This is a genomic window from Paenibacillus taihuensis, from assembly GCF_003386535.1.
GTDB lineage: Bacteria > Bacillota > Bacilli > Paenibacillales > Paenibacillaceae > Paenibacillus_Z > Paenibacillus_Z taihuensis.
Window position 1 is genome coordinate 1 of record NZ_QTTN01000017.1, and the last position, 89,853, is coordinate 89,853.

Sequence of the window (89,853 nt, forward strand, 5' to 3'; positions counted from 1 at the left end):
CTTTTTCACGCAAAAAAGGAGCAGGCTATCTTTCGATAACCTGCTCCTTTGCATAGATATTTGGTTCAACACCTTAACTTAATGACATTGACCTTGCGAGAGGTTCTTTTTTTGTTTCCGCTCATTCGACAAAAGCAGTCATTGACAGTAAATAGATTCTCGAAGTATTATGACGACATATCATATAATACAATTATATACTGGAGGTGCCTGGGGCGATCGGTCATCGTCATTGCGTGCTAGCTGTGAAAATAATGTGCAAGCGATAACGGGTTATTTTCAAGATGAGAGGAGCATGGGTCAATGAAGGGGAGAAAGTGGTTTTCATCGATCTTATCAATCATCGTGGTGCTGACACTCGTACTTACGGCTTGTTCCAACAACAGCAAGAATGACAGCGATTCCAATAATCAGGCGGCTTCGAATAATAAAGCAACGAACAGTACCTCTTCAGATACGAATACATCTGCCACGACGAACGACAGTACGGATGATGGCAGCAGCAATACATCGGATAAGCCGGCGAGCGAGCCGTTCGAGCTGACGGTATGGAGCCACAATGTGGCGAATGCGATGCCTGAAGCGAACGATGCGACCGCGAACAAAATTTACGACTTCATCCAGAAGAAGATGGAAGAGAAGTTCCCGGGCATCACGATCAAATATATCGATAAGGGCTGGGCGGATACGCTTCGCCAAGCCATCATGGTATCCGTTATGGGCGGCAATCCGCCGGACGTAGCAGACGGGGAAGACTTTATTCCAGAGTTTGCACGGATCGGCGCACTGCTTGAAGTGCCTGAGGACGTAGCATCGCAGCTGGCGCCAGGGCCGATGAAAGCAGCGATGCATGACGGCAAACCTTATGCGGTTGCTCAAATGACTGGCGTATTCAGCCTGATCTATAACAAGGACGTCATGTCCAAAGTCGGCCTTGATCCGAACACGCCGCCGAAGACATGGGATGAATGGCTCGACATGTCGAAGAAAGCGACGGCCAACGGCAAGGGACAATACTACGGCACGATCGTGCAAAATATGGGCCTTGGCGGCGCGTTCCGCCTAGCGCCGTTCATGCGCCAAGTCGGCGGCGACTTCACAACGCCAGACTGGTCGCAAGTGACGTTCGATTCTCCTGAGAACGTGAAAGCACTCACCTTCCTCCGCGATCTCGCAAAAACATCGCCTCCAGGCTCCACTTCGATGACGGACGAAGGTCAATTCTTCAACCTGCTCAACAGCGGCAAAGTTGCTTTTGCCGTGAATGGTCCTTGGCATATCGCATGGGGCAAAGCGAACGGCTGCGTCAACTGCGGTTTCGCGCCGCTGCCAGTGCCCGAAGCGGGCAAAACAGGCAACGTTATCGTAGGCAACACGCTGTTCTATGCGCTCAAGCAATCCAAGCATCCTGAGGCGGCAGTCGAGTTCCTCAAAATCATTGCAAGCCAGGAATACCAAGAGATGGAAGCTAACGCGACAGGCCGTCTGCCTGCGAACATGGAAGCAGGGAAGAACGTGGATCTGCTTAAGACATACCCTGAACTGCAAGTGTTCGACGATATCGTAGCGAACGAGCAAAGCTCGCCGCTGCCGGTTTACGCGAAGAACGGCCCGCAAATTTGGGAGGCGTGGTACAAGGCGCAGGATATTACGCTGACAACGGATAAGCCGATCGAGGATGCATTGAAGGAAGCTCAGAAAACAGCAGAGGAACAGCTGAAATGAGTACGGTCGCAGATAAGAAAGAGGCTCCCCGGGCACAGCTCGGGGAGGCTTCCCTCCAATTGTCCCTCAAGCAGCGCATCATACCGTTCTATAACCGTCACCGCGACGGTTTTGTCGGGTACTCGCTGCTCGCGCCGATGTTCGTCTTTTTTGCTGTTTTCTCGCTTTTTCCATTGCTGTTCGTGATTTATTTATCGTTTACAGAGTGGAATGGCGTGCTCGGCTGGCCCAAATGGATTGGCTTAGACAACTTCCACCGCTTCTTCACGACCGGCGATTACATGCTGACGCTGCTTCATGCAGGCATGTACGGATTGCTTATCCTTGCTGGGTGTATGTTCATCGGCTTCTTCGTGGCGATTTTGCTCAATCAGAAGGTGTCGGGCGTGGGCATCTATCGGACCCTCTGGTATTTGCCTGTGCTTGTCTCATTCGCGGTTGTCGCTCAAATTGCCAATGCGCTGCTCGATCCGGTAACCGGCCTTGTCCGGAAAGTCATGGAACGGTTCGGAATGGAGCCGATAATTTTCCAGCAAAGCGTGTTCTGGATGACCTTCTGGCTCATTATCATCTCGATCTGGAAAGGGATTGGCGGTACCGTCATCATCTATTTGGCTGGTCTGCAAGGCATTGACACGACGCTCTATGAAGCAGCCAAGGTCGATGGCGCAACGCGTTTCAAAATCCTGCTCTACGTCACGCTCCCGTCGCTTCGCCCGATTACGATGTACATCGCCATAATGGGCATCATCGGCAGCTTCCAGATCTTCGAGCCGGTTCAGCTCCTGACGCGCGGCGGTCCGCAGGGGCATACGAATATTATTTTGCACCGGATTTATCAGGATGCTTTCCAGTCCTTCAATATGGGGATGGCGAGCGCATCGTCCGTCATGGTGCTGATCTTCACGTTCGTGCTCACGATGATTCAATACCGCATTTCGCAGCGTAACCAAACTTAAGGGCGAGGGAGGAACGCATAAGGAAATGGTTAACCATCGAAGCAAGCTCGAGTCATTGGCCATCTATCTGCTGCTCATAGTTGGTAGCGTCGTCATGTTCTATCCGTTTCTGTTCCAAGTGCTCGCTTCTTTCGGCTCTAATATTGATTACTACAATACGGTCATCATTCCGATTCCAACGGAGCTTCATCTCGACCGGTATTTGAGCCTTATTCACAATCCGCTTATCTATCATTACTTGATTAATACGCTTATCCGCTGTGTCTATTATATCGTTGTCACCTGCTTCGTTGCTCTTATTGCCTCTTACGTCTTTACGAAGCTGCGGTTCAAGGGGCGCGATACCGTATTTATTATCTTCCTCACTTCGATGATGGTGCCGGGGCAAGTGACGCTTATTCCGACTTACCTGCTGTTCGCACGGTTTCCGTTCATGGGCGGCAACGATTGGATGGGGCAAGGCGGACATGGCATGATCGACACTTGGGGCGCACTGCTCCTCGGCAGCGGTATCGTCAACGTTGCGGCTATCTTTCTTGTGAAGCAAACGATGGAATCTATTCCATTCGAATATGAAGAAGCGGCCCGCATTGATGGCGCCGGCGTGTTCCGGACGATATTCGGCATCTACCTTCCGATGACGCGCGCCGTCCTTGCGGTTATCGTCATTACGACGTTCATTGCGATCTGGAACGACTACTTGTGGCCGCTCGTTGCGATCAACAGCCCGGGCATTCAGGTTATCAATACGGGCGTAACGAATCTGCTCTCCACGATGATGTCGAGCGGGCAAGTACCGATGTATCCGGATTTCTTCGCACTTACCGCTATCGTGATGCTGCCGCCGATTGTCGTCTACCTGCTGCTGCAGCGCAACTTCATTCAAGGCTATGCGATGGCTGGCGTTAAAGGTTAAAGCTTAAAGGTTAATTCCACTGGCTAGAGAAAGGGATGAACGCTTGCACATGACCACGACAAATCAACCATCGATCAAAAAGGTCTACGTCGTCTCGCATACGCATTGGGATCGTGAATGGTACCAGGATTATCAAGGCTTTCGGACGCGGCTAGTTTATATGATCGACGAGCTGCTGGATACGATGGAGGCGAATCCGGACTATCGGTATTTTCTGATGGACGGTCAGACAATCGTAATCGACGACTACCTCGAAATTCGCCCGGAGCGGCGGGAACTGCTTGCGAGGTTCATCAGGGAAGGCCGCATCGGGATCGGGCCCTGGTATGTGATGCCTGATGAGTTCCTCGTCAGCGGAGAGTCGATCATCCGTAACTTCCAAGCGGGCTTCCGCCAATCGCGCAGCTTCGGCGTGGAGCCGGTCAAATCAGGCTATGTCACCGACATATTCGGGCATAATAGCCAATTTCCGCAGATTCTGCGCGGGTTCGGCATCGATAATGCCGTGCTGTTCCGCGGGTTCCACGGCGACGGCGATCGCGCGGAGATCGAATGGGAAGGAGCCGACGGCAGCCGCGTGCTTGCGCTCAAGCTCGATGAAGACCGTTCCTATGGCGACTTCTATTTCTTCCTCCGGTGGCCGTTCGTCGACCGGGATTTCAGCTATGACGAAGGCGAGCTGATCAGCCGGGCGAAAGGGATGCTCAAGTATAAGCAGCAGCGGGCGACGACCGATGTGATGCTCGGTATGGATGGCGTCGATCATATTGAAATCGAGCCGAAGCTGCCTTGGATGCTGGAAAAGCTTAATGATGCGGAAGCGCTCGGAGGCGTGGAGTTCGTTCATGCCACATTGGAGCAATATCTGGAAGTGCTGCGCGAGAAAGTGGAAGATTTGCAGGTGTACAAAGGAGAGCAGCGCTCCCCAGGTTATAACGGCATCAATAACTGGGTGCTCGTAAACGTGCTGTCTTCGCGCATTCATCTGAAGCAGCACAATCAGAATTGCGAACGGCTGCTGGAGAAGTGGGCGGAGCCTTGGGCCGTGTTTGCTTCATGGGTCGGACGGGCATATCCGCGCACCTTCCTTGACCGGGCATGGAATTTCTTGCTGCAGAACCATCCGCATGATTCCATCTGCGGCTGTTCGATCGATCAAGTGCATCAAGATATGATCTATCGCTTCGATCAGAGCCGGCTTATTGCGCAGCAGATGCTGCATGAGCAGCTGCAATATTTTGCGAATCATATTGATCCAAGCAGCGTTGATGGGGATGGCGCTAACCTGGTTGTTATCTATAATCCGGTGCAGGAAGCAGTGGACGGCGTCATTGTAGTGGAAGCGCTGCTGCCTCATGACAGTGCGGGCGGGTTAAAATCGATCGTTCTTGGCGGCAGCTTCCTGCAGCTGAAGGATGCGAGCGGTCAGTTGGCAGATTGCCAGGTGGTCGATTTGAAGCGGGGCAGCGCGAACCGGTTCCGCAAATATCGCGACATCCCAGGCGCTGAGATGGTTGATCGGATGCAGCTTGCTTTTCACGGGAAAGTTCCTTCGTTTGGCTATGCGGCGTACACGCTTGAAAAGGTTGTTATTCCGGCACCGGCACACGGTGATTACGGCATGAGGGAGCTTGTCCAGCCAAGGCGGCTGCTTGGCACGATGAAGCAAGCGATCGCTACATGGGACAATGGGCGAATTCGTGTCGCGGTTCAGTCTAACGGCACGATCGTTGTGACCGATCTGCAAACAGGCAGAGCCTATCCGGATTTGCTGCTGTTCGAGGATGAAGCGGACATCGGCGAAGGGTGGAACTATGTCGCTCCGCCAGTTAATCCGATCTTCAATTCAGCGGGCTGCCGGGCGGATATTTCCACGGTCGCGGATGGTCCGCTGCTCAGCATCGCCTGCGTCGAGTTGACGTTGAACGTGCCGAAGGGCATCTCGCACGACGACACGCGCCGCCTTGATGAGAAGGTGGGACTGACGATTCGAACCCATCTCGAGCTGCGCAAGGATGACCCGGTGCTGCGCTGCCGTACGGTCATTAACAATACGGCACGCAACCATCGGCTGAAGCTGCTGTTCAAGACTGGATTGCAGACCGAGCAGTACTATGCGAGCACGCCGTTCGATATCGTGGAACGTTCGACGAAGCTGCCTAACTATTCCGAGCACCTGGAGACATCGCCTGGCGATGCGCCTTATAACGGGTTTGTCGCGCTGCGCGACTCGGAAGCGGGATTGGCGCTTTACACGAAAGGGCTGTATGAGATGTCGTTGAAACAGGATGACACTCGTACTGTTGCACTGACGCTGTTCCGCAGCACGAACAAGGAAGTGCTGAGCGACGGCGGCGACGGCGGGCAGCTGCTGCGCGAGCTGACCTTCGAGTATGCCATTCGCCCGTTTGCGGCAGCGAGCACGCCGCTGGCTGCGCTGTGGGGCGAACGCGAGCAGTTCGCCGCTGGCCTGCAGAGCGTCTCGCAGCGCAAGGATGACGTGCGCTACGAGACGCTGCAGCAGCGCAGCCGGGATTTGCCCGCCGTCCATTCGTTCATGCAGGTGGACAATGCGGCGATCCGCGTCAGTGCGCTGCTGCAGGCGGAGCAGGAGGAAGACGGCTATGTCCTGCGCGTCTTCAATGCATCCGAGCAGCCGGAAGCAGCCGTTGTCTCGTTCGATCGGCCGGCGCGGCTTGCGGAAGCGGTGACGCTCGATCATCAGCTGGATCAGCAGCAGGATGGCAAGGCGGTGCAGCTGCTTGGCGGGAAGGCGCATATCAGCCTCGCACCGAAGCAGATTCAAACGATCCGGCTGTCATTCGATTAGCTAGAAGCTAGAGATAGGAGGAAAGAGCGAACATGAGTATTGCAGGAGGCAAAGTGAGATGGGGCATTCTCGGCTGCGCGAACATCGCCGTGAATGAGATTATTCCGGCGATATTGGCCGCCTCGTCGGCAGAGGTTGTCGCCGTCGCGAGCCGTGAAATCGGCAAAGCGAAGGCGGTGGCGGACCGTTTCGGCATCGCGAAAGCCTATGGCAGCTACGAGCAGCTGCTGCAGGATGAGTCGATCGATGCCGTCTACATTCCGCTGCCGAATCATATGCATTGCGAATGGACGATCAAGGCGGCGCAGCACGGGAAGCATGTGCTGTGCGAGAAGCCCTTCGCGATGAACGCCGAGCAAGCGCAGCGGATGGTCGACGCCTGCCGCGAGCATGGCGTGAAGCTCGCCGAAGCGTTCATGTACCGCTATCACCCGCGGTATGCGATGATCCGGGACATCATTCAGTCCGGAGAAATCGGGGAGCTGCGCGGGGTTCAGGTCGCCTTCTCGTTCCAAATTTACGAGGTTGGCGCAGCGAACAACATTCGGATGGATGGCGCTCTTGGCGGTGGCGGTTTGTATGATGTCGGCTGCTATACGGTCAGCGGTGCGCGTCTTGTCACTGGCTTGGAGCCGGAAGCCGCAACGGTGCAGGCTCTTTATGCAAGCGAGGATCATGCAGTAGACATGATGGCATCCGGGCTGATGGAGTTCCCGAACGCAGTCGGGTTGTCGTTCCAATGCGGCATGTGGGCGGAATTTCGCAATACGCTGCAAATTGCCGGATCGCATGGACGCATTGACATCCCCGAAGCGTTCGTGCCGACGCCCGGAGGAGCGAATTTCCGCGTGCTGACGAAGGGTGAGCTGCGGGAAGTCGCCGTTCCTGCCGTCAATGCCTATGAGCAGCAGATGGAGCAGTTTTCGCGCCAAATATTGGAGGATCGCCCGCTGCTCTTCGCGCCGGAAGACGCAGTTCAGACGATGAAGGTGCTCGATGCCTGCCGATTGTCAGCCGTGAGTCGGCAGCGCATTGTCATAAACTAGAGTTAGGAGAGATGCTTCAATGCTTAACCCAGTAGTTGCACCAGGCGTACTTACAGACACGGACCGATTTATTTTTGAATCATGGGGTTATCTCGTTATTCCGGACGTGCTGAGCGCAGAAGAAGTACAGGAATGTTTGGAAGCTTCGAAACGGATTCACGCTGCTGCAGGAACAGAAGGGTTTGGTCAAGTTGGCCGAGGCTATGAAACAGAGCCCGCGCTGGAGAAACTGATGGATCATCCGGCGGTGCTGCCGAAAATAAGAGGCATCTATGGCGACCGCTTTATTATGCAATCTGGCTGGAATACGAAGCAGCCTGCCTTCGGAGGCGTGGGCGGTTGGCATCAAGACGGCTCCGGCGCGTATGACTTCAAGAAACTGAGCCACCATATTCCGCTTATTCAGCTTCGGGCGTCGTTCCTGCTGACCGATCAGACGAAGCCGAGAATGGGCAATATGGAGCTCATTCCGGGCAGCCATCGCGCGCAAGTGCCGATGCCTGACTCGATTCGCAAGGAGAAGGGCGATATCTCGATCGGTCATGTCATCTGTGCCAAAGCAGGCGACGTCCTGGTGTTCCACAACGCGGTATGGCACCGGACATATGCACATGACGGAGATTACGACCGCTACACGATGCACTATATTTACAGTCCGCCGTGGGTAAGACCATCGGATCGTCTGCAGAACTCGCAGGCGTTCCTCGATCAGACGACGCCGCTGCGCCGCGCGCTGATGGGCGAGTTCCATCGTCCGGACGCGCCGTATGGCGTCAGCTACGAGCCGCCTCCTTTCGAGAGCTAAGACGAGGGCGTCGCAAGAGAGGTACCCAGTACCCCACATTGGCGAAATAAGCCGCAAATTTGCGCAAGAGGGGGTAGTAGCTTGATTGAATAACTGTATATATCCAGTTATTCAAGTGTGATTGAGGCGTTTCGACCGAAATAACCGGATTTATCCAGTTATTTCGGCCGTTTCCGCTCTCAAACCTCGATATTGACCGAAATAAATGGATATTTCCATTTATTCATGGGCGACGGAGCTGAATCGACTCTAATAAATGGATATTTTCATCTATTTGTAGCCATTCGATAGCCATGCGATCTGCCATAAACAAAAAGTGCCTGGAAGTTGGAACTGACGCCAACCTCCAAGGCACTTTTGCTTTTTATTGCGAGCCGCCTAGCATAATACCGATAAAGAACAAGCCGATAAAGGCGACCGGTATAATTCCATTCAAGATGATGCCGAGAATCGAGAACGCCTTCCGTTTATTCCGCGACGCGACGCCGACAATGCCGAGAATAAGTCCGACGAGACCGACGATTCCCGACAGGATGATAAGCAGCCCGCCAAGCACGACTGGCGCAAATTCCTCAAGATCTTGTTCATGAGCTTCAATTCTCTGCCCAAAAGTGTTGATGTCGGGAAAGTTGTGGTTCATAATAAATGATGTTATAACTGCTATGGCGACGATGAAGCCGATCATGCTAATGAGTCCTAGAATAAATGACGCTATGCCAAGCTTGGATTGGGTCTTGACCGGCATAGGGCCTGGAGCCTCCCCGAAAGCGGGCGGCGCCGGATTGTAACGATCCGGTGCGTAATGCTGTTCATTGTCATGTTCATTCATTTGAAAGGTATCTCCTTTATCAATCGTTTGCTATCGTTCCAAGCATACTACTTTCACCTAGGAATCGGAAAGGAAGGAGAACACATGTTTAATAAATATGGCGCTTATGGAGCCATTCATGCGCTTCTCGCTGTCGTGCTCGGCGCATTCGCCGCACATGCCTTGAAAGACCGGCTGACCGCCGAAATGCTGAACGTATTCGAAACCGGCGTACGCTACCATATGTACCACGGCATTGGGCTTCTGCTCATCGCGCTCGCATCCGACAGGGGTGGTCAACAGCGCGGCATTCGCTGGGCTGCCCGGCTGATGCATCTGGGCATCTTCTTGTTCTCGGGCAGCTTGTATGCACTTAGCTTGTCTGGCGTTAAACCGCTGGGAATTATTACACCGTTTGGCGGCCTTGCTTTTATTGTGGCGTGGGCTATGGCAGCTTATGCAATTTGGAAAGCGAAGAGCAATCAGGAATAGCGGGCGACCGCTGTGCCCAGCTCTTGAATTTGCTTGTTCAATTCGCTCATGACAGAGGTGATTCGGCTCACGGAGGCTGCTCTAGCTTCCGCGATGCCGGTTACCTCTTTCGTTAATTGCGCCGCATTGCGCGATACCGTTTCGGTCTGCTCCACCATCGCAGCCATCTCTTGGCTCCCGGCTGTCATCTCTTCCGTTGCCGCGGCTACTTCCTGCAGCTTCACGCTCATCGAAGCGATGGAGTCGGCGATGCGAGAGAAGGCATGCTCGGCAGTCTGCACGAGCTGCGTGCCCTCGCTAACCTCGATATGCCCCTGCTGAATGTGAGTGACAGCATCCTCGATCTGTTCGCGAATCGTTGTCACGCGCTCCTGCACCTGACCGGCTGCTTCACCCGCCTGCATCGCCAGCTTCCGCACCTCGTCCGCTACGACTGCAAAGCCTTTCCCATGCTCGCCGGCACGCGAAGCTTCAATGTTCGCATTGAGTGCGAGAATGTTCGTCTGCGACGCGATCTTGCCGATCCATTCGGCAATTTCAACGATCGATTCCGAGTGCTGCTCCAGCTGCTGCATATCGATCACGACCTGCTGCACGGAGCTGCTCGCCTGGTTCATTTGCACGACGGCGTTGTTGATGCTCATGCGTCCATCCTCGGCGAAGCCGGTCGATTCTGTCGCGCTGTTCGAGACCGAGATCGTGCGCTCATAGATTTGCTGAATGCCGTCCGCGATGCTAGACATCGCTTTGGTGCCGCTTGCCGCGCCGATGAGCTGGGCTTCAGCGCCTTCAGTCATCATGTGCATATGATCGACGATTTGTCCGATGCCCGCTTTCGTATCTTCGGTCTCGTCCGACAACACGCCTGCTGTCGCGGAAGCCGAGGAGGACGTCGTCTCGATGCCGCGTACAATGCCATGCAGATCGGAAACCGTCGTTTGCAGTGTTCCGGTGATAAAGCCGATCTCATCACGTCGTTTCAATTCGCCTGTCGGCGCTCCAGCCGACAATCGGCCCTCGGCAACTTGCCTCAGGTAGGTATGAATCCGCTTGAGCGGCGAAATAATCCGCAGCTCGATGAAATACCCAATAATTGCAATGAGAATGAGCGCGGCTGCGCCTGCTTGCAGACTCAGCTTCTTCAGACCGGAGGCCACTTCCGAGCTGACGCGCAGCTCTCTTGCTACGGACATAACGCCGACTGGCTTGCCTGCAAAATCGGTCACCGGCAACATTTTCACGCTATACGAATGGTTATCCTGCTTAACCGTTGAAATGACCGGCTGCCCAGGTGCCCCGGCTTTGATCTGCTCGGCATAGAGGTTCTCTGCTGTAGAAGCTTCTTTGACTCCGGCCTTGTCTGCATCGATCCAGCCGGTTTCGCCGAGCTTCGAGTAGAACGATACGTCCACGCCAACAGTGCTGGCAATGGTCGACAAGGCGTCTGCATTCAGGAGACGGCCAAAGACGAGGACGCCAGGGGAGGAGAGCTTGTTCTCTTCATCTGTTATTTTGGATACGGCAATGAAGGCTAGTCCCTTGCTCGTCACGAGCAGGCCGGAGAAGTCTCCATCTGCCTTCGCTTTCTGCACGATGCCAAGTTTATTGATATTCGGTACCATGAAGTCTTGAACGTCGCCGCTCTGCAGCACGACATTGCCGTCATAGCCAGCCGTAACGGTAAAATCCAAATTCGGAATAATGTTGACAGCGCCGGCTACATTATCCGTGATCCATTCCAGATCATGCGTGAGAAACGCGGTACGGAAATCTCCCCAGTGGGAGTTGGTAACGGTTACATCCATCACATGAGAAGAGAGAATGGAGAGCATGCCTTCTACGGACGCGGCTGATTCGTCGGTAGCGCCGCGGTCCATGACCTCGAGCTTGGATGTGATGGAATCGTAGTAGTAGAGGCCTATCCCGGTGATTGGCGCCAGCAGGAGTACAGCGATGAGAACAATAATTTGTGATCGAATGGAAAAAGAACGCATAGTGAAGAAGTCTCCTTTAATCGCTAAATAAAAATGGAAATCACCTAAACTCTTCCACTATTGTGACAGCAGTCGACATGATTATCAATACTCATGACGAAAGTCCTTCCTTTCTGAAAAAAAGAAAAAGCTGAGCGCGCTTCTATACCAGAAGGGCCCAGCTTCATAATCAAACTATACAAACTCTTCAATCTCGTAAACGGTGAACGTATAAACCTGTTTTTCGTCGACGTGGTAGACGGTCATCATTTGTGAGGATTCATCAAGGTTAATGATGCGGCAAGGAATGCTTAGCTTCTTGCCGAAGCCCTTATTCACGGTCAATCGAATTAACTTCTTCTCTGCAATACAAGCTTTGATCCGATCCGTAACGAAGGTCAGGTTGGAGTCGGGAGCCGTTTCTTTATTCTTAGTTGCAGCAGGAGGTGCGGCAGCGGGTTCAGCTTTCTGAACTGCTTTCGCTGGTTTAACGTCCTTTGGCTTGCTTGCTTCCAGTGTTTCGATCAGGCGGCCGAGCTCCATGCCGGATTTAATGCGGAAGTCCGCAAATCCAGCTTGATTCAGCACACGAAGCAGCTTCTCCATTGCGATTGCGTTGGTGTCACCTTGTACGAGAATGTCAACATTGAATAAATATGCTGATGCATGCTTCTGAGGTTTATCTGATTGATTCATTGTGCCACTCCATGACGTCATAAAGTAGTTTAACTATATCATTATCGATGGAATTATTGTAGTATCCGAATTTGACTATTTGCCTCAAAAAGCATTCGCGTTGGTCAGGCTGACGCCAACACTCACCAGCAGGCTCAAGCATATAGTGAATAGGAAATTGTAACTTTGAGCCAAAGCCAGCGCGGGCGGGTAGAAGGAGGTGGTTCGGATGATGCGGATGGTTCCAATTGTACTCGCAGACAATACAACGGTTCTTGGCGTAGAAGTGCTTCTGCCCAAAACGACTTTGCTTGCGGTGACGACGGATAAAGGCTACATTATGTGCGGCGCTTTAGATGTATCGCTTCTTAATGAACGATTGAAGGATAGAGGCATCATTGCAGGGCGTGCAGTCGGCGTCAGAACGCTGGATGAGCTGATGGCGGCGCCGCTGGAGTCGGTGACAGGCGCAGCGGAAGCGCTCGGTATTAAGCCGGGGATGAAAGGCGCGGACGCACTGCTTCTTATGGTATAAATGAATGTCTGACATAAAAAGGGCCGCCTCGGGCAGCAACGTAAGCTTGCGCCAGGCGACCCTTATTTATTGCAGGAAGCGAATTAGCCGTTAATTTCGAACAGCTTCTTCAAATTCACGTCATACGGAGGCTTCACGATGCCTTTCTCCGTAATGATGGCAGTTACATAATCATTCGGTGTCACGTCGAATGCCGGATTAAACACTTTGACGCCTACAGGAGCCGTACGCTTGCCGAAGCCTTCTGTAATCTCTTCCGCATGGCGCTCTTCGATCGGAATTTCAGCGCCGCTGGGCGTATTCAGATCGATCGTCGATAGCGGACAAGCGACATAGAACGGAATGCCGTGCGCTTTGGCAAGAACAGCTACGCTGTATGTGCCGATCTTGTTCGCAACGTCGCCGTTTGCAGCAACGCGGTCTGTGCCGACGATAACGGCGTCAACCCAGCCTTTGCTCATCACCATGCCGGCCATGTTATCGCAGATCAGCGTCACGTCAACGCCTGCTTGCTGCAGCTCGAACGCCGTCAATCTTGCGCCTTGCAGAACGGGACGAGTCTCGTCCGCGAAGACGCGAAGCTTGATGCCTTGCTCCAGAGCGAGATAGAACGGAGCGAGCGCCGTGCCGTACTTCGCTGTCGCGAGGCCGCCGGCGTTGCAGTGCGTAAGCACGCCCATGCCGTCTTGGAACAGCGTAAGCGCATGCTCGCCGATGAGGCGGTTCGTTTCTTCGTCTTCGCTTTGGATCGTGATCGCTTCTTGCAGGAGCGCTTCCTTGCATGCAGCGAGATCGCTGCCGCCAGCGGCAAGTGCTTCTGCGCGAGCGGTCATCCGATCAAGCGCCCAGAACAGGTTCACCGCTGTCGGGCGGGACGTTGCAAGATGCGCAGCAGCTTCCTTCACGGCTGCCATCCATGCGTTTCGGTCGCTAGCATCACGGCTGCCGAGTACGACGCCGTATGCGGCTGCGATGCCGATTGCAGGAGCTCCGCGCACTTTCAGATGGCGGATGGCTTCCCATACATCCTGCGCGTTCACAAGCGGAAGATAGACGATCTCTTCCGGCAGCAGGCGTTGATCGAGGAGATCCAGTTGCTCGCCTGCCCAAATAACAGATTGCAAGCCTTTATAGCTCGTTGATTCTGTAGTAGTCATTGCTTACAGTTCATTCCTTTCTCGTTAAACCTTTACTGCGGCTGTTGCCGAAAGCGCGGTATCGATAAGCTGATCGATTGAAGTCGCCTTGCGTCCTTGTTTGATTAGGTCTTTGCCGATGCTGAGCGCCAGACGCTGCGCGCGCTCGCGCGCTGCTGCATCTTCAATCTTGTCAATGTCGGCAACGTGGGCAAGACCGACGATGCGGCGTACCATTTTGCAGCCTGCATAGCCGAACGTGTCTTGCAGCAAGCGCTGCATGTAGTTTGCTTTGTAGCCAGGAGCAGCTGCTGCAAGGCGGTCAACGCCATGCGCATCCCACAGGGTAAGGAATTTGCTGTGGAACTGCGTCCATACGTCTTTCACCGTTTCCAGCAGGTAAGCACGGAATGCTTCACGCTCGTTCTCGTCACTGTCGCGTCCTTCACGTGCCGCATAGTTCAGCAGCAGGTTGGCGATGACCGCACCGATGTCGAAGCCGATTGGGCCGAAGTAAGCGAACTCTGGATCGATAACCTTCGTCGATTCCGGAGTAATGAATATGCTGCCGGTGTGCAAGTCGCCGTGGAGCAGCGCCTGCGATTGTGTCAGGAACTTCTCGCGAAGCAAAGCCACTTCGAAGTGAAGCTCGCCGTCGTTCCAGAGCGCTTCCGCTTCATCGCGGATAGCAAGCTCGAAGTTATTCGTATCTGCATCTGTGTACGGATGGTCGAAGATGAGATCCTCCGTAATTTTGCAAAGCTCAGGGTTGATGAAGCCTGCCATGCGCAGCTTCTTCTCCTGTTGATTATGTCCAAGATCTGAGGTGTAAAATAGCGTCTGCGCCAGGAAGGTGGAAATGTGATCCGCAAACAGCGGGTAACGTCCGCCACTAATCAATCCCTGTCTCATGATGATATGATCGCTGAGATCTTCCATGACCGTAAGCGCAAGCTCCTTGTCGTACAGATATACGTTTGGAACAAGTCCTGGAGCAAGCTTGCCTTCAAGGATGAGCGCTTCGCTCTCGATACGAGCGCGGTCAAGCGTGAGCGGCCAAGATTCGCCGACGACCTTAGCGTAAGGAAGCGCCTGCTTCATAATAATGCTGCTGCCTGCAGCCGGATCGGAAATATGGAACACCAAATTCAAGTTGCCATCGCCGATTTCGCGGCATTTCAGCTCAGCGCCTGGGGCAAAAATGCCATCAAGCGTACGAGCGATTTCGATCGCTTCTGCTTCGTTTAACGGATGATACGTAGTCATCTATAGAACACCTCCGGGTCGTTGTAATTCTTCGAGCAAGACTGCCATTTGAAGGCTGATCCGCAAATATGTATAGTATAGCGAATTTTTTCGCTTTCGAACACCTAGATTTGCTATAATGAATGTTATTGCGATGAAACGGAGGGAAAATAAGTGAATAACGGATTCGATCAAGAGCAGCCGGTCGCGCTCAAGGAGTGGGCGGTCGCGGTGAAGGCATTGACCGAAGGGAAACAAATTATCGTTCTACGCAAAGGCGGCATTGCCGAAGAAACGCGTGATTTTCAGCTGAGAGCACCACGCTTCTATCTACTGCCTGCTTATGAGCATCAACGGCCTGAGCTGCTGAAGGAGCCGTTCCAGGACGATGTGCGGGAGCTTATGGCGGCATGGCAGCCGAATGCAACTACGATCGAGATTAACGCTGTAGCAGAAGCGGTGGACGACATCGAAATTTTCGATCAAGAGACGCTCCGGCTTCTCGAGGATTTCCACATTTGGACGGATTCCTTCGCAGAAGAGAGGCTCAAATGGAAGAAGACCAAACCGCTGCATATGCTGCTGCTACGGGTGAGCAAGCTCGAGCAGCCTATTGTGCTGCCGATGCAGGACCATTTTAACGGATGCAAATCTTGGGTGAATCTAGGAAATGCGTTCGAGGGCGTGGAAGCGCATCCTGTCTTGAGCGATAAGGAATTTAATGAACGCGCAGACTTGATTCGCAGCAAGATTGGGCGGTAAGCGGTACAAGCAGAGCGTGAATGAGGGCGCAGGCTCATTGATTTCAATTGAAAACTATACTAATATATAATTGAGAATCACTGAGAATCAATTTAGAATAATTATAAAAGAGGAATTGTTTCAAAAAGTGCATTTGGGGAGCTCCGTCAGTCTGACGGGATTCAATAGTGCAGGGCAGAGACATTCGTCGTAAACATCTGGAGGGAGCAGTTTACCATGGCAACACATTTTAAAATCGATGGCCTTAGAGCGGCCATTGACGGCAAAGAAATTTTGAAGGGTCTTAGCCTTGAAATTAAAGGCGGTGAAGTTCACGCAATTATGGGACCGAACGGTACTGGCAAGAGTACACTCGCGTCTTCGCTTATGGGCCATCCTAAATATGAAGTAACGGACGGCGAAGTTGTGCTGAACGGTGAAGACGTATTGGAGATGGCTGTTGACGAGCGCGCTCGCGCAGGCCTGTTCCTTGCGATGCAATATCCAAGCGAAATCAGCGGCGTAACGAACTCCGACTTCCTGCGCAGCGCGATTAACGCTCGCCGTGAAGAAGGCAAAGAAATTTCGCTGATCAAATTCATCCGCCAAATGGAAGGCAAGATGAAAGAGCTTGAGATGAACCCTGAGTTCGCGCACCGTTACTTGAACGAAGGCTTCTCCGGCGGCGAGAAGAAGCGTAACGAAATTCTTCAAATGATGATGCTGGATCCATCCATCGTTATTCTTGACGAGATCGACTCCGGTCTTGATATCGATGCCCTGAAAATCGTAGCGAACGGCGTTAACGCAATGCGCTCCGAGGACCGCGGCTTCTTGATCATTACTCACTACCAGCGTTTGCTTGACTACATTAAACCAGACTTCGTTCACGTTATGATGCAAGGCCGTATCGTGAAATCGGGCGGACCAGAGCTTGCAGAGCGTCTGGAAAGCGAAGGCTACGACTGGGTCAAAGAAGAACTTGGTATCGTAGACGAAACAGTCGGACAGGTTTAATCGGAGGAGGAGCAAGCGAAATGAGTACACAATTATCGGCTCCGGTTAACCGCCAGACAGTTTCTGCTTTATCGCAAAGCAAAGGCGAGCCGGCATGGCTTGAAGAAGTAAGAACGAAGGGCGCCGAGCTGGCAGAAACGCTGGAATGGCCGACCCCGGAGAAAGTCCGCATCAGCCGCTGGAACTTGACGGCGATCGGCAATCATAAAGCAGAAGCTGCGATTGCAGCTGTAGACGAACTTCCTGAAACTGTCCGCGAGCTTGCGGGCCAAGATCAGGCTGGACTTGTTGTACAGCGCAACTCCGCGAGCGTGCTTCGCAAACTATCCCCTGAGCTTGCAGCGAAGGGCGTCATCTTCACTGACCTGGAGACGGCTGCTCGCGAGCACAGCGACCTCGTGAAACAGTATCTGTTCAGCGCGGTACCTCAGGATGAGAATAAATTGACGGCTCTCCACTCCGCGATTTGGAATGGCGGCGTGTTCCTATACGTACCAAAGAATGTGGAAGTTGAATTGCCGCTCCAAGCGCTGTTCATCAGCGACGACGCAACGGCCGCATTCGCTCCACGCGTTCTGCTCGTTGCAGACAATCACAGCCGTGTTACTTACGTTGACAACGTTGTGAGCAGCTATGGCGAAGCTTCGGCTCCAATTACGAAGCAGACAATCATTGAAGTTATCGTGAAGCCAGGCGCGCATGTACGTTATGCAACAGTTCACAATATGTCGGAGAACTTGGTTGACCTGACGATCCGCCGTGCAGTTGTTGAGAACGACGGCCGCATCGAATGGATAATCGGCGACTTGCATGACGGTCACACGCTGTCCGATACGCAATCGCTGATGAAAGGCAACGGCTCGAGCTCGGATGCGAAAGTCATCAGCATCGGTTCAGGCGCTCAGCAAATGAGCCTGACAACAGGCGCGGTTCATTTCGGACGAAGCACAGAGAGCAACATGGTTACTCGTGCCGTCATGAAAGAGCAAGCGACCGCGATCATCAACGGTATTACGAAGATCGAGAAGGGCGCTACGAAGGCAGGCGGATTCCAGACTGAGAAGGTTCTCATGCTGAGTCCGAAAGCGCGCGGCGACGCGAATCCGATACTTCTTATCGATGAAGATGATGTTAAAGCCGGACACGCAGCAAGCGTCGGTCAAGTGAACCCGGAACAAGTCTACTACCTCATGTCCCGCGGTATTTCGAGAGCGGAAGCGGAGCGTTTAATTATTTATGGTTTCTTGGCCCCAGTCGTTTCGGAAATTCCGGTAGATGCGGTCAGAGAACAGCTCCAGCGTCTGCTGGAAAGGAAGCTGGAAGGATGAACGTACAAGCGATCAGAGAGCAATTTCCGATCCTTCATCAATCGGTAAATGGGCATCCGCTCGTTTATTTGGACAGCGCGGCGACTTCACAGAAGCCGCGTTCCGTCATTGATGCCGTGAGCCGCTATTATGAGCATGACAATGCGAATGTGCACCGCGGCGTTCACACGCTCGGTTCGCGCGCAACGGATGCATATGAAGGCGCACGGGAGAAAGTAGCGAAGTTTCTGAATGCGGCAAGCCCGCAGGAAATTATTTTCACGCGCGGCACAACGACGGCGCTTAACCTGGTCGCTTCGAGCTATGCGAGAGCGAACTGCGGTGAAGGCGATGAGATCGTCATTACGCAGATGGAGCATCACTCTAACTTTATCCCTTGGCAGCAAGTTGCGAAAGCAACGGGCGCGAAGCTTAAATTTATCCCTCTTGAGCAAGACGGTTCCATTAAGCTCGAGAACGTGGAAGCGACCATTACGGAGCGTACGAAAGTCGTTTCGGTCATGTACGTGTCCAACGTGCTCGGCGTCGTTAATCCGATCAAAGAAATTACCGAAATCGCTCACCGCAACGGCGCTATCATGGTTGTCGACGGCGCACAAAGCACGCCGCACATGAAAGTGGACGTTCGCGATCTCGATTGCGACTTCTACGCTTTCTCCGGACACAAAATGTGCGCTCCTACGGGAATCGGCGCATTATTCGGCAAGAAGGCGCTGCTTGAAGCGATGGAGCCGATCGAGTTCGGCGGCGAGATGATCGATTTCGTTGATTTATACGATTCGACTTGGAAAGAGCTGCCGTGGAAATTCGAAGGCGGCACGCCGATCATTGCCGGCGCAGTCGGTCTTGGCGCAGCTATCGACTTTTTGAACGAAGTCGGACTAGATGCGATTGAACAGCACGAGCACAAGCTTGCTGCTTACGCCTACGATCGTTTGAGCACCATTGACGGCATTTCGATCTTCGGGCCGAAACAGAACCGTGCAGGTCTTGTAACGTTCAACTTGAACGACGTTCACCCGCATGACGTTGCGACAGTGCTCGATACGAAGGGCATCGCTGTTCGTGCAGGCCATCACTGCTGCCAGCCATTAATGCGCTACTTGAATGTTTCTTCGACGGCAAGAGCAAGCTTTTATCTATACAATACCGAAGAGGACGTTGACAGACTTGTCGATGGCCTTCTGCAAACAAAGGAGTTCTTCGGTCATGGAATTGGATGATTTGTACCGCCGCGTCATTATGGATCATTACAAAAACCCGCGTAACCGCGGAACGTTGGATGAGGAATCGGTAACGGTCAACCTCAATAACCCGACCTGCGGCGATCGCATCAGCCTTCAGCTTCAACTGGAAGGCGGCATCGTCAAGGAAGCGAAATTTACCGGCGAAGGCTGCTCGATCAGCATGTCTTCGGCATCGATGATGACCGAAGCGGTTAAGGGCAAGACGACGGAAGAAGCGCTTGAGCTTGCGGAACGTTTCTCCACCTTCATCAAAGGCGAGCCTGCTGAGTTTGACGAGCTCGAGGATATCGAAGCACTGTCAGGCGTAAGCAAGTTCCCGGCCCGGATCAAATGCGCAACACTTTCCTGGAACGCACTGCGTAAAGGAATCGAACATCAGAATCAACAATAACGCGGGCAGCCGCGTATGATAGGAGGCTTTCTCAATGGCAAAGCAAATGCCTGATTTAGAAGAATATAAGTATGGCTTTCGCGATGAGCACAAGGCGATTTTCGAATCCGGTAAAGGTCTGACGCCTGAGATTGTTCGTACAATCTCGGAAATTAAAGGCGAGCCGGAATGGATGCTGGAATTCCGTCTGAAAGCGCTGGAGCAATTCAACAAGATGCCAATGCCGAAGTGGGGCGGCAACATGGATGATCTGGATTTCGATGACATCCAGTACTATGTTCGTCCTTCCGAGAAGCAAGGTAAGACTTGGGAAGAGGTTCCGACAGAAATTAAAGAAACGTTCGACAAGCTTGGCATTCCTGAAGCGGAACAGAAGTTCCTTGCAGGTGTATCCGCTCAATACGAATCCGAAGTTGTATACCACAGCATGCAAGAGGATCTCGAGAAGCAAGGCGTTATCTTCACGGATACGGACACTGCGCTTCGCGAATATCCAGAGCTGTTCAAGCAATATTTCGGAACGATCATCCCGCCGGCGGACAACAAGTTCGCAGCATTGAACAGCGCGGTATGGTCCGGCGGCAGCTTCATCTACGTGCCAAAAGGCGTGAAGTGTGAAATCCCGCTGCAAGCGTACTTCCGGATCAACTCCGAGAACATGGGCCAATTCGAGCGTACACTGATTATTGCGGACGAAGACAGCTTCGTTCACTATGTAGAAGGCTGTACAGCTCCAATCTATAGCACGAACTCGCTCCACAGCGCGGTCGTTGAAATTCTCGTGTTGAAGAACGCACGCTGCCGTTATACAACAATCCAGAACTGGGCGCCGAACATCTATAACCTCGTTACAAAACGTGCGGTTGCGGATGAGAACGCGACTATGGAATGGGTTGACGGCAACATCGGCTCCAAGCTGACAATGAAGTATCCAGCAGTTGTGCTTAGAGGCCGCGGCGCGAAAGGTATGGTTCTTTCGATTGCAGTAGCGGGCAAAGGCCAACACCAAGATGCAGGGGCGAAAATGACGCACCTGGCGCCGGATACAACTTCGACAATCGTATCGAAGTCGATCAGTAAGCACGGCGGTAAAGTCACATACCGCGGCTTGGCATCGTTCGGCCGTAACTCCGAAGGCTCCAAAGCGAACATCAAGTGCGACACGCTCATTCTTGATAACGAGTCGACGTCGGACACCATTCCGTACAACGAAATCATGAATGACAACATTACGCTTGAGCACGAAGCGACGGTTTCCAAAGTTTCCGAGGATCAACTCTTCTACCTGATGAGCCGCGGTTTGACAGAAGCAGAAGCGACGCAAATGATCGTAATGGGCTTCATCGAGCCGTTCACGAAAGAGCTGCCGATGGAATATGCGGTTGAGATGAACCGTTTGATTAAATTCGAAATGGAAGGGTCGATCGGTTAAACTGGACCCACTCCACGTGTCGTATGTTCTTTCGATCGCTGTTGTACTCGGATTCCTTGAATTAACTGAACAATGTTGGAATCCGAGTACAAAGGCGCAAATGATTTAGCGTTGGTTAAACCACGCAAATCATTTCGCCTAGGCGACCGCTACGCTTCTCCAGAATCATACGACCCGTTCCGTTCTCGTTTTATCAATCGGTTGTTGTAGAAAAGAAAAAAACTCCGAACCACGCTGACTGGTCAGCTTGTGGTTCGGAGTTTTTTGTGTTGATTACATCATGATATGTTTCACTTCGAGATCGCGCTCGATGGATAGATCGATGAAATGATCTTCAACGCGTATAAGAGGGCGGAAGTATTCAGTTGGATGTGTCATAATGATGATTCCTGTCTCGCCTGTGACAAGCTCGACTTGTTTGCCGATGAAATTCGGGATCATATGCTTGATGAACGTATGCGCTGTATGCGGGTCTAGCTCATTGAAGCTCATTCGGTGAAGCTCCCTTAGAACAATGAGCAAGTCGCGTTTCTTCTGGTAGACACGGGAAGAGATCATAGCGCTGTATACATCACAGACAGCAACGATTTTGGACACGGGATGAAGTTCATCGCCTGCCACCTGGTTAGGGTAACCGGTTCCATCCATGCGTTCGTGATGCTGCAGCGCAACCGTTGCGGCTATGGATTCACCGAACGATTCGGTAATGATTTGGTGTCCATATACCGTATGCATCTTAATTTCTTTGAATTCTTCATCGGACAGCTTGGCCGGCTTGTTCAGAATATCGTCGGTAATCTGACATTTGCCAATATCGTGCAGAAACCCGGCTTGTCCAATCTTCAGTGACTCCTGCTCATCATATCCAAGCCAACCCGCCAAGTAGTAAGCCAGCATTCCGACCTGTACGGAGTGTTGATAGGTATAGTCGTCATGAGTATTAAGCAATAGCAGCATCGACACGACATCACGTTCCAGCTTGAACGTATTCACTAACGGCTGGAATGTTTGATTGACGTCTTCCTGGTCAATTTTGCCATTCTGTGCAGCTTCCATAAAAAGCTGCTCGCAGCCATTGACAGCATCCTGGTAGATCGGTTTCACGGTCGGCAGCCACTTCGGACTAAGACCGCTTTCAATTGTTCGAATCGTAACTTCTTGTATAATCCTTGAGTTAACTTCAACATAATCGATATGATGTTGAATCAGCATCGAAATCTCTCTCATTTGCAAGCCCGTGCCCTTGGAAAGCACGTGAAGCCCGTAGGAGTTGAAAATGTCGTTACTCAGGATGTCTCCCTCTTTAAGCTCTGTCACATGAATTCTCATAGTCCACCTCGGATGACACACCAAATATGAAGGAATTAATAAGACCATGGTAGCAATAAAATGGAAAATTGGCAATAAGAGTGCAAAATAAAGCAGTGCTTTGTCAGCGTATTCACGACTAAAGAACTGCTCTGAATAGATCTATAGTTGTGGTTCTGTCGGGTTCCACGGACCTTGCTGATGACCTTTCCACTCGGAGCCGTCTTCCCATATCTCTTTCTTCCAAATCGGTACGATTTGTTTCAATCGCTCAATCGCATAACGGCTCGCTTCGTAGCAGTCATCGCGATGCGGTGTGGATACCGCGATCACAACGCTAATCTCGGCGATATCGACTAAGCCGATCCGGTGTGCGATGGCACATCGTGCGCCAGGCCAGCGCTCCTCAATCTCTGCCCCGATCTGCTCAAGCGTCTTCATCGCCATCGGGATATACGCTTCGTATTCGAGGCGGACGGTACGAGCGCCCTGCGTCCATTCGCGTGTCGTGCCTGTGAATGTCAGCGTTGCTCCGTTGTTCGGCACGATGACGAGTGCAGTGACCGCTTCTACCGAGAGCGGCTCCGCCGTGATTAAATATCTGGGCTGCTCTATAGATACAGAAGCAATAGAGGTCGACGACTCTTCGCCTCCTGAAACTGGCGGAAGCAATGCAAGCTCGTCATCTGCTTGAATCGTTTGCTCCTCTACCGCATAGGCTTGATTACACGCCATAAATGAGATTGCCAATAGTGCTGCGTGAACAGGGTAGCGGCTCATAAGCTCTTGCTTCAGCTCGAGCACAGTTGCGGTTTCTTTCTCAAGGGAGATTGTAATGCTATCTTGGCCGAAACGCTCGGATAACCCGGCGAATAGTCGTACTTTCCAATTTACGGACATGTTCATAAACCTCTCGGATCTTAATGTTAATGGTCTCCATAGCATACCATATTGGGGTTAAAAATGTTATGCTAGAGTATAGAGACTTTCGCGTGAATCGCGGCATGAAAGGGAGTGAGGGCTGTGGCTGCATTAACGGATCGTTTTGGACGGGTGCACGATTATTTGCGCATTTCGGTTACCGATCGCTGCAATTTGCGCTGTCTGTATTGCATGCCGGAAGAAGGCGTGAAATTCGAGCCCGCGGAAAACTTGCTTAGCTACGACCAAATTACCGAGGTAGTTCGCGCAGGCGCCAAGATGGGGATTACGAAGCTGCGGATTACCGGAGGAGAACCGCTCGTGCGGCCAGGCCTCGCGGGATTGATCGGACAGCTCTCAAGCATACCGGGCATTCGAGATATTTCGTTAACGACGAACGGTGTATTGCTTGCCGATCAGGCGGAAGCACTGCGTGCGGCAGGCCTGAACAGGGTGAACATCAGCCTCGATACGTTGGATCCGGCACGATTCAAGTTTATTGCGCGCCGCGGCGACTTACAGCGGGTCATGCAGGGCATTGAGATGGCTGTGAAGGTTGGCTTCGCGCCGATTAAGCTGAACTGCGTGCTGTTGAAAGGCGTCAACGAGGACGAGATTGCCTCGTTTCTCAGAATGGCTGCTGAGCAGCCGCTGCATGTAAGATTTATCGAATATATGCCGATTGGCCATGCGGATGACAATTGGCGCAATCATTACTTGCCGTTGTCGCGCGTGCTCGAGATTGCCAGTGATATTGGGCTTGAAGCCGAACCGATCAGCGACGTGCTGGGGAACGGCCCTTCCGAAGATTACCGCATTGCGGGCGGCAAAGGGACGTTCGGTCTTATTCATCCGATCAGCGACCAATTCTGCAAACGATGCAATCGGCTTCGGCTAACGGCTGACGGGAACATCAAGCCATGCCTGTATTGGGTGGATGAACTGAATGTGAAGCCGGCGCTTGGCAACCCAGATGAGCTGGAGAAGCTGTACATGCGGGCGATGGACATCAAGCCGCTCAATCATGAAATGGCGGAGAAGCTGGCTGGCGGGGATCAGAGTCATGAGCCTACCGCACGCCGCATGTCCCAGATTGGCGGTTAACGCACGATTATTCGCAGGTAAAGCGAGGGATTAGGATGACAGAGCAGTCAAACAAGGCAACGATGATTTCAATTGCATATAACGGGCAGGAAGCGATTGCTGTAACACCGGAGGACATGGCCGCGCTTGCAGGTCGTGTCTTCCCTTTGTCAGAGCGGATTACAGGAGGTGCCGGCGAGGCATTCGATTTCGCGGAATGGTTAGATGCTTTCCGGAGTCAACAAGGCATTTTGCAAGAAGAGCCTTTGCCGACGCATCTGAAGGTGGAAGCGGCCGATACGTTCGAGGCACTTATCCCATGGGAGCAGCTGAAAGATGCCGCAGTACAGTTCGCTGTTGACGGCGCACCGCTGCCGAAAGGCGGTCCGGTTCGCTTGTATGTGCCGAATGGTTCCAGTGAATGCTTAAATGTAAAAAGCGTCATTGTTTTCCGTTTGCTTCATGATGAAGCACGCAGCGGCGAAGTGTCCTACGGCTTCAAATCTACGTTTACACCGGATGAAATGCGATTGAAGCGATAGTCCCTTAAAATCGGGAGGCCAGCATGAACGAAATAGCAACGGATGCGCCAGACGTCGTGCTGCTTCATAGCAACGACATTCACAGCCGCTTGGAGCAGGCCGCCAGAATGGCTGCCTATATAGAGGAAATACGTCGCTCGCACGGAGCCGATCATGTGCTCACCTTGGATATCGGGGATCACATGGACCGGATGCGAGTCGAAACGGAAGCGAGCGATGGGCTTGCGAATATCGCGTTATTGAATGCTGCCGGCTATGACGCCGCTACCATTGGCAACAACGAGGGATTAACATTCACGAAGGAGCAGCTGGATGAAGCCTATGGCGTCCAAGCCCAGTTCCCTTTGGTTTGCGCAAACTTCTTCTTGTCGGAGACGATGCAGCGGCCTGCGTGGATGGTGCCTTCCATCGTAATTAACAAGGCAGGGCTTCGCTTCGGTTTGATCGGTGTATCTGCGGCATTTAAAGAATTTTACAAGCTGCTTGGCTGGGAAGCGAGCGATCCGCTCCCGGAAGTGGCGAAGCAGGTACAGCAGCTTCGCGCCAATGTGGACGTGCTGATCATTATGTCGCATCTCGGGCTGCCGCTTGATCGGCGAATGGCGCAGGAGATTGATGGCATTGACCTGATTCTTGGCGGTCATACCCATCATCTGCTGGAAGAGGCAGAGGTGATCGGATCGACGCATTTGTGCGCGGCCGGGAAGTTCGGCGAGTATATGGGACGTGTCGAGATTTGGTTCGATGCAAAGACGAAGCGGCCACGGTTCAAAGCGATCTGCCTGCCGATGGAAGCACGCGCAGGTCTGGAACAGCCAGAGGCGACCGCCATTATAGGCAGCTTCAAGACCGAAGGCGAGCGCCGGCTCAGCCGGGTCGTCGCCACGCTGGATGCGCCGCTTGCGCTCGCGCCGGATAGGGAGTCGCCGCTCGGCAATTTGCTCGCTGCGGGCCTCCGGCGCTGGACGAATGCCGAAATCGGCATCGTCAACGCAGGGCAGCTGCTTCGCAGCCTCGCCGCAGGCGAAGTGACGGCCGGCGACCTGCACGCGCTGTGCCCGTCGCCGATCAATCCGTGCCGGATGAAGCTGACCGGCAAGATGATTCGCATGTCGCTCGAAGAGGCGCTGCTTCCGGAGTACATCGACAAGCCGATTCGCGGCTTTGGTTTCCGCGGGCTTGTCCTCGGCACGCTTGCCGTAGACGGACTTGCGATCGAATATGTGCCGGACAACCCGGACTTGGGCAAGATCATGTCCATCCTGGTGAACGGCGAGCCACTGCAGGACGATCAGATGTATGTCGTCGGCACGATCGACATGTTCACGTTCGGTGTCGGCTACGAGAAGATCAAGAACGGACTGGACATCGATTACTATTTGCCGGAGTTTATCAGAGGCGTGTTGGAGCATGAGCTTCAAGATCAGGGAGCGATCGCCGACAGCCATCACACGCGTTGGCTAGCGATATAACATAGGATTTGATTTTCATATCAAATGATTTTCATATCAATTGATTTTCTTACCATTATGCGTATTCGTTTTGATTCAGGAGGATCTAATGGAAAACATTATTCATGCGGTTATTTTAGGTATTGTAGAAGGTTTGACGGAGTTTTTGCCCGTTTCATCGTCAGGTCATATGATTTTGACGAACAAGCTGCTTGATATCTCTTCGGACGATCAAGCGATCGTCACATTCGAAATTGTCATTCAGCTCGGAGCGATCCTGGCAATGGCCATCGTGTACTGGAATCGGATTCTCGATCTGTTCGGCCTTTCGCGCAAGCAGCAGTCTCTAGGTACATTTACGACAGGACGAAGCGCAATTCGTCGTCGCAGGCTGAACCTGATTCACGTTGCGCTCGGTATCGTTCCGGCAATGGCACTCGCTTATTTGTTGAAAGACATCATTAAAGGCGAAGGCTTCAACCAGGCGCCTGTTCTTTTTTCCCTTGTAGTCGGTGGTATCTATATGATTGCTGCAGAATGGCTCAATCGCACACGTCGAGTGAAGATCACCGCTGAGACGATGGACGATATCTCCTATAAACAGGCGTTCATGATCGGCTTACTGCAGTGCTTGTCGCTCTGGCCAGGCTTCTCCCGTTCGGGTTCGACAATTGCTGGGGGAATGCTGACAGGAACGAGCTACAGAGCTGCTGCGGATTTCTCCTTCCTGATGGCGATTCCAATCATGGTCGCTGCGACGGGCTACGAAATGCTTGATAACTACAAATTTATTGAAGGCGACAACCTGATGTTCTTCATCGTCGGCTTTCTTGTTTCGTTCGTTGTGGCATGGCTCGTCATCGTATTGTTCCTGCGCTTCATCCAGAAGGTCAAGCTGACACATTTTGCGATTTACCGTTTCGTTTTGGCGGCATTGTTCTGGATTTTCGTCATGAGATAAGAAAAATAACAGGTTTTGTCGATCTTTGCCGAATCAGATGTTGCTCTTTTCCCATAAATCCCTTACATTAATCTTACGAGGGATTTCCTCGAAATTACCAATTAATTGGAAAATAGATGCAAGGCAGGGGTCGATACGATGCGATTATTGCCCATACAGATGTGCCGACCAGGTATGCGATTAGCCAAGAAGATTTATTCTGAGGACGGCGTCGTTCTTCTCAGCGAGAACGTTGAGCTATCAGCCAGGCTGATTAACCGTCTCTCCGAATGCGGGGTTTATTTCGTATATATTCAGGACCCGCGTTTGGCTGACCTTGTTATACCTGATCTGATCAGCGAAGATACCAGACAGCGGGCGCTTAGTGAGATTCGCACCAATTTCCGAGATCTGATGGATCGGCCCAATCGGAAGAGCGGCGTTACTTATCCTTATATTGCGAAGTCCTTCAAGCAGATCATGGGAATGGTCATCGATGATTTAACCGACCAGAAGGATGCAATGATCATGCTCATGAATATGGGCATCGTCGATGATTATTTATTTCAGCATTCGCTGAATGTCTCGGTATATACGACGCTGCTCGGCATTGCGAACGGCTATAACCGGGACGAGCTGATGACGCTTGGTCTAGGTGCGATGCTGCATGATATTGGCAAGACTCAAATTAGTCCGAACATTCTCAAGAAGCAAGGCTCGCTTACGTTCGAGGAGTATGAAGAGATGAAGCGGCATGCAGAGCGCGGTTATCTTCTGCTGAAGGATGAGCCGAACATCCCGCTAATTGCTGCCCATTGCGCGTATCAGCATCATGAGCGGCTTGACGGAAGCGGTTATCCGCGTGGCATTAAAGGGGACGAGATTCACGAGTATGCCAAGTGGATCGGGCTTGTCGATTCTTATGATGCCATGACGACGACACGTATTTATCGGCGGCCGATGCTGCCGCATGAAGCGGTTGAATCGTTGTATGCAGGGACGGGGACGCTGTATGAGCAGCGCATGCTCCAGCTGTTCCGGGACAAAGTCGCCATTTATCCGCTCGGTATCACGGTGAAGCTGCAGTCTGGAGAGTTCGGCGTCGTTGTCGATATTAACTCTTCCTGTCCGCACCGCCCGGTTGTGCGCGTGCTTAATAATGAGAATGGCGAAGAGCTGAATGCGCCTTATGAGGTGGATCTGTCGACACAGCTGACTACGATGATTGTTGGCGTCAATGATGATCCGCATTTGCCGGAAGCCTCCGGCACGTAATGATAAGGAATCCTTTCTTTTTTAATACGAAATGACAGAGGAGCCGACGAGGCTCCTTTTTTCTGGAACGTCCGTTTGAAAACGCCGGATAGGTTTGCAACAAACGGGCTTGAACATTACAATAAGAAGATATGAAGAACGAACGTTTATTTCAAATAAAGTCAGGTGCTGAACATTGATGCAAAATGCAATACGTATAATGGATCCATACTCGAATTATTCCCCTTCAAATGACCATTGGGACCCGATTATCTCGCTTAGGAAGCATGGTCGTCATGTGCTGACAAGCGTAGAGATGACGATGTCCAATTTGTGCAATATGCGCTGCGAGCATTGTGCGGTCGGCGATACGCTCGTTATGGCAGAGCCGGCGAAGCTGCCGCTTGATCAGATGCTGCGCAGGCTCGAAGAAGTGGAGCATTTGAAGACGATCAGCATTACCGGCGGTGAGCCAACCTTCTCGTCACGCACGGTGAAGGAATATATCATCCCGCTCTTGAAATACGCGCGAAGCCGCGGCATATCGTCGCAGATCAACTCGAACATCACGCTGGATTACAGCCGTTATGAGGAGATTGCGCCATACCTCGACGTCATGCATATTTCGTTCAACTATACGAATAGCGATGATTTTCATGAGATCGGCTTTGCGAAGAGCGGCCATCCGGTTCCGAAGGAAACAGCAGCCCGCATGTATGAGCGGATGATTGACAATGCGCGACGTCTCAGTGATGGCGGATTGTTCGTCTCGGCAGAGTCGATGATTAACTTCCGCACGTATAACAAGATGCCTGAGATTCACAAGCTTATACTTGAGATGGGCTGCAAGCGCCATGAGGTTCATCCTATGTATCCGAGTGCGTTCGCTGCTGATTTGCCAGTCATTACGCCTGACCAAATGCGTGATGCCGTTAACGCGCTTCTCGACAGCAGAGACCCATCCGTCTGGATGCTGTTCGGTACGCTGCCGTTCTACCAATGCAACGACAATGCAGAGGATCGCAAGCTGCTGAATCGTCTTGCAAGCGAGAAGCTCGTTACCGTTCGGAACGACCCGGATGGCCGTAACCGGTTGAACGTCAACTTGTTTACGGGCGATGTGTTCGTTACGGACTTCTCCGATGTGCCGGCGTTCGGCAATATCGGCGATGATCGGCTGGACGATCTGTTCGGCCGCTGGCTGGCGCATCCGCTTGCCCGCAGCGTAGACTGCCATTGTCCGGCTGCCGCATGCTGCGGACCGAACCTGCTGGTGAAAGATATGTATTATCGGGATGTTGATTTCGGAACTCGTCAAGCGATTATGTAAGGCGATGTCGGGGACCGGCAGCTTGCCGGTGAGAGGAGCGTACAACTGCTGTGCATGAATTTGAATTTGGCAAAATCGTACTCAATATCAGTCTTGTCCTTTTTCTTGTCTTGTTAAACGGCTTTTTCGTTGCGGCGGAATTCGCGCTTGTCAAAGTGCGTCAGTCCCGCCTCACGCAGTTGTCCAATGAAGGTCATACGCGTGCCAAGTACGCGCTGAAAGTAAACAAACGGCTGGACGCTTATCTGTCTGCGACTCAGTTCGGGATTACGCTCGCATCGCTGGCACTCGGTTGGATAGGGGAGCCGGCAATTTCCGAACTCATCGTGGAACCGATCTTCGCAAGTATCGGCCTGTCCGACGGTCCAGTATTGCATACGATCTCGGTCGCAATCGGCTTCCTCGTCATTACGTTCCTGCACATCGTGCTTGGCGAGCTGGCGCCGAAGTCGCTCGCAATTCAGAAGTCTGAAGCTACCTCGCTCTGGCTGTCGATGCCGCTGCTCTATTTCTACCGGATGTTCCTGCCGTTTATTTGGCTGCTGAACGGCTCCGCGAATGCGCTGCTGCGCTTCGTCGGGGTCGAGCCGGCAAGCGAGCATGATTCGGCACATACGGAGGAAGAAATTCGAATTCTGATGGATCAGAGCGCGAAGAGCGGCATTATCGACAAAGAGGAGCTGCAGCTGTTCGATAACATCTTCGAATTCTCCGACCGGCTTGCCCGGGAAGTTATGCTGCCGCGTACCGATATGGACTGCTTGTACGCCGACCAATCGTTCGAGGAGAACATGAAGCACGTCTACGCGACGAAGCATACCCGTTATCCGGTCTGCGTTGAAGATAAGGACCAGCTGATCGGTTTCGTACATATTACGGATTTGCTGACGGCAGATCCGGATGAAGACCAGTCGCTGCGCAAATTCCTTCGCCCGATACTCAATGTGCCGGAATCGATGGAGATCAGCCATGTGCTGAAGCTGATGCAGCGCAAGCATTCGCAGCTCGCTATCGTCGTTGACGAATACGGCGGTACGGCAGGGATGCTGACAACCGAGTCGATTCTTGAGGAAATTGTCGGCGAGATCCATGACGAATTCGACAATGAGCAGCCGAACATTGTCGTCAACGGCGACATCACTTCGGTTGATGGACGGATGCTGATCGAAGAGATTAACGACATGTTCAATCTGGATATCGAGGATGACGATGTCGATACGATCGGCGGCTGGCTGTTTACGAAGCTGGAGGGCAGCCCGGTCGTCGGCAAGAAGATCGAAACAGGTGGCCATATATTTGAAGTGGCAGAGAGCGAGCGGCTTCGTGTGCTGCGCGTTCACATCTACGCGTCTCCGAAGGTTTCCGGGCAGGAACTCGTTTCTGAGGATCAAGAATAACGGTTAAGTAGTCTGTACCTGGCTAACAGGTACAGACTTTTTTTTGTCCGCGAGTGAAGCTATCTATTACCCGGGAAATCATTAAATAAATCGTAAAAAGAACTAATTCTGGGCGGATATCATATATTGTGAAATGGAGTTTGTTTGTGAGTAGCACGATGAGGAGGAGAGCACAGGTGAACGCAACGAAGCAAACGCGTGATTGGTATCCTTTTGTCGGTCCCTTCGATCCTTGTCCGCCTAAATATGTGAAAACTTATGTCGTTCCGCCGAACCAATTTATCCCGTTCCAGCCGATGAATTTACCGCAATTTCCACTGGCGGATGCTTTAAGGCTCGGAACGCTATGGCCGGCGTTGTTCAGCCCGTATGAGTCTAAATGCAGACCGGGGGAGGCGCAAAAAGGATGAGCAAGCAACTGGGTGAGAACTATTACCGGAAGCTTCTTGAACTTCAGCAGCTTGAGTTTGCCCTCGTCGAGCTGACCCTCTATCTCGATACGCATCCGAACGATCTGCAGGCGCTTCAGCAGTTCAATCAGCTGGCCCAGCAGCGGCAGCAATGTGCGACGCAGTTCGAGATGGAATATGGTCCGCTTATGCAGTTCGGGCACAGTTTCTCCAAATATCCATGGCAATGGGTCGAGACCCCATGGCCTTGGCAGGTTTAAGAATAGACGAAGGGAGGACGATGCTGCATGTGGATTTATCAGAAGAAGCTGCAATACCCGGTCCGGGTTAGCAAATGCGATCCGCGGGTTGCGCGCTATCTTGTCGAGCAGTACGGGGGAGCGGATGGCGAGCTGTCAGCGGCGCTTCGTTACTTAAATCAGCGATATTCGATACCAGATAAGGTTATCGGCCTGCTTACGGATATTGGAACCGAAGAATTTGCGCATCTCGAGATGATTGCAACGATGATATACAAGCTGACGAAGGACGCAACGCCGAGGCAGCTGGAGGAAGCTGGACTCGGGCCGAATTATGTTATTCATGACAATGGGTTGTTCTATAACAACTCCTCCGGCGTTCCATGGACTGCAGCCTACATTCAAGCAAAAGGCGACCCGCTGGCGGACCTGTATGAAGATATTGCGGCAGAAGAGAAGGCGCGCGCAACGTATCAGTGGATTATCGACATGACGGATGACGTGGATCTGCAGGATAGTCTGAAGTTTTTGCGTGAGCGCGAGATCGTCCATGCCATGCGGTTCAAAGAAGCGGTAGAGATGATCAAGGCGGATCGGGATACGAAAAAAGTGTTCTAGTCTGCGCGTAATAGAGGTGTGAGCTGGCATGCCAGGGAGGCGTGCCGGCTTTTTTGGCTTGTACGAAATATCGAAGAAATTGTAAAAATCTATGAATCACAGAAACTTTTCATGGAAAGCAGGCGTCTACAAAGTACGAACATTACTCGTATTTTGGAAATGAGGCCAGTTGAATTACATGCAAAATAATGTACCAGCGGGCAGTAGAACCGGTTCGAGATCATCTGGATCAGGAACGCCTGCTGCACCGCCTAGAAAGCAAACTCCCCCGCAGACGCCTTTCGCGAGACGTCTGAAACGTATTGTCAAATCCGTCGCTATTGTCGCAATCGTTTTCATCATGCTAGGTATCGCCGGCATGATCTGGATGTTTATTACGCCATCAGGCAACAACTTTCGCTATTTAATTGCAGATACGATCATTACAACCAAACATCGTTATTTAGCCAAATATATTATCGGACAGACTGAGCTCGATAAACGGGTCAAAGCGTATCAGAACCGCTTCGATGCGATGGGCGAGGAACGGGATACGCATGAAATTCATCCAACACCCACAGAAGGATCAGGCGAGCAGACGAGTACGAATAACAGTGAAGCCGTGCAGGAGAAGCCGCTTGTGGAGATCGAGAAAATTTCGGGACACGGCTATAGCGGTTATGTGATGACGGTGAATGATCCGAAGAAGATTCGTATCGTCGTGCCAGAGAAGCAGGGCCGAGGAGAGCGCGTGCTCAGCATGGTGCAGCGGACCGGTGCGATTGCAGGCGTCAATGGCGGCGGCTTCGCTGATCCGAATTGGAATGGAAACGGGTTCCAGCCCATCGGCATCGTCATGTCGGGCGGGGAGCTGTTCTATAGCGATCTTGGCAAGTCGCGTTCGACGCAGGTCGTCGGGATCGATAAGGAGGGCAAAATGATCGCAGGCCGCTATTCGCTCGATGAGCTGAAGCAGCTTGGCGTGCAGGAAGCGGTCACGTTCCAGCCGCGGATTATAGTCAACGGCAAAGGGCTGATTAAGAACGCCGCGGACGGATGGGGGATTGCGCCGAGAACGGCAATGGGGCAGCGGGAAGACGGCGCAATCTTGTTCGTCGTTATCGACGGCCGCCAGCCGGGGCACAGTATTGGAGCAAACCTGTACGATGTGCAAAATATCATGCTCGCGCACGGCGCAGTCATCGCCGCGAATCTCGATGGCGGCTCATCTACCATGCTGGTGAAAGATGGAGAGGTGCTGAACAAGCCGTCGACGAAGAGCAGCGAAGGGCGGTATTTGCCGACGGCGTGGCTCGTGTTCGAGCATCCGGAGCAGGCGGTTATTCCGAATGTGTGGGCGGGGCTTAAGCCAGGCGATATTGATCCAGGCAAATGGTAGAGGTATGATAAAAGGCAATCTAGGGTGAAAAGAGGTTTGTGCGCTTGAGCAGCTTGGAACGGTTAGAGAGACCTGAAGCAATGATATTTGATATGGACGGCACGTTGTTTGAAACGGACACGCTGCTAGTCCATGTGCACGAACGGATCTTCGAAACGCTTCGCCAGGAAGGGCTGTACTTGCAGCCGACGCCGCCGGTGGAGAAGCTGCTTGCTTGCCTCGGCATGCTGCTTGAAGATATATGGCGCAAAGTGATGCCGGACGCTTCGGAAGCGGCGCAGCGCCGGGCGGATGAGCTCATGCTGCAATACGAGCTGGAAGGACTCGCGGCAGGCGAGGGCGAATTGTACCCGCATGTGGCAGAGACGCTGCATGCACTTAGGGAGCGGGGATTCCGGCTGTTCGTCGCCAGCAACGGGCTGGAGCAGTATGTGAAAGAGGTGGCGCGCTATAAGGGCATCGCGCCGCTGTTCGATGGCTTGTACAGCGCAGGCGAGTACGGCACCGCCTCGAAGGTGCAGCTCGTCGCGCGGCTGATGGCCGATCACGGCGTCAATTCAGCGTGGATGGTCGGCGACCGCTCCTCGGACGTGGAGGCGGGCAAAGGCAACGGCCTGCAGGTCGTCGGCTGCGCCTATGCCGTTTACGGGCGCAAGGAGGAGCTGCAGGGCTCTGACGCGCTAATCAGCGATTTCCGGCAGCTGCTGGAGCTGGCGGGGGAGTAGGTGGCTTGAGGAGTGAGAGTTGGTCTTAGAGAGCAAATATTCTCTCTCGTGGGCGACTCCGTGCTAAAAGCAAGCTGAGAGAGCAAATATGCTCTCTCGCGGGTCAAAGCGCCCCAAATGCAAGCTGAGAGAGCAAATATGCTCTCTCAGCAGAAGAAATCACGGCGAAACGCCGATTGGAGCATCCGAGAGAGCAAATACGCTCTCTCAGTCGATAGTTCAATCATATGACGACGGGACGAGCTTCTCTCTCCGTCGTTTTTTTTGTTCATACAGCCAAAGCGCGTACTCCAGCGGCCTGATGATCGCAGTCCGGTAGGTCTCGCGTTCGCCGGCTTGGATGAACACCTCGCGCGCTGGCTTCGGATTAACCTCGAGCAGCCAGATATGGCCTTTGCGGTCGATCGCGAGGTCAAGCGCAAGCTCGCATAAGCGGCCATAGGACTGCTCCAGGAACGCGGCGATCTCGACGCCGAGCAGCTCCGCTTTCAGCATGATCTCATGCGTCGCTTTCTCGTCATCGATCCACTCGTCCAGCAGCTCTTGCATTTTGATTGCTTTCCCGCCGCCATGCAGGTTCGATGTGATGCTGCCGGAAGCGCCGATTCGGCCGGCACATCCGGTCACTTCCCACTCGCCTTCGCCGTTCTTCTGCACGAGCATCCGGTAGTCATGGACGCGCCCGTTCGGCAGCTTCAGCTGGATGCCCTGCTGCACGAGATAGTTGTTATCCTTCAGGTTCCACGAAGCCAGCCGGCTCTGGATGCTGGAAAGCCCGACCCGCTGCGGCGACACGATGCGGCGAGTCTGGTCCCGGCCTTGAATGGAGTAGCTGCCACCTTGCTTCTCGATGCGAAGGATACCGCGGCCGCCAGTTCCGTTGATCGGCTTCAAGTAGACGAGCGGATACTTGCGGACCATCTCCATCAGGTCAGTCGAGCTTTCGTACATCCGGGTGTAAGGCAGATGGTCGCGGAAAACATCTTCTTTGCGCAGCGTTTTGTACACCGTCCATTTGTTGCGCAGCACGCGGTTGAGGAAGGTGAGATGGCCGTACTTTCTGCGGAAATTGCTCAACTCCACGAATCGGTGACTCTTCTGAATCCGGCAGCGGTCATAGATCATATGGGGAAAAGAACGCCACTTCCGCGTCCAGCTTTGCGTAGCAGCGTCATACATATGTGCGTGAATCCGATTCTGTGTATAGTTCACGTCTGAAGGCGTGAATACAAACACCTCCAGGCCGAGCTTCTTCCCTGCGACGATCATCTTCTGATAAACTGGTCTCTCCTCGAGCAGGCCATTATCATTGAGATAGAGGGTTAGGATGCCGAGAACCGGCTGACCCATATTAACTCCTCCTAGAAAATTTTGCTGTGATCTAGCTCTCAAACCGGAGCGTCGGCTTCCCCGTCGGCCCCGTATGAAGGCTGACTGCCTTCATGCCGGCACGGAAGCACATGCCCATGCTCGCCGGGTTATCGGCTGCTACGGCACAAGTAAGCCGCCCCAGGCGCTTCTTCAGCGCCTTCAGCAGCGCGCTTCCTGCGCCTTGGCCGCGGAACTCCGTCGAGACGACGACGAAGCAGGCGCGCTCGCCGCCTTCCTCCGCGAAGGCGACGGCGGCGAGCTTGCCTCCGATGACGGCAATCGCAATCGCCGCATCTACATCGCCATCAATGCCAACACTACTGCCGCCACCGCCGCCGCTCGTTGCGAGCCGAACGGCCGGAAGATCCTGAAGCGCCGCGAGCGCTGTTGCCGTAATCCGTTTATCGCCGTACCGATACAAGAAACGAGTGATCTTCTCTTTCGATGCCGACCACTGGGACGGCGATAACAGCTTTACTTGCACCCTACGCACACTCCTCGCTCTTCGCTATAGCCCGCGCATTTTCAGCAAATATTGGCTGTATTGAAAAATCCGGTCGAGCGAACGTTTGCGGATGTCCGGCTCATCGAATTTCATCGGCTTCGCATTCGCTTCGAAGAACCAAACATGGCCGTCCTGATCGACGCCGAGATCCATCGACATTTCCATCAGCTTGCGACGGGAGCCGCGCTCGATTTGCCTTGCGATAATCAGTGCGGTGTTGCGCGTCTTTATTAACAGTTTACGTGCTTCATCTTGGCCAAATACGCTGACAAGCAGCTTCTCTGGATCTTCGATGCTGCCGCCGCGCGGCACATGCGTCGTAATGCTGTAAGAACCGGCAACCCGTGCGCCGATGCCGCTAATATCCCATTGGCCGCGCCGGTTCTTCTGCACGAGCGTCCGCAGGTCGAAGGAGCGCTCATTGAACGATGCGAGCTGAATGCCCTGCTGGGCGATATACCGCTCGCCGCTGCTTTCTTTTACAATCCGTGCCCAGAGCTTCGCAATCGATCCGCAGTTGTACGTCGTGCTGCCCTTGTCGCCCTGAATCTTCAGCATGTAGGGGAGCGTCTTCTCCGGCTGCAGCTGGATCGTCATGATGCCTTTGCCCGCCTTGCCGCTGACCGGCTTCAAGTACAGGAACCGGTGCTTCAGCATCATTCGGCCGAGTCCGCCGGCAGTCAAGAGCCGGCGCGTAGCCGGAATGAACGGCAGCGTCGTGCGGGATTGGCGAAGCCATTTGAATAAGCTCCACTTGTTGAAGAACGACGGATTGAAGATTTGAATTTGCGGATGGCTGACGCAGAGCGCGATTTTGCGCTTCACTTCCGGCTGCAGCTCATCCTCCCGGAGCGGAATCCGGTTATAGATCAAGTTCGGCAGAGGGAACTTCTGACCGATCCATGTGTCCGTATCCCGGTCGTAGGTAAAGCCGTCAAGCAGCTTCCGACGAAGCTTCAGCTGCTTGACAGTGACGACATAAACGATGAAGCCATGCTCGGCACCGGCTGTAATGATGTCGGCGAAGTTGCTGCGATTGCCGCGAAACAGCTGAATATCATCTTCAATGGTCAATATGGCGAGAACGGGCTGCTTTCCCTGAATGATGGCGGCAGCTTCGTCAGCAGTATCCTCGTTAAATACGAGTGCCATCAATCCTCGCCTCCTTGCCCCGTGAACTTGCTTAAATACATGCAGTGCTCGAGGATGTGATTGACCGACTCCCGTCCTTGCGCACGGAGCTGAGGATGGCTGAATATCGAACGGCCCGGCTTCGCATTGGCTTCGAACATCCACACCTCGCCGTCCTTGTCGATTCCGATATCAAGGCCGAGCTCGCCAAGGGTGTGCGGAAAGTTGCGCTCGATTGCTTCCGAAAGCTTCACGGAAACCTCCTTCGCTTTCGTCAGCATCTCGTCGGCGCGCTCTCCGAATGCCCGGCCAAGCGCTTGCTCAGGCGTAAGCAGCTGACCACCGTTCTTGATATGCGTCGTTACGCTGCCGCGGCCAGCTTTCTTCGCGCCGATGCCGACCGGCACCCATTGGTTGCTGCCGTTCTTATGCATATGAAAGCGGAAGTCGATCGGGCAGCCGTCGATTTCGATCAGCCGCACGCCTTGCTGGCTCACGTATCGACCCAGTCCGCTGCCATGTCTCGTTTCCAGCATGCGCATCAGGCTGTTGAAGTTCGTAAAGCGCAGCAGGACATTGGTGCCGCCTCGGCGGTAACGGGCGAAGTAACCGCGCTTCGGATGATACGTCAGCCGATAGATGCCGATGCCGAGGCTGCCTGCTGTCGGCTTGAAGTAGATGAACTGATGGTTCTCGAGCATCTCTTTTATTTTTTCCGATCGAGGGTTCGTAACGGACTCCGGCAAGTGCTCCAGTGCCTCTACGTCCTTGTCGAGCAGCTTATACACGTCGGATTTGTTGAAGAAGCTCCAGTTAAAGAACGGAACGCCTTTGCGGATGAACCGTTCCCGCAAGGACATGATCGTGGACGTCGTCTCGGCAATACGGCTAGGCAGCCGGTTGTAGACGACATCGGGAAGCGGAACGACCTTGCGGTACCAGCCGCCGGTACTGTTCAGGAAGTAACCGTTGATGGTGCCTTGATTCCAGTTCACGTCCCGCGGTGTGAAGGCGAAGAAGTATGCCTTGCGTTCTCCCATCCGAAGCAGCTGGCGAATATAACCGGAGCGGGAGCCGAAAGGCGACTCGCTGGACCTGCCGCCGTCCGTCAGGACGCCGATGAGCGGACCAAGCTGAATCTCATTTTCTTCTCCTTGGATATAGGAGATGCTGCCTGCTTTCGGCACGCGGATCGATTGGCGGACGCCTGCGGACAGATAGAGATGATGCCCTTGGCGCTCAATCGTTTTGACCGATGCGGTTATACTTTCATGACCAAGCTTTAATTGGATCGTCTTCTTGCCGGCAAGCTTCAGCGATTTAAGGAGTGAGCCCGACACATAGACGATACGCTCGCTAGATGGTGAGAAGTGTACATGACAAGATGTCAAACTCATGGATGAACCTCCTGGATGTATCTCCCTTGATTTCGGTTTGATTGGAATACCGGTTTCTGTCTGGCTGCGACATGCAGCGCATATTGAAGCGGCCTTAGGACTGCAGTTTCATATGTGCGCTCATTATCCTCAAAAGATTGGCGGCCCGGCCTGCTGTTTGCTTCCAGCAGCCATATCCGGCCGTCCTGCTCAATGCCGAAGTCGATTCCGAGTTCGGCAAGCCGTCCGAAATGCTGCTCCAGCACTTCGGCTGCGCATTCGCTGATGCGGCGGATGAGCTGCAGCATGCGTGCCGCGGCTTCTTCGCCGAAGCGCCCCGCGAGTGCGTCTTCGGCATTTGCGGCCGTTCCTCCGCCGTGCAAATTCGAGGTAACGCTTCCGCTCTCGCCCGTGCGGACAGCCGCGCCGGTGAAGGTCCATCTTCCGAAGCCGTCCTTCTGCACAAGCGAGCGAACGTCGAAGGGGCAGCCGTCTTCGTCAATCAGCTTAAGGCACGGCTGAATGACGTAAGGCGCTCCCGCAGTGAACCTTCCAATCCAGCTGCTAGCGCTGCGCAAGCCGGTGAACGCATGTGAAAGAGGACGGTTCCTTCGGTCTCTGCCATCGATCTGCCAGCCGTCTCCCGCCCGTATTAGTCGAAATGCACCTCTGCCCTGCGCGCCGGCAGAAGGTTTCATGAAGATGCCGTCCGCATGCTGGCTCGCAGCAAGCTCGAGGCTGTGCGTGCCGGAGTAGCCGATCGAACGCGGCACATGCGGCGCTATCTTGGCATTGCCGCTCAGCACGCTGTACACGTACAGTTTGCCGGGCAGCGAGCCGTTCAGAAGCGTATACGGCTTTAATCGTTTGAGCTCATTCAGTGCTTCTATCGTCAGTGCATAGTGATCGGATGACTTAGGCAGCGCCCGATCATAGACAAGGTCGGGAAGCGGGAATGATCCCGCTTGCCATTCGCCGCCCCGCAGCTGATAGCCGCGAAGCAGCCGGTTCGCTGCATAGGGGACGCTGGTGGCGCAGAAGAAGTAAACGAGCAGACCGAGCGAATGCGAAAGACTGCTCAGCAGACGGCAGAAAGAGTCCTCCGGCAATGTGGAAGGCGACTTGCTCTCGCCTTGACCGGAAGCGGACTTCGGACGAATTTCACTGATCAGTACGCCAAGGACTGGGGATTGTTCAGAGATAGCCATGCGGACGCTACCTCCTTTTCGTTAAAATTCGGCAAGATGCCGGGCATAGCGAATCATGTTGCGGACGGATGGACGGATTTTGTTATCCTGCAGCGGAGTATTGTCGTTCTTGGACGGTTTCGAGTTCACTTCAAGCAGCCAGACCCGGCCGCTCGAATCCAGCGCGAGATCGATGCCGAGCTCACCGAAATGAGCAGGGATGTGCGTATCGATTCCTTTCGCGATTTCAAGCGCGGCGCGCGTCAGCTTCGCGGGTGCGTCGCTGCTGCCCGAGAGATTCGACTTCGCGACCGCTTCCCGAACGGTGCTGAGCGTTCCGCCTCTGGCCAGGTTGGATACGAAATGATTGCTTCCGGCTGTACGTGCGACGATTGAAGTAAGCATCCATTTGCCCGTTTCATTCTTTTGCACGAGCGCTCGGAAATCAACCGGCCGCCCCATAATATCGATCAAATGCAGCCCCTGCTGGATCTGGTAACGCACCGTCTTCATTTTGCCGTTGATGGAAGCGTACAGTTTGGCGATTCCGTTAAAATGCTGCCTTCGCGTTCCCAACGTTGTAGCATACTGCGCAGAGTACGAATCGGTGTCGATTCTGGAGATACGAATGATGCCTTTGCCTAGACTGCCGCGCACCGGCTTGAGAAAGACGGTGTTGTACTTGCTGCACATCGACTTCAGCATCGGCAGGCTGCGCAGCACATGTGACTCCGGCAAATACCTGGTCAGGGAGGCGTCCTTCATCAGCGCTTCGAACACTTCGGATTTATCGAGAAACTTCTCGTTGAACACCGTGCTGCCATGCCGCAGCTTCACTTCTTTGATAAACTGCTGCACATTCGGGCGATTCTCCAGCTTGCGGCTCGTTAACCGGTTGTTGACGACATCGGGAACGGGCATCATCACTTTCCGCCAGCCATCGGAGTAGACCCATCCCTCGACGTTATTGAAGTTATCTGTCACGTGATCAGGTGTGAAGAAATAAACATGCGCGCCTTGTGCGGCGCAGGCATCGACGAGCTCCTTGCAGAACATCGTGATGGAGCCGAACGGCCGATCTCTTGTTTCGGGATCGTCGCGGCTGATCAGCACCCCGATGAGCGGGCCGAGCGCGAGCGTGGATGTATCGTAGCTATAGCGGATGCGAAGCGACGAACTCGAGAACAAGCCCATCTTTCTTGCCAGGCTTTGGCCGATGCGCATGCCGTCGAAGCGTTCGACCGGCACCACTTTGACATAATGGCGAAGCGCTCCAAACTTCAGGATGACCGGCTGTCCTTGCGGTATTTTCCACTGTCTTAAATAAGCATCGCCGAGCATTATGGCATCATCAGGCAAGATGCCTGGGCTGATGACCTGAACGGCGACTTTGGATTTCAGCATCGACGAAGCTCCTTCCAGGCTGGAGGATGACGAGGTGCAGCTTCTCGGTCTTAAACAGTTACACACGAATTAATTCATCATATGAGGACAGATATACCTTGGTGATTGGCGGACAGCGTCGACACTATGAAAAATAGGCATTTGACATGCGTTTTTTCTGAAAACTTGACCTGCTTTCTGCTACAATAAGACATATCGATAACAAGACAAGGAGTGACCGTCCGTGGCATCCGGAGTGAATGGACTAGAAGCGCTAACGAAACACGAGCGTCTTATGCAATATATCCAGCAGCTCGAAATCGGTACCAAATTATCGGTGCGCACGATGGCGGAGGAGCTCGAAGTGAGCGAAGGCACCGCGTACAAGGCGATCAAGGAGGCGGAAGCAGCCGGGCTTGTCAGCACGAAGGAACGGATCGGCACGGTCCGCATTCAGCGCCGCAACCGGGAGACGCTAGATCGGCTGACATTCGGCGAGGTCGTCGAGATCGTGCAGGGCGAGCTGTTCGGCGGTAGAGCGGGACTTGATAATACGCTGCATAAATTCGTCATCGGCGCGATGGAGCTCGATGCGATGGTACGGTATATCGACGCAGGCAGCCTGCTCATCGTCGGTAACCGGGAAGGGGCACACCGATGCGCGCTCGAGCAAGGCGCGGGCGTGTTGATTACGGGCGGCTTCGGCACAAGCGAAGTGATCAAGAAGCTTGCAGATGAGAAGGGACTTCCGATCCTGTCATCCAAGTACGACACATTTACTGTCGCTTCGATGATTAACCGGGCGATGTTCGACAGGCTCATTCGTCAGAAGATTATGCTCGTCGAAGACATCGTCACTTACAGCCGTTCGGTTGAGACGATGCGACTTGGCGAGACGAAGAGCGACTATATGCTGCTCGCGGCACGCGTCGGCGGCACGCGGTTCCCCGTACTGGATGACCGGGGCCGAATTGTCGGCATGATGACAGCGAAGGATGCTGAGGGCGCGCTGGATACGCAGCTCGTAGACAAGCTGATGACGCGCAGTCCGATTACGGCGGCGCCGAATATTCCAATTGCGTCCGCTGCGCATACGATGGCGGCCGAAGGAATCGATCTGCTGCCGATCGTCGATAAGAACCGTAAGCTGCTCGCGGCGCTTAGCCGTACGGAAGTGCTGGAAGCGATGCGCTATGCCGGCAAGCAGAAGGAGTCCGGCGAGACGTTCGATGAATTGATTGGCGCGGGATTCGTGAAGAAAGAGACGGAGCAGAGTGATTGGCTCTACGAAGGGCGCATTACGCCGCAAATGTCAGGGACATTCGGGACCATTTCTGAAGGGGTGCTGGTGACCTTAATGACGCAGGCAGCTCGAGGGCTTATTCGGGAGATGGGGAAGCGGGATTACATCATTGAGAGCATGACGACGTATTTCGTAAGGCCGATTCAGCTGGAAAGCGAAGTCGTCATTGAGCCGAGCCTGCTGGAGATGAGCCGCAAGAGCGCCAAGCTCGAAATCGAGCTGAAGGACCCAAGCGGCCTCGCTGCCAAAGCGATGCTGACGGCGACATTGATCGATCCGTATTAACCTTTCATCGAGCGGTAGATGCTGTTGTTGCGCAGCCCCGCGAACAGGTTGAACAGGCCGAGTACGATAAACAGCGCGCCGATAATGACTTTGATCGTCGATCCGTTATAAGCGAGCATGACGAACAGGGCGATGAAGATGAGCATAATGCCCATGCACATATTCATGCGTGAGGCATAGATGCCCTTTTGCCGCGTATCGGTCGAACGGCGCGCTTTAAAGCTGTAAAATACCGAGAATAGCGATGCGCCGATAATCACAATGACGATCAGCCAGTGTAGTGTGGATACCATGACGTTGAAGCAGCTCCTTTGTGTGCTGTACAGCTTGACTATGTAGTCCCATTGTAGCATGAATTGCTGTTCCAGCGAAAATAAGGCTGCCTGCCCGTCTGTGTCGATTATGTGATCGGCCTGTCATACAGCGCTGCCTTGAACCATACCTGCAGCACATTATCGACGACGAGCATCGTCCGGATCTCGACGCTGAACTCTTTGCCGTTATCGAGCAAATAGATTTTGTTATCCAGCAGCTCCCTGCCAAGCTCGCCGTTCGCGTTAATCTTGTAGATGCTCGTACCGATAAACACGCTTAAATCTTTCCTCAGCTTGTCCTTCAGGGCCAGCTTCGTCTGCTCGTCCGACGGACCGGGCTTGTCACCTTCCTTATTATCCAACAAGATCGGCTGTACGGTCTTAATGACCGTATGCTGATCTTTAAATTTATTCAGCTTCTCGATCCGATCCTCGTATTCAATCAGCTTATCCTCAAGCTCCGTATTCGTATCTCGCAAAGCGTTAAAACTCATAAAAAAGACTGCATGGTAGGCCATCGCGCCTAGTATTGCGCCTAGCACGACGAAGGCGCATGCCTGCATCAGCATCGTATACCTTTCGAAGGGCGGAACTCGCATCGGTCAGACCGCCCCTCTGCACAGCCAGCGAATCAGCTCGGTTCCCATATGCGCGCCGAGAAAGGCGCAGAGGATGTAGAAGATTTGGAGCACAACCGGCGATAGATGCCCTTGAATCATATTGCTCTCAATGACGCGCATCGGGTCGATCGTGCCGCCGACTGCGGCGACAAGCGCCCAAATTTTGAGCCGCGATGCCGTATCCAGCATGATGTCTGCAGGAGCTGTAAGCACGAACACCGAGCCGATCCCGGCCAGCATTGAGCCGCCGAATACGACGCCAAAGGCGATGAAGAAGTCGATCGTTGCTTTCGATAAGAAGGAGTCCATCTTGTCCATTACACCCTTCCCGTGGAATGAGAGGGTACGGGCGCCCTAGCGGCTCGTCCCTCTAGTCCATTCTATGGGCGAGCAAGGCGTCAATATGATAAACTAGTATAAAATGATGCGAGCCAAGCAAGCGGGTATGAGTCTATAGTGGAAAAATCCAGTGAAGAACGGTGTTTCAAGTGGAATTGGCGAGCTATAGTGGATAAATCCACTCAACTCGCTTCAAAAATAGTGATTTTGGCTGTTTTGACTAAAAATGAGTGGAAAAATCCAATGTAGACGTCGGAAAAGGCTGATATCGGGCTAAATGAATGGATTTATCCATTATAGCTAGCAGGATGCTACTAGTAAGAAAGAAGGAACGAACAATGAGCGGCGAACGCGATTTTGTCCATTTGCACGTGCACAGCGAATTCAGCCTGCTCGACGGGGCTGCTCGGATTAAAGACTTGGTTGACCAGGCTTCTGGACTTGGGATGAAGGCGCTCGCCCTTACGGATCACGGCGTCTTGTACGGCGCAGTGCCATTCTATAAAGCTTGTATCGCGAAAGGCATTAAGCCGATTATCGGCTGCGAGGTTTATCTGACGACGGGCTCGCGCTTCGACAAGGGTGCGCGCAAGGATAACCCGATCTATCATTTGATACTGCTCGCGAAGAACGAGACAGGCTATCGGAACCTGATGAAGCTGAGCTCGATCGGCCATTTGGAAGGGTTCCATTACAAGCCGCGGATCGATTTTGAAGTGCTGTCCGAATTCTCCGAAGGGCTCATCTGCCTCAGTTCCTGCTTGGGCAGTGAGATTGCTCAGCATCTTCTTCATGACCGCTACGAGCATGCGCTGAAATCTGCGGAGAGATACCGCTCGATCTTCGTCGACGATTTCTATCTCGAGCTGCAGGATCATGGGATGCTGGAGCAGAAGAAGGTGCTGCAAGCGACGCTCAGATTGGCGGAGGAGACAGGCATTCTGACGGTTGCGACGAACGACGTTCACTATTTGAAGCCGACTGATGCTGCTGTTCAAGACGTTCTGATCTGTATCGGCACCGGCAAGACAGTGGAAGACGATGATCGTCTGAAAATGATGACGGACCAGATGTACCTCAAGAGTGCGGATGAGATGGAGCTGCAGTTCCGCCAGGCGCAGGATGCGGTTGCCCGTACGGTGGAAATTGCGGCAAAATGCCAGCTTGAGCTGACGTTCGGCCGCGCGCTGCTGCCGAAGTTTAGCCCGATTCCTGCGGGAATGAACTCGGCGGACTACTTGTCCACGCTATGCCATGAAGGTCTTGAGGCGCGATATTCGGGCGATCCGGCATGGACGACGGAAGCGGGACGCAAGGAACGAATCGAAGAACGACTCAATTATGAGCTTGGCGTTATTGAGAAAATGGGCTTTAGCGACTATTTTCTTATCGTGTGGGACTTCATTCGCTTTGCCCATGAGCAGGGTATTCGGACAGGTCCGGGACGGGGTTCGTCTGCGGGCAGCCTTGTCGCGTACTCGCTCAACATTACCGATGTCGATCCGATCAAATATAAGCTGCTCTTCGAGCGGTTTTTGAACCCGGAACGGATTACGATGCCGGATATCGATATTGACTTTAACGATGAGCGCCGTGACGAGGTCATCAGCTACGTGTCTGCAAAATACGGTGAAGAGCATGTGGCGCAGATCATTACGTTCGGTACAATGGCGGCAAAAGCAGCCGTACGCGACGTTGGCCGCGCGATGGCGGTCCCGTTCGGCGAGGTGGATCGGGCGGCGAAGCTGATCCCGAACCAGCTCGGCATTACGCTTGCAGAAGCGATGCGGGTCAGCACCGAGCTTCGCGAAGCGGCAGAGCGCCAGCCGAAGACGGCGGATCTGCTGCGGATGGCGCTCAAGGTGGAAGGAATGCCGCGGCATGCTTCGACGCATGCGGCAGGCGTTGTTATCTCCGGCGAGCCGCTCACGCATTATGTGCCGCTGCAGGCGGGAAGCGAGAAGACGGCGCTGACGCAGTATTCGATGGAACATCTTGAATCCGTCGGATTGCTCAAGATGGACTTCCTCGGTTTGCGTACGCTGTCCATTCTGGAACGCGCGCTTGACTGGGTGAAGAAGCAGCAGGGCATTACGGTTGATTTTCGCTTCATTCCTGACAATGATCCGGCGACATACGCGATGCTTACACGGGGCGAGACAACGGGTATATTCCAGCTCGAGTCCGCAGGCGTCCGGCGTGTGCTGAAGGAGCTGAAGCCGACTCAGTTCGAAGATATCGTCTCGGTCCTTGCGCTGTATCGTCCAGGTCCGATGGAGTTTATCCCGAAATATATTGCCGGTAAGCATGGCCTTACCGAAGTAGAATACCCGCATCCGTCCCTGGAGCCGATTCTTGCCGATACGTATGGCATTATCGTGTATCAGGAACAAATTATGCAGATTGCTTCGGTGATGGCAGGCTTCTCGCTCGGCGAAGCGGATTTGCTGCGCCGTGCCGTTTCGAAGAAGAAGCGCGAGGTGCTCGATGAGCAGCGCGCTCACTTCGTAGAAGGCAGCTTGCGTCAAGGCTACGCCGAGAAGGATGCGCATGCCGTTTATGATATGATCGTTCGTTTCGCGGACTATGGCTTCCCGCGCGCCCATGCTGCGGCGTATGGTGTACTTGCATTCCAGACCGCTTGGTTGAAGGCGAATCATCCTGTGCCGTTCATGGCTTCCATGCTCGCCTCGGTTACAGGCAGCCAGCGGAAAACGGCGGAGTACGTGGATGAATGCCGACGGATGGGCATCGATGTGCTCCCACCGGATGTCAACGAGAGCAATGTGACGTTCACGCCGGTGAACGGCGCGGTTCGATTCGGCCTTGCGGCAATCAAGAACGTTGGCACGCAGGCAATTGAATCGCTCATGAAGGAGCGGGCTGACCGTCCTTTCGAGAGCTTGCTTGATCTATGCCGCCGCGCTGACCTGCGCGTTGTGAACAAGCGGGTGCTGGAGTCGCTTATTCAGGCAGGCGCATGCGATTCGCGATGGGGACACCGCGCGCAGCTTGTCGCGGTGCTGGATGAGACCGTGGAGGCCGCGCTCAAGTGGCGGAAGGAGCGCGAGGAGCTGCAGATCGAACTGTTCGGCTTCGATGAAGTGCAGAACTGGGATGTGGAGATGCCGGAAGTGCCGGCGTATACGACCGGCCAGATGCTGTCTCTGGAGCGCGAGCTGCTCGGCATGTACTTGTCCGGGCATCCGCTTGACGCGCATGAGGCGGAGCTTGGAGAATTGCCGCTAGACCGTCTCGTGGATTTGACGGAGGTGCCGGACGGGTATTTCGCGATTGTAAGCGCAATGGTCGTGTCGGCGAAGCATTTTACGACGAAGAAAGGACAGGCGATGGCCTTCCTTGAAGTCGAGGATCGTATCATGCGCGTCGAGGCGGTCGCATTCCCGACGATATGGAAGCGCCACTCGGCTGCGCTCGATCCGGGCAGCCTCGTCATTGTGCTCGCCAGCGTGCAGCATCAGGATGAGGACTATAAGCTCCTCATCGAGGATGTCGTGCCGCTTGGCGGCGGCACTGGAATGGGCGGCGCGGCCATCGATGTGGCCGCGCAGGTGCTGCGGCTGCAGCGGCAAGCCCGCAGCCGCAGCAGCGAAGCCGCGACGCGCGCCGGCGGCGGAGCCTCGCGGCCCGCGCAGGCGCAGGCGAAGCCGTCCGCGCCGGCGCAGCCGGGCAGCGCGAGCGCGGCCGCACCGCGCCAAGCGGCAGCTTCGCCTGCCGCTGGAGCGCCGCAGCCGCGCGCGAGTGCGCCGGCCTCGGCGCAAGCCGCGGCTCAGCAAGCTGCCCCGGCGAAGCCGGCTCCTGCCGCCGCAGCGCCAAAACGGCCGCAGCGGCTCTACGTCAAAATCGCCGCAGGCCGCGAAGACTCCGCTTCGCTCGCAAAGCTGAAATCGCTGCTAACGAGCAGCCCAGGCCTCTATGAAACTGTCCTGTTCTACGAGCGCGAAGGACGGACTTTGGCGCTAAGTGACGCCTTCCGTATCAAACCTTCGCAGCAGCTGCTGTCGCAAATCGAGTCGATATTTGGTAAAGGGTCGGCAGTTGTGAAATAATAACGCTAATGGACCCGAATAAACGGTTTTCTTAGTGCAAAAGGTTTTGTTCAGTAGAGGCACATGTTGATATGAAGCTGCATACATTTAGGAGACACAGAGCTATTTTGCAATCGCTGTATAGGTTGCAAGCAGCTGTGCAATTCGCCGCTTGTATGGGCTGAAGCAGCCAGGAAACGGAGCGAACGCTCCCCCTGTCTCCTCCCAATTCGTACAAGCTGATGCGGGGGGATGAACAGTGTCGTCCGATATGGAGAAATGGCTGAACAGACGCGGTGTTTCGGTTAGCGATGTTGCGGATATTGTATTTTCGCTGCAGCGTCCGTATAATCCGGCTTTGACCTATGAAGAATGCGAGGAGAGCGTGCTTGCCGTGCTTAGCAAGCGGGAGGTGCAATACGTCCTGTTTACGGGGATTGCGCTGGATGAACTGGCAGAGCAGAAGCTGCTGCCGGCGCCTCTTCAAGCCATTATGGAAGCGGATGAATCGCTCTACGGCGTTGACGAAACGCTCGCGCTCGGCATTACGAATGTGTATGGTATGATCGGACTTACAAGCTTCGGCTATCTCGATAAAGTGAAGCCGGGCATCATCCGTAAATTGAATGAGAAGGGCACGCATGTGCATGTTTTCTTGGACGATCTCGTCGCAGGCCTCGCCGCTGCCGCATCCGCAAGGATAGCGCATCAGGATCCGAAAGCGAACCGGTACGAAGTCACGGACACGCCTTAAGGAGCGCTGCCGCTTTCCGGGTCTGGAATAAGTACGCTGCAGAGGCGCCGTTGCGATGAAAAGCAATCATGTGATATCATGATGACATCATGTGTCCAAATAACATGTGTTCATTTTGCGGCTTATGCCTATAAGTGCGTTCAGATGTTCTTTTTATCATTGCAAGGAGGTACTCTTCATGTGGACGGTTATCTATATCGCGCCTACGGCAAAAATTGCGGAGAGCATCAAAAACCGGCTGACCCAAGAAGGGTTTCTCGTAAAAATCAGACCAATCAACGTATCGAAACAGCAATACGAGATATTGGTCCCGTCTGGCGAACTGGAAGAAGTGCAGGAAGTGCTGAACAATATTCTAAACTCGGGGCGGTAATCACTTAAACTTACTGCGTTCCAAAGAGGTGTCACTCGTGTTCAAGGACTTATTTCATAAAAAGAAGTATGCCACAATACCTTCGGGACAGCCGCGTACGAAGCCGGATATTCCGGAAGGCTTGATGTCCAAATGCCCGAAGTGCGGCAACATTCAATTTAGCAAAGAAGTCGAGAAAAACTTAAAAGTATGTCCGAGCTGCGGTCATCATTTCCGGCTTAACGCCTGGGAGCGCATCGCAATTACGCTCGACGAAGGTAAACTAACGGAGCTGGATGCGGAGCTCGAATCCGTCGATCCGCTCGGTTTCCCTGGTTATGCAAGCAAGCTGGAAGCGCAGAAGAAGAGCTCCGGCCTTAAAGATGCGGTTGTTACAGGCACAGGGACGATCGGCGGTCTGCCGGTCGTCGCCGCATTCATGAGCTTTGATTTCTTCGCAGGCAGCATGGGTTCCGTTGTCGGCGAGAAAATTACCCGTGCGATCGAGCATGCGCACGCGAACAAGCTTCCGATGATCATCTTCTCCACATCGAGCGGCGCGCGTATGCAAGAAAGTATCCTAAGCCTCATGCAAATGGCAAAGACAAGTGCAGCCCTTGCGAAGTTCCAAGGCGACGGCGGTCTGTATATTTCCGTTATGACCGATCCTACAACAGGCGGCGTCTCCGCAAGCTTCGCGATGCTTGGCGACTTCAATTTGTCCGAGCCTGGCGCGCTCATCGGCTTTGCAGGCCGAATCGTTATCGAACAAACCATTCGTCAGAAGCTGCCGGACAACTTCCAAACTGCGGAGTTCAACCTGCAGCACGGACAGCTCGACAAGGTGGTACACCGTAAAGAAATGAAAGCTACACTTACGAAACTGCTTGATATGCATTCGGTAAAGGGGGAAATTATCAATGGCGGGTGAGCTGCCGTTTGAGAAGCCGCTTAACGAGCTGCAAAAGAAAGTCGAAGAGCTGAAGAAATTCGGCCAGGAGTCGGGCATCGATTTCAGCGATGAAATCGCCCGACTGGAAGAACGCTGCAAACAACTGCAAGAAGAGCTGTACAACGAATTGACGCCTGCTCAGAAGATGCATCTGGCGCGTCATCATGGTCGCCCTACGACGCTAGACTACATAGGGATGATTTTTACAGACTTTATCGAGCTTCACGGCGATCGTCTGTTTGCCGACGATCTTGCGATCGTTGGCGGTCTGGCGAAGATAAACGGCCTGCCGGTGACGGTTATCGGTCATCAGCGCGGCAAAGACACGAAGGATAACATTGCCCGTTTCTTCGGCAGTCCGCATCCGGAAGGGTTCCGCAAGGCACTCAGACTGATGCAGCAAGCGAACAAATTCGGACGTCCAATCGTAACGTTCATCGATACGAAAGGCGCTTATCCAGGCAATACAGCGGAAGAACGCGGTCAATCCGAAGCGATTGCCCGTAATTTGCGTGAGATGGCGGTGCTTGGCGTACCGATCATCTGCGTCGTAATCGGCGAAGGCGGTAGCGGCGGCGCACTTGCGCTTGGCGTCGGCAATCGTGTGCTCATGCTGGAAAATGCGATTTACTCTGCGATTTCGCCTAATGGCGCTGCATCGATTTTGTGGAAAGACGCTGGTCGAGCAGATGAGGCGGCAGGCGTGATGAAGATTACGGCCGTCGACTTGAAGGAGTTCGGCATTATTGAAGAGATCGTTGCCGAGCCGCAAGGCGGAGCGCACCGTGATCTAGCTGAGCAGTCGGAGACGATCAAGGAAGCGATCTGGCGTCATATTGGCGAATTGGCGGGGCTTACGCCGGAGCAGTTGATTGAAGATCGATACGAAAAATTCCGCCGCATCGGACAGTACCGGACACCTGCGCCAGATGCGAATCAGGTTCAAGAGGTTGAATCTGCCGGCGTTTAAAATAATGACTGTACAACGATAACGACATTGTGATCGTGCAGACGGAGGATGGAAAATTACTTATGCGTAAAACGAAAATTGTATGTACAATCGGGCCTTCCAGCGAATCGCTCGAGAACACGAAGAAACTGATCAATGCAGGCATGAACGTAGCTCGTCTGAACTTCTCCCACGGAGATTTCGAAGAGCACGGCAACCGGATCAAGAACATCCGCCAAGCTTGCTCAGAGCTGGGCACAACCGTTGCGATCCTGCTTGACACGAAGGGCCCAGAGATTCGTCTTGGCAAATTGAAGGAAGAGCCGATTGAACTCAACCAAGGCGAGACGATTACGCTGACAACGGAAGAAATTCTCGGCGACCGTAACCGTATTCCGGTTACTTACTCGAATCTGCCTGCAGACGTTCACGAAGGCTCGACAATCTTGATCGATGACGGTTTGATCGGCTTGACGGTTGAAGAAGTCGAAGGCACTGAGATCAAATGCCGTATCGTGAACAGCGGTCCAATCAAGAGCAAGAAAGGCGTTAACGTTCCTGGCGTACACATCTCCTTGCCCGGTATCACAGAGAAGGACGCGAACGATATCATCTTCGGTATCGAGCAAGGCATCGACTTCATCGCGGCTTCGTTCGTGCGTAAAGCGACTGACGTGCTTGAAATCCGTGAACTGCTTGAGAAGCATAACGCAAGCCACATCCAAATCATCTCGAAGATCGAAAACCAACAAGGCGTCGACAACCTGGACGAAATCCTTGAAGTGTCCGACGGCCTTATGGTTGCGCGCGGCGACCTCGGCGTAGAAATTCCAGCTGAAGAAGTACCGCTCGTACAGAAGAAAATGATTCAGAAGTGTAATCTCGCAGGCAAGCCGGTTATCACGGCTACGCAAATGCTGGATTCCATGCAGCGTAACCCGCGCCCGACTCGTGCGGAAGCAAGCGACGTTGCGAACGCAGTCTTCGACGGCACGGACGCCATTATGCTTTCCGGCGAGACGGCTGCCGGCAAATACCCGGTAGAATCGGTTCAAACCATGTCCCGTATCGCAGTTCGTGCGGAAGAGACGCTGAACTACCGTGAAATCTTCACGCGTCAAGCGAATGCGCAGCAAACAACAGTAACAGAAGCAATCAGCCAAGCTGTTGCCAACTCTGCTCTTGATTTGAACGCAAAAGCGATTATTACATCCACAGAGAGCGGCTACACAGCGCGTATGATCTCCAAGTACCGTCCGAAATCGCCGATCATCGCGGTAACGCCGGCCCAGCAAGTGATGCGCCGTTTGGCTCTTATCTGGGGTGTAACGCCAGTTCTTGGCACACCAGCCCAAACGACGGACGAAATGTTCGACATCGCCGTTCAAGGCGGCATTAGCTCCGGCATGGTGAAGCTTGGCGATACGGTTATCATCACAGCGGGCGTACCAGTTGGCCGTTCCGGTTCGACGAACCTGATCAAGATCCACACGATCGGCGAGATGATCGCTAAGGGTCAAGGTATCGGTACACAAACAGCAACGGGCAAAGTCGTTGTAGCGCGCACGCCGCAAGAAGCGATCGCGAAGACAACGGAAGGTTCGATCCTTGTAACTGTTTCGACAGACAAAGAATATATGCCAGCGATCTCCAAGGCAGCTGCGGTAATCACGGAGCAAGGCGGGATCACTAGCCATGCAGCGATCGTAGCGTTGAACCTGGGTATCCCGGTTATCCTAGGCGTACAGAACGCGCTTGAGCTGCTGCAAGACGGTTCGGAAGTAACGGTATATGCTGAAGTTGGCGTTATCTACTCCGGACAAGCTAAAGTGATGTAAGAAGATGATTGAAAGATCGATCAGAAGCGATGGTGCCTTACGGTGCTGTCGCTTTTTGTTCAAGTTCAAAAGTAGGTGATCGGATAATGAAGGAAGAGAATGCGGCTGAGAAGAAAGTCATATGGCATCTGCATCCTTTGCGCGTCCGGTATCAGGAAACGGACCAGATGGGCGTTGTCTTTCACGGCAATTATTTGACTTGGTTTGAGATTGGGCGAACGGAGCTGGTCAGATCGCTTGGCATGTCGTACATCGAGATCGAGAAGGCAGGGCTGCTTCTCCCGGTTGTCGATATCGATTGCTCGTATGTATCCCCGGCTCGTTATGACGATGTCGTTATGATTTGTACACGTATTGAGGAGCTTTCGCCGATTCGGATGGCATTCCGGTCGGAAGTTCGTCTTGCGGAGTCTTCGGAAACCATCCCGCGTTGGTGGCATGGGTCAGTGCCGCCGGGCAAGCTGCTGACGAAAGGCGGCACCCGCCATGTGTGGGTCAATGGAGATTGGCGCCCAGCGAGGCTGGATAAGCCTTTTCCGGCTGTCTATGCTCGTCTGCAAGCAGCCGCAGCTGGTGAGGTGCAAGAGGAAGGGAGCGCGTAACCGATGTTAAAGTGGCTCATCGCTGCAATCATCCTTATTCCGGCAATCGAGATGTGGGGCATTATCCAAGTGGGTCATGCCATCGGCGGCTGGACAACTTTCGGTCTCATTCTGCTCACGGGTTTCGCAGGTGCGCAGCTTGCGCGCCTTGAAGGACGCAAGGCGATTGAAGATGTGAAGCTGCATCTCCAGAGCGGTAAACCGCCGGGTCATGCAATGCTGAACGGCATTTGTGTTCTTATCGGCGGCTTGCTGCTCTTAATGCCGGGCTTCTTCTCCGACATTGTAGGGATCACCATGCTTTTCCCGTTAACGAGGCCGTTCTATCGCATGATGATCTACCGTTGGCTGGAGAATAAGCTGCGGAACGGGTCGTTTGTCATTCGAAGAAGGTAAGTAGCGATATGTATTGCATGCTAATAGCAGCGGAACAACAGAGATATCTCTTGTTCCGCTGTTTTTTTATTTATATTTGTGCCAAGTTTGCACAGATTTCACGCTATTTTATGCTCTTCTTGCATAAAAACGAGACTTGGATACCATTGACAGTAAAGCGTTTTCATAATAAGATGTAAACACTGAAACAGGCTGTTTACCTAGGTTTAATGCGGAAAATCGAACAGTCTTGTCAATCGCTGTAAGTTCTCCGGCATAAAAGGCGAAGCATGGAAAAAATTCTCTGGAAAGGGGTTTGTTCGTCAATTTGTGCAAACGTTTTCTCAAAAAGTTAGGATGATATACCCATTTATGGAAACCCCACTCGACATCGTTAATTTCAACAGGGAGGCTAAGAAATGAGAGCTTTTGCAATCATATGCGGTCGGCGTTATTGGGCACCACTCTTATTATCTATTCTTGTGGTTGTGCAAGCAGTTGGCATGTTACCGCAGCAGGCAGCAGCAGATGCTGGTGCTGCAACGTACGCGGAGGGCGGGAAAATTCATTTTGTGCTTCCGAAAGCAGCGCTCGCGATATCGGCGAAAGGTAGTTATAACAACTGGAGCGATCCGGCAGTGACGCTGAACGATGAAGACGGAGATGGCGTTTATACGGCTGATATCGCTGTTGATTCGCCGAATCATGAATACGTTTACAAGTTTATTGTGAACGGGAATATGATGGACGGTTCTGATTTACCGATCACATCTGATCAGGACAGCAACATTCATCTTGCTTATACGCCGAAGCTCAAGGTGGCGGGCGGCTTCGATACGAATGCGTTTGGCGTGCAGCATGAAATGCCGCTCGTATCGGATGCTTATCAATTCACGACCGACACGCTCGCTGACAGCGTTTATTCTTATAAGTTCATTTCGGGAGCGGATGGCTTGCCAGATATTTGGTTCAACGATCCGACGAACAGCAACATCTCGGGCGGCAATAACAAAATAACTGTCGGAACGCCGCCGGTGTCCTCTGTTGCGGCGGATACCTTCGTCGATCAGCCGGGCGGCAACCACAAATGGGTTGTTGTCGGCTCTTTCCAGGGCTGGAGCAACGGCTCTACAGAAACGCAGATGAAGCATCTCGTCGGCGAATTCTACGCCTATTCGACCGTGTTGGATGCCGGCCAGTATGAGTTCAAAGTCGTACATCAAGGGACATGGGACGGCTATTCTAACAATGGCAACAACATCTCCTTTACCCTAGCGGCTCAGACGAAAGTGAACTTCTACGTGAATGATGAGCTGGGTCAGGTGCGGATCAGCTTGCCGAATGTCGCGGGTGCTGCGCAATATGTGCCTTCGATAGATGCCGCGAATTGGCCGCGTCTTGTAGGTGATATCCAGAAAGTATTCGGCGAGGCGGAATGGTCACCTGACAAAGCGAAGCAAATGTTCGTCGACTATAATTTCGACGGCTCGCTGTTCAAGCTGCAGCGGACGCTTCCGGCAGGCCGATATGCAATGAAGATTGTAGAGGGCGATGACTGGGATGGGAATGTGAATAACTATGGCACGGGCAATGAAGATTTCATTCTTCAAACGCTTGATCTCGCGGACGTCACGTTCTCGACGGTACTCGCAGACCGTACCATTACGACGAACTATAAGCCGGCGGATAGTCAATTCGATGGCATGATTCATCGCGACAAGCTGGTGTTCGACTCCCGCTCGGTTACGTACAAGAAGCCTTTCGGCGCGATCAAGGAAGGCTCGGAGGATGTGACCCTGCGCATTGCTGCAGAGGCTGGAGACGCACAGATCGTGCGCGCCGAGCTCACCAACCCGGAAGGGCTTGCTTCGACGTTTGATATGCATAAGGCAACTTCGTTCAATGATAAGGATTATTGGGAAGTAACGATTCCGGCTTCAACGTTCCAAGGCATTGGCGTATGGGGATACAAATTTATTCTCATCGACGGGCCTTCGAAGGTGGAATACGGGGATGACAGTTCACGCGGCGGCAGCGGCGCATCGGCGGACGAAGGCGCGCTCCCGTATGATTTGACCGTTTACGAGAAAGATTTTCACACGCCGGATTGGATGAAGAATGCGGTTGTATATCAAATATTCCCTGATCGGTTCATGGATGGCGACAAAACGAACAATCGTTCCAAGCTCGTTGACGGCTACCGCGGCGGCGATGTACTGCCGGGCGAGACGTTGACAGAGAAGAATGGTCACAAGCTGCAATATTTTGACGGAGGAGTTCCAAACGATCCAGCATCGGGTCAGGTAGATGGAACTTGGTCTGACGTGCCAGAGAACCCGGATCGGACGACGCCGGAGCAGCAGCCTTATTTCCCAGGGGCGACTACCGATGGCTTATGGACGAATGAATTCTATGGCGGCGACATCGAGGGCGCTTCGCAGAAGCTTGACTATTTAAAATCGATTGGCGTCAATGTCATTTACTTCAACCCAATCGCCTGGGCGGCTTCTAACCATAAATATGATGCGACAGACTACCAGCATCTTGATCCAATGTTCGGAGAGCCGGTTTACAATACTCCGGGAGACCCGACCTCGGGACTGAACTATGAAGCAACACGCGTTGCTTCGGACCGAGTGTTCACGGACTTCACGAAGAAAGCGAGCGAAATGGGCTTCAAGCTGATCGTAGACGGCGTGTTCAACCACGTTGGAGATGACTCGATCTACTTCGACCGCTATGAGAAATATCCCGAAATCGGCGCATACGAGTTCTGGGCGAAGGTGTATGACAAAGTGAACAAGAATGGTGCGACGCTCGAAGAGGCGAAGCAGCAGACGATCAACGCGTTTACGGCTCAGATTAATCCTGCAACGGGGAAGCATTATGCGTACCCTGCTGATTTTGACTTCACCAACTGGTTTACGGTTTCGAATGAGCAGGTAGATGGGCACTACAAATATGAAGGCTGGTGGGGCTATGATTCGTTGCCTGTCATTGATGCACCGCAAGCGTCGGAAGGCGACAGCGAAGGGCTGCCCGGCAACCACGAGTGGAACGTGCAAGGCTATCGCGATCTCGTAATCGGTCATGATTTGAACGGCAAGTCCGACGAAGAGGCGGAAGCGATGATGCAGAAAGCCAACTCGCAGCGCTGGGAGTGGATGGGGGCAACCGGCTGGCGTCTTGACGTTGCGCCTGACGTATCCTCCGGTACATGGGAGCAGTTCCGCAAAGCTGTCAAATCTACGGTTGGCCGCACGGACAGCAACGGCAACAAGGTTCCGGATCCGATCATTCTTGGCGAAGAGTGGGGAGTTGCAACTCGTTTCCTGCTCGGTGATCAATTCGACTCGGTTATGAACTATCGTTTCCGCGGCGCGCTGCAAAGCTTCATTATTAGCGGCAATGCCAAGCAGTTCAACGACGCATTGGAATCGATCCGTGAGGATTATCCGGCTGAGGCATGGCAAGTGATGCTGAATCTGGTTGATTCCCACGATACGATCCGCTCCATTACGAAATATGACAAGCCGGAGTGGGAAGAAGAGCATTTGGCGATTGCTCCTGAAGCATCGGATAAAGCACTTAAGATGCAGGCGCTCACAGCTATTTTCCAAATGGGGTACCCAGGCGCACCTACAATCTATTATGGCGATGAGGTCGGCTTGACAGGCACGAAGGACCCGGATTCACGCCGTACATTCCCATGGGAACGGGTGTCTGGCGCGAGTGGCAATTATGCCGGCGTTGGCAAATATGCATCGTTGTTTGACACGTACCAGAAAGCAGCCAATGCTCGCCAGAACAATGAAGCATTCCGCACAGGCGAGCTGAAGAACGCATACAATCAGGGCGATGTCATTGCGTATGCGCGCAAGACAGATAAGCATGCGGGTCTTGTCGTCGTGAACCGAGGCACATCGGACGTTACGATTCAGGCGAATGTTGCCGGGTTCTTGCCGGAAGGGCTGAAACTTGCAGATCAACTGGGCAGCAACATGGAAGGAACGGTTTCAGGCGGCGTTATTGCGTTGACCGTGAAAGCGATGTCAGGTCTGATGATGTCGTCAACGACGGAGCTTGCGCTAGTTCCACAAGTGCTGCATGTAGCTGCAGTTGGAGGCAATGGCGAGGTTTCGCTGACATGGGACGCTGTCGACGATGCTACGGGCTATAATGTATATCGCGCCGCGATTGAAGGCGGACAATTGGATTTCGCAGGTCACGCGGATGGAAATACATGGGCGGATACAACCGTGGAGAACGGCAAGAAGTACTACTACACCGTTACCGCCGTTACGGACAGTGGTGAGAGTCTGCTAAGCGAATATGCGTCAGCGACGCCTTCTTTTACAATCGAGGGAGTTGCCATCACGCAACAATCCGCTCCAGTCACGCTTGGGGTTGGACATAAGACTGGAGAGATCGAGGTAACGGTCAACATTCCGGGATTGACTGACAGTTCAACGTATGCCTCCAAAGAAGCGCCAAACCTCATCGCACGCCTTGTTTACTACAAGGAAGGCACGGATAAGGCAAAGGCAGAAACGACGAAGCTGCGTTACAAGCAGGACACGGAGAATGGTCGGAAAGTATATTGGGCTTCCTTTGAGCCGATAGAAACGGGCGCCTACTATTTCTTCGCCCAAGTATCGAGCGATAATGGATTCACCTTCTCTGAGTCGACCCAGTCCTATGTCGATGTATATGCAGACAGTAACGATACGACTGCGCCGGAAGCACCTCTGCTCGCCGACATTACAACGGAGTCGAATCGCGTGCAGTTGAATTGGACCGCCGCACAGTCGGGGGAGACGCCGCATCATTACGAGATTTATCGCAAAACGGCGGATTCGGAGTACACACGGATTGCGACTGCCGATAACACAGCGAAATCCTATGTAGATTTTACGGTGAGTAACGATACGGCTTACACGTATAAAGTGGCAGCAGTAGATGGAGCGTACAATCGCGCTTTCTCCGGAGATCAGTCCGTCACGCCTAAGCTTGTCATGGTTGATGTGAAGCTGCGCGTTCATCTGCCAAGCTACACGCCGGTTCAAGACGATATCTACTTGGCAGGCGATCTGAACGGTTGGAATTCGTCGGGTTATAAGCTGAGCGTGCCAAGCGGTGCGACAACACGCGATGTTGTGGAATACAGCTTCAAAATGATGGCCGGCAAGTCTATTCAGTATAAATATACCCGAGGTACTTGGGAGACAGAGGCATTGACTTCGCATGCCCGTCTTGCGAATGACACCGTGGATTCCGGCAATTACGCTTACTCATCGACAGATACGAATATGCAGCTCACGATCAAGAACCAAGGCGGCAACACGATGGTTGTGGACGATTACGTTCTGCGCTGGGTAGATATGCCGATGATTGTGACGATGCCTCGGATTTCGTATGGAGATGACATTTCGTATACGACGGATGAAGATACTTTTACGCTAAAAGCGAACGTTCCTTACGGTGTTGACTTTACGATTAACGGTACCCCAATCAAGCCATCTGAGATGAGTGCAACGGGTGATGTACTCGTAGAGAATGTTCCACTTAAGGTGGGTAAGAACACATTCACGCTGCATATCGAGCCGAGTGACGAGACGCTGGGGCTGCCGTGGTATACGGATGCTGGCCGCGCAAGCCAGGCGACGAAGACGTTGAAGCTTGAGATTACAAGAGAAGGCGATGATACAGGCACACCGCAATCGCCTCCAGATGATCACAACACTCGTACAGATGCAAATAAAGTGACGTTCACGGAGACACAGCTGCAGACAGCAATCAGCAATGCTTCTTATAACGGTAACGTCGTGCTGAGCGCAGAAGGCAAGAGCCAAGTGGTGCTTCCTGCGAATACAGTCGCTCTGCTCGGAGGCAAGCAGCTCGAGATCAGACAAGGAGATGTCGTCATTGCTGTGCCGAGCGAGAACTTGAGCCAGCTGATTGCGCTTGGCGGTCAGCCGTCTGCAGGCGGCAGTATTTCGCTGCAGATGAAACCACTGAGCGGTCAAGCGAAGCAAGAGCTTCTGAATAGATTGGACCATCAAGCTGACACGCACTTGCAAGGCGCTTCGGAAATTTATGATTTCCGTCTCGCGCAAGTAGGCGCAGATGGTAAGGAAACAGCAGTGCTCAGTCAGTTTACGAAGCCGATTACACTCACGTTCAAATTGAACGGCGACGCGAACAAGAAGCTTACGGGTATCTACTATATTGCGGATAACGGTAAGCTCGAATATGTGGGAGGCAAGCTGAACGCAGATGGTACGATGACTGTGGAAGTGGTTCACTTCTCCAGCTATGCGGCTCTGGAATACGACAAATCGTTCGTTGATGTCCCGCTCTCGCACTGGGCGGCGTCGATGGTAAGAGAGCTGGCTTCGAAGCATATCGTGAACGGGACAGAAGAGAGGCGCTTCGAGCCGGGCCGCAGCGTATCGCGTGCGGAGTTCGCGGCATTGCTTGTACGCGCTTTGGAGCTGAAGTCAGCGAAGCCAGCTGCTTTCGAAGATGTACCTGCGAGCGCATGGTACGCCGGTGACGTGGCGGCAGCGGCGGAAGCTGGCATTGTTCACGGCCGCAGTGCAGCGTCATTCGCGCCGAATGATTCGATTACTCGCGAGGAAATGGCAAGCATGCTTATTCGTGCGTACGAAGCGAAGAATGGCAACAAGGAAGGAAGCGGGGCGGAGCTAGTCTTCAAGGATGCAGAGATGATCAGTGCTTGGGCGAGGGATGCGGTTCAAGCGGGCGTTAAGCTTGGTCTTCTTAACGGGATAGACGGCGGGCACTTCGATCCGAAAGGCAGCACGACACGCGCGGAAAGCGCGAAAGTCATCTACAAGCTGCTTGGTTTGGAATAGTTAAGAAAGAAAGGACCTCAGACGCCACTTTATGGTGGTGTCTGAGGTCCTTTTCTAGTTCATTTGGTTGTTCATTTAGCCGGTCATTTAGGCCCTCGGACGACGAACGAATACAGGTCTCGAAACACATTTGCCTTATGTATCGTTGACAGTATGACAAGTGAAACGGGCCCGATAATGAGGCCGATGACGCCGAACAGCTTAAGCCCGACGAACATCGCGATTAGTGTCGGCAGCGCTTCGAGCCCGACGCTGCTTGCGAGTACCTTCGGCTCGATCATTTGCCTGCAGACCAGAATGATCCCGTAGAGGATCGATAAGCTTATACCAAGCGAGACTTCACCATAGATGAACGTATACGCGATCCATGGAATCATCGCAGCGCCAACACCGAGATAAGGCAGCAGATCGACGAGGCCGATGAGCATTCCTATCGTAATCGCATAATCGACACCGATGATGAGCAAGCCGATCGTTACCACAATGGCCGTAATTGAAATCATAATAAATTGGGCGCGCAAGTAGCCGAATAAAGCTTTTTGCAGGTCGACCCAGACAACGGATGTGGATTGTCTGATTTGTTCCGGGAACCAGTTCGTCATCCGCTTGACATAAATGGACCAATCTTTCGATATGAAGAATGCGGCAAGCAGAACGACTACCGAGATTGTGGCTACATTTGGCAAGGAAGTAATAATATTCACAATACCATTTAAGAAATAGGTTATAATATTGGTACTTGTTTGTGCGAGCAAATTGGCCGTATCGGATATTCGGGCGTTAATGGTCTCGTGATAGTTCGGATTGGCATCGTAGAAGGAATTGAGCTTGTCGATCAGGTTTTGAATTTCCGGCGAGGCGGCAATCGACTTGAATTCATCACTCCACCAGTCGATAGAGTTGCTGAGCGATTTCGACAAGTGTATGATTTCGACAACGATGCGCGTCACGAGAGCGGACACTATGGTAAGCATCGCTGCGACGAAGACAAGCAGCGTCAGAGTGACACCAATCCACCGCGGCAGCTTCAGTCTCCGGTTCAGCATGTTAACGATCGGATTAATGGCATAAGCGAGAAGCCAGCCGAGTAAAAAAGGATATACGAGAGGCGTTACATAGATAACAGCCAGCACTGCGCCTATCAGTCCGATAAGCAGCAGAAACGCGCGCCATACCCGTTTCCAAATGACACGATCCATCTAACGATCACTCCTTATAAAATGCATAGCGGTATAGTATTTCAACTGAACGGACTTCTTATTGATTAATTGTAGCATAGCCGATGAATCATTTACCAAAAATGTACGAGAGTCCGGACAACTTTACGCCTTGTTTACAAATCGTTAACATGTGACGAACATTGGTACTTCATAATTGTATTATTCGACAAGCAGGAGGACTACACAAATGAACAAAGCATTGTCGCCCTATGTAAACCGCGACTTGAGCTGGGTCGAGTTTAATCGCAGAGTGCTGGAGGAAGCGCAGGATCAAGACAATCCGTTATTGGAGCGTGCCAAATTCCTGGCGATCGTCTCAAGCAACCTCGATGAATTTATGAGTGTGCGCGTAGCGGGCATCCAAGACCAGATGAAGGCTGGGTATACGAAGCGAGATTTTACCGGCTATTCACCTGCAGGGCTATGGAAACGTCTGATGAAGCGTACAGACCTCATGGTAGCAGACCAATATCGAACCTATCGTGAAGTGCTTCGCGGCTTATCCAAAGAAGGCATCTGCTTCCGCCAGATCGACGAGCTTAACGCTCAGCAGTTGAAAGCGGTCGACGACTACTTCTTGGATATTGTCTTTCCTGTATTAACGCCGATGGCGGTCGACCAAAGCCGCCCATTCCCGCTGCTTCATACGAAAGAGCTCTATCTATCTGTACTGCTCGGCCGCGAGAATATGCCCGATGAAGAGGAGCCATTCTTCGCCATTGTACAGGTGCCATCGATTCTATCCCGGTTCATACAGCTTCCGAACCGCGTCAATAGCAAGAAGAATGAATTTCTGCTGCTCGAGGAGTTAATTGAGCGGCATATTAGCACGCTCTTTAACGGTTATACGACGATTGCGGTCGACCCGTTCCGTGTAACTCGTAATGCGGACTTAACGTTGAACGAAGAAGGCGCGGAAGATTTGCTCGAAGAGATTGAGAAGGAGCTGCGCCGTCGCCGATGGGGTCTTCCCGTTCGGCTTGAGTACGGCAAGGGCATGCATCCTTATGCGCTGCAAATGCTTAACGAAGAGCTCGAGCAAGGCGAGAATGTGTTTGAAATTGATGGGCCGCTGGACCTAAGCTTCTTGATGAAGTTTGCTTTTGCGGTGCCTGGCTATGACAATCTTCGGTTCGAACGAATTGAATCCGTCTATCCGCATGAGTTTGACGAAGATGATATGTTCTCTGTCATTCGCCAAGAGGATGTGCTGCTCTACCATCCGTATGAGTCGTTCGATGCCGTTACGGATTTCGTGACGGATGCAGCCCATGACCCCGATGTGCTCGCGATCAAAATGACGCTTTACCGGGTCAGCGGTCAATCCGCACTCGTTCAAGCGCTTGCGATGGCGGCCGAATCGGGCAAACAGGTGACGGTTGTGCTGGAGCTGAAAGCACGGTTCGACGAGGAGCGGAACATCGCCTGGGCACGTCAGCTGGAGAAAGCAGGCTGTCACGTCGTATACGGTCTCGTAGGTTTGAAGACGCATGCGAAGATTATACTCGTCGTGCGCAGAGAGCAAGGCATGCTGCGCCGATATGTCCACGTTGGCACAGGTAACTATAATGACAGTACGGCGAAGCTCTATACCGATATCGGCTTGTTCACTTCACATCCGATCATCGGAGCGGATGCATCCGCATTGTTCAATGAAGTTACGGGCTATTCCTCGCCATATGAGTGGAAAGCGTTCGGCGTAGCCCCTACAGATTTGAAAGATAAGCTGTTCGATCTGATCGATCGCGAGAAGAAACATGCTGCAGCAGGGAAGCCGGCGCATATTATCGCGAAGATGAACAGCCTGTCGAATCAGGAAATGATCGATAAGCTGTATGAAGCATCGCAAGCTGGTGTTCGCATCGAGCTTATCGTGCGCGGCGTATGCTGCCTTCGTCCTGGCGTGCCTGGACAGAGTGAGAATATTCGGGTCATTAGTATCGTAGACCGGTTCCTGGAGCATTCCCGGATTATGTACTTCAATAACGGAGGGGACGAGGAGTTGTTCTTGTCCAGCGCGGATTGGATGACTCGTAACTTGACCCGCCGGATTGAGCTCTTGTGCCCTGTGTTCGATGCCAAATTGCGCAATACGCTCATGAACGTGCTTAAGCTCAATTTGGACGATAATCGTAAGGCTCGCGAGCTGCAATCCGACGGTAGCTATGAGTCGGTGCGGAATGATGAACCTGCCCTTAGAAGCCAGTTCGCTGCGAAAAATATTCGCAAATGGAAGAGCTACCGGTAATCAGGCGGGTACAGAATCGGCGTTAAGTTCCACTGCTTCTTGAAGTCGCTCGCGAGCGAATCGACCTCTTTGCGTTCGACCGCGAGCATGCCGTCGGCACGAAGCGCGCGCAAGTGAAGCTTGCCGCCGGATGCTTCGATGCTCAGCTTGCCGATCGCCTGCGTTTCGCTGCGGTCGAGTGCGATGGCGAGCTGCAGCACGACGCCAAGCTTGCATACCGTGTCAACGTCTTCTTCGCTGAGCAGCGGCTTATAGGCGGCTGCTGTCTGTTTCACTCGGCTTTTGCCTTTATAGGAAGCTACCAAGGAAGTGATGAGAAGCTCCCGATGCGACAAGCCATTAATATGCGAGTTGATCATCAGATAGAAGGTATGCTTCTTGTAATCGTAATAATCGATGCTCGCACCGATACGATGCAGGATGGAAGCGATATCGAGATATTGGCGTGCCCGGTCTGAATCGGGCAATTCCGCTCCAAGCAGATCAATCAGGCTCAGCACGGTGCGATTGACTTGCGAAGTGTGCTGCATCGGCGCTTCCGGGTGAAGGGCAGCGAGATTGTTCACGCTGTATGTAACAACATCATCGAGTCGCGGACGATCCGGGAAACGGGTAGCATAGAACAATCCATCCCTAAGGCCGGCTGCGCATACGACATAATGAGATGCCATCGTGACACGGAAGATCGCCCGCAGGATGGCAATCCCCGGGACGATAATATCGACCCGGTCTTTGGACAGGCCAGGTATTTTGCTTCGCTTATCCAATGGCTGTTTGCGCATAAGCTCGAACAGCTCGTCGGTCGAAGCAGAATCAAGCGGATAGTTATTCGTACTTGGGAACGGATATCTGACATGGGCTTGATGCACCTTTCCAAGCGCACGAACGGTACCGCCAATGCCGACCAGCGGCAAGTTCGGCGCGTTGCGCAGCCACGGCTCTTGCTCCACTGTTTCTTCAATATGTTTCTCAAGGTCCTTGAGCTGCTGATCGGTCAGCATCCCGCCTTTGGCATAACGCTTCGTCATGCTGACGCAGCCGAACGGGAACGAAACGGCCTGCACAAGCTTACGACCTTTGAACAGCGATACTTCTGTGCTGCCGCCGCCAATGTCGATTAAGAATCCGTCCTCAATCACCATAGAGTTGATCATGCCGAGGTAGCCGTAATCGGCCTCCTGCTTGCCTGACAACAGCTCGATTGGCAGGCCGGTTTCCGCTTCAATGCGATGAAGAATATGCTCCTGATTGGTTGCATTGCGAATCGCTGCCGTTGCTACGGCGCGAATATGTCCGGTGCGATGATGAGCGCAAATTAGCCGGAAATGGTTGACCAGCTCGACCAATTCATCTATAGATGGCTCAGGAAGTGCTCCGTTATCATCGAGCTGCTCGCTGAGACGTGCGGAATGTTTGCTGCCGTCAATAGCGCGGTGAGCTCCGCCGGCTGTACGCTCATAAACAACAAGCCGAATCGAGTTGGATCCGATATCAATGATGCCTATGCGCTGTTCTGTCATTCGAGATTCCCCCTTAAGAGGCGTAAAGCCAGTCTTGTTATACTGCACATCTTACCATTTGGAACAACCGCAATAAAGTGTTGTTTTGCGCGGGTAAAAGTGAAATGTTTAGGGAAAAATCAATGCAGGTTAAGTAGAAGAAAAAACCTTTATGGTGCCGATAAAGCAATTTTATGTCCGATTTTGTTCACTTCCTGGTCAAAATCCGATATGATTAAAGCGACGATTGTGGAACTCGAATCCAATTATTGTTAACGTTACTCCATTTATTTTAAATAAACAGAGGTTAAAGGAGAGAGAAACATGACAGTAACGAAAGGTCTGGAAGGTATTGTCGCAACGACATCCTCGATCAGCTCCATCATCGATGGCGTACTGACATATCGCGGGATCAACATCGACGATCTTGCTGAGCACGCTTCTTTTGAAGAAGTGGCTTACTTACTCTGGTACGGCAAGCTGCCGAATCAATCCGAGCTGGACGAACTGATTCAGAAGTTTAGCGAATACGCAGCAGTACCGGCACAAGTGCTGGAACAAATCAAGCTTTACCCAAGCAACACAAACTCGATGGCGGCGCTTCGTACAGCTGTTTCGAGCTTGGCGCTGTATGATGAATCCGCTAACGATATGTCGCAAGAAGCGAATATTAGGAAAGCAATCAAACTTCAAGCGCAAATCCCGACGATCGTTGCTGCTTTTGCCCGCATTCGTAAAGGCCAAGAGCCAGTAGCGCCGAAATCCGGCGTATCGATCGCTTACAACTTCCTATACATGCTGACAGGCCAAGAGCCGGATCAAGTTGCGGTTAAAGCGCTTGACCAAGCACTTGTACTTCATGCAGACCACGAGCTGAACGCTTCCACTTTCGCAGCGCGCGTTACAGTTGCTACGTTGTCGGACATCTACTCCGGCGTAACTTCGGCAATCGGCGCTCTGAAGGGTCCATTGCACGGCGGCGCGAACGAAGCTGTTATGGTGATGCTCGAAGAAATCGGTTCGTTCGATAACGTTGAATCTTATATCAATGCGAAGCTGGCGAACAAAGATAAGATTATGGGCTTCGGTCACCGTGTTTACAAAGGCGGCGATCCGCGTGCAAAGCATCTGCAGAAGATGTCCCGTGAGCTTGGCAAGTTGACAGGCAACATGGAGCTGTACGAAATGTCCGTCAAAATTGAAGAGCTGGTAACCGGTCAAAAAGGACTGAAGCCGAACGTTGACTTCTACTCCGCATCGGTTTATACAACGCTTCAAATTCCACGCGACTTGTTCACGCCGATCTTCGCGATCAGCCGTTGCTCCGGTTGGACAGCGCACATTCTTGAGCAATACGAGAACAACCGCTTGATCCGTCCGCGTGCCGAGTACACAGGTCCAGTAGATCAAAAGGTTACTCCGATTGCAGAGCGTTAATTAGTACTAGCGGCCTTGTCGTGACGGGGTGCCGACTGCCAGCGCGAAGCATGCGCGGACAGCCGGCTCCCGTCATGTTATGTATAGCGATTATACGAACTTCAAATTATAGGAGGATTTCAAACCATGAAACTCGAAAAATTCGCGTTGCCAACTATGGGCGACAAAATCACAATCGATAACGGCGTACTAAACGTGCCAAACAACCCAATCGTACCTTTCATCGAGGGCGACGGCACAGGCCGTGACATCTGGAAAGCATCCGTGCGCGTTCTGGATGCAGCAGTTGAGAAAGCATACGGCGGCGAGAAGAAGATCGCTTGGTACGAAGTATTTGCCGGCGAGAAAGCATTCAATAACTACGGCGAATGGCTGCCAGCTGATACGCTGACTGCAATTCGTGAATATATCGTAGCCATTAAGGGTCCATTGACTACGCCAATCGGCGGCGGTATCCGTTCCCTGAACGTAGCGCTTCGCCAAGAGCTTGACCTCTACGTATGCTTGCGTCCAGTTCGTTACTTCGACGGCGTGCCTTCCCCGGTAAAACGCCCTGAGCTAGTAGATATGGTTATTTTCCGTGAGAACACTGAAGATATTTACGCTGGTATCGAGTACCAAGAAGGTTCCGATGCTGTTAAGAAAGTCATCTCCTTCCTGCAAAATGAAATGGGCGTTAACAAAATCCGCTTCCCAGAAACTTCGGGTATCGGCATCAAGCCAGTTTCTGCAGAAGGTTCGAAGCGTCTTGCTCGCGCAGCAATCGAGTACGCGCTGAAGCATGGCCGTAAATCGCTGACGCTGGTTCATAAAGGCAACATCATGAAATTCACTGAAGGTGCATTCAAAACTTGGGGCTATGAAGTCGCTGAGCAAGAATTCGCTGACCAAACATTCACATGGGGTCAATACGACCGCATTAAAGAAGCTGAAGGCACTGACGCTGCGAACAAAGCGCAAAAAGAAGCAGAAGCTGCTGGCAAGCTGATCGTTAAAGACGCAATCGCGGACATCGCGCTGCAGCAAGTTCTGACTCGTCCAACGGACTTCGACGTTATCGCTACGCTGAACCTGAACGGCGACTACCTGTCCGACGCACTGGCTGCACAAGTTGGCGGTATCGGTATCGCACCGGGCGCGAACATCAACTACCTGACTGGCCATGCGATCTTCGAAGCAACTCACGGTACTGCGCCTAAATACGCTGACCTTGACGTTGTCAACCCAGGTTCGGTTATCCTCTCCGGCGTAATGCTGCTTGAGCACCTTGGCTGGCAAGAAGCTGCTGATTCCATCTACAAAGGTCTGGAAACAGCAATCAACAACAAAACAGTGACTTATGACTTCGCTCGTCTGATGGAAGGCGCAACAGAAGTTAAATGTTCGGCGTTCGCTGACGAAATTATTAAAAACCTGTAGTTTCGGACTTCGTATCGAATAACGTATCTCTTTCCTCACAATAAAACTTCGGACTATCCCCCTCCAAGGAGGGGGACCCCGAGGGTTACCACCCTCTGGACACCGGAAGGTATAACGTTGGAGTTAGACATACGCTATATAGAGTGGTACGTGTATCGCTTTCGCAAGAACCGCATAGCATTCGCTATTGCGGTTTTTGCACGCTATAATAGGTTTGAGCATGGTGGCCGCTCGAGGCGGCAAAGACATAAACACAGAACAGCGCGATAAGGATCAATAATGAAGGTTGCAATCGGGGAAACTAATCCTAAACTTTAGGAGGTAGTGTACGATGGCGATTAGACGTAATAAGATTACTGTTGTTGGAGCGGGGTTTACCGGTGCGACGACGGCTTTGATGCTCGCACAGAAAGAGCTTGGCGATGTTGTCCTTGTCGATATTCCGCAGCTGGAGAATCCGACGAAGGGGAAAGCACTGGACATGATGGAATCAACACCTGTTCAAGGCATCGACTCCAAAATCATCGGTACTTCCAACTATGAGGACACGAAGGACTCTTCCGTCGTCATCATTACGGCAGGTATCGCGCGCAAGCCTGGTATGAGCCGCGACGATTTGGTGAACACGAATGCCGGCATCGTCAAATCCGTCTGTGAGAACATTAAAGCAACTAGCCCGGATGCCTATGTCATCATCCTCTCTAATCCGGTCGATGCGATGACTTTCGTTGCGTATCAGTCACTTGGATTCCCGAAAAATCGAGTCATCGGCCAATCCGGTGTCCTCGACACTGCACGTTACTGCACGTTCATTGCGGAAGAGCTGAACGTTTCAACTGAGGACGTTCGAGGCTTCGTGCTCGGCGGTCACGGCGATGATATGGTACCGCTCGTACGCTATTCGAACGTCGGCGGCATCCCAATCGAGAAGCTGATTCCGGCTGACCGAATTGAGGCCATTGTGCAGCGAACACGTGTCGGAGGCGGCGAGATCGTCAACTTGCTCGGCAACGGCAGCGCCTATTATGCGCCTGCTGCTTCGCTCGTGCAGATGACCGAAGCGATACTGAAAGATAAGAAAAGAATATTACCCGTTATTGCGCTGCTTGAAGGCGAGTACGGCTACAATAACTTGTTCATGGGCGTGCCTGTTATTCTTGGCGGCGATGGGATCGAGCGGATCTTCGAGCTGGAGCTGTCAGCCGAGGAGAAAGAGGCGCTGCAGAAATCAGCTAATTCGGTTCGTGGTGTCATCGCGATCGTGAATGGCGGGAACACCGGTGCCTAGAACGATCTAGAGAGCATGATAAGCTCATGAAGCACATGAGACCCTGATGCAGTATCGTCAGGGTCTTCATTTTTGATGGTGGAAGGAGGAACATGAAATGAGTACGCATCAAGAAGAAGCACTGCGTACGCTGAAGCAGGTGTATGGCTACGACAGCTTCCGTAAAGGTCAGAGCGATATCATCGCTGGCGTTTTAGAGGGGAAGGATACGCTCGCCATCCTGCCGACAGGCGGTGGTAAGTCGATCTGTTACCAGCTTCCTGCACTGCTGCTGCCTGGAACGACGATCGTCGTTTCGCCGCTCATCTCACTGATGAAAGACCAGGTAGATGCGCTGAACCGGCTTGGCGTATCCGCTGCTTATCTGAACAGCTCACTAAGCGCGGAATCGTACCGCGAAGTCGTGCGCCAAACTTCCCAGGGCGTGTACAAGCTGCTCTATGTTGCGCCAGAGCGACTTGACAGCTCGATGTTCGACTCCTTGTCGAGCCAAATGCATATCCCGCTGATCGCGATTGATGAAGCGCACTGCGTGTCGCAGTGGGGGCATGACTTCCGCCCAAGCTACAGGCAGCTTGCGGGTTGGATCGGGAGGCTGGAGAACCGCCCGCCAGTAGCCGCGTTTACGGCAACGGCAACGCCTGAGGTATCCGAGGATATAGCAGCGATGCTGGGACTTCGCAAGCCGAATATATTCGTAACCGGCTTCGCTAGAACGAACCTTACGTTATCGGTGGTCACAGGGACGGATAAGAAGAAGTTTCTTCGTGACTACTTGAAGCAACGGCCAGACCAATCCGGTATTGTGTACACGGCGACACGGAAAGAAGCGGAGGAAGTATGCGACGACCTGATGAAGCTTGGCATTGCCACAGGCAAGTACCATGGCGGCTTGAACGATGAGGAGCGGGCGGAAGCGCAGGAGAAGTTCCGATTCGACGAGTATCGTGTCATGGTAGCAACGAATGCGTTCGGGATGGGGATCGATAAGCCGAACGTGCGCTATGTGGTTCACTGGCAGATGCCTGGCGACGTAGAGTCGTATTATCAGGAGGCTGGACGTGCAGGGCGAGACGGAGAGGAGAGCGAATGCGTTCTTCTATTCGAGCCGCAGGATGTGCAGGTTCAGCGGTTTCTGATCGATCGAAGTACGACGGACCCTGATCGCAAAAGCATTCAGTTGAACAAGCTGTACACGATGATGCACTACTCTCGTTCGGAGAAATGTTTGCTGCAATATATCGTGCGGTACTTCGGTGAAGCAGATGTGCCGGAATGCGGCAAATGCAGCAACTGTCTCGATCAAAGCGCAATGATTGATACGACGGAGGATGCGCGCAAGGCGCTCTCTTGTGTTGGGCGGATGAAAGGGCGCTTCGGTATTTCGATGGCTGCGAAGGTGCTAAAAGGGTCACGAGAGAAGCGGATACTCGAGTTTGGGCTGGACAAGCTCTCTACATACGGACTGATGCGCAGCTGGGCGGAGAAGGAGATTACCGACCTGCTCTACTATCTTGTTGCGGAAGGCTATCTCCGGATCAGCGAAGGCGAATATCCGACGGTATCGTTGACGGCCGAAGCGCTGCCCGTATTGGAAGGGAAGCTGACCGTTCACCGGCGGCAGAGCGCTGCTGCCAAGCGGAGAGAAACCGCTGGTACGAACGTGTCAGCCGCGAACACGCCGCTGTTCGAAGCGCTGCGCGAATGGCGCCGCGTGACGGCTGCAAGAGAAGGCGTGCCGCCGTTCATGCTGTTCTTTGATGCAGCGCTCCGTGAAATAGCCGACAGGCAGCCTGTTACGACCGAGCAGCTGCTCGGCGTGAAAGGCGTCGGCGAGGCGAAGGCGCGCAAATACGGAATCGATGTGATTACGATCGTACGCGATTTCAAAGATGGAGCAGCTTCGGGAGGATATCCAGCTGCACTTAGAACCGACGACCCGCAGCCACAGTCACAAGTTGCCCAGCCAAGCCGAGCAACTGCAGCAGCAACAGCTGAGCCGAAGGTGCAAATTAGCGAGGCAGATGCCGCCGAGCTTGCCGAGCTTGAGAGTCTGCCAAGCCATATGCAGACGCTGACCTTGCTTGGCAGAGGCAAGTCGCTCGCCGACATTGCAGCGATGCGAGGCATGAGCAGAGTAACAATCGAGAACCATCTGCTGCGTTGCGCGCAGGAAGGCGAGGAGCTGGACTGGGCGATGTTCATCCCGGCGCAGCATGAGACTCTTATCGTCGAGACCATCCAGCAGATCGGCAGCGAGAAGCTGAAACCGATCAAAGAAGCGCTGCCTGACGATGTCGATTATTTTGCCATAAAGGCTGTCATGGTTAAGCATCAATTGACACCTTCTTACGAATAGCACTATTTTTTGTAATGAAGCGTGCGTTTTAGTATACTTGTTAAGATAATACATTATAGCGATTACTGAAATTAGCTAATGTATCGACTCGTTGAGGAGGAAGCAAGCATGTTCGATTTTATGTTATTTTTGCACGTAATCGGTGCGACTGGAATGGGGTTTTATATCGTATTGCCGCTGATGGCCGGCCGCGCTTCCAAGCTTGACGGCGCTGGACAAGCCGGTCTTGCCTCTGGTCTCGTATCTGCCAACCGCATTGCCCAATATTTCCTTGTGCTGCAGCTGCTGACTGGCGGCTACTTGATGTCGCAAGGCGAGTACGAAGTCATTTGGATGATTATCGTAACGGTGCTCTTCTTGGCAATCGCAGCGCTTGGCGGTATCGTGACGAAGCCGCTGAAACGTATCGCTACGGCAATTCAAAGCGGCGAGAGCGCATCCGCACACATTGCTAAGGCACGTGCTTTGAGCCTTATCATTCTTGTGATCTATATCGTCATTCTTTATTTCATGAAATATCCGATCCATAAAAGCATTTAATACGCCCGCAGGTCTATTGGAGGAGAACCCATGACGAAGACAGCGCCGGATTTATTAACATTTGGCGAAACGATGGCTTTATTCATGCCGCAGGATCACCGTGCGATTGAAAGCTCCGCAATGCTGGAGCAAAGCTATGGCGGCGCTGAGAGCAATGTTGCAATCGGCGTAGCAAGACTTGGCGAATCGGTTGGCTGGTTCGGCGCCCTGGGCGACGATCCATTCGGCCGATCCATTCTGAAGCGGATTCGCGGTGAAGGCGTTGATGTGTCCCGGGCGACGTTGTCTGCAGATGCACCGACAGGCATGATGTTCCGCGAGACGGTCGCAGGCAAGCTGACGGTACACTATTACCGCAAGCATTCGGCCGCGAGCCGAATGAAGCTGAGCGATCTCGATCTGGATTACATTCATAGCTGCAAAATATTGCACGTGACGGGCATAACACCAGCGCTCAGCGACAATTGCCGTGAGACGATCTTCGCTGTCGTAACTGCAGCGAAGGAAGCAGGCGTGAAGATCAGCTTCGATCCGAATTTGCGGCTGAAGCTATGGTCGATCGAACAGGCGCGCGAAGTGGTGCTGCCGCTCGCTGCACAGGCGGATTATTTTCTGCCAGGCTGGGATGAGCTGAGACTGCTGTATGACACAGACGACTTCGAGGCTGTGAAAGAGCAGCTGGCTGGCTTGTCTGCGATTAGCATCGTGAAAGGCGTCGGCGACATGAACGTCGTGCTGGATAACGGGCAAGCGGTTGAAGTGCCGTTCTATCCGGTTGACCGTGTCATTGATACAGTAGGCGCCGGCGATGGCTTCTGCTCTGGTTTCCTTGCAGGCTTGCTCAAAGGGATGAGCGTGCTCGAGGCAGTACGACTCGGCAGCATTAGCGGCGCGCTTGTCATACAAAGCCGCGGTGACTGGGAAGCGCTGCCGGAATGGACGACGGTAGAGCGCCGATTATCGGACAAAGGCTGGGTGGAGCGATAGATGGCTGAAGCTGGGTCTTCAAAAGGACAGCGGCGGCGGGAACAGATTATGAATGTGCTGAAACGGCAGGGACGGATTACGATCCAAGAGCTCGTGGAACGTTTTGGCATATCAGAGGCGACGGCTCGCCGCGACCTGGAGCTGATGGAGAAATCAGAGCCGGTCATTCGGACGATCGGCGGCGCGATGTATGACGGGATGAACGCGGTGCGCGAGCTGCCTTTTGCCGAGAAGGAAGGATTGTCGTTTCTCGAGAAGGAGCGCATTGCCGCTGCGGCTGCCAGCCTGATCCATGAAGGGGATGTCGTCGGCTTGTCCGGCGGGACGACGAACTATTATCTCGCGAAGCTGCTTAAGACGCGCAGAGGCATTACGGTGGTGACGAATGCCGTGAATGTCGCGATGGAGCTGGCAGGCAGTGACATTAACGTCGTTGTGACCGGCGGCATGATGCGGCACAACAGCTTCGAGTTATGCGGTCCTCTTGGGGAAGGCATGATCGGACAGCTGCATATCGGCAAAATGTTCCTCGGCGTTGACGGCGTCTCTTCAACAGGCGGCATCACAACATACTCGGAGCAGGAGGCGCACATCGCGAAGGCGATGATCCGCCGCTCGCAGGCGACATACGCGATGTTCGACCATACGAAGATCGGCCGGACGTCTCTGTTCTCGATTGCGCCGCTGTCACAGCTGCAGGGCTTCATTACCGATGAAGAGCTGCCGCAGCAGCTTGCATCCATTGCCAAGACGCATGAGATCCAAATCGTCATTGCCGATGCGCAGTATGGAGCGAGTGTGTGAACGAACACCATGAAATGAAGTAAGGAAGTAAGCGAAAGCGATGGCTGCCACAGGCGGCTGTTGCTTTTTTTATTTTCGAAAATTGGCAGCTGGTTCCTTGTACGACTCTCAATATTTGGTATACTTGGGGATGTACGAACACTTGAAGGGAGACATGTGACGTGTCTGAGAAATTGATCGCAGAGAAATTGATTATTGGTAACGCCTCTCACTCCTATGAAGTTGCACAAGGCTGGGGTAAGCTTCCGGAAGGAATCGCTTACGGCTACACACACGGCATCGTCGTTGATGAAAATGATAACGTTTACGTACATAATACCGGCAAAGATTCCGTTATCAAATTTGATAAAGACGGTAACTTCATTACATCGTGGGGTCCTGAGTTCGAAGGCGGGGCACATGGCTTCTATCTCCACCGCGACAACGACGGAATCGAATATCTGTACTTCGCAGATACGAACCGTGCGCTTGTTGTGAAGACGACGCTGGATGGCGAGACATTGCTGGAGATCGGCGGACCTGATCGTCCTGATCTGTACGATGCTGAGCGCCGCTATGTTCCTACTGACGTGTGCGTGGCGCCAAACGGCGACATCTATGTATCGGATGGCTATGGCCAATTCTATATTCACCATTATGATGCGGAGGGCAATTATATCCGCTCGTGGGGCGGCCGCGGTTCGGAGCCGGGCCAAGTAATTGAGCCGCACGGCATCTCGATTAACCTGCGCGGCGAAGAACCGGAAATTTATGTCGCTGACCGCCGTAACAGCCGGATTCAAGTGTTCACACTTGAAGGCGAACATAAGCGCTTCGTCGATCATAACCTCGACCTGCCGTGCAGCTTCTACTTCTTCGGTGATGAAGTGTACATTCCGGACCTCGACAGCCGTATTACGGTGCTCGACCGCGATGACCGTCTCATCACACACTTAGGCGAGGATCAGCAGGCGTACAAGCAGCAAGGCTGGCCGAACCTGCCTAAATCCTACTATCGTCCGGACAAATTCAGCTCTCCGCACGGCGTGTGCGTGGATTCCCAAGGCAATGTGTACGTTGCCGAGTGGATCTTCGACGGTCGAGTGACGAAGCTGATCAGACAGCAATAATTAATTTATATGTATTTGTAAAAGCAGGCCTACCTAGGGCTTGCTTTTTTTGCATGTGGCGAGGCACCCATGTGCGTTATTGTGGCGAGAATTCGGCGGAAAGACCAAAGAGAGTACCCAGGAGCACCACATTGGCGAGTTTTCCTGGAAGGAGACCGAAGTGAGTATTCTGGAGCGCTATATTTGCGGAATTTCGCTGAAAGAGAGCAAAGAGAGTACTTTGGAGCACTACATTGAAGGAGATCAAGAAGTTCGAGCTTAAGAAGAGCACAGGTACCTTAGTTGAATGTGTCTTGGAAGTGAGACCCAAGCACTCTAAAAATATCAAAGTGCCGAGAAAGTCCACTGGACTTCCTCGGCACTTTGAAGAACTGTTTATCCGAAGATCTGACGGCCTTCCACCCAAGTGCGGCGAACGTCAGTGAACGACGTGTCCGTCAGCACGAGGTCAGCAAGCTTGCCCTCGGCAATGCTGCCTGTGACGTCGTCGATACCGAGCTGGCGCGCCGGATTGCCGCTCGCCATTTGGCTTACCTCGGCAACGCTAAGGCCCGTATGCGCGAGCATAAAGCGGAATGCGTCGATCATCGTCAGCGTGCTGCCTGCGAGAGCGCCGCCATCACGAAGACGAGCAACGCCGTCCGCCACGTCGACAACGAGGCCGCCAAGATCATACTGGCCATCGCCAAGTCCGGCTGCAGACATGGCATCCGTAATCAAGATGACTCGATCTCTAGGCTTCGCTGCGACCAAGAGGCGAATCGCAGCTGGATGGACGTGATGACCGTCCGCGATCAGCTCGGCATGAATCCGGTGGTCGGTTAGAACTGCGCCGACGGTTCCCGGCTCGCGGTGATGCAAGCCGCGCATCGCATTGAACGTATGCACCGCTTGCGTAAGTCCAGCATCGGCTGCATCGACGACTTGCGAATAGAGTGCATCCGTATGTCCTGCAGCAGCGACAATTCCGCTCTCCGCAAGGTATTCCGTCAGTGCGATTGCATTTTCTTTCTCAGGAGCGAATGTAATTTGCTTCATAAGTCCAGGGTATTGCTCGTTCCACGCTTGAATCCATTCCACCTGCGGCGTAACAATGAACGCCGGATTCTGTGCGCCTGGCCATTTCTCGCTGATGAAAGGACCCTCTAAGTGAACACCTTGCAGTACCGTATTCGGCATGTCATCGCCATCGCGGTAGGCATGAGTCGCCTCGAGTACAGCTGCGATCGCTTCAGGAGAAGCGGTCACCGTCGTTGCCAGCATCCGAGTCGTTCCTTTGGAAGCATGGAAGCGAGTGATGGTCTCATACGCTTCACGGTTCGCTTCCATGAAGTCAGCGCCGCCGCCGCCGTGGACATGCATATCAATGAAGCCTGGCAAGAGCCAGCCGCCGAGTCCATCTACCGTTTCAAGCTGCTCATATGGAGCTGGAATGGCGTCGCCTTCAATGATTTTCGCAATTTTGCCGTCTTCTACGACTACACTGCCTTCGACAATTTGATCGGATACGATAGTTTGAACATGCTTGATGAGCCATGAGTTACTTGATGTTTGCACCAATTATAACAGCCTCCCTGCCTCGCGATCGACGAGTACAAGAACGTTCTTGTGCGTTTGCAGGAGCGATGCCGGCACTTCCGTCGTAATCGGCCCTTGCAGCGCTTGCTTGACGATACCTGCCTTGTCGGCACCTTTCACCACGAGCAGAATCGAATCGGCCTTCAGGATCGATCCAACACCCATCGTAATCGCCTTCGTCGGCACGTCCTCCAGGTTATCGAAGAATCTCGCATTCGCCTCGCGAGTCGATTCTTCCAGCTCCACGATATGCGTTCCGCCTTGCAGCTCCTGATCCGGTTCATTGAAGCCGATATGGCCATTCAGACCAAGGCCGAGCAGCTGAATATCGATGGGCTGCTCGGAGAGCATCCGGTCGTACTCCACGCATTCTGCCTTCAAGTCCGGGACAGTCCCTTTCGGCAGGTGTGCATGATGCTTAGGCAGGTCGATATGGTTGAAGAGCTGCTCGTTCATGAAGTGCGCGTAGCTTTGCTTATGCTCTGGCGAGAGGCCGACATATTCGTCGAGGTTGAATGTCGTTGCATCCTTGAAGGTAACAGCACCGTTCTTGTACATCTCTATTATTTTTCCATAAATGCCGACAGGTGTCGAGCCGGTTGCGAGACCGAGCGTCGCATTCGGTTTATTTTTCAAAGTGTCCGCAAATAGCTGGGCAGCGAACAAATCGAGTTCCATCGTGTTGTCAAACGTTTTTACTTGCATCGTTGAGCGCCTCCTGTTTTAGAGCTTCTGCTTCTATTATACGAGGTTATGTGGCATACGACAATTAAAATGATTGTAATAATCATAAATTAGATCAAAATAATCAAAAATACGCTCATGCCATTCGGATTTGCTCTACCCCTGCCGAATATGCCATGATAGCTTTAATGAATTCGGAAGCTTGATAGCGAAAAAGGAGAACAGCGACAAAATGACAGACAAGCTAGATGACGAGCATCTTGTAACCGCCAAAAGAAAGGGAGAGCATATCCGCATTTGCCTGACGGAAGATGTGCAAAGCGTCGGTACGGAGCCGGGCTTCGCGCAGTATCGCTTCCGCCATCATGCGCTTCCCGAGCTGGCGTTTAATGATATTGATCTTTCCACCACTTTTTTGGACCGCGATATGGAAGTGCCGCTCTTAATAAGCTCCATGACAGGCGGCACGGATGAGACGGCTGTCATCAATGCACGGCTCGCCGAAGCGGCTGAAGCGCGCGGATGGGCGATGGGACTTGGATCCATCCGGGCGGCGATCGAGAATGAATCCTTGGCGGCTACGTTTCAAGTGCGGCGATATGCCCCGACGATCCCGATCATCGCGAACCTTGGAGCCGTCCAATTGAATTATGGCTATGGCGTCGATGAATGCCGTCGGGCGGCAGAGCTTGCCGAGGCGGATGCGCTCGTCCTGCATTTGAACAGCTTGCAGGAAGTGTTCCAGCCGGAAGGCAACACGAACTTCCGCGGTCTGCTTGCTCGTATCGGCGAGGTTTGCCGCAGCATCGACGTGCCCGTCGGCGTCAAGGAGGTCGGCTGGGGCATCGATGCAGAGACGGCGGATCGCCTCGTGCAAGCAGGCGTATCCTTCATTGACGTCGCCGGCGCCGGCGGCACCTCTTGGAGCCAGGTGGAGAAGTACCGCGCCAGCAGCGATCCGCTGCGCGCCGAAGCAGCCGAGGCGTTCGCCGGCTGGGGCATTCCGACCGCCGCCGCAATCCGCGAGGTCAGAGCTGCGCTGCCGCATGCGACCGTCATCGCGAGCGGCGGCTTGCACAGCGGCGTCGATGCCGCGAAAGCGATCGCGCTCGGCGCGGATTTGGCCGGCTTCGGCCGCTCGCTCCTTGCCGGAGCGGCTGAGGCGGCAGCAGGCAGCGCCGGAGAGCGCGAGCTGCACCGCCAGATGGAGCGGACCGAGTTCGAGCTGCGCACCGCGATGTTCGGCATTGGCGCAGGCTCGCTGCAGGAGCTGCGGAGCACGAACCGGCTCGTCCGGACCTAGCCCGCCAGCGCCTGCAGCGCACCAAAGCTTATGACACAATATCGCTACCGGATAATGCCAGAGCCTTCAATAATGACGTTCGCCTTCACGTCGAACTTCAGTCTCGGATAGATCGATTCCCAAGCTTTCCACGTCTTCTCGCTCCCGGCATGGGTTGCGCGGAACTTAAGCCCGAAGCCAAACGGATCAACGCCTGCTTGCTGTACCTTCTTAAGCAGGCGTTCGGCTTCTTGCTCCACCTGCGCATTGAATGTTTGCTCAAGCTTCTTCCAGTCTTGATCATAGACACCGATTGGCGCTTCCTCGAATATCCCTTTGATCTTCAGCCTTAGCCTCAATACATAGCCTTCATTGGTCCTTACAATCTTCGTTTTGGACGATATGCCATCCACAGACATGACCATATTTTGCCCACCGAAGGAAGCGGCAACCGTCGACTTCTTAAATTCATAGCGGATTTGATTGAACATCTCGGTTTCCTGCGGATTCAGCACGGTGACAAGCTTGGATTTGTCCAAAAGGCCAAGTCTTGTAACGACATAGCCGTTGTTCTCGACGCGCATGATAGGAAGGATCGGGTCTAAACCGCGTTCACCGGCGCGTCTTAATAAATCAAACAAATACGTGTAGAGGGTATACGACGACTCCGTGCCGCCATGTCCGAACGTGAGAAAGATCGCATTGCCCGGCAGTCGTTCGGAGGAGGGCTCGACGTTCAGAATCGAATTGGCGTCGGGTTTGCCAATTGCGACATAGGCAACGCTCTGAATATCTCGACGGCGGGCAAACCATTGCATAGGCGCTCTAAAATCCTTCTTGACCAGCTCTTCTCCGAACAGCAGCAGCTTGCAATGGCCGAAATCCAGCTCTTTATCGACATGAGATTTAAGCAGCCGCACGCCTTCGGCGATCGTTGTCGCTTGAATGGTTTCTACGCGCGACTTTGCGGCCCCGGGTTCAACCTTTGGCGATGGCACGGCCAGGCGAAGCGTGACTTTATACCCTTTCGCGCCTTCTGCGGGAGGATCTATACCGATCGCCACGACGAAGAAGCGTTTGTCAATGTCCTTAAAGCCGCATCCGCCGGTCAATCCGGCGAGCGACAGCAGCATAACAGTCAGCAGCAAGATTCGATTGTACTTCATGTTGACTGTTTCTTTCCGCCTGCTCCGATGCTGAGCACGAAGAGGAAGAGTACGGAAATGACTTCTACGCAGACACGCAGGATAAGCCAGTTCGTTGCAAGCCTCAAGTCTTGCTTTTCATCCAAAAGGTAAGAGGTAACAACTGTGAATAGACCGAGGATGCAAGCAATAACCCAATTGGAGAGCGGGGTACGCTCCGGATCGATCTGCGGTTTGGCTTTAGGCAGGCAGCTCTTGAAAAACTCCATTGCGATATGCCACACATTGGCCGTATACACAAGCGACAAATTCAAATACAGCAGCAGGAAAATAAATACGACCCGCTCGAGAAAGCCATACTCCATCGTCATGGAATCTGCAGTAACACTCCACACATACAGGTAAGAGGCTACTGCTTCTGTACCATGAAAGCCAATAGGTACGAAAAAGGAAGTCACCATAATAAAGCAGCAGACGAGCGGAATGAGCCAGCGATACCGGAGCCGAAAGTTCGGCGGGTTCAGCCGATTGAAGATGGCATAGCCGGAATAGCCTGTAAACAGATAAACCGCAGCTGCATAGGAGTTCAGCTTCGGCGGATTGCGCCAATATTGCGCGATGGTGAGCATGGCATCCCAATCGAGATTGCTGTTTCGGTACGATTTGAACAGAATCATCAGGATGAGCGGTACGTTAAGGATTAATCCCATCTCCACGATAAAGATGTTAGTCAAAGTGGATCGGGTCGCCCCGTAAACACAGGCAAGCGACAAGAGACTCAACACGACAATGGAGCTTGTATCCGGATTAAGAAACCGGTTAATAAGCACAGCGAAACCGTTCAGCACGATGGATGCGGAAATGAAGTACATGCAGCCCAAAAAAAACATCAGCGGTGCTGTCACCCATTTCGGGAAGTACATGGCGAAGATTTCTGGAACGCCTTTGCCAGGGAAGGCCTTCATGACAAAGGTAAACAAGAAAGCCATCGTGGTACCGATGAGGGCTGCGAGCAGCATAGACGAAATGGCTCCGGTGTAGCGGTCCTGAATGAGCAAATAAGGAACAAACATCATCAAGTTGAGCATGCTTACGATCGTTACACAGTAGTAGAAATAACGGTTCATCCTTGCCCCACCTGCCCGATATCACCTGATTGCGAAGGCGTTTTGCTGAAGATGCGAAAATACGGCTTGCCAAAGCTGCGCAAGTCGGCTAAATACACGAAGTATATGAACAGTCCGATCGTTACGCCAGCTATGCCGAAGAATATCGCCATAATGATGAGCGGATATTTCATGAACCGGATGGCCATGGACATGTTGTTGATCGGAATAACGAAATTCGAGATCGCCACGACCGAAGTCACAATAATCATAATGCTGCTGACGAGACCGGCTTGTTGGGCAGCTTGTCCGAGAATGAGGCCGCCGACTGTCGTGGCGGTAGAGCCGATATACTTCGGCAAGCGGACGCTGGCCTCAACAAGCGCTTCAATCATAAGCAGCATAATAATGACTTCAATAAATGACGGGTACGGCACGCCCGCCCGGCTTCCGGCAATCGAATAGGTCAATTGGACGCGAAACAGCTCCGGATTATAGGAAACGATGGCAACATACAAGGCTGGGAGCGTAATCGTCAGCAAGACAGCGATGTAGCGGAGAACGAGCAGCGTGCGCGTCATCCAGTAAGAATCGAATTGATCGTCCACTGCGCTTAAGAAATCATAGAACGTAACGGGCATGATGATTGCGAACATCGAGCCTTGAAGAAGCAATACGATTTTGCCTTCCTGAAGACTATTGCAGACCCGATCCGGCCGCTCCGTGACGATCATTGTCGGGAACAAGGTGTACCGGTCGCCAAGCGCTCGACTGAGCTGGCCAGTAGCGGTAATCATCGGTATCATTATGCGTTCCAGCCGTTTCCTGACCATGCTCAGCACGTTCGAATCGACGCTTCGCTTGTCATACAGAAGCAGCACGCGCGTCTTCGAAGTGGTGCCGACCGTTCGCTCTTCGGTAGCAAGCTCCGGGCTCGGGTAACGGCTGCGGATAATGTTGATCGAATCGATAACGTCTTCGCTGAGGGCGATCTGCGGCCCCATAATGACCGTTTCGACCATCGTCTGCGGATTTTCATTGCGAATAACCCGTGCGGCATCAAGCTTATAGATCGAGCCTTTCACCTGGATGAGGACGAAGCCAAGCAACAGTGTATCCGTCCATTTCGCCGGGTCGTCGAGCGGCTTGTAGACCGGATTGACCTTCACAATCTCGTCGAAAGGCTGCTGCTGCTTCGTGAACGGAACGAGAATAAAGTCGCTCACTTTACTGACATCGCAGAGCGACTCGATATAGGCGATTTCGATCGACATCTCGTCATTTTGCAGCTGGTGCATCGTTAAATCCCGCGATTCGGCGAACAACGACTCGATCCGTTTCAGCATCATGCTTCCTCCTCCTTCCTTAGCTTGGAATAGTATGGATAACAAGGAAGCAAATTATGCCGCTTCAAGCGTGTTTTGCCAGAATAGCGAGCGGTGAAGTACAATAAAAGGCAATGAAAAGAAAGAGGGGAAATGGATGTCGGCATGGTTCGAGCGCAGCTTTGGCTCTGATTATATCATTGTGTACAAGCATCGAAATTGGGAGCAGGCGAAGCGGGAGGTTCAGCGTATGGCAGGATGGCTGGAGCTGGCGCCGGGCGCGGCAATTCTCGATGTCGGCTGCGGGATGGGAAGGCATGCGCTCGCGCTGGCACAGCTGGGCTTTGAAGTGACTGGCATTGACCTGTCGGAAGCACTGCTTCAGAAGGCGCTAGAGCAGAATGAAGAGGGACTGATCAAGTCGCTCATCCAGGGCGATATGCGGAAACTGCCTTTTGCGGACGATACGTTCGACGCGACAGTCAACTTGTTCACGTCGTTCGGCTATTTCGAGACGGAAGACGATAATAAGCGCGTGCTGTCCGAGATTCATCGTGTACTGAAGGCGGATGGGGCGTTCCTGATTGATTTTCTGAACGGCGCCTATGTGGCAGCGAATCTCGTGCCGCGTTCGGAGCGGATGGATGAGGAATCCGGTTTACATATTGAAGAAGTGCGGATCATCACCGAAGACGGCTGGGTCGAGAAACGAATTACGGTCGGCGCGCCGGGTGAAGAGGCAAGTATTCGTCGCTATGTCGAGCGTGTGCGCTTGTACTCGCTGGCGTGGTTCGAGCAGGCGTTGTCTGAAGCAGGCCTGCAGCTGACGCATGTATATGGCGACTATGATGCGCATGAGTATAATGAGCAGCACTCGCCTCGTCTGATTTTGAAAGGGAGGGCCGCGAATTGAGTGAAGGAAGCAAGCCTGTCGTAACGAAAATTTGGCCGGGACCAGGCGGTATTATCCAAGTGAAGGTGCCTCTGCCATTCTCTCTAAAATGGGTCAACAGCTATTTGCTGCAGGACGAGCGGGGCTATACAGTCGTGGACCCGGGCTTGCATACACCGGAAGCGGTGCAAGCTTGGCAAGAGGCGCTCGGCGCGCATGGAATCGCCATCAATTCAATTCATACGATAGTGCTGACCCATCAGCATCCCGATCATTATGGGCTTGCTGGATGGTTCCAAGAGAAGACGGGCGGCGCGCCGGTCTATATCTCAGAAGCTTCGTATGCATATACGCAGAGGCTGTGGGGTAGCGATGCAGGTGCCGCATTCGCTGCAGATTTGACCGAGCTGTACGCAGCTCACGGAATGCCGCAGACGATGCTGGACGAAATTGCGCCGCATCTGGACAGCTTCATTGCGAAGGTGTCGCCGCAGCCGAAAGTAACCTTCCTCGAAGCGGGGCAGCCGTTCGAGATGGGCGGCCTTGCGTGGCATACGATCGACACGCCTGGGCATGCGAAGGGACAGCTATGCTTCTATGCTTCAGAGGAGAAGCGGATGCTGTGCGGCGATCAAGTGCTGCCGGATATTACGCCGAATATTAGCGTCGTTCCTGGCGACGGCGAGGACCAGCTGCAGCTGTTTCTGGATAGTCTTGCGCAGCTGCGCAGCTATGAGGTGGAGCTTGCTTTTCCGGGTCATCGAGACCCATTCGATAACTACCAAGAGCGAATCGACCAGCTTATCTCGCATCATGAACGCAGGCTGGCGCATATGTATAGTTTGATTCAATCAGGAGCAGATACGGGTTATACGTTATGTATGCAATCATTCGGCGAACGAATTGCCGGAAATACGCATAATTTAAGGTTCGCCATGTCAGAGACGCTGGCCCATTTGTTCCATCTGGAGAAGAGCGGGCGTATCGTGCGAAGCATGCAGGACGCCAAAGTTTACTTTACAATCCAAGCGGCGGAATAGCCGTAAAAAGTTTCCTTTACTCGCTCGCAAATGCGGTATAATGAATGCGTCAATGTTCGAGAGAAAAGGAGCTTAGCCGACTATGCACGCATCAAGGTCTGAAAAAAGTCAGCACCAGAAGAAGCAGCGCAGGGGGCGAATGCGAAGGCTGCTCGCAATCAATATCGTGATGCTCCTCATCCTCGGCGCACTCGCAGTTGTTTACGTGGTTCAGCGAGACGGCGGGACCAAGAAGCTGGATGTTGCAGCGGAGAATGGGAATGCAACAGGCACTAACAATGCAGCGGCTAGCGGCGATAACGCCGCAGCGACGACGGGCGACAATGCGACGTCGGACGATTCATCAAACAGTGGAACGAATGCGGAAGCGGGTCATGATGATCAGCAGGCCGTATCGGATGGGGCAGATGGTGGAGCCGTAACGGACACGAGTTCAGCGCCTGGCGATTCGATCACGCTTTCTTTTGCCGGAGATGTACTGCTCGCCGCAGCGGTTGAGAATTTGATGCAGAAGAACGGATTCGATTACCCCTATACCTACGTCCAGCCGTTTCTGCAGAAGCCTGACTTCATGGCGGTGAACCTGGAGACGCCGGTCACGACGCGAGGAACGCCAGCTCAGAATAAGCAATATGTATACAAATCATCGCCGGATGCGCTGCCAGCCTTGAAGGCATCGGGCATCGACCTCGTCAATCTGGCGAATAATCATACGATGGACCAAGGCGAAGAGGGGCTTCTCGATACGATCGAGCACCTCGATTCCGCAGGCATTCCGAATATGGGAGCGGGGCGCGACGATGCAGAGGCGTTCAAGCCAGTGCTGCTGGAGGCCAAAGGGATCAGCGTCGCGTACATCGGTCTGTCACGGGTCATTCCGGAAGGCTCGTGGAAAGCAGGCAAGGATCATCCGGGTCTTGCCGAGACTTATGACTCGACTCGAGCAGTGAAAGCGATTCAAGAAGCGAAGAAACAAGCCGATCTCGTCGTTGTCATGGTGCACTGGGGCATTGAGCGGGAGGATAACCCGAATGCCGACCAGACGCGCCTGGCGCATGAATACATCGATGCTGGAGCCGATTTGGTTATTGGCAGTCATCCTCATACCTTACAAGGCTTCGAATCGTATAAAGGCAAGTGGATCGCATACAGCTTGGGCAATTTCATCTTCCCAGGGATGACGCCGGATAAGACGAAGGATACCGGTGTCGTCGATGCGCGTTGTTCCGTGGATGGCAAATGCTCGCTTCTGATGCATCCGATGCGCTCGAATCAATCCCAGCCAGCGCCGCTTAAAGGCGAAGATGCGGCTGCGCTGCTTAAGCGGATCTCGTCGATTTCGATTCATGCGTCGATTGACGCTGCAGGTAACGTGAAGCCGAAGGAGTGAATGATCGAATGCTCAACCCTTGTGTTGCCCATCGGGGAGCGTCGGGACTTGCGCCGGAGAATACGATGGCTGCTTTTCAAGAAGCCATGCGCTTTCCATTCGTGCAATGGATTGAACTTGATGTTCAGCTGTCCAAGGACGGCATTCCTGTCGTCATTCATGATGATTCGCTGCGAAGGACGGCAAGAACGGCTGGCAGGGTGAACGATTATACGGCGGAGCAGCTTGGGAAGATGGATGCCGGAAGCTGGTTTGACAAAGCTTTTGCCGGTGAGGGCATTCCGACTCTGGAGCAGGTCATGCTCGAAACGATTGGCCGGTGCCGTTTGAATATCGAGCTGAAAACGTACGGTGGCCGCTATCCCGGCATCGAGAAGAAAGTCATCGATCTGCTGAATAAGCACAATCTTCAGCATGACTCGGTGATTACGTCATTTGATCGCGAGGCACTGAAGACGGTTCGCTCGTTAACGGCAGATGTGCGTACGGGGCTGATTTTGGATGCGTCGCCTTGGACGCTTGTGATGGATTTGAAGCAGCTCGGCACCACATTTCTGTCGATTGGCTATATACATGTTGCACCTCAGCTGCTGTCGTCGATGCATGATGCGGGGGTCGCCGTCATGGCGTGGACTGTGAACGACGCGCCGATGATGAGGCGGCTTGGTAATATGGATCCGAACTTAATGATTTGTACGAATTATCCGGACCGCTTTCAGCAGGCAGCGACAGCAGGGAAGGCGCTCGAATAAAGAGAGACCGGCCATCACACCTAGTGACAGCCGGTCTCTTCAATTATAGATCGCGATATCGCTCGCGGATATCAAGAATAGCGGGAAGCTGTTCATGCAGCACGTCGACCAGGCGGGAATCGAAATGTAGGTCGCGCTCTTCGTTGAACATGGCGAGAATGCGTTCCAGCTCCCACGCTTTCTTATAGACCCGTTCGCTGCCGAGCGCGTCGAATACGTCTGCAACTGCTGTGATGCGGCCGTACAGATGGATTTCTTCACCTTTCAACCCTTGCGGGTAGCCGGTTCCGTTCCATTTCTCATGATGCTGGTAAGCAACGATCGCTGCCGTTTTGAGCAGTTCGCGGCCGGAAGACTTGAGCAAATTATAGCCAATCGTCGTATGGTTCTTCATCAGCTCGAACTCTTCCTCAGTCAGCTTGCCCGGCTTGTTCAGCACTGCGTCAGGGATCGCGACCTTGCCGATATCGTGCATCGGCGAGACAAGCTTGAGCAGCTCGGCTTCCTCTTGGGGGAGGCCGAACCCGAGTGCAAGTACGTAGGAGTATTCCGCAACGCGTTTGACGTGGTTGCCTGTTTCTTTGGAACGGCTCTCGCCAATCTCGCCCATCGCAGAAATAATTTCGCGCTGCGTTGCGACGATCTCTTCGTGGAGCATGACGGACTCGAGCGATTTGCCGGCGTAGGAAGCAGCCAGCTTCAGCTGATCCAGGTCGCGTTCGGTGAATACTGCTTGGGACGTTAATTTATTAATGGCCTGGTAGGCGCCGATGATGCTGCCGTCGTTGCCGACGAACGGCACGGTGATGATGGACTTCGTCACGTAACCGGTTCTTTTGTCATTTGCATCGTTGTGGCGCGGATCTGCGTAGGCATCCACAATGAGCAAATTTTCGCCTGTCAGAATGGAATGTCCTACGAAGCCCGATCCGAGCGGGATACGGATTTCGTTGACGCCATGTGCGATCGTCGTGAACAGCTCTCCGCGGTTATGGTCAATGAGCCAGACGGTACATCTGTCAGCCAATATCATTTCACGACCCATATCAGCCATTAGAAGAAGCACGCTCTTAAGGCTTCTCTGGCTACCGATTCTAGCGGTATAATCAAAGATGATGCGAAGCAGTTCTTCCGGCGTTCGCTCTTGTGCTGCTGGCGATGAATCAGTTACAGGGTTCATTAGGTAGGAGCGCTCCTTATCTTCAGTACTGGCTAAAGGGATATATCGTACTAAGCAAAACTAACTAGGAATGGATACGTGTGAAACTTATAAATGCTATTCGACTAAAATATGACAAAGTATTAGGCCGTTCGACATATCATTTCAACACGAAGTCGAAAAATCCTGCTTTTGGCATCGGAAAGGAATTCATCCTCATATGACTGATTTATCCACTAGCTCTATCGCCCACCGTGTGTTGGTCGGGCTTATCGGAAGTTTGATCGCTGCCGGCTGTGCCTATCGGCTGCGCTCGCTGTCTGCTTCCGGTGCATGGTCCGCCGTTGTGATGGGGACCTGCTATGTTGCGTTCGGCGGGCCGTTCTGGTTCGGCACGCTGATCGCATTCTTTATTTCTTCGTCGTCTCTGTCCAAATGGAAGAGGAGACATAAGAAGAAGGAGCAGGCGGAAGCCAAATATGCTAAGAGCGGCCGGCGGGACTGGCTGCAGGTATGGGCCAACGGCGGCCTTGGCCTGCTGCTGTGCGCCGGGCATGCGCTATGGCCGCACAGCGGCTGGACGTTTGCGTTCGTCGGCGTGATGGCTGCGGTGAACGCCGATACTTGGGCGACGGAAATCGGCGCCCTGAGCGCGGCTTCGCCGCGGTCGATTTTGACCGGCCGACGCGTCTCGGCCGGCACGAGCGGCGGGGTCACGCCGCTCGGAAGCGGCGCCGCGCTCGCTGGCGCCGCCTTTATTGGCGCAGTCGCGACGCTGCTCGCGGGAGCGTCGCCAGCGCCTGAGGGCGCCGCAGCTGGCGGGGCGGTCGCGCTGCTCGCCGCCGCGGCGGTGGCCGGCACGGCCGGCGCCTTCGCCGACTCGCTGCTCGGCGCCACCGTGCAAGCGATGTACCGCTGCCGCGTGTGCGGCAGCGAGACGGAGCGCGCCGAGCACTGCGGCGTCGCTGCCGAGCGGGTGCGCGGCTTCGCCGGCATGACCAATGATGCGGTGAACCTCGCATCGTCCGCGCTCGCGGGCTTGCTCGCGTGGCTGATTGGCAGCCTGCTGACCTAGCGCCGGCTGGTTTCGCTGAAGAGTGGTACGACGTACCACACAAGCGAGGAAATCC

Annotated in this window: 75 protein-coding genes; 51 read left to right on the forward strand and 24 right to left on the reverse strand. The window is 53.2% G+C overall.

What is annotated here, in order from left to right:
• Positions 1–303 precede the first annotated feature (303 nt).
• From A8990_RS15140 to A8990_RS15165, 6 genes are read left to right on the forward strand one after another with little or no spacing between them, the layout of a single operon-like run.
• Positions 304–1,725, forward strand: coding sequence for an ABC transporter substrate-binding protein (locus A8990_RS15140; protein ID WP_116189885.1), 1,422 nt, complete (start codon positions 304–306; stop codon positions 1,723–1,725).
• Positions 1,722–2,684, forward strand: a complete 963-nt coding sequence (locus A8990_RS15145; RefSeq protein ID WP_116189886.1) for a carbohydrate ABC transporter permease — start codon at positions 1,722–1,724, stop codon at positions 2,682–2,684. The genes A8990_RS15140 and A8990_RS15145 overlap by 4 nt, the downstream gene beginning before the upstream one ends.
• A 25-nt stretch (positions 2,685–2,709) precedes the next feature.
• Positions 2,710–3,600: a carbohydrate ABC transporter permease gene (locus tag A8990_RS15150; RefSeq protein ID WP_116189887.1), complete on the forward strand. Its 891-nt coding sequence runs from the start codon at positions 2,710–2,712 to the stop codon at positions 3,598–3,600.
• Between the two features lie 49 nt (positions 3,601–3,649).
• Complete coding sequence (locus tag A8990_RS15155; RefSeq protein ID WP_116189888.1) at positions 3,650–6,430, forward strand: alpha-mannosidase; 2,781 nt, start codon at positions 3,650–3,652, stop codon at positions 6,428–6,430.
• A gap of 32 nt (positions 6,431–6,462) precedes the next feature.
• Positions 6,463–7,476 carry a Gfo/Idh/MocA family protein gene (locus A8990_RS15160; RefSeq protein ID WP_116189889.1) on the forward strand — a complete coding sequence of 338 codons (1,014 nt, stop codon included), beginning with the start codon at positions 6,463–6,465 and terminating at the stop codon, positions 7,474–7,476.
• A 19-nt stretch (positions 7,477–7,495) separates the two neighbouring features.
• The gene (locus A8990_RS15165; RefSeq protein WP_116189890.1) at positions 7,496–8,281 is read left to right on the forward strand and encodes a phytanoyl-CoA dioxygenase family protein; all 786 of its coding nucleotides are present in this window, start codon (positions 7,496–7,498) and stop codon (positions 8,279–8,281) included.
• A gap of 364 nt (positions 8,282–8,645) precedes the next feature.
• Here A8990_RS15165 and A8990_RS15170 read toward each other — a convergent pair whose 3' ends face one another.
• The gene (locus A8990_RS15170) at positions 8,646–9,110 is read right to left on the reverse strand and encodes a hypothetical protein (RefSeq protein ID WP_116189891.1); all 465 of its coding nucleotides are present in this window, start codon (positions 9,108–9,110) and stop codon (positions 8,646–8,648) included.
• An 84-nt stretch (positions 9,111–9,194) separates the two neighbouring features.
• On the opposite strand from A8990_RS15170, the gene A8990_RS15175 reads away from it, so the two are divergent.
• Entirely contained in the window at positions 9,195–9,581 is a 387-nt protein-coding gene (locus tag A8990_RS15175) for a DUF423 domain-containing protein (protein WP_116189892.1), read from the forward strand.
• On the opposite strand, the gene A8990_RS15180 is transcribed toward A8990_RS15175, so the two are convergent.
• Both A8990_RS15180 and A8990_RS15185 read right to left on the reverse strand, forming a co-directional pair.
• On the reverse strand, positions 9,572–11,575 hold the full coding sequence (locus A8990_RS15180; RefSeq protein WP_116189893.1) for a methyl-accepting chemotaxis protein: 2,004 nt from the start codon (positions 11,573–11,575) through the stop codon (positions 9,572–9,574). The two genes, A8990_RS15175 and A8990_RS15180, sit on opposite strands and share 10 nt — an antisense overlap.
• 174 nt (positions 11,576–11,749) lie before the next feature.
• On the reverse strand, positions 11,750–12,250 hold the full coding sequence (locus A8990_RS15185) for a hypothetical protein (RefSeq protein WP_116189894.1): 501 nt from the start codon (positions 12,248–12,250) through the stop codon (positions 11,750–11,752).
• A gap of 208 nt (positions 12,251–12,458) precedes the next feature.
• Between A8990_RS15185 and A8990_RS15190 the strand changes: the two genes are divergently transcribed.
• Positions 12,459–12,764 (forward strand): YunC family protein, encoded by a 306-nt coding sequence (locus tag A8990_RS15190; protein WP_116189895.1) that lies wholly within the window; start codon positions 12,459–12,461, stop codon positions 12,762–12,764.
• An 83-nt stretch (positions 12,765–12,847) separates the two neighbouring features.
• Here A8990_RS15190 and mtnA read toward each other — a convergent pair whose 3' ends face one another.
• Both mtnA and mtnK read right to left on the reverse strand, forming a co-directional pair.
• Entirely contained in the window at positions 12,848–13,921 is a 1,074-nt protein-coding gene (gene mtnA, locus A8990_RS15195) for an S-methyl-5-thioribose-1-phosphate isomerase (protein ID WP_116189896.1), read from the reverse strand.
• 24 nt (positions 13,922–13,945) lie between these two features.
• The gene (mtnK, locus tag A8990_RS15200) at positions 13,946–15,166 is read right to left on the reverse strand and encodes an S-methyl-5-thioribose kinase (protein WP_116189897.1); all 1,221 of its coding nucleotides are present in this window, start codon (positions 15,164–15,166) and stop codon (positions 13,946–13,948) included.
• 153 nt (positions 15,167–15,319) lie between these two features.
• Here mtnK and A8990_RS15205 point away from each other — a divergent pair, with 153 nt between their 5' ends.
• From A8990_RS15205 to sufB, 6 genes are all read left to right on the forward strand, one after another.
• The gene (locus tag A8990_RS15205; RefSeq protein WP_116189898.1) at positions 15,320–15,907 is read left to right on the forward strand and encodes a DUF1802 family protein; all 588 of its coding nucleotides are present in this window, start codon (positions 15,320–15,322) and stop codon (positions 15,905–15,907) included.
• A gap of 216 nt (positions 15,908–16,123) precedes the next feature.
• Positions 16,124–16,903 carry a Fe-S cluster assembly ATPase SufC gene (gene sufC, locus A8990_RS15210; protein WP_116189899.1) on the forward strand — a complete coding sequence of 260 codons (780 nt, stop codon included), beginning with the start codon at positions 16,124–16,126 and terminating at the stop codon, positions 16,901–16,903.
• A gap of 20 nt (positions 16,904–16,923) precedes the next feature.
• The gene (sufD, locus tag A8990_RS15215) at positions 16,924–18,231 is read left to right on the forward strand and encodes a Fe-S cluster assembly protein SufD (RefSeq protein WP_116189900.1); all 1,308 of its coding nucleotides are present in this window, start codon (positions 16,924–16,926) and stop codon (positions 18,229–18,231) included.
• Positions 18,228–19,454 (forward strand): cysteine desulfurase, encoded by a 1,227-nt coding sequence (locus A8990_RS15220; RefSeq protein WP_116189901.1) that lies wholly within the window; start codon positions 18,228–18,230, stop codon positions 19,452–19,454. Before sufD ends, A8990_RS15220 begins: the two co-directional genes overlap by 4 nt.
• Complete coding sequence (gene sufU / locus A8990_RS15225) at positions 19,441–19,869, forward strand: Fe-S cluster assembly sulfur transfer protein SufU (RefSeq protein WP_116189902.1); 429 nt, start codon at positions 19,441–19,443, stop codon at positions 19,867–19,869. The genes A8990_RS15220 and sufU overlap by 14 nt, the downstream gene beginning before the upstream one ends.
• 34 nt (positions 19,870–19,903) lie before the next feature.
• Positions 19,904–21,301: a Fe-S cluster assembly protein SufB gene (gene sufB, locus A8990_RS15230; RefSeq protein ID WP_116189903.1), complete on the forward strand. Its 1,398-nt coding sequence runs from the start codon at positions 19,904–19,906 to the stop codon at positions 21,299–21,301.
• Between the two features lie 273 nt (positions 21,302–21,574).
• Here the strand turns inward: sufB and A8990_RS15235 are convergent, their stop codons facing one another.
• Both A8990_RS15235 and A8990_RS15240 read right to left on the reverse strand, forming a co-directional pair.
• Complete coding sequence (locus A8990_RS15235; RefSeq protein WP_116189904.1) at positions 21,575–22,630, reverse strand: HD-GYP domain-containing protein; 1,056 nt, start codon at positions 22,628–22,630, stop codon at positions 21,575–21,577.
• Positions 22,631–22,771: 141 nt separating this feature from the next.
• Positions 22,772–23,509: a molybdenum cofactor biosynthesis protein gene (locus A8990_RS15240; protein WP_116189905.1), complete on the reverse strand. Its 738-nt coding sequence runs from the start codon at positions 23,507–23,509 to the stop codon at positions 22,772–22,774.
• A 123-nt stretch (positions 23,510–23,632) separates the two neighbouring features.
• Between A8990_RS15240 and moaA the strand changes: the two genes are divergently transcribed.
• From moaA to A8990_RS15300, 12 genes are all read left to right on the forward strand, one after another.
• A complete protein-coding gene (gene moaA, locus A8990_RS15245; RefSeq protein WP_116189906.1) occupies positions 23,633–24,634 on the forward strand; it encodes a GTP 3',8-cyclase MoaA in 1,002 nt (333 codons plus the stop codon).
• 35 nt (positions 24,635–24,669) lie between these two features.
• A complete protein-coding gene (locus A8990_RS15250) occupies positions 24,670–25,155 on the forward strand; it encodes a molybdopterin-binding protein (protein ID WP_245996038.1) in 486 nt (161 codons plus the stop codon).
• A gap of 23 nt (positions 25,156–25,178) precedes the next feature.
• Positions 25,179–26,627: a bifunctional metallophosphatase/5'-nucleotidase gene (locus tag A8990_RS15255; protein ID WP_116189907.1), complete on the forward strand. Its 1,449-nt coding sequence runs from the start codon at positions 25,179–25,181 to the stop codon at positions 26,625–26,627.
• Between the two features lie 88 nt (positions 26,628–26,715).
• Complete coding sequence (locus A8990_RS15260; RefSeq protein WP_116189908.1) at positions 26,716–27,567, forward strand: undecaprenyl-diphosphate phosphatase; 852 nt, start codon at positions 26,716–26,718, stop codon at positions 27,565–27,567.
• Positions 27,568–27,705: 138 nt separating this feature from the next.
• The gene (locus tag A8990_RS15265) at positions 27,706–28,821 is read left to right on the forward strand and encodes an HD-GYP domain-containing protein (RefSeq protein ID WP_116189909.1); all 1,116 of its coding nucleotides are present in this window, start codon (positions 27,706–27,708) and stop codon (positions 28,819–28,821) included.
• Positions 28,822–28,999: 178 nt separating this feature from the next.
• Positions 29,000–30,130: a radical SAM/CxCxxxxC motif protein YfkAB gene (gene yfkAB, locus A8990_RS15270; protein WP_116189910.1), complete on the forward strand. Its 1,131-nt coding sequence runs from the start codon at positions 29,000–29,002 to the stop codon at positions 30,128–30,130.
• A gap of 50 nt (positions 30,131–30,180) precedes the next feature.
• Complete coding sequence (locus A8990_RS15275; protein ID WP_116189911.1) at positions 30,181–31,527, forward strand: hemolysin family protein; 1,347 nt, start codon at positions 30,181–30,183, stop codon at positions 31,525–31,527.
• A 176-nt stretch (positions 31,528–31,703) separates the two neighbouring features.
• Positions 31,704–31,937: a spore coat associated protein CotJA gene (locus tag A8990_RS15280; RefSeq protein ID WP_245996039.1), complete on the forward strand. Its 234-nt coding sequence runs from the start codon at positions 31,704–31,706 to the stop codon at positions 31,935–31,937.
• On the forward strand, positions 31,934–32,197 hold the full coding sequence (locus A8990_RS15285) for a spore coat protein CotJB (RefSeq protein ID WP_116189912.1): 264 nt from the start codon (positions 31,934–31,936) through the stop codon (positions 32,195–32,197). The genes A8990_RS15280 and A8990_RS15285 overlap by 4 nt, the downstream gene beginning before the upstream one ends.
• Before the next feature lie 27 nt (positions 32,198–32,224).
• On the forward strand, positions 32,225–32,794 hold the full coding sequence (locus A8990_RS15290; RefSeq protein WP_116189913.1) for a manganese catalase family protein: 570 nt from the start codon (positions 32,225–32,227) through the stop codon (positions 32,792–32,794).
• A 178-nt stretch (positions 32,795–32,972) separates the two neighbouring features.
• Positions 32,973–34,172, forward strand: a complete 1,200-nt coding sequence (locus A8990_RS15295; RefSeq protein ID WP_116189914.1) for a phosphodiester glycosidase family protein — start codon at positions 32,973–32,975, stop codon at positions 34,170–34,172.
• An 80-nt stretch (positions 34,173–34,252) separates the two neighbouring features.
• The gene (locus A8990_RS15300) at positions 34,253–34,897 is read left to right on the forward strand and encodes an HAD family hydrolase (protein ID WP_116189990.1); all 645 of its coding nucleotides are present in this window, start codon (positions 34,253–34,255) and stop codon (positions 34,895–34,897) included.
• A 219-nt stretch (positions 34,898–35,116) separates the two neighbouring features.
• Here the strand turns inward: A8990_RS15300 and A8990_RS15305 are convergent, their stop codons facing one another.
• The 6 genes from A8990_RS15305 to A8990_RS15330 are packed head-to-tail and all read right to left on the reverse strand — an operon-like array spanning position 35,117 to position 41,871.
• The gene (locus A8990_RS15305) at positions 35,117–36,247 is read right to left on the reverse strand and encodes a YheC/YheD family endospore coat-associated protein (RefSeq protein WP_116189915.1); all 1,131 of its coding nucleotides are present in this window, start codon (positions 36,245–36,247) and stop codon (positions 35,117–35,119) included.
• A 31-nt stretch (positions 36,248–36,278) separates the two neighbouring features.
• Positions 36,279–36,752, reverse strand: a complete 474-nt coding sequence (locus A8990_RS15310) for a GNAT family N-acetyltransferase (protein ID WP_181909596.1) — start codon at positions 36,750–36,752, stop codon at positions 36,279–36,281.
• Positions 36,753–36,776: 24 nt separating this feature from the next.
• A complete protein-coding gene (locus A8990_RS15315; RefSeq protein ID WP_116189917.1) occupies positions 36,777–37,925 on the reverse strand; it encodes a YheC/YheD family endospore coat-associated protein in 1,149 nt (382 codons plus the stop codon).
• Positions 37,925–39,301: a YheC/YheD family endospore coat-associated protein gene (locus A8990_RS15320; protein ID WP_116189918.1), complete on the reverse strand. Its 1,377-nt coding sequence runs from the start codon at positions 39,299–39,301 to the stop codon at positions 37,925–37,927. Before A8990_RS15320 ends, A8990_RS15315 begins: the two co-directional genes overlap by 1 nt.
• On the reverse strand, positions 39,298–40,488 hold the full coding sequence (locus A8990_RS15325) for a YheC/YheD family endospore coat-associated protein (protein WP_116189919.1): 1,191 nt from the start codon (positions 40,486–40,488) through the stop codon (positions 39,298–39,300). The genes A8990_RS15320 and A8990_RS15325 overlap by 4 nt, the downstream gene beginning before the upstream one ends.
• Before the next feature lie 21 nt (positions 40,489–40,509).
• Positions 40,510–41,871 carry a YheC/YheD family endospore coat-associated protein gene (locus A8990_RS15330; protein ID WP_116189920.1) on the reverse strand — a complete coding sequence of 454 codons (1,362 nt, stop codon included), beginning with the start codon at positions 41,869–41,871 and terminating at the stop codon, positions 40,510–40,512.
• Positions 41,872–42,145: 274 nt separating this feature from the next.
• Between A8990_RS15330 and A8990_RS15335 the strand changes: the two genes are divergently transcribed.
• Complete coding sequence (locus A8990_RS15335) at positions 42,146–43,438, forward strand: DRTGG domain-containing protein (RefSeq protein WP_116189991.1); 1,293 nt, start codon at positions 42,146–42,148, stop codon at positions 43,436–43,438.
• Here the strand turns inward: A8990_RS15335 and A8990_RS15340 are convergent.
• The 3 genes from A8990_RS15340 to A8990_RS15350 form a co-directional block, all read right to left on the reverse strand.
• Positions 43,435–43,731 (reverse strand): YtpI family protein, encoded by a 297-nt coding sequence (locus A8990_RS15340; RefSeq protein ID WP_116189921.1) that lies wholly within the window; start codon positions 43,729–43,731, stop codon positions 43,435–43,437. The genes A8990_RS15335 and A8990_RS15340 overlap by 4 nt on opposite strands.
• Before the next feature lie 107 nt (positions 43,732–43,838).
• Positions 43,839–44,351 (reverse strand): sporulation membrane protein YtrI, encoded by a 513-nt coding sequence (locus tag A8990_RS15345; protein WP_116189922.1) that lies wholly within the window; start codon positions 44,349–44,351, stop codon positions 43,839–43,841.
• Between the two features lie 3 nt (positions 44,352–44,354).
• Positions 44,355–44,681: a YtrH family sporulation protein gene (locus tag A8990_RS15350; protein ID WP_116189992.1), complete on the reverse strand. Its 327-nt coding sequence runs from the start codon at positions 44,679–44,681 to the stop codon at positions 44,355–44,357.
• A 368-nt stretch (positions 44,682–45,049) separates the two neighbouring features.
• Here A8990_RS15350 and A8990_RS15355 point away from each other — a divergent pair, with 368 nt between their 5' ends.
• From A8990_RS15355 to A8990_RS15395, 9 genes are all read left to right on the forward strand, one after another.
• Positions 45,050–48,781 carry a DNA polymerase III subunit alpha gene (locus tag A8990_RS15355; protein WP_116189923.1) on the forward strand — a complete coding sequence of 1,244 codons (3,732 nt, stop codon included), beginning with the start codon at positions 45,050–45,052 and terminating at the stop codon, positions 48,779–48,781.
• A gap of 250 nt (positions 48,782–49,031) precedes the next feature.
• A complete protein-coding gene (locus A8990_RS15360) occupies positions 49,032–49,514 on the forward strand; it encodes a phosphatidylglycerophosphatase A family protein (protein ID WP_425463910.1) in 483 nt (160 codons plus the stop codon).
• Between the two features lie 178 nt (positions 49,515–49,692).
• Positions 49,693–49,887 (forward strand): glutamate decarboxylase, encoded by a 195-nt coding sequence (locus tag A8990_RS15365; protein WP_090578748.1) that lies wholly within the window; start codon positions 49,693–49,695, stop codon positions 49,885–49,887.
• A gap of 37 nt (positions 49,888–49,924) precedes the next feature.
• Positions 49,925–50,797, forward strand: a complete 873-nt coding sequence (gene accD, locus A8990_RS15370) for an acetyl-CoA carboxylase, carboxyltransferase subunit beta (protein WP_116189925.1) — start codon at positions 49,925–49,927, stop codon at positions 50,795–50,797.
• The gene (locus tag A8990_RS15375; protein WP_116189926.1) at positions 50,787–51,788 is read left to right on the forward strand and encodes an acetyl-CoA carboxylase carboxyltransferase subunit alpha; all 1,002 of its coding nucleotides are present in this window, start codon (positions 50,787–50,789) and stop codon (positions 51,786–51,788) included. Before accD ends, A8990_RS15375 begins: the two co-directional genes overlap by 11 nt.
• Positions 51,789–51,850: 62 nt before the next feature.
• Positions 51,851–53,605 carry a pyruvate kinase gene (gene pyk / locus A8990_RS15380; protein ID WP_116189927.1) on the forward strand — a complete coding sequence of 585 codons (1,755 nt, stop codon included), beginning with the start codon at positions 51,851–51,853 and terminating at the stop codon, positions 53,603–53,605.
• A gap of 86 nt (positions 53,606–53,691) precedes the next feature.
• Entirely contained in the window at positions 53,692–54,207 is a 516-nt protein-coding gene (locus tag A8990_RS15385) for an acyl-CoA thioesterase (protein ID WP_116189928.1), read from the forward strand.
• Between the two features lie 3 nt (positions 54,208–54,210).
• Positions 54,211–54,603, forward strand: coding sequence for an FxsA family protein (locus A8990_RS15390; protein ID WP_116189929.1), 393 nt, complete (start codon positions 54,211–54,213; stop codon positions 54,601–54,603).
• A 398-nt stretch (positions 54,604–55,001) separates the two neighbouring features.
• Complete coding sequence (locus A8990_RS15395; RefSeq protein ID WP_116189930.1) at positions 55,002–61,460, forward strand: alpha-amylase family glycosyl hydrolase; 6,459 nt, start codon at positions 55,002–55,004, stop codon at positions 61,458–61,460.
• Positions 61,461–61,543: 83 nt separating this feature from the next.
• On the opposite strand, the gene ytvI is transcribed toward A8990_RS15395, so the two are convergent.
• Positions 61,544–62,659, reverse strand: a complete 1,116-nt coding sequence (gene ytvI, locus A8990_RS15400) for a sporulation integral membrane protein YtvI (protein ID WP_116189931.1) — start codon at positions 62,657–62,659, stop codon at positions 61,544–61,546.
• Positions 62,660–62,867: 208 nt separating this feature from the next.
• Between ytvI and ppk1 the strand changes: the two genes are divergently transcribed.
• Positions 62,868–64,928 carry a polyphosphate kinase 1 gene (gene ppk1, locus A8990_RS15405; protein WP_116189932.1) on the forward strand — a complete coding sequence of 687 codons (2,061 nt, stop codon included), beginning with the start codon at positions 62,868–62,870 and terminating at the stop codon, positions 64,926–64,928.
• On the opposite strand, the gene A8990_RS15410 is transcribed toward ppk1, so the two are convergent.
• Entirely contained in the window at positions 64,919–66,448 is a 1,530-nt protein-coding gene (locus A8990_RS15410) for a Ppx/GppA family phosphatase (protein ID WP_116189933.1), read from the reverse strand. The genes ppk1 and A8990_RS15410 overlap by 10 nt on opposite strands.
• Positions 66,449–66,751: 303 nt before the next feature.
• On the opposite strand from A8990_RS15410, the gene citZ reads away from it, so the two are divergent.
• The 8 genes from citZ (at position 66,752) to A8990_RS15450 (ending at position 76,370) form a co-directional block, all read left to right on the forward strand.
• The gene (gene citZ / locus A8990_RS15415) at positions 66,752–67,864 is read left to right on the forward strand and encodes a citrate synthase (RefSeq protein ID WP_116189934.1); all 1,113 of its coding nucleotides are present in this window, start codon (positions 66,752–66,754) and stop codon (positions 67,862–67,864) included.
• Positions 67,865–67,990: 126 nt separating this feature from the next.
• Complete coding sequence (icd, locus tag A8990_RS15420; protein WP_116189935.1) at positions 67,991–69,283, forward strand: NADP-dependent isocitrate dehydrogenase; 1,293 nt, start codon at positions 67,991–67,993, stop codon at positions 69,281–69,283.
• 331 nt (positions 69,284–69,614) lie between these two features.
• Entirely contained in the window at positions 69,615–70,571 is a 957-nt protein-coding gene (gene mdh, locus A8990_RS15425) for a malate dehydrogenase (protein WP_116189936.1), read from the forward strand.
• A 97-nt stretch (positions 70,572–70,668) separates the two neighbouring features.
• Positions 70,669–72,930 carry a DNA helicase RecQ gene (gene recQ, locus A8990_RS15430; RefSeq protein ID WP_116189937.1) on the forward strand — a complete coding sequence of 754 codons (2,262 nt, stop codon included), beginning with the start codon at positions 70,669–70,671 and terminating at the stop codon, positions 72,928–72,930.
• Between the two features lie 108 nt (positions 72,931–73,038).
• Positions 73,039–73,470 carry a hypothetical protein gene (locus tag A8990_RS15435; protein WP_116189938.1) on the forward strand — a complete coding sequence of 144 codons (432 nt, stop codon included), beginning with the start codon at positions 73,039–73,041 and terminating at the stop codon, positions 73,468–73,470.
• Positions 73,471–73,500: 30 nt separating this feature from the next.
• A complete protein-coding gene (locus tag A8990_RS15440) occupies positions 73,501–74,457 on the forward strand; it encodes a sugar kinase (protein WP_116189939.1) in 957 nt (318 codons plus the stop codon).
• Positions 74,458–75,261: a DeoR/GlpR family DNA-binding transcription regulator gene (locus A8990_RS15445; RefSeq protein WP_116189940.1), complete on the forward strand. Its 804-nt coding sequence runs from the start codon at positions 74,458–74,460 to the stop codon at positions 75,259–75,261. It begins immediately after the preceding gene.
• Positions 75,262–75,422: 161 nt separating this feature from the next.
• The gene (locus A8990_RS15450) at positions 75,423–76,370 is read left to right on the forward strand and encodes an NHL repeat-containing protein (RefSeq protein WP_116189941.1); all 948 of its coding nucleotides are present in this window, start codon (positions 75,423–75,425) and stop codon (positions 76,368–76,370) included.
• 375 nt (positions 76,371–76,745) lie between these two features.
• On the opposite strand, the gene nagA is transcribed toward A8990_RS15450, so the two are convergent.
• Positions 76,746–77,930 carry an N-acetylglucosamine-6-phosphate deacetylase gene (nagA, locus tag A8990_RS15460; RefSeq protein WP_425463909.1) on the reverse strand — a complete coding sequence of 395 codons (1,185 nt, stop codon included), beginning with the start codon at positions 77,928–77,930 and terminating at the stop codon, positions 76,746–76,748.
• The gene (gene nagB / locus A8990_RS15465; protein ID WP_116189943.1) at positions 77,931–78,653 is read right to left on the reverse strand and encodes a glucosamine-6-phosphate deaminase; all 723 of its coding nucleotides are present in this window, start codon (positions 78,651–78,653) and stop codon (positions 77,931–77,933) included.
• A gap of 211 nt (positions 78,654–78,864) precedes the next feature.
• On the opposite strand from nagB, the gene fni reads away from it, so the two are divergent.
• A complete protein-coding gene (gene fni, locus A8990_RS15470; RefSeq protein ID WP_116189944.1) occupies positions 78,865–79,935 on the forward strand; it encodes a type 2 isopentenyl-diphosphate Delta-isomerase in 1,071 nt (356 codons plus the stop codon).
• A gap of 44 nt (positions 79,936–79,979) precedes the next feature.
• Here the strand turns inward: fni and A8990_RS15475 are convergent, their stop codons facing one another.
• The 3 genes from A8990_RS15475 to A8990_RS15485 are packed head-to-tail and all read right to left on the reverse strand — an operon-like array spanning position 79,980 to position 83,514.
• The gene (locus A8990_RS15475; protein ID WP_116189945.1) at positions 79,980–81,080 is read right to left on the reverse strand and encodes a Ger(x)C family spore germination protein; all 1,101 of its coding nucleotides are present in this window, start codon (positions 81,078–81,080) and stop codon (positions 79,980–79,982) included.
• Positions 81,077–82,186, reverse strand: a complete 1,110-nt coding sequence (locus A8990_RS15480) for a GerAB/ArcD/ProY family transporter (protein WP_116189946.1) — start codon at positions 82,184–82,186, stop codon at positions 81,077–81,079. The genes A8990_RS15475 and A8990_RS15480 overlap by 4 nt, the downstream gene beginning before the upstream one ends.
• The gene (locus A8990_RS15485; protein WP_245996040.1) at positions 82,183–83,514 is read right to left on the reverse strand and encodes a spore germination protein; all 1,332 of its coding nucleotides are present in this window, start codon (positions 83,512–83,514) and stop codon (positions 82,183–82,185) included. The genes A8990_RS15480 and A8990_RS15485 overlap by 4 nt, the downstream gene beginning before the upstream one ends.
• A 133-nt stretch (positions 83,515–83,647) precedes the next feature.
• Here A8990_RS15485 and A8990_RS15490 point away from each other — a divergent pair, with 133 nt between their 5' ends.
• The 4 genes from A8990_RS15490 (at position 83,648) to A8990_RS15505 (ending at position 87,564) form a co-directional block, all read left to right on the forward strand.
• Complete coding sequence (locus A8990_RS15490) at positions 83,648–84,403, forward strand: class I SAM-dependent methyltransferase (protein WP_116189947.1); 756 nt, start codon at positions 83,648–83,650, stop codon at positions 84,401–84,403.
• Complete coding sequence (locus tag A8990_RS15495; protein WP_116189948.1) at positions 84,400–85,422, forward strand: MBL fold metallo-hydrolase; 1,023 nt, start codon at positions 84,400–84,402, stop codon at positions 85,420–85,422. The genes A8990_RS15490 and A8990_RS15495 overlap by 4 nt, the downstream gene beginning before the upstream one ends.
• Positions 85,423–85,504: 82 nt before the next feature.
• The gene (locus A8990_RS15500; protein WP_116189949.1) at positions 85,505–86,812 is read left to right on the forward strand and encodes a CapA family protein; all 1,308 of its coding nucleotides are present in this window, start codon (positions 85,505–85,507) and stop codon (positions 86,810–86,812) included.
• An 8-nt stretch (positions 86,813–86,820) separates the two neighbouring features.
• Positions 86,821–87,564, forward strand: coding sequence for a glycerophosphodiester phosphodiesterase (locus A8990_RS15505; protein ID WP_116189950.1), 744 nt, complete (start codon positions 86,821–86,823; stop codon positions 87,562–87,564).
• A 43-nt stretch (positions 87,565–87,607) separates the two neighbouring features.
• Here A8990_RS15505 and A8990_RS15510 read toward each other — a convergent pair whose 3' ends face one another.
• A complete protein-coding gene (locus tag A8990_RS15510; RefSeq protein WP_116189951.1) occupies positions 87,608–88,744 on the reverse strand; it encodes an HD domain-containing phosphohydrolase in 1,137 nt (378 codons plus the stop codon).
• Between the two features lie 199 nt (positions 88,745–88,943).
• On the opposite strand from A8990_RS15510, the gene A8990_RS15515 reads away from it, so the two are divergent.
• A complete protein-coding gene (locus A8990_RS15515; RefSeq protein ID WP_116189952.1) occupies positions 88,944–89,798 on the forward strand; it encodes a DUF92 domain-containing protein in 855 nt (284 codons plus the stop codon).
• Positions 89,799–89,853: the final 55 nt, after the last annotated feature.

Coding starts and splice junctions, on each gene's coding strand:
- A8990_RS15335 (WP_116189991.1), top strand. CDS start 42,146: ATGCAATATATCCAGCAGCTCGAAATCGGTACCAAATTATCGGTGCGC.
- A8990_RS15445 (WP_116189940.1), top strand. CDS start 74,458: ATGGCTGAAGCTGGGTCTTCAAAAGGACAGCGGCGGCGGGAACAGATT.
- icd (WP_116189935.1), top strand. CDS start 67,991: ATGAAACTCGAAAAATTCGCGTTGCCAACTATGGGCGACAAAATCACA.
- mdh (WP_116189936.1), top strand. CDS start 69,615: ATGGCGATTAGACGTAATAAGATTACTGTTGTTGGAGCGGGGTTTACC.
- A8990_RS15140 (WP_116189885.1), top strand. CDS start 304: ATGAAGGGGAGAAAGTGGTTTTCATCGATCTTATCAATCATCGTGGTG.
- A8990_RS15180 (WP_116189893.1), bottom strand. CDS start 11,575: ATGCGTTCTTTTTCCATTCGATCACAAATTATTGTTCTCATCGCTGTA.
- A8990_RS15485 (WP_245996040.1), bottom strand. CDS start 83,514: ATGATGCTGAAACGGATCGAGTCGTTGTTCGCCGAATCGCGGGATTTA.
- A8990_RS15395 (WP_116189930.1), top strand. CDS start 55,002: ATGAGAGCTTTTGCAATCATATGCGGTCGGCGTTATTGGGCACCACTC.
- A8990_RS15265 (WP_116189909.1), top strand. CDS start 27,706: ATGCGATTATTGCCCATACAGATGTGCCGACCAGGTATGCGATTAGCC.
- A8990_RS15150 (WP_116189887.1), top strand. CDS start 2,710: ATGGTTAACCATCGAAGCAAGCTCGAGTCATTGGCCATCTATCTGCTG.
- ytvI (WP_116189931.1), bottom strand. CDS start 62,659: ATGGATCGTGTCATTTGGAAACGGGTATGGCGCGCGTTTCTGCTGCTT.
- A8990_RS15440 (WP_116189939.1), top strand. CDS start 73,501: ATGACGAAGACAGCGCCGGATTTATTAACATTTGGCGAAACGATGGCT.
- sufB (WP_116189903.1), top strand. CDS start 19,904: ATGGCAAAGCAAATGCCTGATTTAGAAGAATATAAGTATGGCTTTCGC.
- A8990_RS15490 (WP_116189947.1), top strand. CDS start 83,648: ATGTCGGCATGGTTCGAGCGCAGCTTTGGCTCTGATTATATCATTGTG.
- A8990_RS15375 (WP_116189926.1), top strand. CDS start 50,787: ATGGCGGGTGAGCTGCCGTTTGAGAAGCCGCTTAACGAGCTGCAAAAG.
- A8990_RS15350 (WP_116189992.1), bottom strand. CDS start 44,681: ATGGACTCCTTCTTATCGAAAGCAACGATCGACTTCTTCATCGCCTTT.
- A8990_RS15480 (WP_116189946.1), bottom strand. CDS start 82,186: ATGAACCGTTATTTCTACTACTGTGTAACGATCGTAAGCATGCTCAAC.
- citZ (WP_116189934.1), top strand. CDS start 66,752: ATGACAGTAACGAAAGGTCTGGAAGGTATTGTCGCAACGACATCCTCG.
- A8990_RS15190 (WP_116189895.1), top strand. CDS start 12,459: ATGATGCGGATGGTTCCAATTGTACTCGCAGACAATACAACGGTTCTT.
- A8990_RS15340 (WP_116189921.1), bottom strand. CDS start 43,731: ATGGTATCCACACTACACTGGCTGATCGTCATTGTGATTATCGGCGCA.
- A8990_RS15165 (WP_116189890.1), top strand. CDS start 7,496: ATGCTTAACCCAGTAGTTGCACCAGGCGTACTTACAGACACGGACCGA.
- A8990_RS15250 (WP_245996038.1), top strand. CDS start 24,670: ATGACAGAGCAGTCAAACAAGGCAACGATGATTTCAATTGCATATAAC.
- A8990_RS15235 (WP_116189904.1), bottom strand. CDS start 22,630: ATGAGAATTCATGTGACAGAGCTTAAAGAGGGAGACATCCTGAGTAAC.
- A8990_RS15505 (WP_116189950.1), top strand. CDS start 86,821: ATGCTCAACCCTTGTGTTGCCCATCGGGGAGCGTCGGGACTTGCGCCG.
- A8990_RS15185 (WP_116189894.1), bottom strand. CDS start 12,250: ATGAATCAATCAGATAAACCTCAGAAGCATGCATCAGCATATTTATTC.
- A8990_RS15175 (WP_116189892.1), top strand. CDS start 9,195: ATGTTTAATAAATATGGCGCTTATGGAGCCATTCATGCGCTTCTCGCT.
- A8990_RS15390 (WP_116189929.1), top strand. CDS start 54,211: ATGTTAAAGTGGCTCATCGCTGCAATCATCCTTATTCCGGCAATCGAG.
- A8990_RS15330 (WP_116189920.1), bottom strand. CDS start 41,871: ATGCTGAAATCCAAAGTCGCCGTTCAGGTCATCAGCCCAGGCATCTTG.
- A8990_RS15365 (WP_090578748.1), top strand. CDS start 49,693: ATGTGGACGGTTATCTATATCGCGCCTACGGCAAAAATTGCGGAGAGC.
- fni (WP_116189944.1), top strand. CDS start 78,865: ATGACAGACAAGCTAGATGACGAGCATCTTGTAACCGCCAAAAGAAAG.
- A8990_RS15295 (WP_116189914.1), top strand. CDS start 32,973: ATGCAAAATAATGTACCAGCGGGCAGTAGAACCGGTTCGAGATCATCT.
- A8990_RS15355 (WP_116189923.1), top strand. CDS start 45,050: ATGAGCGGCGAACGCGATTTTGTCCATTTGCACGTGCACAGCGAATTC.
- A8990_RS15510 (WP_116189951.1), bottom strand. CDS start 88,744: ATGAACCCTGTAACTGATTCATCGCCAGCAGCACAAGAGCGAACGCCG.
- pyk (WP_116189927.1), top strand. CDS start 51,851: ATGCGTAAAACGAAAATTGTATGTACAATCGGGCCTTCCAGCGAATCG.
- A8990_RS15360 (WP_425463910.1), top strand. CDS start 49,032: ATGGAGAAATGGCTGAACAGACGCGGTGTTTCGGTTAGCGATGTTGCG.
- A8990_RS15500 (WP_116189949.1), top strand. CDS start 85,505: ATGCACGCATCAAGGTCTGAAAAAAGTCAGCACCAGAAGAAGCAGCGC.
- nagB (WP_116189943.1), bottom strand. CDS start 78,653: ATGCAAGTAAAAACGTTTGACAACACGATGGAACTCGATTTGTTCGCT.
- A8990_RS15515 (WP_116189952.1), top strand. CDS start 88,944: ATGACTGATTTATCCACTAGCTCTATCGCCCACCGTGTGTTGGTCGGG.
- A8990_RS15320 (WP_116189918.1), bottom strand. CDS start 39,301: ATGAGTTTGACATCTTGTCATGTACACTTCTCACCATCTAGCGAGCGT.
- ppk1 (WP_116189932.1), top strand. CDS start 62,868: ATGAACAAAGCATTGTCGCCCTATGTAAACCGCGACTTGAGCTGGGTC.
- A8990_RS15300 (WP_116189990.1), top strand. CDS start 34,253: ATGATATTTGATATGGACGGCACGTTGTTTGAAACGGACACGCTGCTA.
- sufC (WP_116189899.1), top strand. CDS start 16,124: ATGGCAACACATTTTAAAATCGATGGCCTTAGAGCGGCCATTGACGGC.
- A8990_RS15315 (WP_116189917.1), bottom strand. CDS start 37,925: ATGGCACTCGTATTTAACGAGGATACTGCTGACGAAGCTGCCGCCATC.
- sufU (WP_116189902.1), top strand. CDS start 19,441: ATGGAATTGGATGATTTGTACCGCCGCGTCATTATGGATCATTACAAA.
- A8990_RS15160 (WP_116189889.1), top strand. CDS start 6,463: ATGAGTATTGCAGGAGGCAAAGTGAGATGGGGCATTCTCGGCTGCGCG.
- mtnA (WP_116189896.1), bottom strand. CDS start 13,921: ATGACTACTACAGAATCAACGAGCTATAAAGGCTTGCAATCTGTTATT.
- A8990_RS15255 (WP_116189907.1), top strand. CDS start 25,179: ATGAACGAAATAGCAACGGATGCGCCAGACGTCGTGCTGCTTCATAGC.
- A8990_RS15435 (WP_116189938.1), top strand. CDS start 73,039: ATGTTCGATTTTATGTTATTTTTGCACGTAATCGGTGCGACTGGAATG.
- sufD (WP_116189900.1), top strand. CDS start 16,924: ATGAGTACACAATTATCGGCTCCGGTTAACCGCCAGACAGTTTCTGCT.
- A8990_RS15220 (WP_116189901.1), top strand. CDS start 18,228: ATGAACGTACAAGCGATCAGAGAGCAATTTCCGATCCTTCATCAATCG.
- A8990_RS15305 (WP_116189915.1), bottom strand. CDS start 36,247: ATGGGTCAGCCGGTTCTCGGCATCCTAACCCTCTATCTCAATGATAAT.
- A8990_RS15325 (WP_116189919.1), bottom strand. CDS start 40,488: ATGGCTATCTCTGAACAATCCCCAGTCCTTGGCGTACTGATCAGTGAA.
- mtnK (WP_116189897.1), bottom strand. CDS start 15,166: ATGACTACGTATCATCCGTTAAACGAAGCAGAAGCGATCGAAATCGCT.
- A8990_RS15170 (WP_116189891.1), bottom strand. CDS start 9,110: ATGAATGAACATGACAATGAACAGCATTACGCACCGGATCGTTACAAT.
- A8990_RS15385 (WP_116189928.1), top strand. CDS start 53,692: ATGAAGGAAGAGAATGCGGCTGAGAAGAAAGTCATATGGCATCTGCAT.
- A8990_RS15410 (WP_116189933.1), bottom strand. CDS start 66,448: ATGACAGAACAGCGCATAGGCATCATTGATATCGGATCCAACTCGATT.
- A8990_RS15345 (WP_116189922.1), bottom strand. CDS start 44,351: ATGCGAGTTCCGCCCTTCGAAAGGTATACGATGCTGATGCAGGCATGC.
- A8990_RS15240 (WP_116189905.1), bottom strand. CDS start 23,509: ATGTCCGTAAATTGGAAAGTACGACTATTCGCCGGGTTATCCGAGCGT.
- yfkAB (WP_116189910.1), top strand. CDS start 29,000: ATGCAAAATGCAATACGTATAATGGATCCATACTCGAATTATTCCCCT.
- A8990_RS15475 (WP_116189945.1), bottom strand. CDS start 81,080: ATGAAGTACAATCGAATCTTGCTGCTGACTGTTATGCTGCTGTCGCTC.
- A8990_RS15285 (WP_116189912.1), top strand. CDS start 31,934: ATGAGCAAGCAACTGGGTGAGAACTATTACCGGAAGCTTCTTGAACTT.
- recQ (WP_116189937.1), top strand. CDS start 70,669: ATGAGTACGCATCAAGAAGAAGCACTGCGTACGCTGAAGCAGGTGTAT.
- A8990_RS15145 (WP_116189886.1), top strand. CDS start 1,722: ATGAGTACGGTCGCAGATAAGAAAGAGGCTCCCCGGGCACAGCTCGGG.
- A8990_RS15260 (WP_116189908.1), top strand. CDS start 26,716: ATGGAAAACATTATTCATGCGGTTATTTTAGGTATTGTAGAAGGTTTG.
- A8990_RS15290 (WP_116189913.1), top strand. CDS start 32,225: ATGTGGATTTATCAGAAGAAGCTGCAATACCCGGTCCGGGTTAGCAAA.
- A8990_RS15155 (WP_116189888.1), top strand. CDS start 3,650: ATGACCACGACAAATCAACCATCGATCAAAAAGGTCTACGTCGTCTCG.